Here is a 115,343-nt window from a genome sequence, read left to right as displayed (position 1 = left end):
TCCGGATTCAACCTTCCAGCCTAATGCTAACTATTGGCTGGGACAGCTGAATTACAACAAAGGCAAAAAAGACGACGCGGCGTATTATTTCGCTACCGTGGTAAAAAATTATCCTAAGTCACCCAAAAGCGCGGATGCCCTGTTCAAGGTTGGGGTGATCATGCAGGAGAAGGGTGATAAGGCGAAGGCGAAAGCGGTTTATCAGCAGGTCATAAAGCTGTACCCAAATAGCGAAGCCGCGAAACTGTCTGAGAAGCGAGCCGCAACGCTTTAAACCGGTTAAATAGCGTGATTTTGCCTGAATTATGCTCTTACCGCATGAAAGCTAAGCAGTTGAGCCGTAAGTATTGAAATAGTGGTTGCGCTGGAAATTCAAATCAGTAATATATGCCGCCGTTGCCGGGGGATAAGTACAGCGCCATCAGCAGCATAAAAGTGGGTCGTTAGCTCAGTTGGTAGAGCAGTTGACTTTTAATCAATTGGTCGCAGGTTCGAATCCTGCACGACCCACCACTTTAAAGTAATACGCGGTGTCAACCGTGCAGGGTTCGAACCTGCAGCAGGTCGAGTCGAACGCAGTGAGACAACGTTGCCAGCGGCAACGGCCCAGAGGGCGAGGCGCAGCCGATGTCATCCTGCAAGACCGACCACTTTAAAGTAGTACGCGGTGTCAACCGTGCAGGGTTCAAACCCACAGTAGGTCAAGCCGAGCGAAAGCGAGACAACGTTGCCAAAGGTAACTACCTACAGGGCGAGGCGAAGCAGATTCATACTGCATCACCCACTACCTTAAAGATTTACCGAATTTCGGGTCGTTAGCTCAGTTGGTAGAGCAGTTGACTTTTAATCAATTGGTCGCAGGTTCGAATCCTGCACGACCCACCAATTTTCAAAGCAGTACGCGGTGTTGACCGTGCAGGGTTTGAACCTGCAGCAGGTTCGAGTTGAACGCAGTGAGACAACGTTGCCAGCGGCAACGGCCCAGAGGGCGAGGCGCAGCCGAAGTCATCCTGCACGACCCACCAATTTTCAAAGCAGTACGCGGTGTGAACCGTGCAGGGTTTGAACCTGCCGGGTCGAATGATTGTGTCGCACCGATTATTGCAAAGCGTTTGATAAGCAGTTTCGATATGGGTGATTAGCTCAGTTGGTAGAGCATCTCCTTTACACGGAGGGGGTCGGCGGTTCGAGCCCGTCATCACCCACCATATCGGGTCGTTAGCTCAGTTGGTAGAGCAGTTGACTTTTAATCAATTGGTCGCAGGTTCGAATCCTGCACGACCCACCAATTTCCAAAGCAGTACGCGGTGCGAACCGTGCAGGGTTCGAACCTGCAGCAGGTCGAGTCGAACGCAGTGAGACAACGTTGCCAGCGGCAACGGCCCAGAGGGCAAGGCGCAGCCGAAGTCATCCTGCACGACCCACCAATTTTCAAAGCAGTACGCGGTGTGAACCGTGCAGGGTTTGAGCCTGCCGGGTCGAATGATTGTGTCGCACCGATTATTGCAAAGCGTTTGATAAGCAGTTTCGATATGGGTGATTAGCTCAGTTGGTAGAGCATCTCCTTTACACGGAGGGGGTCGGCGGTTCGAGCCCGTCATCACCCACCATATCGGGTCGTTAGCTCAGTTGGTAGAGCAGTTGACTTTTAATCAATTGGTCGCAGGTTCGAATCCTGCACGACCCACCAATGTAGAAAGGCACCCTAAAGGTGCCTTTTTGCTATGCGCAATTCGGGCAGGGTTCGAACCTGCAGCAGGTCGAGTCGAGCGCAGCAAGACAGCGTTGCCAGTGGCAACGACCCAGAGGGCGAGGCGCAGCCGAAGTCATCCTGCACGACCCACCAATGTAGAAAAGCACCCTAAAGGTGCCTTTTTGCTATGCGCAATTCGGGCAGGGTTCGAACCTGCAGCAGGTCGAGTCGAGCGCAGCAAGACAGCGTTGCCAGCGGCAACGACCCGCAGGGCGAGGCGCAGTCGAAGTCATCCTGCACGACCCATCAATGTAAAAAGGCACCCTAAAGGTGCCTTTTTGCTATGCGTAGGATTTTTGACCTAATTTGTTGCCAGCCAGATGTGCATTACCGCGTAGCTGCGCCATGGACTCCATGCAACAGATCGTGCCCGGGCCAGCTTTGCACTTATCCTGCCCAGATTATTACGCACCACCAGATCCCCTGCCGGGAAGGCATCCGGCCAGCGTAGCGCACGCATGGCAATGTACTGCGCCGTCCAGTCACCGATCCCCGGGATTTTTAGCAGCTGCTCAATACTTCTCTCCGGCTGGCTGACCGCATCAAGGTCTGGCGCTCTCAGCGCGCAGCGCTCTGCCAGAGCAAGGACGCAGCGGCTGCGTGAGCTGATAATCCCCAGGCCGCTAACCCGATCGACTGTGCATTGTGCAACGCTTTCCGCCGTTGGTGAAAGGTGTGATAGACGATCGAAAGGCGTAGCGATCTCATCACCAAAAGTCTTCGCAAAACGGCCTGCGAGCGTGGCGGCGGCCTTTACGGTAATTTGCTGGCCGAGGATCGCTCTTACCGCCATCTCAAAACCGTCGAAAGCGCCGGGTACGCGAAGTCCGGGATGCGCAGCCAGAGAAGAGCATAATAGAGGATCCTGGCCGAGCTGCTGTGCAATCAGGTCCGGGCGAGCGTTGAGGTCAAACAGATTGCGCAATCTGCGTAGCAGAAGTGACAATACCGGCGTCAGTGAGTGGGTAAACTCTACCCGCAGTACATTTTTCATCTCTATTTGAGTGACCCGGATCCATCCGGCGTGAGCCCCCAGACGCACGGTGCGGGCATAGCTGTTCTCATCAACATATTCAACGCCGGACAGCGCGCGCTGTCGCAGAAAGTTCAGCATCGCCTGCCAGTCATAGGGCGGACGGTAGCTCAATAACAATCTTGATGTGTCGGTGCTATTCAGCACGCCATCCTGCCCGGCGCTCGTTTTACGCAAAGATGAGGGGGACATGCGGTAATGACCGCTGAACACGGCGTTAAAACGGCGCAGGCTGGCAAATCCACTGGCATAGGCAATATGGGTCACCGGCAGCTGGGTTTCAGTGAGTAACTGTTTTGCCAGCAGCAACCGCCGTGTCTGGCGCAGCTCTTGCGGTGATACACCCAGCTCCCTCTTAACGATGCGTCGCAGCTGACGGAGGCTAAGATGAAATTCTGCAGCGATATCATCCAGACTTTCAGCCTGTTCGGCCAGCCCTTCATCAATGCGTTGTACCAGCCGCTCGGCGATGCGCTGGCCGCTATCCACCGGAGCATTGCCGGGTGCTAACTCCGGGCGACAGCGTAGGCAGGGGCGAAAAGAGGCCTTTTCTGCAGCTTCTGCCGTGGCGAAAAACAGGCAGTTTTCCGCGCGAGGCGCTTTTACAGGGCAAACCGGACGACAATATATAGAGGTAGAGGTCACGCCAACGTAAAATACACCATCGAAACGTGCATCACGCGAAGTGAGCGCGCGATAAGCGGAAACGGGATCGATCATGATGTGGCCCTGTTCAAATGAGTTCATCGCAGGTTAAACCTTAAATCCGCGGCTTTCGCGCCGCATTCGGACATCAGACTATTCTATCCCTGTGTCCGCAAACGGCCAGTGATAGATGACAGAAAAGGCATAATCACTGCTGATGAAGATCGTTAAGGAGAAGAGACGTGGCTTTCAGTTATAAAAAAATGCACTCCCCGACGGGAGAGCTCACGCTTATCGCGGCTGAAAACAGTCTTATCGCCGTGCGGTGGGAAAATGACGAGCCGTCGACCGCGCGTTTTTATCCGCGCGAGGAGGACCAGCACCACATGATCCTGATAGAGGCAGAGCGGCAGCTGGGCGAATATTTTGACGGCAAGCGCCAGCAGTTTGCGCTGCCACTGACGTTTATTGGGACGGATTTTCAAAAAAAAGTCTGGAATGCACTGATTGCCATCCCCTTTGGCGAAACACGTAGCTACAGGCAGATTGCCCAGCAAATTGGTCATTCTGCCGCGGTGCGTGCCGTTGGGGCGGCAAACGGGCGCAATCCTTTGCCCATTTTCGCACCCTGTCATCGGGTGATCGGCAGCAACGGAAAGTTAACCGGATTTGCCGGAGGGCTGGCCAATAAAGCCTTTTTACTGCGACTGGAAGCTGGACAGCTGCGGGTGTAACAAAGGTTTTAACCCCGATCACAGTTCCCGCAGCGGGTATAAGAAACCCCGCGACAGCAGGCGATAATTTCGCTATCTTGTTTAGTATATAAAACAAATTTGCCGCGGCGTGGGCTTTTAAAGCACATTCCATGCTGATTGAGTTAAGTTAAAAAAACGAGAGTGGTTTTATGAGCCTGATGTTCGATGTCGATGCTGCGGTCTATCCTTTCCCTGCTAAACCCATCCGCTTATCCAGCGATGAGAAACTGGCTTACCGTACGAAGATCAAACGCCTGTTGCAAGAGCGTGATGCGGTCATGGTGGCTCACTATTACACCGATCCCGACATTCAGGCATTGGCGGAGGAGACCGGCGGCTGTGTCGCTGATTCGCTTGAAATGGCACGTTTTGGCAGTCAGCATTCCGCCGCGACACTACTTGTCGCCGGAGTGCGTTTTATGGGGGAAACAGCCAAAATCCTCAGCCCCGAAAAAACAATTCTGATGCCAACGCTACAGGCGGAATGCTCTCTTGACCTCGGTTGCCCCATCGACGAATTTAGCCGGTTTTGCGATGCGCACCCCGACCGTACGGTGGTGGTATACGCAAACACCTCTGCGGCGGTGAAGGCGCGTGCTGACTGGGTGGTGACATCCAGCATTGCCGTGGAACTGATCGAGCACCTCGACAGCCTGGGCGAAAAAATTATTTGGGCGCCTGACCGCCATCTCGGCCAGTATGTTCAGCGACAAACTTCAGCTGATATCTTGTGCTGGCAGTCGGCCTGCATCGTCCACGATGAGTTTAAAACCCAGGCGCTGCAACGTATGAAGTTGCTCTACCCTGAAGCCGCCGTGCTGGTGCACCCCGAATCGCCACAGGCGATCGTCGATTTGGCCGATGCGGTAGGATCGACCAGCCAGCTGATCCAGGCAGCACAAACGTTGCCACACAGGCAGATGATAGTGGCGACCGATCGCGGGATCTTCTACAAGATGCAGCAGGCCTGCCCCGACAAAGAGCTGCTTGAAGCCCCCACCGCTGGGGAGGGGGCAACCTGTCGCAGCTGTGCCCACTGTCCCTGGATGGCGATGAACGGTCTTAAAGCCATTGCAGATGGACTGGAGCAGGGAGGCAGTGAACATGAGATTCTGATTAACGATGCGCTACGAGAAGGGGCATTGATCCCGCTCAACCGTATGCTAACCTTTGCTAAAGATCTCAAGCTTAAGGTCAGGGGCAACGCCTGAGACTAATGACAGGATAATGGGGACAATATGGATTTTTTCAGCACGTCGAATATTTTGTTTCATATTCCAATCGGGGCGGGCGGATACGATCTGTCATGGATTGAGGCAACCGGAACTATCGCCGGTCTGTTGTGTATCTGGTTGGCCAGCCTTGAGAAGATCGTCAACTACGCTTTTGGCCTGATCAACGTCACGCTATTTGCCGCAATCTTTTTCCAGATCCAGCTATACGCCAGCCTGCTGCTACAGCTGTTTTTCTTTGTAGCAAACATTTATGGCTGGTACGCATGGAGCCGGCAGAACAGCCAGCACCAGCAGGCGTTAAACATTCGCTGGCTGCCCCGCAGGCAGCGATACGGCTGGATCGCCGCCATTGTGGTGGCGATTGTGCTGTTGACGCGCTATATCGACCCTGTCTTTGCTTTCCTGACGCGGGCTGCGGTGATGCTTATGCAATCACTGGGGCTAAATGTCGGCATGCCGGATCTACAGCCTGATGCTTTCCCGTTCTGGGACTCGTGCATGATGGTGCTCTCTATTGCCGCAATGATTTTGATGACGCGTAAATACGTAGAAAACTGGCTGTTGTGGGTAGCTATTAACCTCATTAGCGTGACAATCTTCGCGCGCCAGGGCGTCTACGCCATGGCGCTGGAGTATGTCCTACTGACGTTAATTGCGCTCAACGGCTCATGGCTATGGATTAAACGCGCCGGCCAACAACGTTAGAATATCTCCGCTTTTTCGCCCGGACAACGGCGGTTCTGCGCCGGGCGGAACAGCGGGATCAATGGTGATGGCTGCCGTTATCTGACTGAATCCACTCATTGTCGCAATGGTCAGATCCACAGCGCTGATACTCCATTTGCACCGTTGCGTGTTCAATCTGATAATGATGATGCAGGTAATCATGAATATGCTGTAACAGGGCATCATGATCGCGTGGTGGTATCACCTGGACATGAAGCGTGATCAGCGGCTTTTCCCCAACCTGCCACAAATGCACATGATGTACATTGCGCACCTCAGGAATGTTGAGAACCAGCGCACGTTTTAGCCGGGCAACGTCGATGTGCTGAGGTGCCCCTTCCAGAAGCTCATGGCCACTCTCTTTAATCAGCCTCCAGCCACTTCGTAATACCAGGACTGACACCAGAATGGAAAGTAGCGGGTCTATTGGAGTCCATCCGGTAAACAGAATAACCAGCGCGGCGACAATAGCGCCGACGGAACCGAGCAGATCGCCCAGTACATGGAGCGCCGCGGCACGAACGTTGAGATTTTTCTCGCCGCTACCGTGATGCAGTAGCCAAAAAGAGAACATATTTGCCAGCAGGCCACCTACCGCCACGATCAGCATCATGCTGCCTGCGACCGGCTGTGGATGCCAGAAACGTTGCAGTGCCTCCCAGACGATCAGCACGGTGATCCCCAGCAGGGCGATAGCGTTGACAAACGCAGCCAGCGTCGTTAAGCGCAGCAGTCCGAAAGAATGATGACCGCTCGGCTTGCGGCGTGCGAACTGGGTTGCCAGCAGTGCAATCAGTAGGGCTGCGGCATCGGTTAGCATATGCCCGGCATCCGCCAGCAGCGCCAGTGAGCCTGAAAGCAGGCCGCCAGCCACTTCTGCCAGCATAAACACGGCCGTAACGGCAAACGCTGCCAGGAGGCGCGTACGATTAGCATTCTGCTCAGAATGATTGTGAGCCATAATTTTTCCGCCTGGTGAACAAACTTTGCTTCAATGATATCAATAAAACGAAACCTGGCTCTACATTCCGCTAAATTTATGCCGCAGCGCGCAGATACCGCGAAATCAAGTCAGACAATTTCGTTGAACCGGTGTGATATCCAGCTTGCGTCCAGTTGACGTGGGTTCGGGGGAGGGGTATCAAAATAAAAAAAGGGAGAACCGTGGCTCTCCCTTGATGATCGATTTAAGTCACTAAGGAAAATGTGCAGATACCGCGAGCTTGAGTATCCGCTTAGGCACCTATTTAGTGCTGGTGCATTTAGCCTCTTTACACTGAGTATTTTTCTGCGCGTCGCTGGCACCATGATGCTTTTTCTTATGGTGAGGCGTGCTGCTGCTCTCAGTGTTGATTTTACTATTATCAACTCGGTTAGGCGCAAGGTTACTCTTCGCACCAGGGGCTATCGCACCGGCGTCTGCTGCAGCATTAGCTGAACCGTTACCGCTTGCTGCCATAACTGCTCCGCTACCCAAGGTCATTGCTGCTGTCAGCAATACAATTGCAAATTTTTTCATCATTCTGCTCCGTTTAGTATTGAAAACTGTCTGACAAACTCTATCGATGAGTTAACCCAATTTGCCCATTTGCAGAGAACAATTTGCACCTGAGAAAATCGTAAAAGTGACGCGCCGCTTAAATGTATTGGCCTTGAAAGTGTAGACAGCATCCTGGAGAAATCAAACCTCCCAACCATATTATAATGCTCAAGCGGATTTACAGGGCAGGGGAGGCGCGATAAATTGGAAGGGATGCGCCAGGCGTGCAGTAAGGCTATATAATTATCTGGGAATATTATGAATTATCAGAACGATGACTTAAGAATCAAAGAGATAAAGGAATTACTTCCTCCGGTTGCTCTTTTCGAGAAATTTCCTGCCACGGAAAAGGCGGCTGCAACAGTCTCCTCAGCCCGTCAGTCTATCCATCAGATCTTACAAAAACAAGACGACAGGCTACTTGTAGTCATTGGCCCATGCTCAATCCACGATAGCGTCGCGGCGAAAGAGTACGCCAGCCGCCTTCAGGTCCTGCGTGAAGAGCTGAAGGATTCACTTGAGGTGGTGATGCGTGTTTATTTTGAAAAACCGCGTACTACCGTAGGTTGGAAGGGGCTAATCAACGATCCGCATATGGATGGCAGTTTCGACATTAACGACGGTCTGCGCATCGCCCGTCAGCTGCTGGTAGAGATTAACGACATCGGCCTGCCGACTGCCGGCGAATTTCTTGACATGATCACGCCGCAGTACGTAGCCGATCTGATGAGCTGGGGCGCTATTGGCGCGCGTACTACCGAGTCGCAGGTACATCGCGAGCTATCTTCCGGCCTGTCATGCCCTGTAGGGTTCAAAAACGGCACTGATGGAACCATCAAGGTAGCCATCGATGCGATCGGAGCAGCCAACGCGCCGCACTGCTTCCTGTCGGTGACGAAATACGGTCATTCTGCCATCGTCGAAACCAGTGGAAACTCGGACTGCCACATCATTCTGCGCGGAGGTAAAGAGCCAAACTACAGTGCGCATCATGTCAGTGAGGTGAAAACCGGCCTGCAGAAAGCAGGGCTTCCGACGCAGGTGATGATCGATTTCAGTCATGCAAACAGCAGTAAGCAGTTTAAAAAACAGCTTACCGTTGCTGATAATGTCGCGCAGCAGATTGCTGAAGGTGAGCAGGCGATTATCGGCGTTATGATTGAAAGCCATTTGGTCGAAGGCAACCAGAGCCTTGAGAGCGGAGAAGAACTTGTTTACGGCATGAGCGTAACCGACGGTTGTATCGGTTGGGAAGATACTGAAGCCGTACTGCGGCAGCTGGCTCTGGCGGTTAATAGCCGGCGTAAGTAATCGCTAACGGTGTATATTCAAGCGTCCGGTACGTCAATCATCAGACGTATCGGGCGCAGATAATATATCCCGGACTCAACGCTGCACGACATTGTGTCAATATCAACCTGAGCAGATAAAAAAACTTAGCAAATCCTATGCTGGCATCGTTAATGGCACCCTGAAGATTACGGATCGCCATCCGCAAATAGTCAGGCCGGTTCATTAAGTATTTAGCAATAAAATTTCGGTTTTTTCTCATCAATTCCAATTAAACCTTCGTCTTTCCTTTTTTAGTAGACTGAAATATTCACGTAATGTGCGTCAATACACATTCTAAGGGGTTTATAATATCCTTCCTGAACCAAAGTCGCCCCTTTTGCGTTGATTTAAATTTAATTATCAATACGTGGTTATTCAAAAAAAAAGAGGTGCCAACCGTGTGGACAGGGAAATATGATTCAGCACATGATGTAATAAATGGGTTTATCTGGCGGTGTTTATGCCTACTTGGAACAAAGAAGGGAGAAGTGATGATAAATGGAACTGCACCTTGAAATATGTTTAGTGTTTTTTTTATAAACAATCAGTTTTAATATTATTTATTTGTTGACAACGGAGCCCGGCAAGGCGTATTTACTATAAAGGCTATATAAGCCAGTAAGTTCATTACCAAAGCTACCCAGCAAACTGTTTTACTGGAGCAAGCAGATGGAAGATATTACAAAAAAAAATGAAAACATCAATATTAACATACAGCAAGATAATTTTATTAGTGCCTGCATGTCTGGCGTCGATCCCAGAAATGGGGTGTTTAATCATGCTACCACTATTTTTGACTATAGCTCCGTTATTTCAGAGGCCAAGTTTTCGTTTGTTCTGAACTATAATTCAAAAGCGATATACGCCGATCAGGGATATGGCTATGGCTTTACGGATAATTTGTCACGCTACGATGAAAAGAAAAAAATACTGACCCTTTCATCCGGGCAGGTTTACAGTATTCTGAATGACAGTGAAGATAAACAGCCTGTACTGATTGATTATAATTTCGAAAGCTTCACTTTTACCAAAGTAAGGATAAATAGCCTTCCAAATATACGATGTATATATTATATAAAACATATGGATGGTGTAGTAGAAAAACTTGAAAATAGAGACTTACAGGGTATAACACAAGACTGTTTCGTTCCAACTGTTATCTATCATGGGATAATAAGCGAAATAATTATGCGTTGGGATTACTCAGACGGCATTCCGTACTTACAAGCGGTGATGGAAAAAAATTCTGACGTAGGTAAAAACAAATATCTTTTGGTTTTTACGAAAATTGATGAAAGTGAGAGAAAAATTCGTGTCTTCGAGGATGAGAGTTATGGATATGATGTGCTTTTAAGGAAAAATAAAAAAAATCTCCTTTTCCTGATTAGAAACTATGGGTTCGACAACAGCGGTAAATATTGTTGGGATTTCAAATACTCGAATAAACAGGGTAAAGGGAGGCTGTTGATCGAAATAGACTATCCATGCGGAAGAAAAGACAGGGTTGAGTATATAAGAGCCAGAGATAAATTTAACTCACACTTAGTTGGAGACCTGAAATTATATAAGGTAAGGCGATATTTTATCACTCCTTATCCTGATAGCGCAGCTAAAAAAATTGTTACACAGTATACCTTTAATCTTTCCCAAAACGACATGCGCTACTCTTCTATAGAAGAGTATATGGATTTGAAATTCAGAGTTATTAAAATAATCCACAGGAACTATAACAAGTTCCATTTATTGGTCGCTGAAACTACAGAAATGGGATTAGCAATAACTGAAGTCGTTTATACTTACGAAAACTGTGATGAAGGTAAAGCGTTATCACAACAACCATGCAATTATCAATGTATTACTGAAATAAATAAAATATCAACAGATAAAGCAATTGTTAAAAATAACCAGAGGCATGAAGTGGCTAATATGTCATATGACGAAAGAGGGAATCTGACGAGACAGATAGATAATGATATAACAATTTTTTTTACATATATATATAAAGTGAATAATTCCGGTAAAGTAGTCGACATCCCGAACGGGATGAGTTTGATGAAATCAATCGAGATAATGTATCTTAAAAGCCCAGGTAATAATATCATTAAGGAATATGAATACGAGTTATTTTTAAGTCCTGATAGCCCTCTTGGAAAGAACGAAAAGATCTCAACCTATAAGTTAGTTCCTGTGAGGGAAGAAACACGAATTAATAATATACTCATCAAATCTACTTCATTTGAATATTTTAAGCTTATTTCTCGTAAGGCTCAGATTGGAAAACTAAAGTCATTATCTATTCAATTATTTGATAAGCTTATTGTGAAAAATTTAAACTGGTCTGGAGAATACTATAACAGTGAGTTGATCTTATATATAAAAACGGAAGTTAAGGGCTTAGTCATCAATGAGGTAATAGTTTGGGATGTCGTTACAGGACTGCTCAAAAGTTCTATTGATAGCTTAAATAGAAAGTGCGAGTATAAAAAAGATAAAGTGGGAAGAGTGCTTAGTGAAAAAATAATATCTAATATTCATGATAAGGTGAAGTCAAAAGTATTCGAATATAAGTATGAATATAAAATAGATAACGCAATCGGAGGTTTTGTTTATGAGAAAAAGACAACTGATTTACATAATAGGTCTATTTATGAAAGATATGATGGTCTGGGCAGGTTACAATCTGTCGCCATGAGTAAAATTGAAGGTGAGCGGGAAAAAATACTGCATGCATATAAATATGATGATCTTTCCAGGCTTGATTATGAAGAGCATTTTTCATATGGAAAAGATGAAAGGTTTAGCTATATAAGCATCTATTCTTATGACGACTGGGGATATATAAAGTCGATAAAGCATAACGACGGTGTTGAAGAAAATATTGTGACAGATGTTATTAATAGAACTAAAGCACACTGGTTAGCATACGGGAATGAGATTATAAATGAAACATTGATTACTTTTGATAAAAATAATGAGCCGATAAGCTACAGGCGATTTTTTCTGAACGGAGAATATTTACAGGTTACGATTGAACGGGACTTTTGTGGCAGGATGGTAAAATATCATGATGAAATCGGTAATATAACACAATATGAGTACGACCTTTTTGATAGAATTAACAAAATACACTTCCCTGACGATTCAGAGATAATCAAAGAATATAATAAATATTCAGATGATCATCTTATAGAAAAATTAGTATTCAGGTCGTCAGATGGGAATGAATTAGATATTGGGACTCAATCTTTTGACGAATTAAATCGGCTGATTGAAAGTAAATCGTATGGTGTAATAACCAAATATACCTACTCACTACACTATCCTCTTCCAGACATGACCTTTTTTACAGATGGCACCAGTCATATCTATAAGAATGATTACGGCTTACAGGACAACGTATTATCTGTTATTGACAATAAAAATAAATTTTCTAAGACATTCAAATACTCGGAATTAGATGGGTCCCTTATAGAGTCTAAATTCGTGACGCCTCGTGATATATATATTGAAAAAATTAACGAGAATGTGAAGGAAAACAGCGTCACTATAAAAACCAAGTTTATTCACGATGGCAGAGTTATTGATTTGTTGTACAGGCAGATAGATAATTATAACAACGAAGGTATCTATAAAATTATTGATGAGACGAATGCCGAATATTTATATTTACGTGATGGCTTTGGAAGAATAAAAGAAATGAGATCAGGGGAAACGATAACGGAGATCTCGTACGATATATTTAGTAGGATAAGTCAGATAAGTGAATGTGATGCTGATAGTAAATCTGTAATTGAATATGTTTATGACGAATTCAGCCGGGAGAAAACACGCAGAGTCTCTCTTTTTTTTGAGAGGGGAAATGGTGAAAAGTTTATAAATAACCCGGATGTCATATTTTCAATTTACTCAAATTATTATAATAATAACTTAATAAAATCCAGAATCATAGAGCAGTACAAAAAAGATAAAAAAATAGAAGTCAGGAAAGAGTACTTTAACTATGACATTATGAATCGGATAAGCTTTTATGAATGTAACGGCACTTCAGCTATAAAAGGTGAGGGTAAAAAAGCGATAAAATCTATAGGCTATTCATACGATGAGGTAGGAAATATCTCTTACACCGATACTGCCCACACGGATGGGAGTAAAGTTCGCCTGTCATTCCACTATAAGGAAAATAACCCTTTTTTATTGAGTTGGGTCCAGAATGAAAGCACTCTTGATATCACTCAAAATGAGTTTAATAGCCTCGGCTTTTTGATTAACAAAACATACACAAAGAGAGTAAATGCTGACTTTTCAACAAAGCTGAATGTGGACTTTTATTACAATATTTTTTTCAATTTGTCATCAGTAAGAAATACTACCTCAGGGACAAATACCAGGCCAGAGAGCCAGAATATAGTTTATCGTTATGGCGCATCGGAAAAAATATTCTTTAGAAAGTCAGTAGCTGATAAAGCAAAGAAAGAAGAAGTCTTTACACATCGAGGCTATGGCGATGAAATCGTGAACCTGATCGATTTCAAGGATCAAAGCAAATACAAGAAAATCTACTCTTTATATGGGGCGGCTAAGAAAATAGTGCAAAAGACGGATGATCATAGCATTAACAGCACTATTTTAACGAACGATTCAGGATCACCAATTTACACTATTAGATATTGGAATGGCAAGTATGTAAGCAGTACATACTCATCTGTTGGTGTATATGGATCGACTGAAGAAAAAGAGATGCAGCCGGGCCTAAATGGCTGTTTATATGATGGTGAAAATGGTAGTTATCTTTTAGGGCCAAGATTATACGACCCTTATACTATGCGTTTTACCACTCCGGATAGTTTGTCACCCTTTGATGGTGGCAATATAAATCCATATATATTCTGTAACAACAACCCGGTAAATAGCAATGATAGTACGGGTTACATAACCTGGGAGTCATGGCGGCGTATTGTCTATACCGGGGCAGTGATGTCTATTGCAACTGGAATTATCACACTCGGTTTCTCTATTGCAATGTCGTCAGTTTTGATGAGTGCTGTATCGATAATGCAGATCGTCGGAGGAGCAATGACAATATTTGATATAAAAAACCATGACAATTCAGGCTTGGTTGTTCATGGTATCTACACAGTTTTAGATATGGGGTTGTCTTTATTCAGTATGCATAAAATATTTAAGCTTCCATTGTCAAAAAATCTTAACCGGATTTTTGATTTAAACAGAAGTTTAAAAAAAATTCGTACTTTACCTGTTAACAAAAATAGAAAGAAACTTTCGGGGATAAACTACTTGGGGCGAGGTGTTAGTGTCTTTACCGATAGTTACAAACAGAAGCCGAGATTGAATATTTATTCCCATGGAAAAAAAACGGCTTTGATTGAAACACGAATAGACAAGTCAGGTAAAATTCGAGAGGTTGGTAGGATGAGCTCTAAAAGCTTAGACGACCTATTAAATAATAGCGGTGGAATAAAATATGATGACTATGCTTCAATACGATTGATTGCCTGTCATTCAGGAGACTCGCGTTATTTTAAGTCAGCATTAGGGTACGACATGCATCAAATAACGGGGTTGCCGGTGAAAGCTTTTCATGGAAAAGTGACTATTTTTGGCATACCACCCGAAACATTACAAAGCTATTTTGAAAGGTTTTCCAGCGATCCACACTCTCTGCATAATATTCGTAAAATGTTTTCCAGCGATTTCAAAATAGTTCATGACTCTAACTACTCCCCGAGATATTTTTCCTAAAATACGGGTCGCTGTAAAATGAGCTTTTTATTTTTATGGGTAAACCTGTCTTTATACTTTTCTAACATAAAAATATCCGACCCATCGGTAGTCTTAAAAATAGATTTTTTTTACACGGCTCCCTGTATTCAACTTGCCCAATTCTTTAATAAAATACTGTATTTCAAGTTCCGATGGCACTATAAAAATCAATCAACGCATATGACTTTTAAGGTAGCGGAATGAAACAAGAGAAAAAATTGAATCGGCATTTCTCCGTTAATACACAACAGGATAACTTTATCAGCGCCTGCATGGCTGGTGTCGATCCCAGGACAGGTTTTTTCACAAACTCGACAACATTATTCGATTATACTTCATGCTTTTCAGACGTAAGATTTTCTTTTGTCGTTAACTATAATTCTAAAAACAGATTTTCAAATCAAGGCTATGGCTATGGTTTTACTGATAATTTAACCCGATATAACAAAAAAGAAAAGTTATTATCTCTGTCTGCGGGCCAGGTTTACACCATCTCTAATGACATGACTAATGGCCAGCCAGAATTAGTCGATTGTAAATACAGGGATTTCACCTTTTATAAAAAATTGGTTAAAGATATAAATGGAGTTGTAACACAGGAAATATACTTTGTTAAGTATGTTCACGGTGTTTTAGAAAAGCTGGAAAATATAGACTTTTCAGGTGATATACAAGATTGCTACGTACCTTCGGCCATATATTATGGAGTGTTAAGCGAAGTGCAGTTATATTGGGATTATAATGGTGGCTTGCCTCAGTTAGTTACGGTACGAGAAATTAAAGCAGGTATAAAAAGCCACGCCGACCTTTTATCGTTTAATTATAATGATAAAGATAGCATAGTAATGAGAGTTTTTTCAGATACAGACTCTAATTACAATATATATTTAGAATTAAACAAAAAAAACAATCTTATAAAGATAAAGAATGCTGGCTTCGATGCTTTCGGAGAAAATAATTGGAGTTTCAGGTATTCAAATCTGACAGGTGAAAAAAATCTTCTTTCCCAAATAAGATACCCAAGTGGAAGAAAAGACACCGTTCAGTACAGGCGTAGTCAAAACCCCTCTGATTTATCAATATCAACCGATTTTAGCCAATATTGCGTTTGGCTTTATCGTATCAATCCTCAGTTTATCACTGGCGCAAAGGATATAATAACCAACTATACTTTTAAATGGAATACGCTAAATAAACGCTACTCTTCTGTAGAAAACTATTTAGATTCGCGAAGAAACATAATAAAGATAATCACCATAACCTATAATAATTTACACTTACTGATCAGTGAAAGTGTTGAGAACGGTGAAGCATTAGTCTTTTCCCGATACGTCTATAATCATTGTGATGAAAATAAAGATCTGGCACACCAGCCATTAGCTTATCAGTGTATTACTCAAATCAGAACAACATTGACAGATACCAGAGGTTCTGTGGTCAAACAGCGTGAAGAAGTTGTTAATATGGAATATGATAATCGTGGTAACCTCATCAAACAAATCAACGAAAATAAATCATATTTTCACTATTTATATCTTGATGAAATTTCCCATGGGAGCAAAAAAATTCGTATTCCTGATGGCCATAAGCTGATTAAATCATACAGTTTATTTTACCCAAACCAGAGTGATAGTCATATTCGCAAAGAGTATAAATATGATTTTCATAGTGGACTTAGCGATGATCTTGAATCTGGTGATGACGTATTGAAATATAAAATAGTCCCTGTAGAGGAATCTCTGTATATTGATAATGTTCTTATTAATTCGATGTCTTTAGTCTATCATGATGATATAAATGATATTATACAGCTCGGTAAGATAAAGTCGTATAGCATTGCATCTCACGATAGAATAACAAAAAAAGAGTTTAAGTGGGATTATCAGCATGGCACATTGTCTTTGCAGACGAAAACTGAAAAATTAGACACTATTACTTTTGAGATTTTTAAATGGAGTGGGGTAACAGGACTGCTCAAGTCTACTTCCGATATGTTAAAAAGGAAAGTCGATTACGTGCGTGATAAAATAGGTCGAGTGGTGCGTGTCACTCTTATATCTAATATTGATGATCCTGCCAAATCAAAAACATTCAAATACGACTACAAATATAAAGTTAAAGATATTTCAGGCGCTCTTTACTATGAGGTAGAGACAACAGATTTGTACCATAACAAGTATTATGAGCGTTATGACGGACTTGGGAGAATTCAATACGTTGCATTCCAAAAGGCTAATCATGATAGCGAAAATATTATCAATGCATATAAATATAATGAAATATCACAGCTCATCTATGAAGAAACGTTGTCGTGTCAGGATAAAAATAATTTCAGTTTTTTAAATGTCTATTCTTACGACGATTGGGGTAATATTAATAATATCAGGCATGATGATGGAGTAGAAGAGCATATTACCTCTGATGTTATTAATAGAACTAAAATGCATTGGATGTCGGATGGTAAGGAAATTACAAATAAAAGGAGTGTGACCTTCGACGAAAATAATCAGCCTGTCATCTATAAATACTTTTCATCTGACGGTGTTTTCTCTTATATCACTTTATATCGAGATTTCTGCGGACGTTTGGTGAGTAAAAAGGATGAATTAGGTAGAGTGACAAAATATGGCTACGATGTTTTCGACCGGGTTAATGTTATCACTCTCCCTGATAAGTCTGTTATCACAAAATCCTATAACATGTATTCAGCAGAGCCGCTTATCGAAAAGATAACATTCACCTCTACCGAGGGAGAAATCTATCAGTCGGGCACCCAGATCTTTGACGGCTTAAACCGTCTCAAGGAAAGTCAATGCTATGGTGTGATAACCAAATATAGCTATTCTCTAAACTCCCCGCTTCCCGATCAAGTTTCCTTTGCTGATGGATCTTCTATTACCTATAAAAATGACTTCGGCCTACGTGGTAAAATATTATCTTCGGCAGATCAAGATAATAAATTTAGAAAGGAATTTACCTACTCAAAAATTGATGATTGTTTAATAGAGGCTAAGTTTATCACGGCTAATGATACCTATATCGAGAAAATAAATGAATCTCCGGATAGTAACAGCTTTGAAATAGAGACTAAGTTCAGCCACGATAAAAATAGTATCGATCTTGTATACAGACAGGAAAACTATCCTAATAATGATAGGATTCATAAGATTTTCGATGAGAAAAATAATGAATATGTTTATAGTCACGACTCACATGGAAGGCTGGTTGAGATAAACGCTGACCAGTTCAAGACAGAAGTACGTTATGATAAATTCAGTAGAATAAGCCATATTTATGAGAGTGATGAGTTTATCAAATCCATCATTGGTATAAAATATGATGAGTTCAGTAGAGAAATAGAGAGAAAATCAACTCTTCATTTTTCAGATAGAGCACCAGAAATTACTACTGCTCACAGCATCAATCTGGCAGTTGAGACCACTTACTTTGCTAATAATCTGATTCGATCGAGAATTTTAAAAAAAACTGAATTTAATGTGGAAGTTATTCGTCATGAGCACTTCACCTATGATGTTTTGGACAGGATTTTAAACTATCGGTGCACAGGAGAGGCTCCTACAACAGATAAAAGTGGCAGGGGGATAGTATCGATAGCCTATAGTTATGATCGTGTCGGGAATATATTAGAAACAAGCACGGTTTATGCTGATGATAGTCATGTTATCCTAAGGTTTTACTATGATGACATTAATCCCTTTATTTTACGTGGCGTTTATAATAACAGCACGCTAGAATATACTGAGTTTTATTTTAATACCATGGGGCACTTGCTGAAAAAACAAATTACAAAATCAACCACCCCTGAATTGATAAAAAAAAGGGTTTTCGAATATAAGTATGATAACTATTTTTGTTTGTCTTCTATACAAAATACCTGCCTTGACAACTCCCAGATTATGTCAAAAACTACGACAAGCTATAAATATAACGTTTCTGATAACTTACTTTTCACTAAACACATAACCGACCAGAAAAAAGTCGAAGAGATAATGACTTTTAGGGGGGTGAATAATGAAATAGTTAGTCTAACTAATTTTAGAGATAAGTCTCAGTACAAAAAAAAAGACTCTTTATTCGGTGAAACAAGGAAGGTTAGCGTTTTTAGTCAGGGAGACAGGTTTGAAAAAAAGATGACATCGAACGGAGCGGGCACTCCAATCTATTCTGTTAACTTTAAAAATAATCAATACGAAGGTAGTGAAATGCCTGGTGTTAATATTTATGGTGGTTCTCCAGATAAGGATACTCTTGTCGGTTTGAACGGTTCTTTTTACGATAACAATGCGCAAGGCTACATTCTTGGCGTAAGGTTGTATGACCCGGAATATATGAGATTTTCCACTCCCGACAGCTTATCTCCTTTCAATGGAGGTAATATAAATCCTTATATATATTGTAATAATAATCCTGTCAATAATAACGATAACTCCGGCTATTTGACTAATGAGAACTGGAAGGTCCCAATATATCTGGCCGCGTCTTTTTCAATAATCACTGGGATAGCCAGCTTAGGCGCATCGTTGGCCATGTCTTCCGTCATGATGGCCGTTTTTTCACTGCTGGAGATAGGAACAGGGATTTTAAGTCTGGTCTCCTTAAACGAAGATAATGATAATTCAGATTTGGTTATGGATGGGATGATATCAACAGCTTATCTGGGGATATCTGCACTCTATTCCTCAGTCAGTTTTAAATATCCTTTATCTAAAACATTAAAGAGATTTTTCGATTTTAAAAAAAATCAACAAGCATTACGTACTTTATCTTATGACAGAAAAAAGAAAGAGATCATGGGTTTAAAGTATTTAGGCTCTGGGGTGACTGTGTTTAATGATACCTATCAAAACCAGCCCAGGCTGAATATCTACTCACACGGCAAGAAAGCATCTTTGGTCGAAACCCGGTTTGATGAATCAGGAAAATCATTAAAAGTTAATAAATTAGATTCTTTGGAACTCGACCGGCTTTTACGTATAACCGGTAGCATCAACTATGATAGTTACGCATCCATCCGGATCATTGCCTGCCATTCCGCCGATTTTGGTTTTTTGACGCCAGCACTTGGGCAAAACATGCATCAACTCACCGGCCTGCCGGTGAAAGCATTTCAAGGGGTCGTGACCTCCTTTGGTTATCCGCCGGACATATTACAAAGTAGTTTTGAAAAATTTGCTCACGATCCGCACGCTATGCAAAATATCCGCAAACAGTTTTCATCTCGGTTTGAACTTGTTCACAATGCTAATTATTCACCCAGGCATTTTTTTTAAAATATTCTCTTAGGAAGGATTTCAGTTCGAGTAAGAAAGAGGGAATGTTGATGGAAATGAGGCTCAGGCCGGGCAACTTCAGAGTGCGACGATTGCCTGCTCCAGAGATCTGATGAATTACGCAGGATAGGGATATTTCTTGTCAACATACGTGGGTTATAATCCGCACTCTGAAATTAAGATGATATTTCAGAGTGCGGCATCTGGCTTTTACTTCGCTTTACCCTGATTAGCTACGGCGGCAGCCTTAGCAGCGATTTCATCAGCATCGCCCAGGTAGTAGTGTTTGATTGGTTTGAAGTTTTCGTCGAACTCATACACCAGCGGCACGCCGGTAGGAATGTTCAGTTCGAGGATTTCTTCTTCACTCATGTTGTCCAGGTATTTCACCAGGGCACGCAGGGAGTTGCCGTGCGCAGCAATGATCACTTTCTCACCGCTTTTCATGCGCGGCAGAATGGACTCATTCCAGTAAGGCAGAACGCGATCGATGGTCAGAGCCAGGCTTTCGGTGGTTGGCAGCTGCTCAGCGGTCAGTGATGCATAACGCGGGTCATGACCAGGGAAACGTTCGTCGGCACGGTCCAGTTCTGGCGGGGTCACGGCAAAGCCGCGACGCCACTGCTTAACCTGCTCGTCACCGTATTTGTTAGCGGTTTCAGCCTTATCAAGACCCTGTAGCGCACCGTAGTGACGCTCGTTAAGACGCCATGATTTCTCTACCGGCAGCCAAACCTGGTCCACTTCATCCAGAATATTCCAAAGAGTATGGATGGCACGTTTCAGCACAGAAGTGTAAGCGAAATCGAAGGTGAAACCTTCTTTCTTCAGCAGCTGACCCGCGGCTTTTGCTTCGGTGCGGCCCTTGTCTGACAAATCAACATCGTACCAACCGGTGAAACGGTTTTCGTTGTTCCACTGGCTTTCGCCGTGACGTACCAGAACCAGCTTAGTTACAGCCATAGCTTAACTCCTTAATAAATCTACGTTTCTATGATAAATGTAATCAGTCAACCGTCAGACCATAGCGTCTGACGGTTTTCAATGTGCATTACCATAGCTGAATTCTTTGCTCCACGTAAGCCCGTAACGCGAGCGATGCGTATTTTTCATGCGCTTAGTCAAGCGCCGTCAGCTTATAGCGCGTTGTCGACTGATACGATTCACCGGGTTGGAGCCAGCAGTCAGGCTGCGGCCATTCGGGATGGTTAGGCGAGTCGGGCAGGAACTCGCTCTCCAGCGCAATGCCCTGATAAGCGCGGTAAACACCTCCATCGCGTGCCGGGACCCCGGCCAGGTGGTTACCGGTATAAAGCTGCAATGCCGGGGCGCTGGTAAACACCTCAAGTTTTAGCTTGTCGTCAGCCGACCAAAGCGTGGCGGCCGCATCTCCGGCTGGCGCGCTCAGCAGAAAGGCGTGATCGTAACCCTGTACTTGACGCTGGTCTTCATCCTGGAGGAAATCCTGCGCCACTTTTTTTGCCCGGCGAAAATCGAAGCTGGTGCCCTCCACGGCGGTTAAGGGGGCGTTGGGGATCCCTTCGCCGTCAACCGGCAGATACTGTGCCGCATTGAGGGTCAGACGGTGCTGTCGCGCATCACCCTGCATGCCGTCCAGATTGAAATAGGCGTGATTCGTCAGGTTAACCGGGCAGGGTTTATCTACCTCGGCATGATAAAAAATCGATAGCGTATTATCGTTATCAAGACGATAGCGCAGCGACACGCGCAGCTTGCCTGGGAATCCCTGATCGCCATCGGCTGATTCAAGCCGGTATTCAACTTCGCTATCGTTTTGGCTGATAATCTGCCAGCGGCGCTGGTGAAAGCCGTCAGGGCCGCCGTGGAGCTGATGTTTGCCCTGGTTAGCTGCCAGCCGGATCGTGTTGGCTCCGCCGTGCAGCTGGGCGTTAGCGATGCGATTGGCATAGCGGCCCACGGTCGCCCCCAGGTAAGCCGACTGGTGCGCATAGTCCGACGGCGAGGCACAGCCCAGCAGGGCTTCACGTACGCTGCCATCCCGCATTGGCACGCGGGCCGACAGCCATGTCGCCCCCCGATCCATAAAGGTGGCGATCATACCGTTATCGTTGCGCAAACGAGTCAGCTGCAAGTCTGCCTTTTTATTGGCGGGTGAGTCAGGTGTTAACATAGGCCGGCTCCTGCTGATGCTGTACAAACATAAAAGGTCTCTTTAAGGCCGGATTCAGCCTGATAGTGCTGCTCAACGGCGGCTTTGACGCTGGCGACCCGCTCGCGCGGCATCAGGGCAACAACGCAGCCGCCAAAGCCGCCGCCGGTCATGCGCACACCGCCGCGTTCGCCGAGGCTGGTTTTGACAATATCCACCAGCATATCGACCGCCGGTACGGTGATTTCAAAGTCATCTCGCATTGATGCGTGTGATTCAGCCATTAGCACCGCCAGACGCGCCAGATCCCCGCGCGCCAGCACGTTGGCAGCCTCCAGCGTGCGGGCGTTTTCCGTCAGGACGTGGCGCACGCGTTTAGCGACCAGCGGATCCAGCTCATGTTCACGCTCGGCAAATTCGGCCAGCTCAACGTCGCGTAGTGAGGATTGACCGAAGAAACGTGCCCCGGCTTCGCACTGCTGGCGTCGGGTATTGTATTCGCTACCCACCAAATTGCGCTTGAAGTTGGTGTTGATGATCACCACCGCAATATCGGACGGCATCGGCACGGCGCGCGTATCGAGAGTGCGGCAGTCAAGCAGCATCGCGCTGTTTTTCTCACCCAGTGCTGAAATCATCTGATCCATGATGCCGCAGTGACAGCCGACAAACTGGTTTTCAGCCTGCTGGCCGTTGAGAGCAATATCCGCGCTGCTCAACGGCAGCTGATAAAGCTGGCGAAACACGCTGCCCACCGCCACCTCAAGCGAGGCTGAAGAGCTTAATCCGGCCCCCTGCGGCACGTTGCCGCTGATAACCATATCAACCCCGCCGAGGTCAGCAGCGCGCTGTTGCAAATATTTCACCACGCCGCGCACGTAGTCTGACCACAGCTGCTGCGGATGGCGCTCAATCGGCTCATCCAGCGAGAAGATATCCTGCTGATTATCATAGTCAACGGCGATAGTCCGCACCTGGCGGTCACTGCGTTTAGCACAGGCGATAACCGTCTGATAGTCGATGGCGCACGGCAGCACGAAACCATCGTTATAATCGGTATGTTCACCGATCAGGTTGACGCGTCCCGGAGCCTGAACAGTATGGGTCGGCGCGTAGCCGAAAGCGCAGCTGAATATCTGCTGGGTAGTGGTCTGTAAACTCATGGTTGCGTTCCCGCCTCACGGTAATGGATATCGCTGACGGCACGCAGCCTTTCTGCTGCCTGCTCTGCGGTTAAATCACGTTGGGTTTCAGCCAGCATTTCGTAGCCGACCATAAATTTACGCACCGTCGCCGAGCGCAGTAGCGGCGGATAGAAATGGGCGTGCAGCTGCCAGTGAGCGTTGGCATCGTCATTAAAGGGCGCGCCGTGCCAGCCCATGGAATAGGGGAAAGAGCACTGGAACAGATTGTCGTAACGGCTGGTGAGCTTTTTCAATGCCACGGCCAGATCGTCGCGCTGCCCATCGCTAAGGTCAGTCAGACGCTTAACGTGCGCTTTTGGCAGCAGCAGCGTTTCAAACGGCCATGCCGCCCACCACGGGACTACCGCCAGCCAGTGTTCCGTCTCCACCACCGTGCGGCTGCCGTCTTTTAACTCGCGTGCGGCGTAGTCAACCAGCATCGGCGTACCTTTCTTCGCGTAATAAGTGCGTTGGAGCTCGTCTTCGCACCGCGCTTCGTTCGGCAAGAAGCTGTTGGCCCAGACCTGACCGTGCGGATGGGGGTTGGAGCAACCCATCGCCGCGCCTTTATTTTCAAACACCTGTACCCACGGGTAATGCTGGCCTAAATCGGCGGTCTGCCGTTGCCAGGTTTTTATCACCTCAGTCAGCCCGTCCAGCGTCAACTCCGGCAGCGTTTTACCGTGATCGGGTGAGAAACAGATGACCCTGCTGGTGCCACGTGCGCTTTCGCAGCGCATCAGCAGGTCGTCGCTTTGTGGGACAGCGGGCGTGTCGGTCATCAGCGCGGCAAAGTCGTTGGTGAAGACATAAGTGCTGGTGTAATCAGGATTTTTACCCCCGGTGACGCGCATGTTTCCCGGACAGAGAAAGCAGTTGGCATCATGTGCAGGAAGCTGTTCCGGTGCTGGCTTTTCCTGCGCGCCCTGCCATGGACGTTTCGCCCGGTGCGGGGAGACCAGAATCCACCGATCGGACAGCGGGTTGTAGCGGCGATGAGGGTGATCGGCCGGGCTAAATGTCTGCATGTTATGTCCTGGTATGCTCTTTTATGCTTAATGAGTGACAAAGAAAAAATAGCATATTTTTAGGATTGAAAGCGTGATCGAGTCTGACTAAATGGAATCGCTTACACCCGATGAAAAATCCTGAACTCCCTATCCGTATAGGAAATGAAGCAGGCTTTCTGGTCGGTGGGTATTTTCAATTGTAAGCGATTACATGATGCGGTAAGCAGGCTGTCTCATGACCCGGCAGCAGCGCGTTTCGATCTCCGCGCGCGCCGCCCGGCTGGCTTACAGGTTTTCCTGCAAATAGCGATAGGCCTCGCCGTCAGGGATAAAACTTAAACGATGGGTGATACAGTGCGGCGCATCCTCCGCATGGTGGGAGACAAACAGCAGACGGGTACGGCCTTCGCCGATCAGCACATCAACAAAGCGGCGCACCAGCAGACGGTTTAACGGGTCCAGCCCCTGCAACGGCTCATCGAGGATCAGCAGCGCCGGGTGTTTCACCAGTGCGCGGGCGATAAGCACCAGCCGCTGCTGTCCCCATGAAAGGTCGTGGAACGGCGAGTCGGCCTGCGCCGCGCCGATGCCCAGCAGATCCAGCCATTGACCGGCCAGCATCCGCTGGCGGTCGGACACCGCCTGATAAAGCCCTATCGAATCGAAATAGCCGGAGATCACCACGTTACGCACGCTACAGCTGACGCGGTAATCAAGATGCAGGCTGCTGCTGACATAGCCGATATGCTGCTTGATCTGCCAGATAGTTTCTCCGCTGCCGCGCCGCCGGCCAAACAGCGTCAGATCGTTACTGTACCCCTGGGGATGATCGCCGGTTATCAGGTTAAGCAGGGTCGATTTCCCGGCACCGTTGGGGCCAACAATCTGCCAGTGCTGATCGCGATCCACCTGCCAGCTAAGCTGATGCAGGATGGGCCGATCGTCGTAAGACACCACGCCATTGCGCAGGACAATCAGCGGAGCATCTTCCGCCAACGCCGGGATCGCGCTGATATCGTCGGCTTCAGGCAGCGTCACGCCAGCCAGCGTTTCACCGTGTGCCAGCTGCGCCACCAGGGCTTCAGCCAGGACGTCATGGCGTTTGCCGCTGTGGGAAAGGGTACACTCTGCCAGCACGCCCACCCGATCGATAAACGCAGGAATATCATCAAACCGATTCAGCACCAGCACCAGCGTGACACCCTGACGTTGCACATCGTGCAGCACCTCGGCGAGGCCGGCGCGTGAGGCAACATCCAGTCCGTCGAAGGGTTCATCAAGGATTAAGAGGTCGGGCTGGGCCATCAGCGCCTGGCACAGCAGGGTTTTACGCGTTTCTCCGGTTGAAAGATATTTAAAGCGGCGTATCAGCAGGTGCCCGATGCCGAACAGCATGGCCAGCTGCTGGCAGCGCGCCTCATCTTTGCTCTCTTCCTGGATGACGTCACTGACGGTATAACCCGTATCATCCTCGTCAGCGCTGAGCATATCGGTATTGTTGCGCTGCCACTCATCCTCAACCCGTTTTTGTAGCTGCTCCAGGGAGAGACGCCAGGGGCGCTGGAATCGGTTGACGAGGCGGCCTTTCATGGGGGGAAGTTCACCAGACAGGACTCGTGCCAGTGAAGATTTACCGCTGCCATTCGCGCCGACAAAAGCCCAGCTTTCGCCAGACTGAATCATCAGTTCATTGAGACTAAGTGTGCGGGTATCGCTAAGGCGAAAAATACCCTGTGTGATGTGCAACATTGACATAATTCATTCCCTTTTGTGCATCGCGAATTCATCGAGGCCTCACGAAATCCAGAGCCAAATGCCAGGAAAGGATTCACAGCAGCGTGGCGATGATAACGCGATCGGCATTAAAATAGGCTGTAACGGCGCTTCCCGGCTGGAGACCTTGTCGGGCAACCAGCGGATTCTCTACCGTGGCGCACAGCGTTGTGCCCCCCTCGATGGCGATCAGCACTTCACTGTGCGTTTCTCCCTGTTCAATCTGGCTGATGTTTCCGGCCAGCTGATTATCCGCCTCCGCGGTGCCGCGCGTGACGTTAATCCACGGGGCTTTGATCAGCACCAGCACCTCTTTGCCTGGCTCCAGCAGCAGGCGGTTGGCGCTTTGTTCGGTCAGGGCAGCCTGAATTTGCGTGATGCCGTCAGCCAGCAGTACGCTGACCTGCTGTTGCACCGGCTGAAGATCGCGGGCGATAACGGTGCCGAACAGCTGGTTACGTGCGCTGGTTTGGAGCGAAAAGCGGGCAATCGCGGCGAGCAGGCTGCCGGGCTGGGTATCATCCTGCAATACGTCAAAGGCCCTTTGCTGAATTTGCTCAAGCAGCGCATACAGCTGGATCAGGCGCTCGCCAAAGGGGGTGACGACGGCACCGCCGCCGCCTTTCCCTCCGGTAGCGCGTTCTACCAGCGTGCTGCCGGCCAGCTGATTCATCTCATTTACGGCATCCCAGGCGCTTTTATAGCTGATGCCCGCCAGTCTGGCCCCTTGACTGATGGAGCCGCTCTCCTTTACCTGGCGCAGCAGTTCTATGCGGCGCGGATCGGCAAACAGCCGCTGCTGTAGTTTCAGGATCAGGGCAATTTCAGCCTGCATTGGCGCTCCGGAGGTAAACGGGTAAAGGCTGATTGTAACAGCTGGCGGCGGCGGAGCGGGGCGAAATAATTGGATGAGAAGGCACAAAACGTCAGTGCATTGTGCGACACTGGCGCTACAATGAGCTTTTGTTCAGCAAGAGGGGTTACCATGCTGGAGTTACTGAAAGGCCTTGCGATAGCCATTTTGATGGTGCCGGTCGTCATGGCGATTATTCTTGGCCTGATCTGGGGACTGGGTGAAGTATTCAACGTTATTTCCAAGTTTGGTCATCGTGACGACTCTGCGGAAAATAAAAGCCACTCTGCCCGCTAAATCGCGTTCACTCTTTTCTACGCCCGGCGATGTCGGGCGTTCTCTTTTCTGCCGCCGTTAACTTTTTTCTTATCGCTGCCGATATAAACGGTAACCGCTCGGTGATACATCGTTATATCATTGGATATACAACGAACCTCACTGGAGAATCATCATGTCTGTAAAATGGAGCCACTGGCTGGCTGCTGGCTGTATCAGTTTGAGTGTTGGCGGTCAGGCGCTGGCGTCAGAAAATGTGACCGTGTTTGCCGCTGCCTCTCTGACCAACGCCTTGCAGGATATCGCCAGTCAGTATGAGCAGGGAAAAACGGTGAAGATTGTCTCTTCGTTCGCCTCTTCCTCAACGCTGGCACGCCAGATTGAGCAGGGCGCTCCGGCGGATATCTTTATCTCTGCCGACCAGCAGTGGATGGATTATGCTGTCGGTAAGGACGCCATCGACACTAGCAGCCGCGTCACGTTGTTAGGTAATGACCTGGTGCTGATAGCGCCAACGGAGACTCACCCGCAGCCGGTCAGTATCAGTAAAAGCACCGACTGGGCCAGCCTGCTGAAAGGTCAGCGCCTGGCTGTTGGCGACCCCGATCACGTTCCGGCGGGCATTTATGCCAAAGAAGCGCTGGAAAACCTCGGCGCATGGCGGCAGCTCTCGCCGCTGATGGCGCGCGGTAACAGCGTGCGCGCCGCGCTGGCGCTGGTGGAGCGCGACGAAACCCCGTACGGCATCGTGTACGGTTCGGATGCGGTGGCGAGTAAAAAGGTCACGGTGGTCGGCATCTTCCCGCAGGACAGCCATAAACCGGTGGAGTACCCGCTGGCGTTGGTGAAAGGGCACAATAATGCCAGTGCAACCGCGTTCTATCAGTATCTTAAAGGGCCGCAGGCCGCGGTAATTTTCAAACAATATGGATTTGCCACGCAGAAATGATCCTCAGTGAACCCGAATGGCAGGCGGTCATACTCAGCATGAAGGTCTCCTTTGTGGCGGTAGCCTGTAGCCTGCCGTTCGGCATTCTGATGGCGTGGATCCTGGTGCGCTGTCGGTTTCGCGGTAAAACCCTGCTCGATAGCGTGATCCATCTGCCGCTGGTGCTGCCGCCGGTGGTGGTGGGCTATCTGCTGCTGCTTGGGTTTGGGCGGCGCGGGGTTATTGGCAAATATCTTTATGACTGGTTCGGTTTCACCTTTGCCTTTAGCTGGCGCGGTGCGGCATTGGCCTCGGCGGTGATCGCCTTTCCGCTGATGGTACGCGCTATTCGCCTGGCGCTGGAAGCGGTAGACAGCAAGCTGGAGCAGGCGGCGCGTACGCTGGGAGCCGGGCGCTGGCGGGTATTTTTCACCATTACGCTGCCGCTGACGCTGCCGGGAATTATCGTCGGTACGGTGCTGGGTTTTGCCCGTTCGCTGGGTGAGTTCGGTGCCACCATTACCTTCGTCTCTAATATTCCGGGCGAGACCCGCACCCTGCCTTCCGCCATGTATACGCTGATTGAAACCCCCGGTGCGGAGGGCGCGGCGGCACGCCTCTGCGTGATTGCCATCCTGCTGGCGCTGGCTTCGCTACTCCTTTCCGAATGGCTGACCCGTTGGGGCCGTAAACGGCTGGGGCTCTGATGCTGGAACTCGATTTTACTCAACAACAGGGCGACCATCGCCTGACGATAAAAGCCTCGCTGCCGTCCAGCGGGGTGACCGCCATCTTTGGCGTTTCAGGCGCGGGTAAAACCTCATTGATTAACGCTATCGCCGGGCTTAGCGTGCCGCAGCAGGGGAGTATTACGCTTAACGGGCGGGTGCTGAGCGATACGGCCAGCGGCACCTGGCTTGCCGCAGAGAAACGGCGTATTGGCTATGTCTTTCAGGATGCCCGCCTGTTTCCGCACTATCGGGTGCGCGGCAATCTGCACTATGGCATGGCGGCATCAATGCGTGCGCAGTTTGCTGACGTGGTGGGGATGCTGGGGATAGAGGCGCTGCTGGATCGCTTCCCGTGGTCGTTATCCGGCGGTGAAAAACAGCGCGTGGCGATCGGTCGTGCGCTGTTGACCGCGCCGGAGGTGCTGCTGATGGATGAACCGCTGGCCTCGCTCGATCTGCCGCGCAAGCGCGAGCTGTTAGCCTGGCTACAGGCGCTGGCGCGCCGGGTTAACACGCCAATCCTCTACGTCAGCCATAGCCTGGATGAGCTGCTGCATCTGGCGGATAATGTGATGGTGCTTGACCAGGGCAGGGTAAAAGCGTTTGGCCCGCTGGAGAAGGTCTGGGCCAGCAGCGCGATGCGCCCGTGGCTCGCCGGCGGCGATCGCAGCAGTATTTTACGTGTGCAGGTGCTTAAACAGCATCCGCACTACGAGATGACCGCGCTGTCGCTGGGCGATCAGCATATCTGGGTTAACCGGGTAGAAACGCCGCTGAACACGCCGCTTCGTATCCGCATTCAGTCGGCAGACGTTTCGCTGGTATTACGGCAGCCGGTTAACAGCAGTATCCGTAATGTGATCCCGGCACGCGTTGACGAGCTGCTGGACGTTGACAATCAGGTCGAGGTGAAGCTGCTGGTGGGAAAAAGCGAGCTGTGGGCGCGTATTACCCCCTGGGCGCGCGATGAGCTGATGATCAGGCCGGGTATGTGGCTGTTCGCGCAGATTAAGAGCGTGTCGATTACCACCTGACTTACCGCACGGAGCGTCAGGTGGCAAAGGTTAAAGAACCTCGCGGTAAATCGTTTCGGCGATGCCGGGCTCCAGGTTGTTGCCGATCGTGCGATGCGCCCGATCCCTGATCGCCTGGTCGGCGTTACCCATCGCCACGCCGAGACCCACGGTTTCCAGCATGCTGATATCGTTATAGTTATCGCCAAAAGCAATCACTTCACTCATCCGGTAACCGTTAGCCGCTACCCACTGTGCAAGACGCCTGCCCTTGCTGTTACCGGCTTTGGCAATATCCACCTGATCGTGCCAGGACCACTCACAGGCCAGTCCCATTTCTGCCTCCACGCGAGAGGCAAACTGCCGTAGCGCATCGGTATCGGAGTGGGCGAGGGCAAATTTCCAGATGGATTGCGCACCGCGTGCCGCGTCTGCCAGACTGTCGACCTGCAAAAACGTTGGGCGCTGTGCAGGCGGCAGGGACTGTGCCCAGTTAAGAGTGCGGGTAACATGGCCCATCTCGGTTTGGTAGAGCATGGCATTATCGACATACAGCAGGCCGTTGATGCCCGCTTCGTCGAGCATCTCCGTGACCCGCAGCGTTTGCGCCAGCGGTAACGGATCGGACTCCAGAACGGATTTTGTCTGATAATCATACGAATAAGCGCCGTTACAGCAAATTGCAGGTGTATCCAGCGCCAGTGCCTGATAAAAAGGATGGATGGCCACATGATGACGACCGGTCACGATCAGGATTTTTATACCTGCCTGCTGCGCTTTCTTCAGCGCTTCCAGAGACTGGGGCAGAATGGTCTTATCAGGGGTTAACAGCGTGCCGTCCAGATCGAGGGCGATGATACGATAGCTCATAACGGTTTCCGTGACGCAAAAGAGTCAATAAGTGTACACCTTGTGACGCCTGTGACAAAACGGGCGGTGCAATCGTTCGACGACAGTGGTGGGAATTCGCCACTCTTCTGATTTTCTGTTCAGAACAAGGAGCATTCATGAAACAAGTTGTTTATACCGCCAGCCCGGAGAGCCAGCAGATCCACGCCTGGCAGCTGAATAATGAGGGCGCACTCACGCTGTTGCAGGTGGTGGATGCGCCGGGCCAGGTACAGCCGATGGTGGTCAGCCCGGATAAATCCTTTTTGTATGTTGGCGTGCGCCCGGACTTCCGGGTGGTGGCATACCAGATTGATGCCGAAGGCAAGCTGAAAGAAGCGGGGCACGCCCCGTTACCGGGCAGTCCGACACATATTTCTACCGATCGCCAAGGGCGGTTTATCTTTGTCGGTTCCTATAACGATGCCTGTGTTAGCGTCACTCCGATTGGCGAAAACGGATTGCCGGGCGAGCCGTTACAGGTGGTGAAAGGGCTGGAGGGCTGCCATTCGGCCAATATCGACCTCAATAATCAGACGCTGTTTGTTCCGGCGCTGAAGCAGGATCGTATCGCGCTGTTTAGTCTGGATAAGCAGGGTAAGCTGACGCCGCGCGCGCAGGCTGAAGTGAAAACCCGCAGCGGTGCAGGCCCGCGTCATATGGCATTCCATCCGAATCAGCGTTATGCCTACAGCGTCAATGAGCTGGACAGCAGCGTTGACGTCTGGGATATCAGCGGTGATGAAGTGAAAAAAGTGCAGTCGGTGGATGCGCTGCCGGAGGGATTTAGCGATACGCGCTGGGCCGCCGATATCCATATCACCCCTGACGGGCGCCACCTGTACAGCTGCGATCGTACCGCCAGCAATATCACCATCTTCAGCATCAGCGCCGAGGGCAGCAGCCTGAAGGTGGAGGGTTATCAGCCGACCGAAACGCAGCCACGCGGTTTCAATATTGACCACAGCGGTCAGTATCTGGTGGCGGCGGGGCAGAAATCCCACCATATTGAAGTGTACAAAATCAGCGCCGACCGCGGTTTACTGCAGCCGCTGGCACGTTATGCCGTCGGTCAGGGGCCAATGTGGGTGGTGATTAACAAGCTGGATTAATCACCCTGCTTTGCCAGCCTGCTGGCGTTAAAAGGCGGAGCAGATAAAGCGCTCCGCCTTAACAGGCGCTACAAACGTGACGATCAGCTGTACATCGCGGTGATTGACGCGCTGGCCAGCACATGAAAATGCACATTAAAGCCTACCAGCGCACCGCTGGCGTGCTCATCAACGTCCAGCCTGTCTACATCCAGCGCGTGGACGGTGAAAATATAGCGATGGCTTTCCCCTTTTGGCGGTGCCGCGCCGCCGTAGCCCGCGCTGCCGAAATCGGTACGCGTCTGTATGCTGCCTGCTGGCAGTTCCGCTTTGCCCGAGCCCGCACCCTGTTTTAACTCGCGCGTGTCGGTGGGCAGGTTGGCGACCACCCAGTGCCACCAGCCGGAACCGGTGGGCGCATCGGGATCGTAGCAGGTGACAACAAAACTTTTCGTGCCCGGTGGCACATCGTCCCAGGCGAGGTGGGGTGAAAGATTATCGCCCTGGTAGCCCATGGCATTGAGAACCTGGCGTTCCGGCAGTTTATCGCCGTCGTTAAAATCCTGGCTAGTCAGTTTCATTTTGACTCCGGTTGTGGTTATTTCCTGTTGAAGCAACACCTTAACGCTTTAAGTCGGGCTTGTCTTGTGCCACGCGTACCACTACCTTACCGAAATTTTTCCCTTCAAGCATACCGATTAACGCTTCCGGCGCATTGTCCAGCCCGTCGACGATATCTTCACGGAACACCAGGCGTTCTTCGGCGACCCACCGGCTCATCTGGTTGAAAAATTCGTCAAAGCGCTGGCCGTAATCCTGGTTGATAATAAAGCCCTCGATGCGCAGACGCTTACGCAGAATAGCGCTTTGCAGCAGCGGCAGGCGGTCGGGGCCATCAGCGATGCCGCTGCTGTTGTAGTCGGCGATCAGTCCGCACACCGGAATACGCCCTTTGGTATTCATCAGCGGCAGCACGCTGTTAAACACTTTACCGCCAACGCTTTCGAAATAAACGTCGATGCCGTCCGCGCAGTGGCGGCTAAGATTTTCTGCCAGATTATCCTCGCGGTGGTCGAGGCAGCGGTCGAAGCCCAGCACCTGTTCGGCATAACGGCACTTCTCCGCGCCGCCGGCGATACCCACCACGTGGCAGCCCTTCAGTTTGGCGATCTGCCCCACCAGCGAGCCGACCGCGCCCGTAGCGGCAGCCACCACTACCGTTTCACCCGGCTGCGGATTACCGATGTCCAGCAATCCCATATAGGCGGTAAATCCCGGCATGCCCAGCATGCCCAGCGCCCATGACGGATGCTCAAGCACCGGGCCGCTAAGCTTAATCAGATCGCGCCCGTCCGACAGCGCGAAGTCCTGCCAGCTGCTGCCGCTGACAACCCAGTCGCCCACGCAAAAATCGGGATGTTCAGATCGCTCAACCACCGCCACCGTGCCGCCGCACATCACCTCGTTCAGCGCCACCGGGGGGACATAAGAAGGTGCATCGCTCATGCGTCCGCGCATATAGGGGTCGAGCGACAGCCAGACGGTGCGCAGCAGCACCTGCCCGGCATCAGGTTCAGGCACAGGCTGTGACTCAAGGCGGAAATTGGCGGCGGTCGGCGCGCCGTGCGGGCGCGAAGCCAGCAGCAGGCGGCGATTAGTCTGTTTATCTTGTGGCATATTTCTCTCCAGGGCTTATGTGCTCCAGCAAACCAGCTACAAGCGTAGCGCATCGTGCTGGTTGCTGCCTGGCAGTACGGGCGCTAGCTAAACAGATCGGGACGGACGACGGCCGCGCTAACGGCAGCGGTTAACTGCTGCAACGCCTCCGGCGTGATGACATACGGCGGCATCAGGTAAATTAGCTTGCCAAACGGCCGGATCCAGACCCCCTGCCCGACAAAGAACTGCTGTATCGCCGCCAGCGCCACGGGGCGCTGCGTTTCCACCACGCCGATCGCGCCAAGCACCCGGACATCCGCGACGCCCGGCTGCGTACGTAACGGCAGCAGCGCCGTGCGTAGCCGGGTTTCAATCGACGCCACCTGTGCCTGCCAGCGGTTCTCCTGGAGCAGCGCCAGACTCTCGCTGGCGACGGCGCAGGCCAGCGGGTTAGCCATAAACGTTGGGCCGTGCATAAAGCACCCCGCCGCGCCGTTGCTGATGGTGTCGGCGACATGGCGCGTGGTTAAGGTGGCGGACAGCGTCATGGTGCCGCCGGTCAGCGCCTTGCCCACGCAGAGGATATCCGGGCTGATGTGCGCATGTTCGCAGGCAAACAATCTGCCGGTGCGGCCAAACCCGGTGGCTATCTCATCCGCGATCAGCAGCAGCTGATAGCGGTCGCAGAGGGCGCGTACTCGTTGCAGATAGCGCGGATGGTAGAAGCGCATCCCGCCCGCGCCCTGCACGATCGGCTCAAGGATCACCGCCGTCAGCTGGCGGTGATGTTGGCTTATCAGCTGTTCAATGGCGTCGGCGTCACTTTCCTGCCACTCGTCATCGAAACGACAGCCTGGCGCAGGCGCGAAAAGATGTTCGGGCAGATAGCCCTGATACAGGCTGTGCATTGAGTTTTGCGGGTCGCACACCGACATCGCGGCAAAAGTATCGCCATGGTAACCATGACGTAGCGTGAGAAAACGCGGCCGCTTTTCACCGCGAGCCTGCCAGTATTGCAGCGCCATTTTCATCGCCACTTCCACCGCGACTGACCCCGAATCAGCCATAAACACGCACTCCAGCGGGGCCGGCGTCATCGCCACCAGCCTGCGGCACAGCGCCACCGCCGCCGGATGGGTGATCCCGCCAAACATCACGTGCGACATCTGCGCCAGCTGGCCCTGCAACGCCTGGTTAAGGCGCGGATGGTTGTAGCCGTGGATCGCCGCCCACCAGGAGGACATGCCGTCCACCAGCTGGCGGCCATCGGCCAGTTGAAGTGACGTTCCCTGGGCGGCAACCACCGGGTAACAGGGCAGCGGCGCGCTCATTGAGGTATAGGGGTGCCAGATATGGTTACGGTCAAAGGCAAGATCGTCCGGAGTCATAAAATCACTTGTAAACCAAAAATAAAAAATTTAGTTTACAAGTATAACCAGGCCGTACCGACAATTGACAGATTTTTTGGAGCAAGCAATGGCAACACGTTGGACTCTTTCACAGGCGCAGGCGCTGTTTGAAACGCCTTTTCTCGAACTGATGTTCGAAGCCCAGCAGATACACCGTCACTATTTTGACCCGCGCCAGGTGCAGGTCAGCACGCTGCTGTCGATCAAAACCGGGGCCTGTCCGGAGGACTGTAAATACTGTCCGCAGAGCGCCCGTTACAAAACCGGGCTGGAAGCGGAGCGCCTGATGGAGGTGGAAGAGGTGCTCAGTTCGGCGCGTAAGGCGAAAGCCGCCGGATCGGGCCGTTTCTGCATGGGGGCCGCGTGGAAGAATCCCCATGAGCGTGATATGCCGTATCTGGAAAAGATGGTGCAGGGGGTGAAGGAAATGGGGATGGAAACCTGCATGACGCTGGGCTCGCTTAGCGAGCAGCAGGCGCAGCGGCTGGCACACGCCGGGCTGGATTTCTATAATCACAACCTGGATACCTCACCGGAATTTTACGGCAGCATTATCACCACGCGCAGTTATCAGGAGCGTCTTGATACGCTGGGCAAAGTGCGTGAGGCCGGGATTAAAGTCTGCTCCGGCGGTATTGTCGGGCTGGGCGAAACGGTACAGGATCGCGCCGGGCTGCTGGTGCAGCTGGCAAACCTGCCGGAGCCGCCGGAAAGCGTGCCGATCAACATGCTGGTCAAGGTGAAAGGGACGCCAATGGCCGATAATGACGACGTCGACCCGTTTGACTTTGTGCGCACCATCGCGGTGGCGCGCATCATGATGCCGCGCTCCCACGTGCGGCTTTCCGCCGGACGTGAGCAGATGAGCGAACAAACCCAGGCGATGTGCTTTATGGCCGGGGCCAACTCCATCTTCTACGGCTGCAAACTGCTGACCACCCCCAATCCGGACGAGGATAAAGACCTGCTGCTGTTCCGCAAGCTGGGGCTTAATCCACGACACGGCACCACAGAGTCCGGGGATAACGCGCAGCAGCAGGCGCTGGCCGCTCAGTTACTGAGTGCCGATACTGAACAGTTTTACAACGCGGCGCGGTAATGGCCTGGTCACAGCGTATTGAACAGGCGCTCGTCAAACGCCGCCTGGACGGACAGTATCGTCAGCGTCACCCGACCGGGCAGGCAGATGGCCGCACGTTGAGCGTGGCAGGGCATAATTACCTCAATTTTTCCGCTAACGATTACCTGGGGCTTAGCCACGACGGGCGCGTCGTCCGTGCCTGGCAGCAGGGGGCGGAGCGCTATGGCGTGGGTGCCGGGGGATCGGCGCATGTCACCGGCTACCGCGCTCCGCAGGCAGAGTTGGAACACCAGCTGGCAGACTGGCTTGGCTACCGGCGGGCGCTGCTGTTTATCTCTGGCTTTGCCGCCAATCAGGCGGTTATCGCGGCGATGATGGCAAAAAATGACCGTATCTTTGCTGATAAGTTGTGCCACGCCTCGCTACTGGAAGCCGCGAGCCTGAGTCCGGCCACGCTGCGCCGCTTCGGCCATAACCAGCCGTCCGCGCTGGCAAAACTGCTGGCAGCGGAAGGCGAGGGGGAAACGCTGGTGGTGACGGAAGGGATATTTAGCATGGACGGCGATCGCGCTGCGCTGAAGCCGATTCATCAGCTTGCCCGGGATCGCGATGGCTGGCTGCTGGTCGATGACGCGCATGGCGTGGGCGTGTGCGGCGAGCAGGGGCGCGGCAGCTGCTGGCAGCAGGGCGTACAGCCTGAACTGCTGATTGTCACCTTTGGTAAAGCGTTCGGCGTCAGCGGCGCGGCGCTGCTGTGCAGTGACGCCACGGCGGAATATCTGTTGCAGTTTGCCCGTCACCTGATTTACAGCACCGCCATGCCGCCCGCACAGGCCTGTGCCATTCAGGCTGCGCTAGGCTGTGTTCAGCAGGGCGACGATCTGCGCCAGCGGCTGGCGGCCAATATCACCCGCTTTCGTCAGGGCGCGCGCGGGCTGCGCGGGCAGCTGGCGTCGTCCGACAGCGCCATTCAGCCACTTATCGTCGGTGATGAGCAGAAAGTCCTGGGGCTGGCCCGGCGGCTGCGGGATCGCCGCTGCTGGGTGACAGCCATCCGCCCGCCGACCGTGCCGCCCGGCACTTCGCGCCTGCGTATTACGCTAAGCGCAGCCCATCGTGAGAATGATATTGACCACTTGCTGGAGGCGCTGCATGCAACAGACGGTGAATAAACGGGCGATAGCGGCCGCTTTTGGCCGCGCCGCGCGCAGCTACAACCAGCATGCCGAGCTACAGCGCCAGTGCGGCGAGCGGCTGCTGGCCCATGCCCGCCCCGGCGACGCGCTACGGGTACTGGACGCCGGCTGTGGCACCGGCTGGTTCAGCCAGCGCTGGCGAGCGGACGGGCATCGGGTTACCGCACTCGATCTGTCAGAAAAAATGTTACAGCAGGCGCGTGATAATCAGGCGGCGGATGATTATCACACCGGCGACATTGAAGCGTTGCCCTTCGCCGACGCCAGTTTTGACCGCTGCTGGAGCAATCTGGCCGTCCAGTGGTGCAGCAGTCTTCCCCTGGCGCTGCGCGAACTGCGGCGCGTCACGAAACCGGGCGGGCAGGTACTGTTTTCAACCCTGACGGAGGGATCGCTTAACGAAGTCCGTGCGGCTTGGCAGCACCTCGGGCGCAGCGCACCGCTTAACCATTTTGCCAGCCTGCCGGTGATTGAGCGGGCGGCGGACGGCATGACGCTGGCGAGCTATACGCTGACGCTGGCATTCCCGGACGTGCTGAGCGCGCTGCGTTCGCTAAAGGGCATCGGCGCAACCCATCTGCATCAGGGGCGCTCAGAGAGCATGATGAGTCGGCGTGATGTGCAGCAGCTGGAGCAGGTATGGCGGCGCGATGCGCGCGGCTGCCTGCTAAGTTATCAACTGGTATCAGGAGTGATTGAGTGTGAGTAAACGTTGGTTTGTCACCGGAACCGATACGGAAGTGGGTAAAACCGTTGCCAGCTGCGCATTGTTGCAGGCGGCCACGGCGGCGGGCTACCGCTGTGCAGGTTATAAGCCGGTGGCCTCTGGCTGTGAGGTGACCGCGCAAGGCCTGCGTAATGAGGACGCGCTGGCCTTACAGAAATACAGCAGCGTGCGTATGCCCTATGACATGGTCAACCCGCTGGCATTTGCTGAACCGACCTCACCGCATATTATCAGCGCCGAGGAGCAGCGCCCGATTACCGCCAGCCAACTTTCTGCCGGACTGGCGGCGGTCGCGGCGCAGGCTGACTGGGTGTTGACCGAAGGGGCCGGAGGATGGTTTACGCCGCTTTCCGAAAGCTTCACCTTCGCAGACTGGGTGGTTCAACGGCAGCTGCCGGTGATCCTGGTGGTGGGGGTTAAGTTGGGATGTATTAACCATGCGCTGCTGACCTCGCAGGCGGTGCTGTCCAGCGGTCTGACGCTGGCAGGCTGGATAGCCAACGGGATCCAGCCCGCAGGCAGACGACATCACGAGTATCTGGCGACGCTGCGTGCGCGCATTGCGGCCCCCTGTCTTGGTGAGATCCCCCATCTGACGGGGCCGGATCGCGACGATATTGGGCGGTATATCACTCTGCCTTAGGCTTTTCAGCCGACAGGAGCGAAGCGGTTCCCGTCGGCAACGCCGTGCATATCGCCACGGCCTTCACACCGCCAGCCACGTATTGACCACCCTGTCATCCAGCTGTGCCACTTTACCCTGAGCCACGTTACGCCCCCGATGCAGCAAAAGAAAACAGTCTGCAACACGGCGGATAAACGACAGGCGCTGCTCCAGCAGCAGGATGGTGATACCGAAGTCATGATTCAGACGGTGGATCATATTGCCCATCTCCTCTTCCAGCCAGGGTGACATGCCCTCCGTGGGTTCATCCAGGATCAGCAGGCTTGGCTGCAATACCAGCGCCCGCGCCAGCGCCAGCTGCTGCTGCTGGTCAATGGGCAGTTCGCCGCTACGCTGATGGCGCAGCGACCAGAGCGCTGGAAACAGATCGAAAACGCTCTTTGGGATGGCCCGATGGCTCGATGTCCCGGCTCCGGCCAACAGGGCGATCTGCAAATTATCCTCAACGCTCATTTGAGAGAAAATGTGCCGGCGTTGCGGTACATAGCCTATGCCGAGCGCGGCACGGGTTTCTACCGGCTGTAACAGCAGGTCCTGTGGCGGGCCGCTGGTGCCCTGCCAGGTCATGGAGCCGCTTTTAATCGGCAAATGTCCCATGATGCAGTTCACCAGCGTGGTTTTGCCCATGCCCTGCTGCCCGATAATACCGGTGCAGGTGCCGGGTTCGAGTTCTAAATCGACGTCCCACAAAATGTGGTTTTGCCCGTAGAACTGATTAACAGAGCGTAAACTGAGCATCTGACACTCTCCTCCAGAAAGTTTTAGATCGCAGCTGTTTTGCGTACGCTCTCTGTCGTATGGCAAACAGTCCGGCGTTCCGTTAAGAACCCCTGCGGCTTTATGCTTGTTGCTAAGGTGTTGTGAAAGCATGTGGCACCAGGAAAATGACTCACAGTGAATCAAAGCAATTAACGGGCCAGATTTGGTGAAAGGTGGGGTATTTGCTGCGCAGCTCACCATTTTGTGGGTAATTGATGAGTAAATCTAAACTATTCAGCGCGGTAAATAGCCTTTTGCACCGGGTCAGTGCGTGTATAGAACCCCCGGTGGTGCAAATGCCATATAAAAAGCCATCGAGGGTGTTTACGCCGCTATGGCAAGAAAAAGCGCCACCGTCAGGCTGAAAATGCGCATCTTCTCACCGCTAATGCGCGCCTGATACGCTAAAAAAAAGTCAAAAAAAAATATTTAACAGGTTTAATCGTACGTGGGGACGGTTTATACACATCAGACGCCTCAAGCGTTGAAAACAGTTATCCACTATTCCTGTGGATAACCTTGTGTATTAGGTTGTGAAAACCTGCGCAAGGCGAGAGCGGGCGCGGCCTGGAGGCGGGTTGCTGCGAAACTCGACTTTCATTTAGACTGCTTGAAAATCAACTGGTTAACTAAAATCAATAAGGCACATCATATTGAATCTATCGGCAACCCATTTTATGTCAATGCTATTGACAAATGTTAAAATCTCAAACTCTCTGGGGATAACCTTTTTGTTTAGCCCTTGTGCCACAAAACGCAGTGTTGGGCAAAAAGGGGGCTTTTAGTGAGAAAGTGGCATCATGCGATAGGGCTGTAATTATATCCAGTATTTATTGCTGGCAAAATCGTCAATGACGAGTAGAATTAAATCCGGTTCGTGTCCTTTTTCATCAGGTAGCCTGTTAATGAGCAAAGTCTTCAAACTCAACTCCGAATTTAAACCCGCCGGCGATCAGCCGGAGGCGATCCGCCGCCTCGAAGAGGGGCTGGAAGATGGTTTAGCCCATCAGACCCTGCTTGGGGTAACCGGGTCGGGTAAAACCTTTACCGTTGCTAACGTGATTGCCGACCTGAATCGTCCGACGATGGTGCTGGCGCCCAATAAAACGCTGGCGGCGCAGCTTTACGGAGAAATGAAAGAGTTTTTTCCGGATAACGCGGTAGAGTATTTTGTCTCTTACTACGATTACTACCAGCCTGAAGCCTATGTTCCCAGTTCTGACACCTTTATCGAAAAAGACGCGTCCGTAAATGAACACATCGAGCAGATGCGCCTGTCGGCGACGAAAGCGCTGCTGGAACGTCGTGACGTGGTGGTGGTGGCGTCCGTTTCCGCTATTTACGGCCTGGGCGATCCCGATCTCTATCTGAAAATGATGCTGCACCTGTCGCGCGGCATGGTTATCGATCAGCGCGCCATTCTGCGCCGCCTGGCAGAGCTGCAATATACGCGCAACGATCAGGCTTTCCAGCGTGGGACTTTCCGTGTGCGGGGTGAGGTCATTGATATCTTCCCCGCGGAGTCCGATGACTATGCGCTGCGCGTGGAGCTGTTTGACGAGGAGGTTGAGCGGTTGTCCATTTTTGACCCGCTGACCGGCCAGATAGAATCGGTGATCCCGCGTTATACCATCTATCCCAAGACTCACTACGTCACGCCGCGTGAGCGCATCCTGCAGGCGATGGAAGAGATCAAGGATGAGCTGGTGGAGAGGAAAAAAGTCCTGCTGGATAACAATAAGCTGTTGGAAGAGCAGCGCCTGAGCCAGCGAACCCAGTTCGATCTTGAAATGATGAACGAGCTTGGCTACTGCTCCGGGATTGAAAACTACTCGCGCTATCTTTCCGGGCGCGGGCCGGGTGAAGCGCCACCCACCCTGTTTGACTACCTGCCCGCCGACGGCCTGCTGGTGATTGACGAGTCCCATGTCACCATTCCACAGATTGGCGGCATGTACCGTGGTGACCGCGCGCGCAAAGAAACGCTGGTGGAATACGGCTTCCGCCTGCCGTCGGCGCTGGATAACCGCCCGATGAAATTTGAAGAGTTTGAGGGGCTGGCACCGCAGACCATCTACGTTTCCGCCACGCCGGGTAATTACGAGCTGGAAAAGTCTGGGGGCGAAGTGATTGACCAGGTGGTGCGTCCTACCGGCCTGCTCGATCCGATTGTCGAAGTGCGTCCGGTGGGCACCCAGGTGGACGATTTGCTCTCTGAAATTCGACAACGTGTGGCGATCAACGAGCGCGTACTGGTCACGGTGCTGACGAAACGTATGGCGGAAGACTTAACCGAATACCTCACGGAGCACGGTGAACGGGTGCGCTATCTGCACTCGGACATTGATACCGTAGAGCGCGTGGAAATCATCCGCGATCTGCGTTTGGGCAAGTTTGACGTGCTGGTGGGGATCAACCTGCTGCGTGAGGGGTTGGATATGCCAGAGGTCTCGCTGGTCGCGATCCTCGATGCGGATAAAGAGGGCTTCCTGCGTTCTGAACGTTCCCTGATCCAGACCATCGGCCGTGCGGCGCGTAACCTCAACGGTAAGGCTATTCTCTATGGCGACAAAATTACCCCATCAATGGCGCGTGCGATCGGTGAAACCGAGCGTCGCCGTGAGAAGCAGCAGCTGCACAATGAAGAACACGGCATAGTGCCGCAGGGCCTGAACAAGAAAATCTCCGATATTCTGGAGCTGGGCCAGGGGCTGGCGAAGAACAAGGCCAAACCGCGTAATATGAAAGGGCGCAGCATTGTGGAAGACGATCCGGCTCATGTCGATCTTACTCCGCAGGGGCTACAGAAGCGTATTCATCAGCTTGAAGCGCAGATGCAGCAGCATGCTCAGAACCTGGAGTTTGAGGAAGCCGCGCAGGTTCGTGACCAGCTGCACCAGGTGCGTGAGCTGTTTATCGCCGCATCCTGACGGTCCCACGGCAGCACGAGGCGCGCATCGCACCGTGCTGCCAGACCCGTCAGTCCAGCGTTTGTATCGCGCGCTCCAGCGCCAGGCGCAGCAGCTGACGGTCATGGCGGTAAGGTACATCTCCCGCCTCCAACGGTTGCTGGATCACCAGGCGTTGCTCCAGGCGGGCATGATCGGTGCAGGGGCCCAGCACCAGCGTATCAATGACCTGCTTTCCTATCACCTTTTCCATCATTTCCAGCTTGTCAGCGGTGGTCAGCCCGGCTGCCGCCGGACTCAGCTCTTTACCCAGATTGCCGATAAAGACCATTTTCGCCGGGGTGCGGCGCAACGCCTGGGCAATTTCCGGCAGCAGTAAAACCGGCATCAGGCTGGTGTAAAAACTGCCGGGGCCAACCAGGATCAGATCTGCCTGTCCAATCGCGTCTATAGCTTCACGCGTGGCGGACGCCGCCGGGGAGAGCATCAGCTCCCGAGGTGGCCTCGTCATCTGGTCAATTTCCGTCTCACCATATATAAGCTGCCCGTCCTCGTCACACGCCACCAGATCGACCGGTTGTTCGGACATCGGGATGAGAAATGCGTCAACCTTAAGCAGATTGCGGATCAAATTAATCGCATCTAACGGTCGGACGCTAAGATGATCCAGGGCTTTTAGCATCAGATTGCCAAGGTTATGCCCTGCCAGTTCGCCATTGCCGCTGAAGCGGTATTCAAACATCGCGGCGGCTATGCTGGGTTCGGCAATGAGCTGATTAAGACAGTTGCGCATATCTCCCCAGGCAATCCCCCCTTCGGAGCGACGGATACGCCCGGTAGACCCGCCATTATCCGTGGTGGTCACAATGCCGGTCAGGCGTGAACCCAGAGAGTAGAGGGAAGACATCACGCGGCCCAGCCCGTGTCCTCCCCCCAAAGCCACCACACGGTCGAGGTCAGCTAAAGTGCGATTGCGCATTATTTTCCCATGATGTTATCAGCAGAGTATCGCGTGATATTTTACGCTATCTGGCAGATAAAGTGCCGCGAAAATTCGCTATATATCAAAATGTATAGCGAAACTCTGTGCTGGTAACCACAAATCATTAGCGCTAAAATTCTCCTTACCACGGTCTGCCGATGTCGGCCGATCACACTTAAGCTCTGATACCTGTGTCCTGACGGATATGGTGTCATGGCCGCAACCCTCGAGTTGCCAGGGTGCAGAAAGAAATGACTGCATCTCCCGTTTTGGAAAGGTGTCAACGGTGTCACAATTTACTGATAACTTCGCGCGCAGGTTTTACTACCTGCGTCTGTCGATCACCGACGTGTGTAACTTTCGTTGCACCTACTGTCTGCCCGACGGCTATCAGCCTCAGGGGACGCAAAATAAAAGTTTTCTGACGCTGGATGAAATCCGTCGCGTGACGCGTGCATTCGCCGCTGCGGGTACGGAAAAGGTGCGTCTGACCGGCGGTGAACCGTCAATGCGCCGCGACTTCACCGACATTATTGCGGCGGTGCGCGAAAATGACGCCATTCGTCAGCTGGCGGTGACCACCAACGGCTACCGGCTGCAACGCGACGTGGCGCGCTGGCGCGCTGCCGGACTGACCGCGCTAAACGTCAGTATCGACAGCCTGGACGCCCGCCAGTTTCACGCCATTACCGGCCAGGATAAATTCGATTTGGTCATGCGCGGCATTGATGCGGCTTTTGACGCCGGCTTCAGCAAGGTTAAGGTGAATACCGTGTTGATGCGCGACGTCAATCATCAAAGCCTTGAGACCTTTCTCGACTGGATACGCTCCCGGCCAATCCAACTTCGTTTTATAGAGCTGATGGAAACCGGTGACGGCGGCACACTGTTTCGTCAACACCATATTTCCGGCGCCGTTATCCGTGACCAACTGATCCAGCAGGGCTGGGTTTTGCAGGCGCGTGCGCGTAGCGATGGCCCAGCCCAGGTGTTCCGGCATGAAGATTATCAGGGCGAAATTGGCCTGATTATGCCTTACGAAAAAGAGTTCTGTGCCAGCTGTAATCGTCTGCGCGTTTCGGCTACGGGCAACCTGCATCTTTGTCTGTTCGGCGATGGCGGCGTGTCGCTAAGAGATCTGCTGGCGCATGACGGCCAGCAGGAGGCGCTACAGGCGCGTATTGCCGCCAGTCTGGCGACGAAAAAACAGACGCATTTTTTGCATCAGGGCAATACCGGAATCACACAGAACCTTTCATTTATCGGCGGTTAAGCTAAGGACTCGATAATGGGCAACAGTAGCTCGGATTTTATCCCTTTGAACGTGGCGGTACTGACCGTTTCCGATCGGCACAGCGTCGACAGCGACAGTTCCGGCAGCTATCTGCATGAGGCGCTAACCGAGGCAGGGCACCAGGTGCTCGATCGTGCCATTGTCCCTGACAACCGTTACCGCATCCGTGCCGTCGTTTCCAGCTGGATCGCCAGCCGGGATGTGCAGGTGGTGCTGATAAACGGCGGTACCGGCTTTAACGATAAAAACTGTACTCCGGAGGCAATCGGGCCTTTGTTCGATCGTGAAGTTGAAGGATTCGGCGAACTGTTCCGGATGATCTCCTGGGAGGATATCGCCACCTCAACCGTGCAATCGCGCGCGCTGGCCGGTATCGCCAATGGTACGCTAATTTTTGCCGTTCCCGGATCGACCGGGGCCTGCCAGCTTGCCTGGGAGCGCATTATTCAGCCCCAGCTCGACGCCCGTACCCGGCCCTGTCATTTTGTCTCGCACCTGAAGAAACCGTAATATGTCCCAGCTGACTCATATCAATGCTGCCGGAGAGGCGCATATGGTGGATGTTTCCACCAAACAGGAAAGCGTGCGCGAAGCGCGTGCGCAGGCGTTCGTGGTGATGCTCCCACAAACGCTACAGATGATTATTGACGGTAGCCATCATAAAGGTGATGTATTTGCCACCGCGCGCATTGCCGGTATCCAGGCGGCAAAACGCACCTGGGAGCTTATTCCGCTGTGCCATCCGCTGCTGCTGAGCAAGGTCGAAGTCACGCTGGTCGCTGAACCGGCGCATCATCGGGTGCGTATCGAATCACTCTGCCGCCTGAGCGGCAAAACCGGGGTCGAAATGGAAGCGCTGACGGCGGCTTCGGTGGCGGCACTGACCATTTACGATATGTGCAAAGCGGTGCAGAAAGACATCGTTATTGAGCAGTGCCGCTTACTCAGTAAAAGCGGCGGCAAATCAGGAGATTTCCAGGCGGTTGCTAATGATTAACGTGCTTTTTTTTGCTCAGGTTCGCGAACTGGTTGGTACTGATACAATAGAAGTAGATGCAGAGTACGCCGATGTCGACATGCTGCGCCGCCAGCTGGCGGAGAGGGGGGAGCGCTGGGCGCTGGCGCTGGAACCGGGTAAGCTGCTGGCGGCGGTGAATCAGACGCTGGTGTCGTTACAGCACCCGCTGCGCGCCGGTGATGAAGTGGCCTTCTTCCCGCCGGTTACCGGGGGTTAAGATGGAGACCCGGATCAGAGTGGGTGATGCGCCCTTCAGCATGGGTGATGAACATCGGTGGTTGTCCGCTTCAGATCTGGACGGCGCGGTGGTCACCTTTACGGGCAAGGTGCGTAATCATAACCTCGGTGATGATGTGAATGCGTTGACGCTGGAACATTATCCCGGCATGACAGAGAAAGCGCTGGCGGCGATCGTTGCCGAGGCACGACAGCGTTGGGCGATGCAGCGGGTGACCATCATCCACCGCATCGGTGAGCTGTTCCCCGGCGACGACATTGTGCTGGTGGGCGTCAGCGCCGTTCATCGTGGCGCCGCGTTCGACGCCGCCGAATTTATTATGGATCAACTCAAAACCCGCGCACCGTTCTGGAAGCGCGAGGCCACTGCTGATGGTCAGCGCTGGGTTGCCGCGCGCGAAAGCGATCGGCATGCCGCCGCGCGTTGGAAAGGAAATCAATGAACCGTTATTTGCAAAAGTGTGTGATACCGCTGGCGCTGCTGCTGGCAAGCTGTAGTCAGCATTCGCCAGATACCGCTCCTGCGCAGCGACCCTCTGATGTCAAAGCGCAGATTGCCCGATTACTTCCTCCGGGGGTGAGCGATCGCCAGGGGTGGGCAGGGGACATTTATGTGGCATTCAATGGTCAGAATATCTCTCCTTCCGTCAGCAACCTGTGTGCGGTGATTGCCGTGACCGGACAGGAGTCGAATTTCAGCGCTGATGCGGCCGTGCCCGGCTTGCCGAAAATCGCCTGGGGGGAGATCGATCGCCGCGCGGGGCAGCTGCATATTCCTTCATTTCTGGTGCGTACCGCGCTGATGATCACATCCCCCAACGGTAAAAGCTACACCGACCGGCTGGATCACGTCAAAAGCGAGAAAGAGCTCAGTGCGGTGTTTGATGACTTTATCGATATGGTGCCAATGGGGCAGAAGCTGTTTGGCAACCTGAACCCGATTCATACCGGCGGGCCGATGCAGGTCAGCATCGCCTTTGCCGAGGCTCATGCCAAAGGCTACCCGTATCAGGTGGACGGTTCAATCCGGCGCGAGGTCTTTACGCGTCGTGGTGGCGTGTGGTTCGGCACGATGCATCTGTTAGGTTATCCGGCGAACTACCCTGCGCCGCTGTATCGCTTTGCTGATTTTAACGCCGGCTGGTATGCCAGCCGCAATGCTGCATTCCAGGCGGCGGTGTCTCGTCTTAGCGGTATCAGGCTGGCGCTGGACGGCGATCTGATCAACTACGGTTCGGATAATGCCGGAGGAACCGAAAAGGCCGTACGTCTGTTGGGTAAGCGGCTGGATCACAGCGATCGGGCCATACGGCGCGCGCTGGAGAAGGGCGACAGTGAGGATTTTGACAAAACCGATCTGTGGCGCTCGGTATTTGCCCTGGCAGATAAAGACGCCGGTAAAAAGCTGCCGCGTGAAATCCTGCCCGGTATTAAGCTGGAGAGTCCGAAAATCACCCGCAACCTGACGACCGCGTGGTTTGCCCAACGTGTCAATAGCCGCTATCAGAGCTGTTTGTCACGCTAATGCGTAAACGTGCACAAAACGTTGCGCTTGAAGGCTGGCGGAGTTAATGGGGTATATGCCAGACTTGGAAAGGATTACACTGTTTTTTTCATTCAACTACTTAAGGGGGCATCATGGATAGATATCCACGTTCTAATGATTCAATCGTTCAGCGTGCCGGCAGCGGTATTTCGGTGTATATGGCCCAGGTCTACGGCTGGATGACCTGTGGTTTGCTGCTAACCGCGTTTATTGCCTGGTATGCGGCCAATACGCCAGCGGTAATGCAGCTGGTATTTGCTAACCGCATTACCTTCTTCGGCCTGATCATTGCCCAGCTGGCCCTGGTTTTTGTCCTGTCAGGCATGGTGCATAAGCTCAGTGGAACCGTGGCAACCGGACTGTTTATGCTTTATTCGGCCCTGACCGGGTTGACGATGGCCAGCATCTTCCTTGCTTATACCTATTCCTCTATCGCCAGCACCTTTGTGGTGACCGGCGGGATGTTTGGTGCCATGAGCCTGTGGGGTTACACCACCAAACGCGACTTGAGCGGCATGGGCAGCATGCTCTTTATGGCGCTGATTGGCATTGTATTGGCATCGCTGGTGAATATCTGGCTGAAAAGCACCGCATTAATGTGGGCAGTGACCTACATTGGAGTGGTCGTGTTCGTCGGTTTGACGGCTTACGACACGCAAAAACTGAAAAACATCGGTGAAGGGATCGATGTGTCAGACAAGGAAAATCTGCGTCGTTACTCAATTATGGGGGCGCTGACGCTGTATCTCGACTTTATTAACCTTTTCCTTATGTTGCTGCGCATCTTCGGTAATCGCCGTTAACACAATGGGGCTGGCGCAGAGTGGGAGAATTCGACCCTGTGCCAGCCCTACTGCTTCGCAATACGGTAAGCGACCTAATGTTGCACCCCTGCTCACCAACTTATTATCTTTGCCGTTCTCCCCTCCAGAAGCACCATCTTTTCTAAAACAGGCCGTCTGTCGTTTTCTTCATGCTGTCCGGCCATGCCAGTGCTCAACGTCCAGCGTTGCCCGCAGAGGCAGAATTCTACCTGGCGTGGTGACTGACAGCCGCTAACAGGCTTCATCGGGACTTTAAATGAAAATCGCGCGTCTTTTGTGGCATACTGATGACACTCTTGCTTTCAACCAGTGAAAGAAAGAGTGTAGTCTTGGTCACAAAACCGGGTAATGTGCGCTTACATTTACGGCATTATCCTAAAACTACGTTAGTCTGAGGTAATACGTTACTGACTGGTTTCGGTAACCCGCTTGGGCGACCTCCGTTGGGTCTGCCGGGAGAAATACATGAAATGGTCCCATCGTATTCAGATTGTCACTGGACAAAACTGTGTACATATCGCACTGCACCTGCTGCTGATCGCCGCGCTGGTGTGGGGTTGGAAACACCAGGCGCTGCTACAGGTTTGTACCATTCTGCTGGCGTTATACGCCGGCGTGTTTACCGCGATGTTACTTACTCAACGCCTGCCGCGCCTGCGGCGTATCGGCGATTTCCTCGAGGATGTCACCACAACCTACTATTTTGGTGCCGCGATGATGGTGCTATTGGTACTGTCACGGGTGATCCATAATAATCTGCTGCTTGGCGCTTTCGGCGTTATGATGCTGACCGGGCCGGCACTGGTTTCTTTACTGGTGAAAGAGCGCGTACAGCCCCAGCACCGGGGCCAGCGTCCACGCTAGTCCAGACGGGCCACTTCGGTGGCCCGCTGCCATTTGTACCCCTGGAATACCGTTTTGAGCACGTTGTCATATCGGCAATATCATTCTGCGACTACCCGTTTGACAGCAGCCCTGTCTGGGTAAGTCAGCCACAGGTTTTATACTGTCCGCGCGTCTCCAGTCACTTTAGTGTACACACGCGGCCGTGCGGCAATAGCCCGTAGGGAAATTTCGCCAGATACAGATAATAATAAATGCCTTTAACGCGTCGGGGTCTGCTATAATAAGCGCCTTATGCACCGTGGTTTGTGCTCTCATTCAAGCGTCAGGAATGATCCTGGCGTCAACTCTCCCCCTGGAAACTACGCCGCGATGCGGTCAGGGCGGATCCGGAGTCAGTCAACTTTATGTCATTTGATTCTCTCGGCCTTAATGCCGATATTTTACGCGCTGTTGCTGAACAGGGCTATAACGAGCCGACGCCAATCCAGCGCCAGGCAATCCCGGTAGTACTTGCTGGCCGCGACCTGATGGCCAGTGCCCAAACCGGCACCGGTAAAACGGCAGGCTTTACCCTGCCGCTGCTACAGTTGCTGAGCAGCCACAATCCGCACCCGAAAGGACGGCGTCCAGTGCGCGCCCTGATCCTGACCCCAACGCGTGAGCTGGCGGCCCAGATCGGCGAAAACGTGCAGGATTACAGTAAATATCTTGATATGCGCTCGCTGGTGGTATTTGGCGGCGTAAGCATCAATCCGCAGATGATGAAACTGCGTGGCGGTGTGGACGTGCTGGTGGCGACTCCCGGCCGCCTGCTGGATCTTGAACATCAGAATGCTCTTGACCTGTCACAAGTAGAAATCCTGGTGCTGGACGAAGCGGATCGCATGCTGGACATGGGCTTTATTCACGATATCCGCCGCGTATTGGCGAAACTGCCAGCCAAACGTCAGAACCTGCTGTTTTCTGCGACCTTCTCTGATGAAATCAAAACCCTGGCGGAAAAACTGCTGCACAACCCCGAGCAGGTTGAAGTCGCCCGCCGCAATACCGCTTCCGAGCAGGTGACTCAGCATGTTCACCTGGTGGATAAAAAGCGCAAGCGCGAGCTGTTATCGCTGTTGATTGGTCGCGGCAACTGGCAGCAGGTGCTGGTGTTTACCCGTACCAAGCACGGTGCTAACCACCTGGCCGAGCAGTTGAATAAAGATGGTATTACCGCCGCCGCCATTCATGGCAATAAAAGCCAGGGTGCGCGTACTCGTGCACTGAGCGACTTTAAAGAGGGTAAAATTCGCGTGCTGGTCGCGACCGATATCGCCGCGCGTGGTATCGACATCGAAGAGCTGCCGCATGTGGTGAACTACGAGTTGCCAAACGTGTCGGAAGACTACGTACACCGTATTGGTCGTACCGGTCGTGCTGCGGCCGTGGGTGAAGCGCTGTCGCTGGTGTGCGTGGATGAGCATAAGCTGTTGCGCGATATTGAGCGCCTGTTGAAACGTGAAATTCCGCGCATGGCGGTCGAGGGTTTTGAACCTGACCCAAGCATTAAGGCCGAGCCAATTATCAACGGTCGTCAGCAGCAGCGTGGTGGCGGTGGACGCGGGCGCGGTGGTCAGGGACAGTCACCTCGTGGCGGCGGCGATCGTAGTGCCAGCGCAAACCGTAGCGGTACCGGCGGAGAACGTCGTCAGGGCAACGGTAACGCTGCGGGTACTGCACGCGGTGCACGTCCTGAAGGCGGCAACGGCGGCGCTCCGCGCGTTAACAAAACCCGTCCGCGCCGCGCCAACCCGGCGAACAACGGCTAATCAATCGGGGGGAAGCGCCCGCTTCCCCCTGTTATCACCCCCCCACAGGTTTACCATGCGCGTATTACTTGCCCCGATGGAAGGCGTTCTCGATTCGCTGGTGCGCGAGCTGCTGACCGACGTCAACGACTACGATCTCTGTATTACTGAATTTCTGCGGGTAGTGGATGCTCTGCTGCCGGTCAAATGCTTTCAACGTCTTTGCCCCGAACTGGATAACGCCAGCCGAACCCCATCGGGCACCCCGGTTCGCATACAGCTGCTAGGGCAATATCCCGAATGGCTGGCGGAAAATGCCGCCCGAGCGGTTGAACTCGGCTCCTGGGGCGTGGATCTTAACTGTGGCTGCCCGTCAAAAACCGTCAACGGCAGCGGTGGCGGGGCCACGCTGCTTAAAGATCCCGAACTGATTTATCAGGGGGCAAAAGCGATGCGCGCAGCCGTTCCTTCCCATCTTCCGGTGACGGTAAAAATTCGCCTGGGCTGGGACTCCGGTTCACGTCAGTTTGAAATTGCCGATGCGGTGCAGCAGGCCGGGGCCAGCGAGCTGGCCGTCCATGGGCGTACCAAAGAGGATGGCTACCGTGCAGAAGCGATAAACTGGCAGGCGATTGGCGCGATCCGGCAGCGCCTGTCGATTCCGGTCATAGCCAACGGAGAAATCTGGGACTGGCAGAGCGCACAGGACTGTATGGCGATCACCGGCTGTGATGCGGTGATGATCGGGCGCGGCGCGCTGAATGTGCCAAACCTCAGTCGGGTGATCAAACACAATGAGCCGCGCATGGCGTGGCGACAGGTGGTCCAGCTGCTACAACGCTATGTCCGGTTGGAAAAACAGGGCGATACCGGTTTGTATCATGTGGCGCGCATTAAGCAGTGGCTCGGCTATCTGCGCAAGGAATATGAAGAAGCGACCGATCTGTTTATGCAGGTTCGGGTGCTGAAAACCTCGGATGAAATCGCGGTCGTTATCGATGCGCAGTAAAAACCCCCCGTTCCGTGTGGAACGGGGGGTTTTTAACGCATAAAAATTAAGATTTCGGCTGGCTGTAAATCGGGCCTGGCTGATTGAGTACGGGCACATTTTGCCCTTCCGACGGGGCGTCCTGCTGGCTTTCCGGCGAAGCCTCTGGTGAGGCTGGCGTCGCCTCCTGCTCAGGCGTGGTGACCGGAGCGGCCATCGGCTCCCCGGCAGCACCGTTAACCTTCACCGGCATACCTGAACGCATCTTGAGAGCGGCTTCCAGGCTGGAACCGTTAACGCTGGCATCGGAGACCACTTTGTTCACCTTATCGCCCAGCTTCAGCGGAACCGGCTCACGCGAAGCAAATTGCTCCTGGGTTTGTGACAGCGGATTATGAACTTCCACATAGCGTGAACCATCCGGTTCTACCGCTGCTTTAACCGGCTGGTCGATGAACTGGACGCGGGTACCCACCGGCACATTGCTGAACAGCCATTGAATATCTTCAGCACGCAGGCGCACGCAGCCGTGGCTTACGCGCAGGCCAATACCAAAGTTGGCATTGGTTCCGTGGATAGCATACAGGCGTCCAATATAGAGGGCGTAGAGGCCCATCGGATTGTCAGGGCCCGCGGGGAACACCTCCGGCAGAGATTCTCCACGCGCGGCGTACTCCTGATGCATTTTCTTGGTCGGCGTCCAGGTCGGGCCATCTTTTTTACGCTGAACGGTAGTGGTCCAGTCGATCGGCGTGTCTTTGCCCAGCTCGCCGATACCGATTGGCAGAACCACCACGGTATTAGTGCCTTTCGGATAGTAATACAGGCGCATTTCTGCGCTGTTGATCACAATGCCTTCACGCGGGGCGTCTGGCAGCAGCAGCTGGTGAGGAATAATCAGTTTGCTGCCGGCTTTAGGCAGATAGACGTCCACCCCCGGATTCGCTTCCATCATGTTGCTCAGACCCATCTGGTACTGAGCGGCGAAAGCTTCCAGTGGAAGTTTACTGTCTTGAGGAATGGTAATTTCCAGGTTTTCCCCGGTCAGGCGGCTATTGGCGGCCGGAAGAGGGTAAACGACAGCGAAAGCCGAGTGGCTTAAGGCCGCTGCGGTAAGGATTAGGGTGACAAACGCTCGGATGCTTTTTTTCATATTAATTTCAGGTGTAGCGCCATGTAGACTGTTGATAAACGACCCAATACCGGTCAACGATAGTCGAAACGTTCGAGTTGCAGCAGGTGATCTGTAACGCGAAGTGTGACGAATACGACCGGCTGCGCATTATATGTGCATAATCGCTTTTGAGGGAACCTGCATTTATTGTTGTGGAACTATCTTTACGATTAACCAGCGCCGTAACGCCGCTCAGGCGGTGAAACTTACCTGCTCAACGTCGGCGAAGTGGCTATTTATTACGCTTTTTCAAGGCAATACGGATGCCCCATACGATGGCGACTATCAACAGCAACCAGAACAGCTGTTTCAGATGATGGTCCAGCTGATGCAGCCAGGGGGCAATAACCTGACCACCGAGATAGCCGAGCGAAACAAAAATGGTTGCCCACAGCGCCGCGCCGATCAGGTTACATAGCAGGAACTTGCGTGGAGAGAGCTGGCTGGCACCAATAATAATCGGCCCGACAATGCGCAGTCCGTACATAAAGCGTACGCCGATCACAAAAAGTACTGGCCTGTTGCGGATCAGGCGGTTAGCGCGGGCAATATGCTGGCGATGTTTTTTAAAACGCAGCAGGATAGTCTCACCGTAGCGACGACCGATAAAAAACAGGGCGCAGTCGCCGAGCATACCGCCTAACATGGCCGCCAGAACCACGCCGCCATAGCGTAACAGTCCCTCATGGGCGGCTATGCCCCCCAGCAGCGTAAAGGTTTCCCCCTCGGCCAGGCAACCGATAAACAGTGCCCAGTAGCCGTACTGGGATATCAGCGTATTGACGTCAATCTGCAAAACGGCACTCCTTTTTATTTCCCGGCGGCTAAGTCTAGCGCTTTTATCACCGTAGCAGGAATGAATGCCGACTTTTTATTTTATTTTGTCCTGAAATTGAGGCGGTTACCCCCGGTACCCGGCTGCCTCATCACAAAATTTTCACGGGCACTTATACTTGAAGAGATGCCGCCCGAGAGATGGCCAACTGGCGGTCCGTTGTTCAGAGGAGTGAAGATATGAACCATGTATGGGGACTTCTTGCGCATCCCGGCCGTGAGATGCGCGACATCAGGCAGGAGAACGAATCTCTCTCTCACCACTACGTCCATCATGTCTTGCTGATGGCGCTAATCCCGGTGATTTGCGCGTTTGTCGGCACGACCCAGATCGGCTGGAGGTCCGGCGATCATCCCGCGATTGTGCTGTCGTTATCCACGGCGTTCGGGCTGGCGGTCTTGTTCTATGCGCTGATGCTGACGGGCGTGGCCGTGATGGGGCGGGTCGTCTGGTGGATGGCGCGTGACTATCCGCAGCGGCCTACGCTTGCCAGCTGCCGGGTATTTGCCGGGTATGTGGCCACGCCGATGTTCCTGAGCGGGCTGGTGGCGCTCTATCCCCTGGCATGGCTGTGCGCGCTGGTAGGCACGCTGGCACTGGTTTACACCGGTTATCTGATGTATGTCGGTATCCCGATGTTTCTCAATATCGACAAGGAAGAGAGCCTGCGTTTTATTGGCTCCACTCTGGCCATCGGTGTGCTGGTACTTGAAGTGTTACTGGCACTAACGGTGCTTCTTTGGGGTTACGGCTTCCAGTTGTTCTGAGTACCCGTACCGCCGGGCAACCGGCGGTATTTCCATTAACGTGGTGAAACGAATATTCAGTAGGAAAAATCTTGTCTCCCAGCTTATTATGCCGAGGCCAGCCCCCGTCACACTGACGGGAAGCGGCGTGTGCTTGTCACACCTGAATAACCAGCCGTTAAGTCTTCGCCGATGCCTGCAAAAATTCGTTTATCCCTGTTTAGTCTGGCCATGCTGATTTCCACTCCATACCTGATAACTCAGGCCGCCGCTCGCGATCGCCAGCCTGAGTTAAGCAGCGCTGCCCAGCCGGCCATTGCCTCTGGCAGTGCGATGATCGTGGATCTGAACAGCAATAAAGTGATCTATGAAAGCCACCCGGACCGGGTGCGGCCCATCGCCTCAATCACCAAGTTAATGACGGTGATGGTGGCGCTGGATGCCCATCTGCCGCTGGATGAGATGCTGAAAGTGGATGTCAGTCATACGCCAGAAATGCGTGGCGTCTACTCACGCGTGCGGCTGAACAGTGAAATCAGCCGCAAAAACATGATGCTGCTGGCGCTGATGTCGTCAGAAAACCGCGCTGCCGCCAGTCTGGCGCACCACTATCCCGGCGGCTACGATGCTTTTATCCGCGCAATGAATGCGAAAGCGCGGGCGCTGGGCATGAGCCATACCCGCTACGTTGAGCCGACCGGACTATCGATCGAAAACGTTTCCACCGCGCGCGACTTGAGCAAGCTGCTGCTGGCGACAAAACGTTATCCGCTGATCGGCCAACTGAGCACCACCCATGAGGATATGGCCAGTTTCCGCAGCCCGAATTACACGCTGCCATTCCGTAACACTAACCACCTGGTGTATCGCCCGGACTGGAATATCCAGCTGACGAAAACCGGCTACACCGACGAGGCGGGGCACTGTCTGGTGATGCGCACCGTGATTAATCAGCGGCCGGTATCACTGGTGGTGCTGGATGCGTTTGGCAAATATACCCACTTTGCGGATGCCAATCGCCTGCGTCAGTGGATTGAAACCGGTAAAGTCTCCGCGGTACCGCCTGCTGCCCTGAGCTACAAAAAAGATAAGGCCGCACGCGTGGCGAATAACGTACGGGCTGACGATAGCGTGCCTGAATAGACGCGACGGAGAACACTTTTCAGCCAGGGGTGCTGTTGATATGCGAATTCAGCGCCCGCTGCATCAGCAGCGTATCGCGCCATTCGCCGTGTTTAAAACCCACGGCGCGGAGGTGACCGACAACCTCAAAGCCCATTTTTTTATGCAGGCTGACCGATGCCGTGTTGCGATAGCCGTCCCCGACATTCGCCAGCATTTGCTGAAAGGATTGCTGCTGGCAGCGCACAATGAGCGCTTCCAGCAGCGCGCTGCCGATGCCACGGCCGCCCAGATGGGCTGCGATATAGACTGAATCTTCAACGGTAAAACGGTAGGCCGCGCGTGGACGATACAGGCTGGCATAGGCAAAACCCGCCACCTCACCGTCCATCTCCGCCACCAGCCACGGTAGCTGGAGATCGCGTACTTTGACATAACGGGCTGTCATCTCGGCCAGGTCGGGCGGTGTTTCTTCAAATGAGCCGCAGCCGTGTAAGACATGCCCGGCATAAACAGATGTCATGGCGGACATATCGTCGGTCGTGGCGTCACGTACCAGAAAAGAGGGGAGAGCAGGCATATTGCCTCCGGCAGTGTTTATTGAGTCATTAGACATAAGATACACCGATCTCGCTCATCGTTTATTCTTATGATAACTACCGCAACTTTACATCACGAATCCTATAGTGTCGGTCAGGGCAACAGCCTAAACTGTTCGGCAAATTTCAAGGTGCCTGAGGCACCGCTCTTGGTATCAGGAACATGTTCATGTCTGGCTTGTTTACTTTTCTTCGTATCTGTCTGCTGGCACTGGTCACGCTTTTACCTCATCCGGTTCTGGCAGCAGAAAATGACGGTGTTCAGCAAAATGGTGATGCGCCGCATAAGGTTAATGCCGCCGCCGAGCTGCCAAAAATGCAGAAGGTGCTGGACAACATTAAGCAGCGGGTTTCCGGGGAAACCAATGACAGCAGGCTAAATGAGCTGAATGATTTGGCGCTGGAGCTTTCTGGCGATGCCGATACCCTGATGCAGGATATCATTCCGCAGCGCGCCCAGCTCCATGCCCAGCTGGCGGTGCTTGGACCGGCTCCGCAGGCTGGCGTCGGGGTAAAGGAGACTGCCGAGGTGACCAGCAAGCGCAGCAAGCTGGAAAACCAGAAAGGCAAAATGGACGACCAGATCAAGCAGGCTGAAGCGATAAAAAACGGCTCGATCAACCTCTCCGCACAAATTGTTAACCTCCGACGCGATGCGCTGAAAACCCAGCTGGCGCTAAATGCAGGCAGCATCTTCGGGGCGCGCTTCTGGTCACCGTTATTTAATAGCCAAAGCGGCGACAGCGATAAAATCAGCGCTTTTGTTGATGAACTGAGTACCACGGCAGCACTAAGTTGGGAGCCGGACTGGCGCTTTGGCACCATCGCCTGGGTGTTGGCAGCGATGCTGGTGGCCACGCTGGGCCGCCGCTATCTGGAAGAGTTTCTTGCCTGGGTGGGCATCCATCATCTGCCGGAGGGCCGTCTGCGCCGCAGTTTCCTTGCCGCAGCCACCGCACTGACCACGCTGCTGGCGGTCGCGCTGGCGTTTAACTTCCTCGATCTGGCTTTCACCCGTCACGATCAGGTGATGGATGACGTACGTGCCTTTGTCGACAGGCTGGTAGGCCAGAGCATTATCTGTGGGCTGATTGCCGGTTTAGGTCGTGCTTTCCTTTCTACACGGCGTCCGTCGTGGCGTTTGCCCACCATTTCGAATGAGGTGGCGCTGGCGTTAAAACCCTATCCTCCACTGACCGCAGCGCTGGTATTTATCTTTCAAACGGTGGAAACCGTCAACAGCAGCGTCAATACCAGCGTTGGCACCACGATCTTCGCCAACGGTATGACCGCGCTGCTGATTGGCGCTACGGCACTGTCGATCAGTATGCGCACCAACCGCGTGCGGCGGCGCATGTTGCAGGAAGGGCACCAGCCGGAGGCGAAATCGACGGTAGTCGGCCTGATCCAGATGGCGCTAACGCTGGTCGGTGTGGCGATTATGGTTGCCCTGGCGATCGGTTATGTCACGATGGCGCGCTTCCTCAGCTATGAGCTGGTGTGGATGGGCATTGTCTTCGGCTCCTTCTATATCTGTAGCCAGCTGGTGGCCGATGCCAGTGAAAGCCTGTTTTCCACCAACAGCGCCTCTGGGAAACGTATTCAAAGCTCGCTGAATATCGACGAGCGGCATCTTGGGCAGATAGCCGCGCTGCTCGGCGCGGCAGGCAAAACCCTGCTGGTGCTGGTGGCGGCCATGGCGCTGCTTAACGGAACTTTTGGCAGCTCAACGCCGCTTGAGCTGGTGCAGAAGGCCATCGAGTTCTGGGGCGGTAAAGGGCTGGAATCGCTGAATATCGTACCGGCGCATATGGTTAACGCGCTGATCTGTATGGTGGTGGGTATCTGGGCGCTGCGCTCGGTGAAACGCTGGCTGGAGCATGATTTCCTGCCCAAAACCACGATGGATATCGGGATGCGCGTGTCGCTGATCACCCTGTTCAGCAATATCGGCTTTGTGCTGGTTATTCTGATGACGCTGTCGATTATGGGCCTGCAGTGGAACAAGCTGGCGTGGATCGTCAGCGCCCTGTCTGTCGGTATCGGTTTCGGCTTACAGGAGATCGTGAAGAACTTTATCTCCGGTCTGATCCTGCTGACCGAGCGTCCGGTAAAAGTTGGCGATCTGGTGAGCATCAGCGGCATTGAAGGTGATATTCGCCGTATCAACGTGCGCGCGACCGAGATCCAGCTGACCGATAAGTCAACGGTGATTGTCCCTAACTCGCAGCTGATCTCGCAGAACGTGCGTAACGCCACCATGGGTAACGCCCAGGGGGTGGCGACCATCACTCTGACCTTCCCGCTGGATATCGACCCGCAACAGGTGCGTCAGCTGTTGTTAGATGTGTACGGCGAAAATGAGCGGGTGCTGGAAACGCCGGAGCCATCGGTATCGTTTAAGGATTTGACCAGCAGCGGAATTGTGCTGGCGGTAACCGGTAACGTGGCCAGCCCGCGCCAGGTCAGCGGAGTGAAAAGCGACCTGCTGTTTGACATTCTGACCCGGCTGCGTAAAGAGGGCGTGGTGCTGTCGACGCCGCAAACCATGATTATCGAACATAAGGATGAACAGCTGGTGCTAAAAGAAGCGCCGCAAGAGTAGTGTGGTTAGCCTTTAGCGGGCGGAGAAACGATCCCCGCCCGGCAGGCTACTTCCCGCAGCCGCCCTCATCCCAGTTTTTTGCCCTGGTGGTTTTACCAATGCCGGGGTTGAAACTGTTGGTCGGGTCGAGCCGTTGGTAAAACGCCTTTAGCTGCGGCCTGGCCTGATACAGATGCCCCACGTTATGTTCAGCCGGATACTCCGCTCCGCGCGCCTCAAGAATAGCCAGCATCTTCTCCTTCAGCGCGTGTACATCGACCCCTTTTTTCACAATATAGTCCTGATGGAAGACGTGACACAGGAAGTGGCCGTAATACAGTCGATGGGTCATTGCACCGTCGAATTCTGGCGGCAGCTGTTCAAACCAGTCGCGGTCGTTACGCCTCAGGGCGATATCCAGCGCCAGGATATCTTCGACCTCATCGTGGTGCACCGCATGATAGCGCACCGCCGCACCGGCGGCGGCAAAGCGGTGCAGAAAGGCATGCGCACCTTCTTTCCCTTCGCATTCGAAAAACTCGCCCTGCGCCTGCTGGAAAAAGGTTTGCAAATACGCGCGCGCTTCCGCCACGCCATCGCCGGACATTTTCAGCATCAGATGATGTTCAAAGCGGTCACGATATTGCTTAATGCGCGGCGGCAGATGCGCGGGCAGCAGGGCGGACAGCCTTTGCAGCAGGCGGTCGCTGAAGTGGGGCTTCAGCCATTTTACCCGCGCCAGCAGCGCATCCACCCGTCCTTTGAGCGTAAAGAACAGCGGCATTTTATCGGTGCCGAGCTTATCGATCATCACAAAGGTATCTTTGCCGTAGGTCTCCGCGATATCAAAAATATCGCGATGCATATATTCTCCGGCCACCGGCAGGTGGGTAAAGCGGGACAGCATATGACGGCGCAGCTGGTCGAGCACCGCCGTGTCGTTGGTGCCGATATAGAACACCTGCTGGGCGCTTTCACTGGCAAAGGTATCGAGCCGCACGGCAAACAGCGCCAGCTTTCCGGCGCAGCCGGAAGCTTCATACAGTCGGCGGGCATCGGCATTAAATCGCGATGGCGTAGCGGCATCGACATCGCGCACCCGTTCGGCATAGTCCGGATCGGAGGCGTGGCGCTGGTCGTGCTGCACGTCAGACGGCTGCCAGCTGTCATCGTCCAGCTTAGCGAGAATCTGCTCCGGCGTGCTGCCGAGATCGATCCCCAGATGATTGACCAGCTGCAATTTACCGTTGGCATCAATCTGCGCGTACAGCGCCATCTCGGTATAGGCCGGGCCGCGTTTCACCAGCGATCCGCCGGAGTTATTACAAATGCCCCCCAACACCGATGCGCCAATGCAGGACGAACCGATCACCGAATGCGGCTCACGTCCGAGCGGCTTAAGCGCTTTTTCCAGCTGATAAAGGGTACTGCCGGGGAATGCCAGCACCTGCTTACCCTCGTCCAGCAGCTGAATTTTATCCATGCGCAGCGTGCTGATAATCACGATATCACGCGGATAATCATTGCCGTTGGGGGTCGAGCCTTCGGTCAGTCCGGTATTCGCCGCCTGCATCAGAATAATCACATCGGCGTCAACGCAGGCCTGAAGGACGCGCCACTGTTCCAGTAAACTGCCGGGGAATACCACGGCGAGCGCGTCCCCTTCGCCGGATCGGAACCCTTTGCGATAACGTTCGGTTTTTTCAGGTTCGCTCAACAGATGGCTGCGGCCAACGATACGGCCCAGCTCTGCAACCAGTTTTTGTGCTGCGGGTTGGGAAGTGTGCATGTCTTATCCTTGTCAGTTTCTCCCTTTTACTTTAGCACCGGATAAAGTCCCCGCTGAAAATGCGGTAATTCATGGTGGTAAAACTAGCTGCTATGATCAAGGTATGACACACTGCGCGCATCAGTGCGTACGCGATAAAATAATCGATTTGCCGCAATCACTTGAGAGAAGATCATCTGATGAATTGGATTTGTTCTGTCAGCCTTGCCGTCACTCTGGCGCTTCAGCCAGCGTTTGCCGATGATATCATCGGCCCTCATCAGCAAACTCCGCAGGCGCGTGACGCTTTCGTCAGCGGACTGCTGAAAAAAATGACCCTTGATGAAAAGATTGGCCAGCTGCGCCTTATCACCGTGGGGCCGGAAAATCCTAAATCCGCCATTCGTGACATGATCCAACAGGGGCAGGTAGGGGCGATTTTCAATACCGTGACCCGGCAGGATATTCGTCAGATGCAGGATCAGGTGATGCAGCTTAGCCGCCTTAAGATCCCGCTGTTTTTTGCCTATGATGTGATCCACGGGCAGCGCACCCAGTTCCCAATCCCGCTGGCGCTGGCCGCCAGTTGGGATCTGGAGGCGGTGGCTGAGGTGGGCCGTATTGCGGCTTATGAAGCGGCCGATGACGGCCTCAATATGACCTGGGCACCGATGGTGGATGTGACACGTGAACCGCGCTGGGGTAGGGGCTCGGAAGGTTTTGGCGAAGACACCTGGCTGACCGGTGAAATGGGGCGCGTGCTGGTCAAGGCGATGCAGGGCAACAGTCCGGCGGATCGCTATTCGGTGATGACCAGCGTGAAACACTTTGCCGCCTACGGCGCGGTGGAAGGCGGGCGTGAATACAATACCGTTGATATGAGCCCCCAGCGCCTGTTCCAGGACTATCTGCCGCCGTATAAGGCGGCGCTGGATGCGGGCAGCGGCGGCGTGATGGTGGCGCTGAATTCGCTGAACGGCGTTCCGGCCAGCGCCGATAGCTGGCTGCTCAAAGATATCCTGCGGGATGACTGGAAATTCAAGGGCATTACCATCAGCGATCACGGCGCGATTAAAGAGCTGATCCAGCACGGCGTGGCGCGCGATCCGCAGGATGCGGTGCGTATTGCGCTTAAATCCGGCATCGATATGAGTATGAGCGATGAGTACTACAGCAAGTACCTGCCGGGTCTGGTGAAAAGCGGCGCGGTCAGCATGGCTGAGATTGATGACGCTACCCGCCATGTACTGAACGTGAAATACGATATGGGGCTGTTTAACGATCCTTACAGCCATCTTGGCCCGGCCAGCAGCGATCCGGCCGATACCAATGCGGAAAGCCGCCTGCACCGGGCAGAAGCGCGCGATGTGGCGCGCAAAACGCTGGTACTGCTGAAAAATCGTCAGGATACGCTGCCGCTGAAGAAAAACGGCACCCTTGCGCTGATTGGCCCGCTGGCCGACAGCCAGATTGATATTATGGGCAGCTGGTCGGCGGCCGGGGTCGCTGGCCAGTCGGTCACGCTGCTTCAGGGAATGAAAAATGCCACCGCGGGTCAGGCCACGTTGCTGTATGCCAAAGGGGCTAACGTCACCGATAACAAAGGCATTCAGGACTTCCTTAACCTGTATGAAAAAGCGGTCACCGTTGATGTGCGCACGCCGCAACAGATGCGGGATGAGGCCGTGGCAACGGCACAGAAAGCTGACGTGGTGGTTCTGGCGGTGGGTGAGGCGCGCGGTATGGCGCACGAGGCTTCCAGCCGCACCGATCTGACGCTGCCGGACAGCCAGCGCCAGCTTATCCGGGCGTTAAAAGCGACCGGTAAGCCTCTGGTGCTGGTGCTGATGAATGCGCGGGCGCTAACTTTGGTAGAGGAAACGCAGCAGTCTGATGCGCTATTGGAAAGCTGGTACAGCGGCACCGAAGGCGGCAACGCCATTGCCGACGTGCTGTTCGGTGATGACAACCCTTCCGGCAAGCTGCCGATGACCTTCCCGCGTTCGGTGGGGCAGGTCCCGATGTACTACAACCATCTGAACACCGGGCGGCCCTATGATTTCGAACATCCTAACAAATACACTTCGCATTATTTTGATGAGGCCAACGGCCCGCTGTTCCCGTTCGGCTATGGTCTGAGCTACACCCACTTTACGCTCTCGCCGGTGAAGATGTCGGCTGCCACCATGACGAGAAACGGATCGGTCAATGCCAGCATTACGGTGACCAACAGCGGCAAACGCGACGGGGCCACGGTGGTACAGCTTTATCTGCGCGACGAGGTGGCAAGCATCAGCCGTCCGGTGAAAGAGCTCAAAGGCTTTAAGCGTATTATGCTGAAGGCCGGGGAATCGCAAACCGTCACTTTCCCCATCGACGCCAGCGCGCTGAAGTTCTGGAATGCTAAAATGCAGCAGGTGGCGGAGCCGGGTAAATTCAGCGTGATGATCGGGCTGGACTCGGTACGCACTGAGAATGCCGAATTTGACTATCTGTAAACGGCGGAGGGGCCTGCCCCGCTCTGAACTTAAGGTGCGGCATTGATGTCCGGTTTACGCAATAAAATTCAGCAGCAGGTTTTCCGCATTAACGGCCTGTCGCTGAATGAGTTTGACCTCTCGCAGCCGCCGGGCGATCCCGGGCTTTACGGCCCGGACAGCGTTATCTGGCGCGTGCACGGCGACTTTTCTTCCATGCTGTGCGGTGGGATTTCCGCGCTGCTGCTACAGATGCTGCACCCGCTGGCGCTGGCCGGCGTCTGGGATCACTCCACTTTTCGCAGCGATATGATGGGAAGACTGCGGCGTACCAGTCAGTTTATTGCCGTCACTACCTTCGGAAATACGGAAGATGCGCATATTCTGATCGCCCGTGTTAAGGGCATTCACCAACATATTTACGGCGAGGATGCGCAGGGCAAGCCCTATGCGGCCAGCGATCCGCAGCTGCTCACCTGGGTTCATGTGGCGGAAACCAGCCGCTTCCTTGCGGCACATTTGCGCTACAAAAATCCGCACCTCTGCCTGGCGCAACAGGACAGATACTACCGTGAGGCGGCGCGGGTGGCAGAAGCGCTGGGCGCGGAAAACGTGCCCAAAAGCGTGGCGGCCGTAGAGGCTTATTTGCAGGGCATGCGGCCGCAGCTGCGCTGCGATGAGCGCACGCAGGAGGTGCTGTCGCTGTTATTAAATACTCCCGCTCCGACCTGGCAGGCGCGTCCTGCGATGAAAGCGATGTTGGCGGGCGGTATCGAACTGCTGCCCGGCTGGGCACAGCAGGCTTTTGGCCTGCATTTTTCACCATTGAAACGACGCGTTATCCGTGTACGTATTCATGGCATCGCCGCGCTGCTGCGCTGGGCGATCCATCGCGGTGCCTTTCAGCGCGCCATGACGCGGGTAGGGCGTTAGCGCACGCCGCTTTTTTGAGACTATTACCCTTGCCGTGAGGAGCGCCACGCGGCATGCTGGCTTATTGTTCAGTAACCACGGCTCACGCCACACCATCGTCGAGGCGTTATGATACGGCCCCATCAGATTGCCGAAGTCAGCAATCAGCAGCAGACGCTGATCGCCATCGTCGAACAGGACGAACGCACGGCCTATTTCTATATCTGGCCGTCTGAGGCGTTGCGCACGCAGTTTGCCGTACGCGGCTGCTGGTTACGCAACCTGCTGCCCGCGCCGCAGCAGGAAGACGTGGCAGCGATGCAGCAGGGCATCGCGCCGCTGCTCAGCGCAGAATACTGCCGCACGCTGGAGGCGGAGCCGATGCTCGACCCCGCCGCGCTGCACATCGTCTGGGAGCCCAGTGATGACGGCGCCGCGCTGTGGTATCAGGGGCAGCTGCTGGCGGTGATCCCCGGCTGGAGTCTGTATCAGGACAAGCAGATTAGCTTTTCGGCGGGCTGTATCAAAGCCGGCCGTCTGACCGCACCGCTTGGCTCCGCCTCAACCAACGAATATTATGCGGCGGCGCAGCAGCACCGCCAGTTCTGGCGTGAATGGCAGGATGGCCAGCCGTGGGAGCCCTTACAGCAGGAGATGTTGCAGCGTTACCAGACGCAATACGGCAACGCCCTGAAATACTACGCCATCGACCAAGGCAGCTGGCCGCCGATGGCCATCTCGCAGCATTACCACCAGGGAAACTGGTATTTCCTGACGCTGGGCATGTCCGTGCGTCCGATGCCGCGGGTTGACTTTCTCTATCAGGATCTGGCCCCGGCGTATCGCCGTTGTGAACTGGGCCTCGCCATCGATGGTGCGGTGATGACGGAAGACAACGCGGTACAAATGGCCAGCGCGCTGGCGGGCTTTGCCCATATGCCGTGGTCGCGTCTTAGCTGGTTGGGAGAAGGCCATACGCTGGAGTCAGCGCTCGCTCCGGTAGGCTTCGCGGGCTTTGTCCTCTCCGGCGTCATAGCGGGTGACGGCGGGCAGCCCGCGGTAGCCAAACGTCACGGCGATAACGTCAATCTGCTATGGGCTGCACCGGTTACCGCGCCGGAACTGGATTTTGCCCAGCGCGAAACTGACGGCGGACAGCAGCTGGTAGCGCGGCTGTTGCAGCATGATTGCGGGCATATCTTCCGCGCGCGTCCGCCGGTGGTTGAGCCAGGAATATAAAGAGATAGCCCGATCCAGACGCGCGTGCGGGTGCCTGCTGCCGGTGTTCAATTCGCACGTTAACGATATTTTTCGCACGATTATATGCAGATCGAACGCCTTGTCTTATGTCAAAATAGCCGGCATTCGCGTTAAGGAGTCGGCATGTCAGCTATTGAAGTTATCCTGGTCGATCGCCACGACCATCCCACCGGTAAGATGGAAAAACTTGAGGTTCATGAAAAGGGCTTACTGCATCGGGCGGTGACCATTTACGTATTCAACTCGCAGCATCAGCTGCTGCTGCAACAGCGCGCGCGCGGTAAATATCACTGTGGCGGGCTGTGGAGTAATACCACCTGCGGCCACCCCTATCCGCAGGAGTCGACCGCCGATGCCGCGCAGCGCCGCCTGCGTGAAGAGATGGGGCTTGATTTGAGGTTGCAGCCGGTGTTTGAACTTAGCTACAACCTGCCGCTCAGTAACGGTCTTACCGAACACGAGTACGGCCACGTCTATTTCGCCATCAGCGATGCGCTGCCGACCGTTAATCCTGAAGAAGCGGACGACTGGCGCTACGGCTCGCTGGCAGATATTCAGCATGAAATTCAGGCTCACCCGGAGCGCTTCACTCCGTGGTTTCTCTACACCTTTGCGCGCATCCCGGCCGAGTTCGCACAGTACATTGCCCGGCAGTCTGCCGTTGGTTGACTGAAAACGGCCACTGCATGTGAATACCGGTGATTAAAGTGAGGCGCTTTGGGCCTGTGGCAGGATCTCTGTTAAGACCGATCAATGTTATTCAGCTGGTTACGAAACGCGGCGGGATCGCGCTCAAGCCTGATCCTGGCTAAAGCTCCTGCCGAACGTCAATTACGCCTATTTTTGTCACGTAGGATAGCGGTAACATGATCCTTCCGTTGCGTCAGGAACTGCGCATTGGGCAGCGAATGAGGATGTTTGAAAACGGGGACGTTGGCCAGCAGCCTTTCTATCCGGGTATAGAAAGTCTCATCATCCTGAAACGCTCGTGGGTGATATTGTGCCCGCGCGCCAACTCACTAAGGACGTTAACCCGCACCGTATCTGCATTAATTAAACCTTCCTCAAACCGCTGGTGAAAGGCAAGCCGCCTTTGCGATAGTAATCCAAACCGGTAAAAGTGAACGTCATTCTTACTACGCTGTGGTTGCGCACCTTTTCATTCAGTATTGGCTGGGGCGGATGCAGGACGTGCAGCTTAGCGGAAATAGCCTTTTTTTCTGTCGGGATTGAATTCAGAAGTTTTAATTCTATATTTTGCGTAGCCCCAGAAATGGCAATAAGCGCAATACACTGTGGTGCCGCAGCCAGCTTAATCTGTTAATAGAGATTCGGGTGGGTTAATTTAGCCATCCCTTTGGTCGGGAGCACGCGTAGGTTTTCTTTTTTGAAATATTGAAACCTGTCTTTTATTGGTTTATGTCACTTCATTTAACAGGTAAATAATAGTGATGTCTGTCGGTGTTGAAAAATTGAATACTCCTGAGTATCAGGTGGTTATTATTTTTAAATTATTTTTTTCTTAGCGTAATGAAATGCAGGCAGAGGTTGTTATATCTGAAGTTTAACTAAGCATTTTTTCCGTCTGTTATTATATTTCTCTTTTCGGGATATCTCTTGTCGATAATAACTAATTATATGATTACCTCGGGTGGGTAAATTTAGTGATCTGTATCAGATGTGTTCACTTATAGCGGAGTTAAATTCAAGCTAAAAATGGATGAGTGTTAAGTTATGTCTTCTTCATTGCGGAAGAATATGACATGAAAGCGCGCCCAGGCATGGGTTATATCTGTTTCTCAAGCGGGTATGAGGGCGTTTAAGGGTAAAATGTATCGTAACATTGAGCGCGGAAGACGGCGGCAGGAAGCCGCCTGACGACGCTTCAGGAACGTACGATAAAGGTGTACCCGGTCAGCATCACGCCGCCGATGCCGCCGATCGCCATCAGCAGAAAGATAAATATCACACCGATTTTTTGCCAGTTCATATCGTGACCTGTTTTTTCAAAGAGGGGCGCAGTATAGCGCCTTCCCCCGCCAGATTTAAGCTAAAGTGGCGCTTTCAGCACGCCGGAAGGTCAATGTCAGAGTACCAGAGGTTCATGCCGTTGCAGCGTGAGCTGCACGGTGCCGATAGTGTGGGCGCGAAAGCCCGCCTCACAGTAGCAGAGATAGAAAAGCCACATACGACGAAAGCGTGAGTCAAAACGCCCCTGTGCCAGCTGCGGCCAGGCATGATCAAAGCGCTGTCGCCAGCATTTCAGGGTCTGGGCATAATCTTCACCGATTTCAAACCGGTCGATAACGCTGAAATCACTGACCGCTTTCAGCGTATCGTCTAACAAACTGACGGAGGGCAGGAAGCCACCGGGAAAGATATAGCGCTGAATAAAGTCGACGCCGCGGGCGTAGGAGGAAAAGCGCTCTTCGCTGATGGTGATCGCCTGCAACGCCATGCGGCCGCCGGGTTTCAGCAGCTGCTGGCAGCGCTGGATAAACAGCGGAATATAGGCTTTACCCACCGCTTCAATCATCTCTATTGAAACAATCTTGTCGTATTGCCCGCTAAGATGGCGATAATCTTCACACAATACCGTGACCCGATCGGTCAACCCCGCGGCGGCAATACGTTCACAGCTATATTCATACTGTTCGCGTGAGATGGTGGTGGTGGTGACCCGGCAGCCGTATTCCCGCGCGGCATATTCGGCCATGGCCCCCCAGCCGCTGCCGATCTCCAGCAGATGATCCTGTGGCCCAAGCGCCAGCTGGTCGCACAGCCGCCGCATTTTAGCCTGCTGCGCCTGTTCCAGCGTCATTTCCGGCTGGCGGAACCAGGCGCTGGAATAGAGCATCGCCTGGTCAAGGAAGCTGGCGTAGAAATCGTTGCCGAGGTCATAATGCGCGGCAATGTTACGCTTCGCCTGGCGCACGTTGTTGCTGCGCAGGACGTGGACCAGCTGATTCAGCGGTGCCGTCAGCCAGCTCAGGCGCGACCTCAGCTTATCCGCCACCTGGATGTTCCTGGCGAGCAGCAGCAGCAGGGCGGTGAGGTCCGGGCTTTCCCAGTCGCCATCCATAAAACTTTCGGCGGCGGCAATGGTGCCGCCCAGCAGCGCTCTGCGGTAGGTGCGCGCATGGTGCACCACCATTTCCGCCTGTAGCGGCGCGTCGCTATCACCAAAGAACTGCCGGCCCAAATGCGGATCGTGCAGGGTAAGCCCCGCCCCCTGCACGGCCTGTAGCAGGGAGAAGACCGCACGGCGTGAGACCGGGCAGCATTTGCCCGTTTTGTCACGGCGCGTCAGGCTAATATTTGTGTCAGTCATCGGTCATTTCTCTGCTTTGCGATGGGCATAAATCGGCGCGCCTTTGCGCCAGAGTTTCCAGGCCTGCCAGTAAATGGCCAGCGCGGTGCGGGCGGTGATCAGCGGAAAACGCCAGAGGAAATGGCGCAGGTTTTTCCGGGTTAACGGCTGGCGACGAAGATGCAGAGTGGCGTCAAACTCACGACCCGTGCGGTGATTCTCAATGTGCACCAGCAATGACTTACCGGGTGGAGAGAGCCGCCAGTGATAGATCATCTCCAGGGGATTAAACGGTGAAACATGAAACGCCTTCTCGGTAGTTTCACTGCCATCCGGTTTGACCGCGTAGGTATGGCGCTCATTCCACGGCGTGTTGCGCACCTCCGCCAGCATCCAGCGCAGGGTATCGGCATCATCGTAGAGATAGTAAAAATTAACCGGGTTAAAAGAGCAGCCGAAGTAGCGCAGCTGGGTGAGCAACATCACCCGTCCGGTCAGCTGCTCTCCGGTCAGATCGGCAATACGCGCCTGGGCACGCTGCTTGATATCTCCGCCGCCCAGATAATCGTCGCGACAGAAGCTGGCGGCGCACAGCCGTCCGCTGCCGATACCGGCTTCCCCGAGCTGCGACAGTTCATCAAGATCGATCAGCGGCATAAAAATTTTATAGCTAAAGCGGTGATCCACCGGCGTGAAGCGGCGGTGACGGACGTGGCCGCTGTACAGCACGCTGTTCATAGCAGCCCCTTTTGTTCCATGCCGCTAATCACGTCGAGCGCGCTGCGGATGCCGTCCTCATGAAAACCGTTGTAGCTCCAGGCACCGCAGAACCAGCTGCGGTTGTCGCCGTTGATCCGCAGCCGCAGCTGCTGGGCTCCCGGCGAGTCCGCACCAAACTGCGGATGATGGTAGGTGAAACGGCGCAGCACTTTAGCTGCCTCAATGGGCCGCGTGGGATTCAGGCTGACGCAGAAGGTGTGCCTGGCGTTCAGGCCCTGCAGGATATTCATATTGTAGGTGACGCTGGCCGCAGCCTGCTCATCGCCTGCACCGCTGTCGCCAAGATGGTAGTTCCAGCTGGCCCAGGCGGCGCGTGCCTGAGGTAGCATGCGGGTATCGGTATGCAGCACCACTTCATTCGCGGCATAGGGCACGCCAGAGAGCATGGTGCGCTCATCAGCGGTGGCATCATTCAGCAGGGCCAGCGCCTGGTCGCTGTGACAGGCGAAAATCACCTGGTCATAGCGCTGCATGCCGCGCGCGCTTTCCAGCGTGACGCCATCAGCATCGCGGGTTACCCGCGTGACCGGCGTTGCCAGCCACAGATTTATCTTTTCACCCATCAGCTGCATCATACGCCGGATATACTGACGTGAGCCGCCGGGCACCACGAACCACTGCGGGCGCTGGCGGAGATCCAGCAGGCCGTGATGGTGAAAGAAGGTGAGAAACTGCGCCAGCGGCATGGTGCGCATCTGCGCCAGCGAGGTCGACCAGATGGCGGATCCCATCGGCAGGATATAGTGCTGGGCAAAGAAGTCGCTGAATCCGTTCTCACGCAAAAAGTCATCCAGCACGCCCTGCTGCCGGGGTTGCGCCAGCCACGTTTTACCGCAGCGGTTGAAGCGCACAATTTCCAGCAGAAAGCGATAAAAAGAGGGCTTAAGCAGATTGCGACGTTGGGCAAACAGGCTGCTGAGCGAGTGGCCGTTATATTCCAGCCCCGTACGCTGATTCTGTACTGAAAAGCTCATTTCGGTCGGCCTGCTTTCCAGCCCCAGCTCGGCTAACAGCGCCAGAAAGCGTGGATAGGTGCGATCGTTATAAACGATAAACCCGGTATCGATCGCCCAGCTTTCCCCCTCCAGTTCGACGTCAACCGTGGCGGTATGCCCGCCGGGAGTGGCTGCCGCTTCATACAGGTCGACCTCTGTGTTTGCAGCCAGCTTCCATGCGCAGCTCATACCTGCAATTCCACTACCAATAATTGCAACCCGCACGGATCACCTCGCTATTTTTTGTGTGAGCAGACGTTGAAGGGCAAGGGGCAAACGGGATGTCAGCCGCAGCATAAAGGCAAACAGACGGGGAAAGGCAATTTCAGCCTGTCCTTTCGCCAGCCCACGGCGGATAAAGCGCGAAGCCTGCACCGTATCGACTATCATCGGCATGGCAAAGTCATTACGCTGGGTAAGCGGGGTGTCGACAAAGCCGGGCAGCACCAGGCTGATGCCGATCTGCTGGCGTTTGACATCCTGTGCCAGGCTGCGCGCGAAGTAAGCCAGCGCCGCTTTTGACGCCCCATAGGCCTCGGCGCGGGGCAGGGCAACCAGGCTGGCGACAGATCCCACCAGCGCCACGCGACTGCCGGGCTGCATTTGCGGCAGCAGGATGTCCAGACAGTTTATCGGGCCGCTAAAGTTGGTCAGCATCACGCGGTGAACCTTCTCGGCATCAACAATGCCGTGATCGAGGTATTCACAGGTGCCGGCGCACAGGATCGCCAGGTCGACGCTGCGGCCGGAAAGCGCGGCTCGCGTTGCCGCCAGGTCGGTGATATCAAAGGTGCAGATATCGATATGCGCCTGCCCGGCGTGCAGCCCCGCCAGCTTTTGCTGGTTGCGCCCGCAGGCGGTGACATGCCAGCCGTCAGCGGCGTAATCGCGCACCAGCTGCAGGCCAATACCGGAACTGGCTCCGGTTATCAGAACGCGTTTCATGGCCGTAGCCTCTTTTTAACCCGACGCACTATCGTGCCCAGCAGCGGCAGCTTTTCGTAAAGCATCGCGCCCATGTCGTAGTAATCACGCTGGAAAAACACCTTACCGTCGCGCAATTGCAGGTAGCTGCTGCCTTCAAGAGTCTGATGCGCGCCGCCCTGAAGCGCCGGGTGCGCATACTCCATACGCCACAGCAGCAGGGCATCGGCGTCGAATTCACGGGTTAACGTCACCTCAAAACGGCAATAGCGCATATTTTTCAGCAGTGCGGCAAAATAACCTTCCACCACCGCCAGCCCCTGATGTTCGCCAACCGGATCGCACAGGCGAATTTGTGGATGATAGATTTCTGCCAACATCGGCAGGCGGCTGGTATCAAGCTGTTGATAAAACGCCATCAGTTGTTTCAGTGCGGGCTGCTGCGGCATGGGTGGCTCCTTTAGATACCGTGCGAGGTGATGGAGAGTCCCTGCTCCTGCCAGTGGGTCAGCTGTTCCTGTTGACGCATGGTCAGCGTTTTACCGCTGTAGACAAAAATATGTTGACCTGGGAAAAGCTCTGGGCGCAGTGATTCCAGCGGTTCGGCCAGCAGATCGATGCGCCAGCCCTGCTGCGACAGCCGCCAGGCTTCCAGCCACAGGCGCGTGCGGTCGGTTATTCCCCAGCCCATTAGCAGCGCATCTTTCCCGGCCTTTTTGCGTGCGCCGGTCAGACAGAAGGCGATGTAGTCAATTAACGCGCCGTCGAGAAAACTGCACAGGGTGCGCGCCGTATTTTGGTCAAGACCCAGGCGCTGGCGGATGGGGATTAAAACGTGGTCAATTAAGGTATCAACCGGAACTTCTTTACCGCAAGACGCGATTTTTGCCCGCAGCTTAGCCGGGCGCGCCAGGCGAACTACGCTAAGAATGTCTTCCTGAAGCGCGACCAGACCGTCATCCTGGCTCACATTACCGCCTTCCAGCAGGGCCTTAACCTTGCCAACCGACACGCCGCTCTCTATCCAGCGTTTTATTTCTTCTATGCGTTGGATATCTTCATCGTCGAACTGGCGGTGGCCACCCTCGGTGCGCTGGGGTTTCAGCAGCCCGTAACGTCGCTGCCAGGCGCGCAGTGTAACCGGATTGATGCCGCAACGTTCCGCGACGTCGCCGATACTGTACAGGGTCATGATTTACCTCTTACTTACCGTCAGACCTGCCACCAAACTACTCAATTCTGCTTTGTTGTACAAACTATTTCTTTGTGTACAACTTGGTGAGACGGGCAAATGCGGTTATATCTTATATAAGAGATTATTTCCCTTAAATGAGATGAAAAGATGGATGTCAACGCAACAGAAAAGCGGCTCGCCCAACGGCTCTGCGACCTGCGTAGGGAAAAAAGCTGGTCGCTGGAGACGCTGGCAGAACTGACCGGCATAAGCCGCGCCTCGCTATCGCGCATTGAGCGGGCGGAGAGCAGCCCAACGGCCACTCTGCTCAACCGTCTGTGCAATGCCTATGGTTTAACCATGTCACGCTTGCTCAGTGACGTTGAGCGGGATGGCATCCAGCTTTTGCGCCCTGAAAGTCAGAGCCTGTGGCGCGATGCACAAAACGGCTATCAGCGGCGCAGCGTTTCTCCCACCGCGGCGGCGTTTCATGCGGAACTGGTGGAAGCACGGCTTGATGCCGGCGCGCGCATCGATTACGACATACCGCCGCTGGCCGGTCTGGAGCAGCATATCTGGATGCTTGGCGGCGTGCTGGAGTTCGCTATGGACGATCGTCAGTGGCGGCTGGAGCAGGGGGACTGCCTGCGCTTCCATCTGTTTGGCCGTACCTCTTTTCATGCGACGGAGGCCGCGGGGGCGCACTACGCGCTGGTGGTGGCACGCCCATGATAGAATATCAATGGCTAACGGCGCAGCAGGCACAGGCGGAACTTCCTGCACTTTGTACGGTACTGGATGGCTGTATTGCAGAGGGTGCCAGTATCGGCTTTATCCATCGCGATCCTGATGCGCTGCACCATTTCTGGCAGGATGCGGCGATCGCTCTGGCCCGTGGCGATAAGCAGCTGCTGGTGGCGCGCATTGCGGGAAGGATTGTGGCAACGGTGATGCTGGTGCTGGCCATGCCGGCGAACGGGGCGCATCGCGGTGAAATTATTAAGCTGTTGGTTCACCCGGACGCGCGTCGACGCGGCATCGCCCGCCAGCTGATGTGCCGTGCCGAAGCGCGGGCATGGCAGGCCGGACGCCGTCTGCTGGTGCTGGATACGCGCAGCGGCGATATTGCCGAATCGCTTTACCATCAGCTGGGCTGGCAGGTCGCCGGGCAGATCCCCGGCTATGCCCGGTCCACGGAGGGCGAACTGGGCGGCACCACGGTGATGTATAAGCAGCGCGACGACTAATCCAGCACGCGAGTTTTAACCCGATGGCGTTTGCAGGCTGACGGCAGCGCCATACTGTGTAAAAATACAGCCCTGTTTAGTTGGAAGTGGTTGTCATGGCGTTAACTGTCGCGTTAAAAACGCAGATTGCCGGGTGGTACAAAGCCCTGCAACAGCAAGTCCCCGATTTTATTCCGCGCGCCCCGCAGCGGCAGATGATCGCCGAAGTGGCGAAAACGCTGGCGGGGGACGACGGCCGCCACCTGGCGATAGAAGCCCCTACCGGGGTGGGTAAGACCCTCTCTTATCTGATCCCCGGCATTGCCGTGAGCCGCGCCGAGGAAAAACCGCTGGTGGTGAGTACCGCCAACGTGGCGCTACAGGATCAGATTTTCAGCAAGGATCTGCCGCTGTTAAAAAAGATTATTCCCGAACTGAAGTTTACCGCCGCCTTTGGCCGTGGGCGCTATGTTTGTCCGCGTAACCTGTCGGCGCTGGCGGGTGATGACCAGCAGCAGGGCGATTTACTGCTGTTTCTCGACGACCAGATGACCGCCAGTAAGGACGAGCGCGCGGTCTGTAGCGAACTGGAAAAATCCCTTAACCGCCATCAGTGGGACGGGCTGCGCGATCACAGCGCGGAAAATATCGAAGACTCCCTCTGGCAGCGCCTCAGTACCGATAAGGCCAACTGCCTGGGCAGTCACTGCCACTGGTTCCGCGAATGCCCGTTTTATATCGCGCGGCGTGAAATCGAACACGCCGACGTGGTGGTGGCTAACCACGCGCTGGTGATGGCGGCGCTGGAAACGGAATCGGTGCTGCCACCGCCGAAAAATCTGCTGCTGGTGCTGGATGAAGGCCATCATCTGCCGGAGGTGGCGCGTGATGCGCTGGAAATGAGCGGTGACGTGACGCCGGGCTGGAACGCGGTGCAGCTCGATCTGTTCTGTCGCCTGGTGGAGCAGTGCTTGGCGCAGTTCCGCCCGAAACGACCGCCGCCGCTCAGCCATGCGGATAAACTGAAAGCGCACTGTGAAGAGATGCGTGAACAGCTGCAGACGCTGACGCAGATTTTCGCGCTGTATCTCCCCGCCGGCGCAGAAGAAGATGAGTTCCGCTTCGAGATGGGCCGTTTGCCGGAGGAGATAATGACCCTGTGCGCCCGGCTGTTTAAGCTCAGCGACGCCCTGCGCGGGCTGGCCGAAGGGCTGATGAACGATTTAAGTGAGAAAACCGGGCAGTATGACGTGGTGCGCCTGCAACGCACGCTGATCCAGATGAGCCGGGCGCTGGGTGCCTTTGAGGCGAGCAGCAAGCTGTGGCGGCTGGCGTCGATGGAGCAGGCGTCCGGCGCACCGGTGTCGAAATGGGTCACGCGCGAAATACGCGACGGCAACGTGCATTACCTGTTCCACTGTGCCGGCATCCGCGTCAGCGAGCAGCTGGAAAAGCTGCTGTGGCGCAAAATTCCTCACGTGGTACTGACCTCGGCCACGCTGCGCTCGCTCAACAGCTTCCAGCGTTTGCAGGAGATGTCCGGCCTTAGCGAAAAGGCCGGCGATCGTTTTGTGGCGCTCGACTCGCCGTTTAACCATGTCGCGCAGGGCAAGCTGATTATCCCGCAGATGAAGGTTGAGCCTCTGCTCGCCAACGAGGTACAGCACCTGGCGGAAATGGCGCACTTTTTCCGCCAGCAGATCCGCCTCGCGGCGCATAAAGGCATTCTGGTGCTGTTTGCCAGCAACCGCGCCATGCAGCAGTTTCTCAGCTATCTGCCCGAACTGCGTCTGATGATGTTGGTACAGGGGGATAAGCCGCGCCCCGCGCTGGTGGCGCTGCACCGCAAACGCGTGGAGCAGGGCGAAACCAGCGTCCTGGTTGGCCTACAGTCCTTTGCCGAGGGGCTGGATCTGAAAGGGGAGCTGCTGTCGCAGGTGCACATTCATAAAATTGCCTTTCCGCCGGTGGACAGCCCGGTTATTTTGACCGAGGGTGAGTGGCTGAAAAGCCTGAAGCGCTATCCTTTTGAGGTACAGAGTCTGCCCAGCGCCTCTTTTAATCTGATCCAGCAGGTTGGGCGGCTGATCCGCAGCCACGACTGTTACGGCGAGATAGTGATTTACGATCGCCGGCTGTTAAGTAAAAGCTACGGCGCACGCCTGCTGGGGGCGCTGCCGGTATTCCCGATAGAGCAGCCGCCGATGCCGGAAGGCGAACTGCCCAAAGCCGTTCCTGCCGCCGGGCATAAGAAACCTGCCGTCCGGCGACGACGTTAACCGAATTAGCGAGCAGATAAGCATGGAATATAACAAGATTATCAAAGAGATTGGTCGCGGCAAGAACCATGCCCGGGATATCGACGCCGACACGGCGCGGGCGCTCTATCGCCAGATGCTGGCCGCAGAGGTGCCGCCGCTGGAGCTGGGCGCAATACTGATAGCGCTGCGTATCAAAGGTGAAGGCGAGCAGGAGATGCTCGGCTTTTACCGGGCGATGCAGGAGCTGATGCCGCGCCTGACGCCCCCCGCACGGCGTCCGATGCCGGTGGTGATCCCCAGCTACAACGGGGCGCGCAAGCAGGGCAATCTCACGCCGCTGCTGGCGATGCTGCTGGCTGAACTGGGTTTTCCGGTGCTGGTGCACGGCATCAGCGAGGATGCGACAAGGGTAACCAGTGAAGCGGTATTTGCCGCGCTCGGCGTTACCGCCGTGCGTTCAGCCACGGAGGCCCAGGCGAAGCTGGATGCGGGCGAACTGGCGTTTATGCCGGTGGGCGTGCTGTGCGCTCCGCTGGAGCAGCAGCTGGCACTGCGCTGGCGCATGGGCGTGCGCAACAGTGCGCATACCCTTGCCAAACTGGCCACGCCGTTTGCCGAAGACGCCGCGCTGCGCATCGCCAGCGTATCGCACCCGGAGTACATTCCGCGCATCGCCAAATTCTTCAGCGCCGTCGGCGGCCGTGGGCTGCTGCTCAACGGTACGGAAGGAGAGGTCTATGCCAGCCCGCAACGCTGCCCGTCCATCAGCCTGATTGCCGGAGAGGTGCCGCAGGTACTGACGGAGCGCCAGCCCGATCTGGTGACGGACGCCGACCGGCTGCCGTTAGCAAAAGATGCGTTGACCACCGCAGCCTGGACCCGCCGCTGCCTGGCGCGAGAGGTCGCCGTGCCGCAGTCATTAAGGCTGCAAATTGCCTGCTGCTACCTGGCGACCGGACGCGCGCCGGATCTGGCGGCGGCGCTGGCGCAGATAGCCCAGGCAGGGTATTAAGTCACCTCCGCACGGCAGCCACCTGCCGCGCCGTGGATGACTGCTGCACCAGCAGCCGCTCGACGAGCGCCGTCCACAGCGCGATGCCCGGGCCGATCAGCTCGTCGTTAAAATCATAATGGGCATTGTGCAGCGGTGCGGAAGCGCTGGCACCGTCAGCGCCCAGCCAGAAGTAAGCGCCCGGACAGGCTTCCAGCATGCAGGCAAAATCTTCCGAAGCCATTGACGGATTAATATTCCCGTGCACCCGTTCAGCAGGGAGCAGCGTCAGCGCGCAGTCACGCACCCTTGCCGCCTGCCGTGCATCATTTACCGTGACCGGATAGCCGGTCTGGTAGTCGATGTGCCCGACAATGCCGAACGGGGCGGTAAAGGCGGTGACAAATTCGTCGATCATCTGGCGTACGCGAACGCGCACATCGGCCTGTAGGCAGCGCAGGGTGCCGCGCAGCACCACCACTTCCGGGATCACGTTGATCGCCTCACCGCCGTTGATTTGGGTAATACTGACCACCGCCGAGGCCAGCGGAGAAAGACGGCGCGACGGAATGGTTTGCAGGGCGAGGATCAGCTGGGCCGCTGCCACCACCGGATCGGCACCGTTTTCCGGCATCGCCGCATGGCAGCTGCGTCCGCGCAGCGTAATTTCGAATGAATCCAGCGAGGCCATCATCGCCCCGTCGTTGACCGCAACATCCCCCGCAGCCAGACCGGGCCAGTTATGCATGCCGTAAATCGCCTCCATCGGGAACAGGCTGAACAGACCCTCTTCCACCATACGGCGTGCGCCCCCAAGGTTTTCTTCCGCCGGTTGAAAAACAAAGCGCACGCTGCCGCTAAAGCGGCGGGTGGTGGAGAGATGTTTGGCGGCGGCCAGCAGGATGGCGGTGTGCCCGTCATGGCCGCAGGCGTGCATCACGCCGGGTCGTGTGGAGCGATGATCGACGTTTCCGAGTTCGGTTATCGGCAAGGCATCCATATCCGCGCGCAGGCCGATAGCCGGGCCGGGGCCGTTTTCCAGCGTGGCGACGACGCCGGTGCCTGCCAGCCCTCGATGTACCTGCAACCCCAGCGCCGTCAGCTGTTGCGCCACCATTTGGGCCGTCTGATGCTCCTGATAGCCGAGCTCAGGGCAGGCGTGCAGCTTTCTGCGCCAGGCGGTGGCCTCTGCGATAAGCGATAGGGGGATGGTCATGAGGAAATTCTCCTGTACAGAGTGGGCTGTCCGCTGGCGTACAGAAACTAAGTTAGCACAGATTATCGTTAGAAGGGGGCGGGTGTGGTACGACGGGCCTGTCGTTTTCAGCCAGGCCCGTAAAGGATTAAGGGATCATCGGCAGATTAAGCTGGTGTTCACGGGCACAGGCCTGTGCCTGTTCATAACCCGCATCGGCATGGCGCATCACGCCGGTCGCCGGATCGTTCCACAGCACGCGGCCAATACGGCGATCGGCTTCCTCACTGCCGTCACAGACTATCACGACGCCAGAGTGTTGTGAGAAGCCCATACCCACGCCGCCGCCATGATGCAGACTCACCCAGGTGGCCCCGCCAGCGGTATTCAGCAGGGCGTTCAGCAGCGGCCAGTCGGAAACGGCATCGGAGCCATCCTTCATCGCCTCAGTTTCACGGTTTGGCGACGCCACCGATCCACAGTCAAGATGATCGCGGCCTATTACCACGGGCGCCTTCAGCTCGCCGTTGCGCACCATCTCGTTGAAGGCCAGACCGGCAAGATGGCGCTCGCCCAGCCCCAGCCAGCAGATGCGCGCCGGTAACCCCTGAAAGGCAATGCGCTCCTGGGCCATATCCAGCCAGCGGTGCAGGTTCTGGTGCTGCGGGAACAACTCTTTGAGTTTGGCATCGGTTTTATAGATATCTTCCGGGTCACCGGAGAGTGCCACCCAGCGGAACGGCCCTTTGCCTTCACAGAACAGCGGCCGGATATAGGCGGGCACGAAGCCGGGGAAATCGAAGGCGTTTTTCACGCCTTCATCCAGCGCCACCTGACGGATGTTGTTGCCATAGTCAACGGTAGGGATGCCCATATGGCAGAAATCGAGCATCGCCTGGACATGAACGGCCATCGAGGCGCGCGCGGCTTTTTCCACCGCTTTGCCATCGGTTTTGCGCTCTGTCTCCCAACGGGCTAAATCCCAACCGGCGGGCAGATAGCCGTTAATCGGGTCGTGCGCGGAGGTTTGATCGGTAACAATATCCGGCCTCATTCCACCGTCTTTGGCGCGTTGTACCAGCTCCGGCAGGATCTCCGCAGCGTTGCCCAGCAGTCCAACGGAAATGGCCCGCTTTTCGTCGTTAGCTTTGGCAATCAGCGCCAGCGCTTCGTCAATCGAATACGCTTTGTGATCCAGATAGCGGGTACGCAGGCGGAAATCAATACGTGACTCCTGGCACTCAATGGCCAGCACCGATGCACCGGCCAGTACCCCCGCCAGCGGCTGTGCGCCGCCCATGCCGCCCAGGCCGGCCGTCAGTATCCAGCGCCCCGCAAGGTCGCCTTGATAATGCTGGCGGCCCGCTTCAGCAAAGGTCTCAAAGGTGCCCTGAACAATGCCCTGTGCGCCGATATAAATCCACGAGCCGGCGGTCATTTGCCCGTACATCATCAGGCCCGCTTTATCCAGCTGGTGGAAGTGGTCCCACGTTGCCCAATGCGGCACCAGGTTGGAGTTGGCGATCAGCACGCGTGGAGCATCCGCATGCGTGCGGAACACCCCGACCGGCTTACCGGACTGCACCAGCAGGGTTTCTTCCGGCTGAAGCGCCTCTAGTGAGCGCAGGATCTGCTCAAAACATTCCCAGTTACGCGCCGCTTTACCGATGCCGCCATACACCACCAGGTCTTCGGGCCGCTCGGCGACGTCCGGGTCGAGGTTATTCTGGATCATGCGCCAGGCCGCCTCTATCAGCCAGTTGGCACAGTGCAGCTGGCTGCCGTGCGGGGCGCGAAGGGTGCGGGCAACGGCATGTTTCAGGGATTCAGTCATGGTCTATTCCTTTTTAAATCAAAATTTAACAGCGCGTGAAGGTTGCAGGGCGGCGACCGCTTCCGGCCAGCAGTCGGCGCTGGCCCACTGGCGCATCTGTTCGATATCGGGTGCCATCAGGCGATCTTTTTCCAGAAATGCGACCCGTTCCCGCAGGGCCGTCATGACCTTTTCCAGCTGCGGCGAGCTGGTGAGCGGAAGATGAAAATCTATGCCCTGCGCGGCGGCCATCGCCTCAATGCCCACCACGGCGGCGCTGTTAAAGCACATTGCGCCGAGGCGACGCGCGGCATAGGTGGCCATCGATACGTGGTCTTCCTGGTTCGCGGAGGTCGGCAGGCTGTCAACGCTGCCCGGATGAGCGAGAGATTTGTTTTCAGAGGCCAGCGCGGCGGCGGTGACCTGGGCGATCATAAAGCCTGAGTTGACCCCGCCATCGTTAACCAGGAACGGCGGCAGGCCGGAGAGGCCGCTGTCCAGCAGCAGCGCCATACGCCGTTCTGAGATCGCGCCGATTTCCGCCACCGCCAGCGCGATAATATCGGCGGCAAACGCCACCGGTTCGGCGTGGAAGTTCCCACCGGAAATCACCTCGCCGCTGTCGGTGAACACCAGCGGGTTATCAGAGGCGGCGTTGGCCTCAATTTGCAGTACCCGCGCCGCGTGATTGAGGTTGTCAAGGCAGGCCCCCATCACCTGGGGTACGCAGCGAATCGAGTAGGGATCCTGAACACGCCCACAGTTAACGTGCGAAGCCAGGATGTTGCTGCCCTCCAGCAGCGCAGCAACCGCCGCCGCCACGGCAATTTGCCCCGGCTGACCGCGCGCGGCATGAATACGACTGTCGAAAGGTTTCACCGAACCTTTGATCGCCTCCAGCGACAGGGCACCCGCCACCAGTCCGGCGGCGAACACGTTCTCGCCCTCAAACAGGCCGCGCAGCGCCAGCGCGGTGGATACCTGGGTGCCGTTGAGCAATGCCAGGCCCTCTTTCGGCCCAAGAACAAAGGGTTGCAGTCCGGCCAGGGCTAAACCTTGTGCCGCAGGGAGCCGTTTACCCGCCACGCGCACCTCGCCTTCGCCCAGCAGCATCAACGAAAGATGCGCCAGCGGTGCCAGATCGCCCGAGGCGCCGACCGAGCCTTTTTCCGGGATGCAGGGCATAACCCCGGCGTTAAACAACGCGATCAGGGCGTCAACCAGCTCGATGCGAATGCCGGAGTGGCCGCGCGCCAGGCTAACCACCTTGGTTGCCACAATCAGCCGCACCACGTCATCGGGCAGCAGTTCGCCCAGCCCAACGCTGTGTGACAGCACCAGATTACGTTGCAGTTCAGCCAGACGCTCGGTGGGAATGGTGGTTTGGGCCAGTTTGCCAAAGCCGGTGTTGATCCCGTAGGTCACTTTGCCCGAACGGACGATATCCGCCACCGTGGTATGTGCCTGCTCAATAAGATGGCGTGAGGCGGCGTCCAGCGCCAGGGTAACCCCGCCGCGATAGATAGATTTGAGGGTGGCGAGGTCCACCTTTCCTGGGGTCAGCAGGCAGTGATGCGCGGTCAGTGACATGTTTACTCCTGTATAGACAAGTGTGTTTGCAGTGACTCTTGTTTGAATGATGTTGAGTGAATCACATCTGTATAGTCTTGTCTATACAACCAGCAAGGGTTGTGCCAGCTCTGTCACAAAATGCCGGGCTAAGCGCCACGCGGCGATCAACACAGTCGCCGTTGGCGGGCTGCACTTTTAGGGTTCACCGTGCCACATGGGGGTGCAACCCACATGTCTATACATATCGGATATTAGCCAGTAAACTGCATCCATTACGACAACAAGGAATTCGTTATGGTTCGCCAGACCGCCATTTCTCAACTTTCAGCAGCGATGAGCGATCGACCTGCTCCGATTTATCAACGCGTGAAAGAGGCCATTGTCAGTCAGATTAGCGAAGGGGTATGGCAGCCCAATCAGCGCGTACCCTCAGAAAGCGAGCTGGTGAACGAGCTTGGCGTCAGCCGCATGACGATTAACCGGGCGCTGCGAGAACTGACCAGTGAAGGCTATCTGATGCGTATGCAGGGGGTGGGCACCTTTGTCGCACAGATGAAGGGCTACACCGCCATGCTGGAAGTCCACAATATTGCTGAAGAGATCGCCGAGCGCGGTCATCGCCACAGCTGTAAAATCTTGACGCTGGGAGAAAGTAAAGCCAGCCCGGAGCAGGCGGCTATGCTGGGTTTACGCGCCGGGCAGCCGATATTTCACTCACTGATGGTGCACTTTGAGAATGAGCTGCCGGTGCAGCTTGAGGATCGGCTGGTTAACCCGCAAATCGCACCCGATTATTTGCAACAGGATTACCACAGCCTGACGCCCTACACCTATCTGATGCAGGTCGCGCCGTTGACGGCGGGAGAGCATATCGTCGAAGCGGTGCTGCCGAACGCCAGCCAGTGCCAGCATCTGGCGATTGCGGCGCAGGACCCCTGCCTGTTGATCCGCCGCCAGACCTGGAGCGACAGCAAGATCGTGACCTATGCCCGTCTGCTGTATCCCGGTTCACGTTATCAGCTGCTGGGGCGCTTCAAAGGACACGGCTGATGTTTACCGGGGCACGATGGTTGACCACAACAGCTTCGCGTCTCTGGACAGGGGAACAAAGGTTTCCGCGCCCTGCTGCCACCACGCCCCCTGACCGGCCGACAGCCGGGTTTCCCCATGCTGCCAGCGTCCTGAAATGACATAGACCACGCCGCAGACTGACGCGGGCGTCAGAGCCTGGCGGCTGATGCCTGCCAGCGCCCGAAAGCGGTCGCGCCGCACCATAATGTTAAAATCGCTGCTGCGGGTATCGTCAATACGCGCTCTGATGCTCTCTTCCCCGGCAAAGGCAAAAGGCTGATTCAACGCCAGACGTTGGTAGATCCTGTCCTCGCGGTAGAGCGTGACCCCGCCGTTCAACAGAGTGATGAGGCGATCTACGCCGGGGAACGGCGAAAAGTCACCGTCGGCGGCGATGGTGGCAATACTGATGCGCCAGTCAAAATCCTCCACGCCGGGGGGAAAGCTGATAATTTCCCGCGTCTCCCCGCCGCCGTTTCTCCAGCGGCCGACCGGCAGAGTGCGGCTGTCATAGGCATGGATCATTGCAGTACCGCCAGCGCCTGACGCAAATCGTCATCAATCTGCGCCTGCTGCGCATGCTGTCCCGCCCGGATACGCTGTTGTCCGGCGACAAACACATCCTGAATGTGCGCGCGATGACCGGCAAACAGCCAGCGGTTAAGCAGGGCGCTATCGGCGGTGCTGGCGAGCAGCGCATCGTCGCCCAGAACCAACCAGTCGGCCCGGTAACCCGGCTGCAGGCTGCCCGTCTTTACCCCACAGGCCTGAGCGCCCCCCGCGAGCGCCTGCTGAAACAGGACTTCACCCACCGATGGCTGCCGTGGCGTGACAATGCGGTTGCGGCGGCGGTCGCGCAGCCGCTGCGCATATTCCAGCCAGCGTAGCTCTTCCACCACGTCCAGTGAAACATGACTGTCGGAGCCGATCCCCCAGCGGCCATTCTGCGCGATATAGTCGACGGCAGGGAAAATACCGTCGCCGAGATTGGCTTCGGTGGTCGGGCAAAGACCCACCACCGCGCTGCTGGCGGCCAGGCGGCTGATTTCCTGCTGGTTAAGATGGGTGGCGTGGATCAGGCACCAGCGTGCATCAACCTTGAAACGGTCGAGCAGCCAGCTCACCGGGCGCTCGCCGCTCCATGTCAGGCAGTCGCTCACCTCTTTTTCCTGTTCGGCGACGTGAATATGCACCGGCAGATGTGGCTCACTTTCCGCCAGAACGTCCTGCATCTGCTGTTCATTGACGGCGCGCAGTGAATGAAAGCACAGGCCCTGGTTGTGCAGCGGTCTGGCCTTAATCATTTGTTGCAGACGCTGCTGTTGCGCCAGATAGCTTTGCGTATCCTGAATAAAACGCTTCTGCCCTGCCTGGGCTGGCTGGCTACCGAAACCGGCATAGCTGTACAACACCGGCAGCAGCGTCTGGCCGATGCCGCTGCGTTCTGCGGCAGCGATCAGCTGGCGGAGCATGTCGTCATCGGGATAGGGTTGCCCGTCGGGCTGGTGGTGAAGATAGTGGAACTCCGCTACCTGGGTGTAGCCGCCTTTCAGCATATCGACGTAGAGATGGGTGGCGATGGCCCCGACCTGCTCTGGGGTCAGTTGCGCTACCATGCGGTACATCAGTTCACGCCAGGTCCAGAAACTGTCCTGCGGGTGACCCGCCACTTCGGCCAGTCCGGCCATCGCGCGTTGAAAGGCGTGGGAGTGCAGATTGGCCATCGCGGGCAGCACGCTGCCATTAAGACGCTGCGCATCCTGTGGCCCGGCGTTGGCGGTGGTTGCGCTGATAAATCCCTGGGCATCGACGTCAATCAGGACATTATGTTGCCAGCCATCGGCCATAAGTGCGCGTGGCGCAAAAAAGCGAGTCATGGTTGCTTCCTGTGCAATGAGGTTGTATATACATATACATACTTATAAGCCAGCAGTAAAGTGCACGACGTGGGAGAAAGGATGAATCAGCAACTCAGCTGTGACCATTTATGGTTCGGGGCGGATATCGTCACCATGCAGAATGGGCGCTACGGCATCATTGAACAGGGTGCGATAGCGGTCAGCGGCCAACAGATTATCTGGGTAGGCCCTTATGCGGACTCGGCGCACATCCAGGCGCGCCAGCGCACCGATCTTGGCGGCGGGATCGTCACCCCCGGCCTGGTGGACTGCCATACGCATCTGGTGTTTGGCGGTGACCGCAGCGATGAATTTGAACAGCGTCTTAACGGCGTGAGCTACAGCGAGATTGCCGCTCAGGTCGGGGGAATACTCGCCACGGTGCGCGCCACGCGCAGCGCCTCGCAGGCCGAGCTGGTGGACGCTGCCCGGCAGCGCTTACAGCATTTGCTGGCGGAGGGGGTGACGACCGTTGAGATTAAATCCGGCTACGGGCTGGAGGTGGCCAGCGAGCTGCGTATGTTGCAGGCCATTCGCCAGCTGGCGCAGCAGGTGCCCGCACAGATTCAGGCCACCTGTCTGGCTGCACATGCGGTTCCGCCGGAGTACCGGCACGACCCTGAGGCATGGGTTGATGTAATTTGTGACCAGCTGCTGCCCCAGGTGGCGGCAGAAGGGCTGGCGGACGCGGTGGATGCCTTCTGCGAGCACCTGGCCTTTTCGCCAGACCAGGTGCGGCGGGTGTTTATCGCCGCTAAAGCACTGGGCTTCGCGTTGAAACTGCATGCGGAACAGCTCTCATCGCTGGGCGGCAGTGCGCTGGCGGCTGAATTTGACGCGCTCTCTGCTGACCATGTGGAGTATGCCACGGAAAGTGACGTCGCGGCGATGGCGCAGCACGGTACGGTGGCGGTGCTGCTGCCCGGCGCTTTCTATCTGCTGCGTGAAAAACAGCGTCCCCCGGTGGAACTGTTCCGTCGTTATCAGGTGCCGATGGCGCTGGCCAGCGATGCCAATCCCGGCACGTCACCCGCGCTGTCGCTACGTCTGATGATGAACATGGGCTGTACGCTGTTTGGCATGACGCCGGAGGAGGCGCTGGCCGGGGTGACCCTACACGCCGCGCGGGCGCTGGGCCTGGCGCAGCGCATCGGCTCGCTGGAAAGCGGTAAAATGGCCGATTTTGTTCACTGGCCGCTTGCACGCCCGGCCGAACTGGTTTACTGGCTGGGCGGGCAGCTGCCCTGTCGGGTCATTTTCCGTGGAGAAGAACGATGAACGCTTATCAATTTAGTGCCGGTACACTGCCGCTGCTCCTTAGTATTCCCCATGCGGGCACCCGGCTTACCCCGGAGGTCGAGTCCGGGCTGAGTGATAAGGCGCGCAGCCTGCCGGATACCGACTGGCATATTCCCGATCTGTACGATTTTGCCCGCGAGATGGGGGTGAGCGTGCTGTCAGCGAACTACTCGCGATTTGTCATCGATCTTAACCGCCCGCCGGACAATCAGGCGCTCTATACCACTGCGACCACCGGGCTGTATCCGGAAACGCTGTTTGACGGTACGCCCACGTTTAAGCCGGGTATGACGCCGGATGCCCCGCTGCGTCACCTCTGGTTACAACAGATCTGGCAGCCCTATCACGATAAAATTCAGTATGAGCTGGCGCAGATCAAACGGCGTTTTGGCTATGCGCTGCTGTTTGACGCCCACTCTATTGCTTCGCGGGTGCCGCGACTGTTTGAGGGGCAGCTGCCGGATATCAATCTGGGAACCAACGGGGGGGCCAGCTGTACGCCGGAGATGACCCAGCGGCTGACCCAGTGCTGTGCTGCGCAGTCGGAATTCAGCTGGGTACTGAACGGGCGTTTTAAGGGGGGATACATTACCCGCGCCTACGGTAAGCCGGGGGAGAACCAGCACGCGCTTCAGCTTGAGCTGGCGCAGGATAATTATATGGACGAGCATCCGCTTTTTACATGGCGTAGTGATAAGGCGCAGCGCGTACGGCCGCTGTTAAAGCAGCTGATGGAAACGATGTTGCAACATCAGGGCCGCCAGCCGTAGCGCATCAGGCGCGAGATTTCGCGCCTTTCCATCCGCTGACTACAGCAGCAGGGTGGCAATATCCTGCCAGTTTTCAGCGCGGCGATAGCCGGTCACCTTGCGGTTATGCGGGGCGGAATAGAGAATGCCCTCGCCGCAGAACCCGGCAAAATTAATCGCATTATCATCAATCATATAGTCAGCATTAATGATGCTTTTATCGCCGCAGAAAACGATATTGCCGTGCGGAATAGCCGGGAAGTGGGTGTTTAGCCAGCGGAATTAAGCATTGAACGAACTTCAGTAGAAAAAACTCCCTCAACCTAATCTGATTGAACGATGCTTTTTACTGAGTTTAATGTCGTTAAGTATTTTTTAATGTCATGTCTGCGTGTGTCTATGCTCAATTCAACGAAGGGAGTGAAAGGCATGAGCGGGATTCTTTTATCGCTAGCAGATTTACAGAAGCTGTAAACAAGTGCGCGTGGTGAAGTGCTGAGCAAAGGGAAGAGATCAAATCATGTGTTGCCTATCTGCGATGGGGTGAAGTGCTTGTTAGGAGACCGAAGGGATATAGTGTTCAACAACGAATTGAAAGCACACTGTAGAAGATGGGGATCCCCTGAACGTTCGCCACGAAGTAAAACAGGACACTATCTAGATAGCAAAAGCCTACGAGAGTATCTTTTCATGAAGGCAGGTATAGTGAAGTTAGGCACGCATAATCTTAGGCGTACTTTTGGCCGTATTGCATAAGAGTTAACGTCCTATGTTGTGGTGAAGAGGTTTCTGAACCACAGTAACACAACCGACCCTACAGAGAGATACTCAGAGCTGGATGAAAAACGAGTGTATGGCGCACTGCAGAAAATCTAATTGTACCTACTTAAGAATAGCCCTAACTTGTATAATTCGTTATTAGCCTCAGCAAAATACCCACCCCTTTAAAGGAGGATCGTATGAGGGAGCAAAGTTTTGATAAGTTTTCCCTATCAAAAATGATAAGGCAAAGTGATTTTTATAAGTGTAAAAATCTCGCTGATGAACAAATCTTTGAAAAAGTGATTGAAGAGTCCTATCAGTTAGCTCATGGATTAACAGCACCAGTGATAAGCAACACTGTATCTAAGGGAAAAGATGTATATTATGTTGATAGACTTTCATATAAATTAATTTTAAGGAAATTACAGAGTAATATTAGAAATAAGATTGAAACAGATAGGTTACAGCGTAATGAAATTGTTAGAAATTTAGTTTCTTACCTACAGGAAGGGGTAGAGAGCAAAGTAATATGTATTGATTTAAAATCATTTTATGAATCTATCGACATAGATTCTCTATTAAGCAAAGCTGCTAAAATAGGCTCACTTTCATATCATTCAAAAAAACTTATTGACTTAGTACTGGAAGAACATAGGAGTCTTGGGGGTAAAGGTGTGCCAAGAGGCATAGAACTAAGCTCTTTACTTGCTGATTTATACTTACAAGAATTTGATGAATGGATAAAAAGAATTGACGGAGTGTTTCTCTATAAACGATTTGTTGATGACATCCTAATCATGACGGATCATAAAGTAGATGGGAAGTCTATTTTAACCTCAATAAAGAATAAACTACCAGCAAATTTATGTGTCAATGATTTAAAAACCAAAATTATTAAAATAAAAAAGAGAACTCATTCGCCAAATGATGTAAAAGGAAAATTAGCAGCAATTATTGATTATTTGGGGTACAAGATAAAAGTTATAGACACTCATATACCACCAGCCAAGAAATGTGCTTCATCAGAAGGAAAAGCTAATTCAGTATATAGAAAAGTAGTTATTGGGGTAAGTGATAAAAAATTAAATAAAATAAAAACAAAACTATGCAAAGCATTTTACAACTATGAGTTGAATAGAGATTTCACATTATTACTCGACAGGATAATATTTTTATCTACGAATAGGCTTTTAATAAATAAAGATAAAAATCGGAAGATGCCAACGGGAATATTTTACAACTATCCATTAGTCAACGATGATAGTGAGTCACTAAAGGTCATTGATTTTTATATCAGAGCATTAACACTTGGTTCTGGTTGCCGGTTATCAAAAAAATTAGATGCTTCATTGAGTAAAAGCCAGGTAAAAACTTTGCTTAAAATAAGCTTCGCAAGAGGATTTACTAAAAAAATACACAAAAAATACAGCCTAAATAGATTGAAAGAAATAACAAGGATTTGGAAATGAGTATACAAACCGTAAAGCTTGACAAGAAAGATTATAGAAGGGCGTTATTAACGGACACATCTCCTTCAGATGCTCCTATCATTTTTTCTAATGATGGTTTTTATATTAATTCTCATTTAAGTAATCAAAGTAATGGTCAGTATAATCCAATAGTGACATTTTTCAGGAAAATAGTAGCTCCCAAGGAGGATTTAAATTTACCTAATGATACTGTAAGAGTAACGAAACAGTCAGAACAAACGTATCCATTGAAATTTAAAATATTTAAAGATGAAAGAAAATTAAGGACGTTATCGTTAATCCATCCGCGTTCACAATATAACTATGTGGGGTTCTATCATCGTTTTGCAAGTGCAATCACATCTCTGTGCTCTCAAAGTAAATTATCGATAAGAGCACCTGTTAAAATTGCAAATTCATTTTACACGAAGAAGAAAATAGTTGGTAAATTAGCCTATAAAAAAACAAAAATTGATACTTTAGATAGTGAGATCTGGAGTAAACATGCATCATCATTTTTTTCCTATAAAGGATATGATAGAATTTATAAGTTATTTGAGAATGGGGAATATATCACATTAGAAAAAAAATTTAATGTTATGTGGTCCTTAGATATAGCTAACTGTTTCGACAGCATTTATACACATACAATATCATGGGCAATAAAAAGCAAGGGGTTTATAAAGTCTAATTTAAACAAGGGAAAACAGTTTGGTGACGAGTTAGATTCAATTATGCAACGGAGTAATAATAACGAAACCAATGGTATTCCAATTGGGGCTGAATTTAGCCGAGTTTTCGCAGAGTTGATATTTCAAAACATAGACGATTGTATCGTTAGAAAGTTAGAAGAAGTTTATCAGTATAAATTAAAAACACATTTTGAAATTTTAAGATACGTCGATGATTACTTTATTTTTGCAATAAATGAAAGTGTAGCAGAAAGGGTTCATGGAATCATCAGTGATGAGCTTGGTAAATATAATCTTTACTTAGGAGATAAAAAACTAAGTAAAATAGAAAGGCCATTCTTAACAAATAAATCAGAAATGGTTATAGAAGCAAAGAAAATACTAACTCATTTTGATGAAAATATCTTTGCCAAAATAGATAAAAATAGTGACAGCGCAAGCAAGATAAATTATATCCATAGGCCCGATAGATTAACAAAAAGCACACTTGATTTGATAAAGTCACGCTGTTGTGAAACTGGTGATGGGTATAAAAATGTTGCACCATATCTCTTGGCAGCTTTATCAAAGAGAATAGCGAGGATTGTTGAAATGTATGATCATACTAATGATCATGACGATATAAACAAGTTCCATAGTGCTATAATAATCATCATTAAAATGATGTTTTTTTTCCACTGCATTAAACCTAATGTTACATCTTCTAATAGGATAGCCAAGGCAATAATATCGGTAGAAGAGTTCTACAAAATAAATTCGCAAGTTCATCTCGATTTATTCAAAGATACAGTAATGCATCAAATACAAAACATGCGATTTTATAATTCAGATGTAGAGCTAAGAGATGGATTTACGTCTATTGAGAAAATGAATGTAATACTCGCAACGAGCAACTTTGGCCCAAACTTTTTAATGGATCAATTTCAATTAAATGAAGCATTAGAGAAAATAAAAAATTATAACTACTTCTTTATAATTAGTCTCCTATATTACTATAAAGATCATGCTGTCTTTTCTGAGAAAAGGATAGAAGTTGAAAATATTATCAAAGAGAAGTTTGAAGATGGTTTTGATTTGGATAAAAGCTCAGAGATTGCTCATCTCTTCTTAGATGTTATGAGTTGTAAATATATTTCGAATACGGTTAGGGAGTTGCTTTATAGAAAGTTTATTGCAAAATTTGGCATTGCAAGAAATAATCAAGAAATAAATGATGATCTAACCTACTTACTGACCAAGTACTGGTTTGTAAAGTGGGACCAACTTAATAATCTTAACCTTTTAGAAAGGAAAGAGTTGAGGACCGGATATTAAAGTGATACATTACATAGGCTTTGAGAGAAGGGCAATATTGCTCCTGCCATGTTTTTTAGCGGCAATCACTGTTCGCAGTGGTATTCTCTTGTTGTTTTGCTCAGTGCGAACACTGTTCAAAATTTCGAGTTGAGGCACTTTATTGTGCTACACACCTGATGTTGAGCCTGACTCTTATAGTGCATAAGCCAGCTTTCGAGCTGGCTTTTTGCTTTCTATAAATCTATGTTCAATGTAAAGATAGTCAATTAAAAGAATTTGAATTGAGATGAAGATGCAGTGACCTGCTTCCCGTTGAGCGGTAACTCTTCTGAACCGAGGTAACTGGCTTTAGTGGCGCGGTGATACCCAAACCGTCCTTTCAGTGTAGCCGCACCAAGAAGCCTGTGATTTAAATTATATTTCTGCTACTCTTCACTTTTAGTTACATTTGTTTTTACATGGTCAGGATTTATTAATGTAGGGTGTTGAGATATCATAGGGAATCCTAACACATCATCATTAGTCCAACCATGAGCCGAATATGATCTGAAATCCAAGGAAAATCCTTCATTATCGATTTTGGAAACATAAAATAAACAGTCTCTTAATTCTGGATCATCAAATACAATGCTTTTTAATTCTTCTATTTTATTGGAATCCATATTGCAACCTGTAGTTATAGAACGAATATGGGATTTTTTTATTTTAAATAAATGTACGATATTTCCATTACTTAAACATACTTTTTCATCCGCTTGTTCCAAAGGTTTAATGATTCGCCACTCTTTTTCATAAGACCATTTTTCACCCTTAACAAAAAAAGGAAATAGTGCTTCAGATTGTATTTCTTCTTGGGTTATTATTGGTCGCTCTTCGGAGTAGGATACCTTTGAAATGTCAAAATTATCAATGAAATTGCGGTGGAATTCAATAATAAAACCTCTATGTTCATCTGTATAGTGGGACCACATTAATAAATTACGACGTGGGTCTTCTTCACTAAAAATAGCAACTGATGGAATTGAGCACATATCTTTAGAGCTAGAGAGGGAAAGAATCCCATACTTATTGGAAAATTTTGAATACATTGATTTATAATCTTCAATCTTATTAAATCTTTTCCGTGAATATTCGTGATCACTCTTTGTAAATTTATGGCTATTAAAATCATATCCAGATTCTAATAAATGAAGATTATAGGGATCATGTGGTATTATGACAGGGTTAACTTCGAATGGGTCATTCAAATCTTTAGGCGGTGTAAATCTAATATATCCATCTTTTAAGATATCAATTCTATCTTGTTTAACGAATTTCAAAAAACAAAATGGTGTATCCATTATATCAACCATGTATTGTCATTGTCCTAATACTATTCATATAGCCACATACTAACACTTTAAAAATCTAACCTAAAGACCACAGCAGTAAAACCCCACAAACTACATTTGTAGGAAAAAGACACGCCTTAAAAGTATGCCATTAGCATTCCAATTGAATGCAATATAAACAAAGCTGATATTTATCAATTAATTAAAATAAATTCATAGTACTGCAACATCAGGGCCGCCAGCCATAGCGTATCAGGCGCGAGATTTCGCGCCTTTCCATCCGCTGACTACAGCAGCAGGGTGGCAATATCCTGCCAGTTTTCAGCGCGGCGATAGCCGGTCACCTTGCGGTTATGCGGGGCGGAATAGAGAATGCCCTCGCCGCAGAACCCGGCAAAATTAATCGCATTATCATCAATCATATAGTCAGCATTAATGATGCTTTTATCGCCGCAGAAAACGATATTGCCGTGCGGAATAGCCGGGAAGTGGGTGTTTAGCCAGCGGAATTTGGCATTGAACGAGCTCGGCATCAGCATGGCCGCGGTGGTGATAAAAATCTCGTAATGCTCACTCAGCCGGGCGATAACCTGCTGGCTGTCGGCAATCACCGCCAGATCGTCAAAGAAGGTTGGATGGTCCACCAGGGCAAACAGCTCGGCCAGCTGTTCTGGAGAATCCTGATGCAGATCGAACAGGTTCAGTTCTTCCGCGCTAAGCTGCTGGGGAAAATGGCTGTTCCAGGTGTCAACAATTTTAGGATGGAAGTCGGCAATGACTTCATCCATATCAATGGCAATACGCTTCATAATCGCTCCATGATAAACGGTGAAAAAGGACCGATATCATAACAAAAAAAAGGCTGAGAAACGGCAGCGCCGCGGTGACTTTTACGCGTTCCGTCGCCGTTAACGGGCATCCGGCCTGGTCAGATCGAATCGATGTGCTTCGCTGATGGTGTAGTAGGCGCTGGGTCCGCCTGCACGCAGAATAGGTTCAGCTTTTGCCGTCTGATAAACACCGTCCTCCAGCAGCGCCTCATCGATATGAATAAGCACCACCTCACCCAAAACCAGCCAGCTCGGAATGGCCTCACCATCGGCGTTTTTCAGCTGGATGCACTGCGTGAGGCGGCACTCAAAGTTCACCGGACTTTCTGCCACCATGCTGGCAGCGATCAGGCTGGCCGGCTGCGCGGTCAGTCCGGCAAAGGCAAATTCGTCCTCGCCGTGGGGCAGGGGGGCAGAGCTTTCATTCATCGCCACCGCCAGAGGACGGGTAGCAAGATTCCAGACAAACTCACCGGTTTCAACGATATTCTGCACGCTGTCTTTCCAGCCGCTGCTGGCAAAACCAATAATCGGCGGGTCGTAGTTGAAGCAGTTAAAAAAACTGTAAGGTGCCAGGTTGCGCTGGCCGCGGGCATTTTGTGAACTGATCCAGCCGACCGGACGTGGGCCGATAATTGCATTCAGCGGATTGTGCGGCAGGCCGTGGCCCTGTTTGGGTTGAAAGCTATAGCGGCTACGTGTCATAAAACTCCTTCAGGATACGAGGCGGAAAAAAGTCGCCACTGGTTTACCATTATTACCACAGCAGGTATCTTACGCGCCTGCTGATAAGAGGGTCATTTATGAAAACCGCTGCCGAAAAAACCGTGCTGCACCCGCGTAACCGCCATCGCGGTCGCTATGATTTTGCTGCGCTGATTGCCAGCCATCCGCCGCTGGCACCGTTTGTCGCGGTGAATAACTGGGGCAGCGAGTCAATAGACTTTGCCAATCCCGACGCGGTGAAGGCGCTGAATCAGGCGTTGCTGCACCATTTTTACCATATCGCCCACTGGGACATTCCTGAAGGTTTTCTTTGCCCGCCGGTGCCGGGGCGCGCTGACTATATCCACCACCTTGCCGACCTGCTGGCGGAAGATAACCGCCGCGTGGTGCCACGTGAAATCAACGTGCTGGACGTTGGCTGCGGCGCGAATCTGATCTATCCGCTGATCGGTCATAGTGAATATCAGTGGCGCTTTACCGGCAGCGAAGTGAATGAGCGGGCCATGGCCGCAGCCAATGCCATTATCGCCGGTAACCCAGGACTGAATCGCGCTATCCGACTGCGTCGCCAGAAAGACAGCCAGGCGATATTTAGCGGCGTGATCCACAAAAACGAGCTGTACCAGGCCACGCTGTGCAACCCACCGTTTCACGCCTCGGCCGCCGATGCGCATCAGGGCAGCCAGCGTAAACTGCGCAATCTCGGCCTCGATCGTCACTCACCGCTGAATTTTGGCGGTCAGCAGGACGAACTCTGGTGTGAGGGCGGGGAAATCGCGTTTATGCGCCGTATGATTGCAGAGAGCGTCAGTTTTGGCCGTCAGTGCATATGGTTTACCTCACTGGTGTCACGCAAGGAGAACCTGCCGGAACTGTGGCGGGCGCTGGAAGAGGCCGACGTGGCGGCAATGCGCACTATTGATATGGCCCAGGGGCAGAAGCAGAGTCGCTTTATTGCCTGGAGCTTTATGGAACAGCCGCAGCGTGCCCGGCTGCTGGCCAGGTAAGCGCCTTATTTTGGCGCGTTCAGCACCGCAAAGCTGGCCGCGCCTTCAATATCTGCGCCGCTCTGCATGACCTGTACCGTCTGTAGCGGGGTTCTGATCCCCGCTGCGTCGAAGTGCTGTTTGACCATGCTGTCCAGCGCGAAACGTACCGTCCACTGCTTCAGCGGTTGGGTGGTGAAGGAGACGCGTACGGTAAATGACTGATGAGTTAATCCCACCAGCCCGGAAAATGCGGGTTCACCGATCACCATCGATCGAATGTTGTTATCCTCCAGCAGTTCTTTGACCGCCGCCTGTAGGGTGGCATTGACCCGCCCGGTATCTTCACGCCTGTCGACATCATAATTGGCGACGAAAGAGCCGATGCCGCGCACGAAGTTAGCAAAGGTGGTGATCGATGACCAGGGGATAATATGGTAAGCCCCGGTGTCCTGCCGCACGCCGACCGAACGGATCGACATGCGTTCCACCGTCCCGGTTATCGCACCAATAGTCACCAGATCCCCGGTGTTCATGCCGTTTTCAAACTGAATAAACACCCCGGTAATAATATCTTTCACCAGGGTTTGTGAGCCGAATGATACCGCCAGCCCCAGCGCGCCTGCACCCGCCAGCAACGGGGCGATATTAACGCCGATCTCGGAGAGAAGGATCATAATGGTAATACTGCTGATGATCACCGCCAGGGCGTTACGGAACAGGGTCAACAGCGTGCGTGTGCGGGCGCTCGGCATGGGTCGTCCGTGCGAGTCGGAGGCAAGGCGGCTCTCTATCAGGCTGGCAAGTAAGGTCCAGCCCACGGCGGAAAAGAACAGGATCGCCACGATGCGGATCAAAATATCCACCATCTTCTCTCCTGCTCCTTCCGTTAGCCAGTGCCACAGGTCGAACAGATCCCAGGCATTCAGCAGCAGCAGGGTGGCGGAAAAGACGGTCAGTACGCGTGCCAGTTTAAGCATGGCTGAAACCCAGCCATTGACGCGGTTCTGTAGCTCGGGATAGCTGTTGCGCAGTTCCGGGGAGAGAACAATAGTTTTATGGATCCAGCGCGTTAGCACACCGGAAACCAGTGCTGCGCTGCCGATAATCGCCAGTGAAAGTACGCTGGCGGCCATCATAAACTTCAGGCTATTGCCGGGGTTGAATATTGAAAACAGAAACAGGGTGATAAAATAGGCGCAGGCCAGCCAGTGCCAGATCAGTGCAAATGCACGGATAAATAGCGCGAAAAAGGCCAGAGAGCGATCGGCCAGGTGGGTCAGCTCCTGCTGAATATGCTGCTTGTTATGAAAAATCAGGTACAGCGCCCAGATCGTGACCAGCCCCATAATCACCACGTTAACCAGTGCTGCGACCTGCACGTTAACCTGATTGGAGACAATCGGGACAATCACCAGTAGCCCGTAACCGACTAATCCGCTCAACCAGCTTAAACGAGTATTCCAGTAGGCGGCGCGCACGTCCGAGAGGTGGAAAAAACGCAGCTGTGGGTAACGTGCGCAAAATATCATACGCAGGATGCTCTTAAAGAACTCAATCAGAGCAAAGGCGTTGAGCAACAGGCCCTGCTGATAGGCGATAGTGCGGCTGCCGGCGTTCAGATTGTCGCTGAGTATCTGGCCGACAAATAGCGCTAATGCCAGCAGCAGCAGGTCAATGATAAAGGCACCCACAATGGCGGCCGGCAGGTGCAGCCAGTTGCGGCGATCCTGATTCTTCCGGCGGCCCCAGTCTCCCATCCGGCGATAGAGCGGTGACACCGCCCAGCGTAACAGCCAGTAAAAGGCGTAAAGCGCGACTGTCAGCATGGCGAATTGACGCAGTGCCTTAAAAAAAGTTTGCTGATTGAAAGGCTTATGTGGGGCATCGGCGATACTGTCATGCAGATTGTGCAGGCGGGTGGCAAATTGTCCGCCGAAATGGCGGCTGACGTCGGTCACGCTCTGCAAAACGGTTTTATCTTCTTCTTCAGCGGGCGGCGTCAGTATCGGCTCAGTTGAGGTCGTTTGCGCCGCCGCCGTGCGTAGCTGCGCGATCAGCTCCCTGCGCGAGCTGTCATTGTCGAGGATATTGGCAAGGGCGGCCCAGGCAGCTTTTTTCTCGTCCGGACTGGGTTCTGGCTGGCTGCTACTGCCAGACTGCGGCTGCGTGGCGGCGACCGCCGCAGGTAATGTCACGGCCTGGGCCTGTGGCAGCCAGCCAGCGATGGCCGTTAACAACAGCAGTATACGCAGCAGCGAGGTAAGTCCCGGCATCCTCTTCTCCTTTCATGACGTGCAGCAGAAAAGTATAGACCGTCAGAACGGGCTGGCAGCAACAACAGCCATTTTGTTACTCAAAGGAAAGCAGGGGCGGGCATTCGCTCGCCCCTGGAGGGTATTACGAAACGTGCTGTAAAAACTCGCGCAGACGTGCGCTGGGTGGGTTTGTGATTAATTCATCCGGGTTGCCGTCTTCGGCGATACGGCCTTTATCAATAAAGATCAGCCTAGATGCCACTTTCTGCGCGAAGCCGACTTCATGAGTCACGATCACCATCGTCATGCCTTCTTCGGCCAGGTCCTGCATCACCTTTAACACTTCATGACGCAGTTCCGGATCCAGCGCCGAGGTTGGCTCATCGAACAGCATCATCTTGGGTTTTACCGCCAGCGCGCGTGCAATGGCAACGCGCTGCTGCTGCCCACCGGAAAGCTCGGAGGGGAAGTGATCGGCTCGCTCCGCCAGGCCGACTTTACCCAGCAGCTCGCGGGCCAGACGCTGCGCATCCTCTTTTTTAGCGCCGCGCACGCGGATCGGGCCAAACGCCACGTTATCCAGCGCGCTCATTTGCGGAAACAGATGGAACTGCTGGAACACCATACCCGCTTCCTGGCGGATCAGGCGATCGTCAACCTTAGGATCGTTAACCTTTATGCCGTCAACAATCAGTTCACCGCTGGTGATGTCTTCCAGCTTGTTGATACAGCGCAGCAGGGTAGATTTGCCGGAACCCGACGGCCCGATAATCACCACCACTTCACCCTGTTTGATGTTCAGATCGATGTCGTGCAGCACCTGGGTAGCACCAAAGTGCTTGGAAACGTTTTTAAATTCAATCACAGGATTTTCATCCTTCTCTCAAGTCGGCGTAGCACAAAGCTCAGCACCAGGGTAATGATCAGATAGATAACGGCGACGGCGCTCCATATCTCCAGCGCGCGGAAGTTACCGGCAATAATTTCCTGGCCCTGACGGGTCAGTTCTGCCACGCCGATCACGATAAACAGCGACGTATCCTTGATGCTGACAATCCACTGGTTACCCAGCGGTGGCAGCATGCGGCGCAGCGCCAGCGGCATAATGACATAGCGCAGCGTTTCGCGGCCGGAAAGGCCCAGCGCCAGCCCCGCCTCACGGAACCCACGGTTAATCGACAGCACCGCACCACGGGTAATTTCGGCGATATAAGCGCCGGAGTTGATCATAATCGTGACCACCGCCGCGCTGAACGGGTCGATCCTCAAGTCGTTAAACGCCATCGGCAGGGCGAAATAGATAAACATCACCTGCACCACAATCGGCGTACCGCGTATCAGCTCAATAAAAACCAGCGCGATGTTACGTGACAGCCAGCCGCCGTAGGCACGGGCGAAACCGGCCACCAGCCCAATAATGACTCCGCCAACCAGCCCAAGCACGGAGATGAGCAGGGTCATCTTCGCGCCTTCAAGCAGGATGGGAATAGCAGGCCAGATAGCGCTCCAGTCAAACTGCATGTTTATTCTCCGGGTAGAAAACCCTATGTTGCTTATGGGAAAAACGAAGGGGATCGCGTGTGCAAATCCCCTTGCGTTAAATGAATACCAATCACCGTTTTTTATTTAGGTTCGCTGCCAAACCATTTTTTGTACAACGTGTTATAAGTACCGTTTTCACGCAGGGTTTTCAGCGCGCCGTTGACCTTTTCACGCAGATCGTCGCTGCCTTTCGGGAAAGCAATACCGTACTGCTGAGCTTCAATCGAATCACCTACGGCCTTGAACTGGCCTTTACCCGCAGTGTTGATAAAGTAAAGAATGTTTGGCGTATCGTGCAGTACCGCATCGGCGCGGTTGGTGCCCAGCTCCATGTAGGCATTGTCGATATTAGGGAACTGGCGCAGGTCTTTATATTTGATGTGCTGTTTCGCATAGTCAACGGAACCTGTGCCGCTCTTCACCGCAACCACCTTGCCGTTCAGGTCGTCGATCCCTTTTACCGAATCGTTATTGGCCTTAACCATCACCAGCAGGCCGCTTTTGTAGTATCCGTCAGAGAAAGCGATCGCTTTTTTACGCTCATCGGTAATGGTGATACCGGCCAGCGCAAGGTCAATATTTCGCGTTTGCAGCGCGGGAATAATACCGCTGAAATCCATTGGCTTCAGCGTGTATTCCATGTTGAGCTGTTTGGCAATCGCATCCCATAGATCAACGTCGAAGCCGACGTATTTTCCATCCTGTTTGAATTCGAAGGGGACAAACGCGGTGTCGGTAGCAACAACCAGTTTTTTTTCGGCAGCCGTGGAAGAGAGAGAAAATGCCAGCGTCAAAGCGGCAATCGAAACCTTAAAAATTGACTTCATCATCTTATCCTTATCGCTTTTTGGGAAAGGTCTCACCCAATTACATGCCCGCAGCCCTATGAAAGAATCGTGCCAGTTTGATAAATGCGATTAAAAACAGCCGTTTAGCCGTATCTTTCGTCTTAACAACCGGCACGACAGGCGTGTTGCACTTTTTTGGGGTTCCATTATGGTGCACTGCAATCATAATGGTGCATAAGATACTTCGCTAATATCAGGTCAAAAACAACTCGGGTAACGACGGAAATGTTGTTAATGCTACCGGGCGCATGTTTTAAACAGGAATGTGTTTAGCGCAGCTGACTGTCTTTGCTGCCACGACGGTTGTACAGGCTGGCTGACTGGCGGTCGTCATGCAGCTGCTGGCACTGAATACAGTATCTGACTCCCGGCAGTGCTAAACGGCGGGCTTCAGGGATAAGTTCTCCGCACTCCTCACATTCAGTCGCGCTGACGCCCTGATGCAGAGCGCGGCGCGCGCGCAGTACGGCATCATCCACGGTGGAATCAATCTGTTCCTGCACGGCATCATCGCGTGCCCAACCACTGGCCATAAAACCTCCAGATAAAAAAAGGAGCAGGTGGCGTGGCCATCTGCTCCCTGATTAATACGCTGACGAGGCGTCAGACGATATTATTCAATATTGGACTCGATGAACCACAGGAATTTGTCCAGGTCACGCGATGCGGCGGTAAAGATATCGGCCGTGTCTTCATCTTCAACCTCGCCGATAGCTTTGCGCATATCGTTAGCCACAACGCCGTAGCGATCGGCCAGCGCTTTTAAGTGATCCTGTACGCTGTGAATGTTCAGCGGGTAGCTTTTCAGTGGCGTTCTGTCATTGACAACCTGAGCCGTACCCAGCGCGACCCCACCCAGCTGAACAACACGCTCGGCGATGGTATCCTGATGATCGGTGATGGCGGTGCGGAAACCGTCCAGCATCTCATGTACGCCAATAAAGTTGGCGCCACGCATGTTCCAGTGTGCCTGCTTGGTGATCAGCGACAGATCGATAAGTTCAGTAACCAGACGATTAAGCACCTCGATGGTGGCTTTTTTCTCGTCTTCTGCCACGTCGTTACGGGTGTAAATCAGATCAGATGATTTTGTTTTAACCAGTTTAGCGGTACTCATCATTAATATCCTCTTAATGGTCTTGTTGTTCCGAATTGAATACGGGAATAAGTATAGCACCAATTTGAACGCCTGCCGGAAAGGTCGCACCTATTGATGGCATAGCGGCGAGCTGTTGATCTAATAACAAATAAACTCTTCAAATCTTAATAAGGCTAATAATGCGTTTTATTTTCATTCGTATTTTAGCTTTTTGTTTTTACTGTCTTTTTACGCTTATTTTTTATTAATAGAAAAGAATAATCCGTGATCAGCAAATGACTTAATGGATTAAGGTGTCAATCAACCTCAGGCCGGTAATTCCCTTTTTGCCAAAGGAGTGCCTGCGGGATCGGCCTCACGCAGGCGGTAACGCTTATTCGTTGAACTCTTTTATTGGCGTAATTTTCGCTTTTGCTGGTCGCATGGTCAGGGTGGACCCTGCTGATGCCATAATAATGGCCAGCAGCGCCAGCCATTGGACAAGCGTGAGCACCTCGCCGAGGAACAGCATGCCTGAAATCGCCGCCATAGCCGGTTCGAGGCTCATTAGCGTTCCGAAGGTGCGTGCCGGCAGACGAGTCAATGCCATCATCTCCAGCGAATAGGGCAGGGCGCTGGACATAACGGCGATCGCCAGCCCAATAGGAATAAGTGACAGCGTCCAGATACCCGGGTTGGCGTACACCAGCCCGAGCGGAACAAAGACCAGTGCGCCAATCAGCGTTCCTGCTGCCACGGTTGCCGGACCGTGCTGGCTACCTGCACGCTGTCCGGCCAGAATATAGATGGCCCAACACCCCCCGGCGGTTAATGCCAGCAACGCCCCGACAGGATCAACGCTGCTAATATCATGACCCACCGGCAGCAGAAAGAGCAGTCCGGTCACGGCCAACGCGATCCAGATAAAATCCAGCGCTCGCCGCGAACCGACTAAAGCAAGCATCAGCGGGCCGGTAAATTCTAACGCCACCGCAATACCCAGCGGTACGGTGCGGATGGACATATAGAACGCATAGTTCATTCCTCCAAGCGCCAGGCCGTAGATAATTAGCGGCACAATCTGCTGCCGGCTAAAGTGCAGCCGCCAGGGCTTGAAGATGATACAGAGGATCAGGGTTGCCAAACCCAGGCGCAGCGCGGTGATACCTGCCGCGCCAACGGTGGGAAACAGCGTCTTAGCCAACGCGGCTCCTCCCTGAATAGAGGTCATGGCGATGAGTAGCAGCGCAACGGGCTGCCAGACAGTATTTTTAACCTGTAGAGAAGACATCCTGTTTCCAGCCTTTAATGATCCGTAGTGGGGTTAGAACTGGCGTTTAGTGTAATGGATTAAGTGAATAAACTGACCTTGGCAGGTTAAAAAAAGTCCCTTCAGAGGTCAAAATTGATGCGAAAAAGGTAAAAAATTGTCATCTTTTATTAGGATTTATCTCAATGGGGATTTTTTTTTCACTAACGCAATGGCGCTGTTTTTAAGAAAAAAATAAGTAAAAATAATGAGATAAGCCCTATCATTAACTTTCTGTTACACCAAACATTTCGTTGGACAACAAAATCGGGGCAGAGTTTCGGGCCATTTTTTGTTATATTTTGAACGTTGTCAGGAGAGAAGTACTTTCACATTTGAGGTGGTTATGAAAAAAATTGCATGTCTTTCAGCATTAGCTTGCGTACTGGCAGTATCTGCTGGTTCAGCAATGGCACAGAGCACCGTTTCCGGCGGCTACGCGCAGAGCGATTATCAGGGCCAGGCTAACAAAGCTAACGGCTTCAACCTGAAATACCGCTACGAGAACGGCAGCGATCCACTGGGCTGGATCGGTTCTTTCACCTATACAGAGAAAGATCGTACAGATGCTGGTGAATACAAAAAAGGCCAGTACTATGGCGTCACCGGTGGTCCTGCTTTCCGTCTGAATGACTGGGCGAGCATCTACGGTGTTGTAGGTATCGGCTACGGTAAATTCCAGTCAACTGGTGCAGATCGCGCCAAGTCTGACTTCAGCGACGTAGGCTTCTCCTACGGTGCCGGCATGCAGTTCAACCCAATCCAGAACGTCGCTCTGGATGTGGGCTACGAGCAGAGCCGTATCCGCAGCGTTGACGTTGGCACCTGGACTGCTGGCGTAGGTTACAGCTTCTAAGTTGTCAGCCGCAAGTCCGTTTTTCGGACTGACGTTGTAGAAATCCGCCCTTCTGGGCGGATTTTTTTTGCGCATAATCAACGATCCTACGCCAGCGTCTTGCCGCCCGTTTTTGTTTGCAAAAATGAGAAAGGGGATCTGCTGGCTTGGCGTTACAGGTCAGGCAGGTAATAGGGTGCGAAAACCCGGTGCCATTATCCTGCGCTATTTGCGTATAAGAAGGTGGGTTAATGGCAATGCGTTGAACGAAGGGATCAGGAAGCGCGTGCGGCGGGGGCAGGTTTTACCAGCATTTCCAGCAGCATCAGACGCAACGTAAACGGCGAGCGGCAAAATAATTTTAATAGCAGTGGAAGTTTCATCTGATGGCCCTCCGGTCAGTCAGGTTATGAACGAATTATCAACAGGTATAGCATAGGCTATACCGTATAGCCAGAGCTAACATGCAAAATTTTGTGCTTCCCGACGGTTCGTTTACAATGTGCCACCAAGAGACCGATACGGTGGTTAAATGTATTGGTCAATAATAAGAGGAAGCTGAATGAGTCGTCGCGCAAAAGTTGCAGTGTCCGCGCCACTGAAAGATATCGAAGAGCATGTCGAAGGCTTCCGCCAGGTACGTGAAGCGCACCGTCGTGAATTAATCGACGACTATGTTGAGCTGATCTCAGACCTGATCCGTGAATTTGGCGAGGCGCGTCAGGTGGATATGGCCGCTCGTCTTGGCGTCTCGCAGCCAACCGTGGCTAAGATGCTGAAACGTCTTGCCACCGGGGGTTTGGTTGAGCAGGTGCCCTATCGTGGCGTATTCCTGACGCCTGAAGGTGAGAAGCTCGCCAACGAAAGCCGTGAGCGCCATCATATCGTCGAGTCGTTTCTTCTTGCGCTCGGTATCAGCCCGGATACTGCCCGTCGAGACGCAGAAGGCATTGAACACCATGTGAGTGATGAAACGCTGGCCATTTTTCGCAAATTTAGCGAAAGTCAGCAATAACCGTCACACGACCTTTACCAGCCGCATGGCCTGAAGCGCCCGGTGAATGTTTCCTGACGCCAAACGGCTACCTGCTTCACACTAATGATGTGGCGCTTATTACCGTCGTGCCACTCACATTCTCTCTGCTTCAGAAAGAGTCGCTTGCGCCAGCCCGCCTGATTATCTTTGATATACCGGCGATTAATGCCGGTCTGCCGTTAAATCGCCATGGCTAAACCCAAAATATCCTGCCGTGGCACATTGGCCGTTGCGGTTCTGGTGCCTGTAATCGCTGGATGTGGCATCAGATAAATCTTTTTTGTCAGGAACTCCTGGTATTTGTCAATTTTGCTCCTATGGTTATACCACGCTGAATAATTGCGTCCCCGTTTTGGCGACGCCCTGCATCGATGGATACTATGGCTAAGCAAACCTCCTCTGCACCCGACGATCGATCCCTGCCACAAACTGAATCATCCCCGACAGAAGATGGTCAGGAAGATGAAAAAAGCCGTTCGCGACCGGGTAAAAAACCGCTCATTATTCTGGGCATTGTCATCGTTGTCATGCTAGCGGTTGCGCTGGTGTTCTGGTTAATGAACCGCAATAGTGAAACCACCGATGATGCCTTTACCGAAGCGGATGCGGTGACCATCGCGCCGAAAGTATCGGGCTATATTACGCAGCTGAAGGTGAAAGATAATCAGCGGGTGAAGAAAGGGGATCTGCTGGTGGTGATTGACCTGCGCGATGCCAGCGCAGAGCGCGATCGGGCACAGGCGCAGCTTGGCATTGCCGTGGCGCAGTTACATCAGGCCCAGGCGCAGCTGGCGCTGGCACGGGTTCAGTATCCGGCGCAGAAGGAGCAGGCGCTGGCGCAGCTGGCACGGGCCGAAGCCAACTACCTCAACGCGCGGGAAGATGATAAACGTCAGCGCGGCGTCGATCCGCGTGCCACCTCGCAGCGTAATATCGATGCGGCCAGTGCCCAGCTACGCAGTGCGAAAGCGGAGCTGAAAAATGCGCAGGCTCAGGTTGCCGTCGCCTCACAGGTCGCTTTACAGATCCGGCAGCAGGAAACCAGCGTCGAAGCGCGTCAGAGTCAGGTCGATCAGGCTCAGGCCCAGCTCAATACTGCCAGTCTCAACCTTTCTTACACCGAGGTGCGCGCGCCTTACGATGGTTTTATCACCAAACGCAATGTGCAGGTGGGAACGCTGGTGCAGGCGGGATCTTCGCTGTTTTCTCTGGTATCAGCGGATATGTGGATCGTGGCGAACTTTAAAGAATCCCAGCTGGCGCGCATGAAACCGGGTAGCAAAGTGGATATCAGCGTCGATGCCTGGCCCGATCTGAAGCTGAAAGGGCATGTCGACAGCATACAGATGGGCAGCGGCTCGCGCTTCTCTGCTTTCCCGACTGAAAATGCTACCGGAAACTACGTGAAAATCGTCCAGCGTGTTCCGGTAAAAATCGTTATTGATAGCGGCCTGGACGCCAATCATCCCCTGCCGATTGGTCTGTCGGTTGAACCGAAGGTGACGCTGGAATGAGTTCCGGCCAGAGCTGGAAGCCAGCCAGTAATCCCTGGCTGGTGGCGATGACGGTGACGCTGGCGGTGTTTATGGAGATCCTCGACACCACGATTGTCAACGTTGCTCTGCCGCACGTGGCGGGGTCGCTATCAGCCAGTTACGACGAATCCACCTGGGTTTTGACCTCTTATCTGGTGGCGAACGGCATCGTTTTACCTATCTCCGCCTTTCTTAGCCGCCTGCTGGGCCGCAAACAGTTTTTTCTGATCTGCATCGTGATGTTTACCGTCTGTTCCTTCCTGTGTGGTATAGCCACCGAACTGTGGCAGATCATTCTGTTTCGCGTGCTACAGGGCTTTTTCGGCGGAGGTTTACAGCCGGTCCAGCAGTCGGTGCTGCTGGACTATTTTAAACCCGCCGATCGCGGTAAGGCCTTTGGCCTTTCGTCCATTGCGGTGATCGTCGCCCCCGTGCTTGGCCCAACGCTGGGTGGCTGGATCACCGATAACTACAGCTGGCGCTGGGTATTCTTTATCAACATTCCGGTAGGTATTCTCAGCGTGCTGGCTATTTATCAGCTGCTGGAAGATCCGCCGTGGGAGCGCAAATGGGCGAAGGGTAAGCTCAGCATCGACTATATTGGCATCGGGCTGATCACCCTCGGTCTTGGCTGCCTCCAGGTGATGATGGATCGCGGCGAAGACGCTGACTGGTTCCAGTCCAGCTTTATTGTCACTTTCGCCCTGCTGGCGCTGACCGGCATTGTCGGGGCTATCTATTGGCTGATGTATGCCAAAAGGCCGGTGGTGGATCTGCATGTGCTGAAGGACCGTAACTTTGCGGTGGCCTGCCTGCTGATGGCGGGGATGGCGGCCATTCTTTACGGCAGTTCGGTGGTTATTCCGCAGCTGGCACAGCAGGATCTCGGATACACCGCGACCCTGTCCGGCCTGGTGTTATCGCCGGGAGCGGTGCTGATCGTCCTTTCTATCCCGCTGGTACTGAAGCTGATGCCGCTGGTGCAAACGCGCCTGCTGATTGCCTTTGGTTTTCTGCTGCTGGGCGTGTCGTTTATCTACTCCTCAACCCTGACGCCGAATATTGATTTCACCACCCTGGTGCTGATGCGCAGCTTCCAGACTATCGGTCTGGGTTTCCTGTTTGTCCCGCTGACCACCATTGCCTTTGTCACGATCCCGCAGCGGCTGAATGCCGATGCATCGGCGTTGTTTACCATGTTCCGCAATGTTGCCGGATCGATCGGTATTTCGCTCTCTACCGCGATGATCACCGAGCGCTCACAGGCACGTAGCGCGCAGTTGGCAGACAGCATGACTCCGCTTAACGAGCCCTTTAATTTGGCGCTGGGGCGTTGGACGCAGGGCGTCAGGGACTTTGTGCATAGCGCTGGCGACCCGCTCACCGTTGCCACCGGGCAGCTGTATAAACAGATGATCGTACAGGCACGTTTTCTTGCCTATATTGACGTATTTATGGGCCTCAGCATTGTCGCCCTGATCCTTATTCCATTTTGCTTACTGCTGGCTCCGATTAAGAGCGAGGGCAGTGCGGGAGCACACTGACATGAAGGTTCCTTGTTATTTTTGTTTTCCGGGAAACGGCGTGCTGATAGCGGCAGCGCTGTCGCTTGGCGGCTGTGCGCTGGGGCCGGATTATCAGCCCCACGCGGCCAATACGCCGGCCGCTTTTCACGGCGAGCAGATGCCGGGGGGAGGAAAGACGTTGGCATCAGCACCACGTGCCGACTGGTGGAAAGCGTTTAACGACCCGCAGCTGGATAGTCTGATAGAGCGGGCGGTACGGGGCAATCTGTCCCTGCAACAGGCGGTGCTGCGCATTGCTGGGGCACGCCAGCAGTTAAACCAGGTGCGCGGGGGATGGGCACCTTCGGTAAGTGGCAATGCGCGTTTTACGCGCCAGCAGCTGGGAGTCAAAGGTGAGCTGGAGTCGCAAGGGATCGACCAGCGGCTCAATGGGATAGACAACGCAGACGGCGTGCGCCCGGCGCTGGACAGCCTGGAGAAACCGATTGGCCTCTACCAGGGCAGTTTCGATGCGTCATGGGAACTGGACCTGTGGGGCAAGGTGCGTCGCCAGGTTGAGATGGCGGATGCCCGGCAGCAGCAGTCGGTGGAGGAGCGCAACGATGCGCTGGTATCGCTGGAAGCCGAGGTGGCGCGCGTTTACCTGCAGTTGCGCGGCGCGCAGGCCATTACCCGCACGGTAGAAACGCAAATTGACGTGGCGCAGCAGACGCTGGATCTGACGCAAAGCCAGCAGCGTAATGGGCTGGCACCGCAGACCAACGTAGAAAATGCGCGTGCGCAGCTAAACTCGCTGCGTGCACAGCTGCCGCAGTACCAGGCGCAAATCCACCTGGCGATGAACGGGCTGGCGGTATTAACCGGCAGGGTGCCCGGCGCGCTGGATGCTGAACTGACGCCGCGTAAGGCGCTGCCGCTGTTACCACCGACGCTACGGGTTGGCGTGCCTTCCGAACTGGCACGCCGCCGTCCTGATGTACGCGCCGCCGAAGCCAGCCTGCATGCCGCCACGGCCAATATCGGCGTTTCGGTAGCGCAGCTGTTCCCCAGCCTGTCGCTTAGCGGACAGTTTGGCATGCGTAACAGCGACGCCAGCTATCTGGATAACTGGAGCAGCCATTTTTACAGCTTCGGGCCGTCGGTAACCCTGCCGATCTTCCAGGGGGGCAGGCTGGTTTCCAGCGTAAAACTGGCGCGTGCGCAGCAGGCCAGCGCGGCGCTGCAATATCGGCAAACGGTGCTTACGGCGCTTCAGGATGTTGAAAATGCGTTGGTAAGCTATCGCAGCGATCTACAGCAGGTCACCGGCCTGGATGAGAGCGTACAGGCGCTGCAAAACGCCTTTCATCTTGCCAGTGATAGCTATCGTCAGGGGCTGTCATCGTTTATTGACGCGCTGGACGCGCAGCGCCAGCTGGCGCAGGTGCAGCAGCAGGCGGAGCAGGCGCGGCTACAAAGTCGTTTGGATCTGGTGGCGCTGTATAAGGCGCTCGGCGGCGGGTGGGAAAGCTGGCAAAACGTGAAGCTGCCGGATTATCCGATATTCGGTGCGGCCCAGCAGCCTTAAGGAATATGGCGTAACGCGCACGCACGGCCAGTCATCAGGCCGTGCGTAACTCATCAGTTAGAAGATCGGGGGCGCAACGGCTTAGCGCGCCTGCTCCAGATTGAATAATTTAACCGTATCGTACAGATGTGAAACCTGCTCTTTTAACGAGTTACAGGATGAAGAGGATTGCTGAACCAGGCTGTAGTTCAGCTGGGTAAGCTTATCAAGCTCGTTGACGGCGATACCGACCTGCGTAATCCCGGTCTTCTGCTCTTGTGACGCTACGGATATCTCGTTAATGATATCTCTGAGGTTTTTAGCCGAATCAACAACTTCAGTGATGGTGTTTGTTGCCGTTACGGCCAGCGTTGAGCTCTTTTCAACGCGCCCGGAAGACTCTTTGATCAGACCTTCCACATCTTTTGCCGCGTCGGAACAGCGTTGAGCCAGGTTTCTGACCTCTCCGGCCACCACGGCAAATCCTCTGCCGCTTTCACCCGCGCGTGCGGCTTCCACTGCGGCATTCAGGGCTAATATATTCGTCTGGAAGGCAATGCTTTTTATCAGATTTGTCACGTCGGAAATTTTGTTTGAACTCTCTTCTATATCGGCGATGGTATCGCGCACATCAATAACCACCTTGCCGCCACCTTCAGCCGTTTCTGCTGCAAGTGAAGCCACGCTGGCCGCCTGATTCGCATTTTCTGAGTTTCTGGCAACGGTTTGCGTGATTTGCTCCATACTGGCCGCGGTTTCCTCCAGCGAAGCCGCCTGTTGTTCAGTGCGCGAAGACAGGTCGTTATTGCCATCCACCAGCAGGCTAATTTCAGCCAGTATCACTTCTGAACCGGTACGCACACTTTTCACCGTGGCATACAGCGACTGCTGCATTTCCATCAATCCAATGGCAAGTCGGTTCATTTCGGTTTTAGAAGAGGCGTTGGTATCAATTTTACCGCTAAGATCGCCAGACTTAATTGAATCAATAAAGCGCAGTGCTTTATTTAAGGGGGTTATCAACGTGGTGCGCAATGCATTCCAGCAAATAAATACCATTAATATCATCAGCAGTCCGAGGCAGGAAAGAATGACGATCATGGAATCAAATACGCGCTGATTTTCGGCGTAGGTTTTGCTGGAAATGTCATTGGCAGCCGAACGCCAGGCATCATATGAATGAAGCATTTGCTGAAAAGAAGACTCAAGATTGTAAGATAATATCTGCTCTAGATCCTTCCCCTTAGCGACAGTGATAATTTGCTGTAATTGCTGGTGAAAATCATCAAAAGACTTATCAAGATCGGTTGAAAGCTGGCTGTCCAGTCCTTCAATCTCTCCCGCATTTTTAAACAGCGCATACCATTTTTGCGTTTTTTCCAGCTCTTCATCTGCTGCATTAATCGTGGCGATGGCCTTTTCACTATTGGGACCACCCTCCTGCAACCAGATCACCGTTCTGTTGATATTGCTCCGCACGCCATTCATGGCGAACCAGGTGTTAGTCAGTAGTGCGACTTTTTTATTGGACTCGGTAATGGTCGACAAGCTGTTTTTATTGCTGTTGCTGGTGTAAAGATAAAATCCTCCGGTTATACATTGCAGCAGGACAAAAACGACAATAATGCCTGATACCAGGGTCGACGTTCTGACTTTTTTTAGCATGGGGTTTCCAGTGGTAGGGAGGAGCTATGTTAAATAGTTATCGTCAACATCAGCGAAAAACTTTAGGCAAGATCGAAACGATAAATCTCCCACGTTACCCGTCACGCTCTGCAAAGTGTGCCACCCGCCGAAGCCCTCTTGCTTCACGGCACGCAATAGTGACTATGTATTTTTATTTCATTTTAATAAGAAATGGAAAAAAAAGACGGTGGTGGCGTGCAATATCATTCATCAGGAAGCTGAATTCAACGTTATTGCGGCCATGATCACAGTTTGGGTGAGAAAATGAGATCCATGACGCAGAAATTTAGTTTCATTGTTAATAAAAATGAATTAAATGGTTTAAGTTGAAGGTGGCGTGTGGTCATTGTTAATGCCAAAGAATGCGTAACTGGTCTTTATCCTTACTAACCAGGCTGATCAAGAGGTCAAGGTAGCACCATGACAAAAGAACAATATATTACCCTTAACCGGGCATCAGGGCCGAACAGCAGCACGAAAACGGAACCCTTTGTAAAGGTGATCGCGGCTGTTGCCACGCTCGGCGGCTTACTGTTTGGTTATGATACTGGCGTTATCTCCGGCGCACTGCTGTTTATGGGCGATGAGCTTCATCTCACGCCTTTCACCACCGGACTGGTGACCAGTTCACTGCTGTTCGGCGCCGCCTTTGGCGCATTGTTTTCAGGGCTCTTTGCCAATGCGGCCGGACGTCAGAAAATCATTATTATCCTGGCGATGGTTTTTGCTATCGGAGCCATCGGCACGGCTCTGGCGCCAAACGTTGAGTGGATGATTTTCTTCCGTCTGATCCTCGGCGTTGCGGTCGGCGGCGCGTCGGCCACCGTGCCGGTGTATATCGCCGAAATAGCACCGGCTAATAGACGCGGTCAGCTGGTAACGTTGCAGGAGCTGATGATCGTCAGCGGCCAGCTGCTGGCCTATATCTCTAATGCCGGATTTAATGCGGCCTGGGGCGGCGGCGAAACCTGGCGCTGGATGCTGGCGTTGGCCACCGTCCCGGCGGTGCTGCTGTGGTTCGGAATGATGTTTATGCCGGATACCCCGGGCTGGTACGCGATGCAGGGCAGGCTGGCACAAGCCAGGCGGGTGCTTGAACGTACCCGCGCGCGGGAAGACGTTGACTGGGAAATGGAAGAGATTGAGGAGACGCTGGCAGAAGAAAAGGATCGCGGAAAAGTGGGCCTGCGCGATCTGGCAAAGCCGTGGCTGCTGAAGCTGTTCTTTATTGGTGTGGGTATCGCGGTTATCCAGCAAACCTCCGGTGTCAACACCATCATGTATTATGCGCCGACCATGCTGAAGGCCGTGGGCATGAGCACCAACGCGGCGCTGTTTGCCACTATTGCCAACGGCGTGGTGTCGGTACTGATGGCGTGCGTGGGCATCTGGCTATTGGGCAAAATTGGGCGGCGCACCATGACGCTGGTTGGCCAGTTTGGCTGTACCTTTAGCCTGCTGTTTATCGCAGCGGTCAGTTTCTTTATGCCGGAAACCGTACATGGCGAGGTGGATGCACTGCGCGGCTATCTGGTGCTGTTCGGCATGCTGATGTTCCTTAGCTTCCAGCAGGCTTTTCTCTCGCCGGCCACCTGGCTGCTGCTGTCGGAGATCTTTCCGACGCGTCTGCGCGGCGTCTTTATGGGCAGTGCGATTTTCGCGATGTGGATTGCCAACTTTATGATTTCACTGGCATTCCCGATGCTGTTAGCCAGCGTAGGTTTGTCTGGCACGTTCTTAAGCTTCGCGCTGATCGGCATCCTGTCGGGTGCTTTTGTTATCAGGTGCGTGCCGGAAACGCGCAACCGTAGCCTTGAGCAGATCGAACACTTCCTGCATGACTGGCTCAGTGACGATAGTGAAGAGCGGCGGTCTCCGGCGGCGGCAAAACGCCAGGCGGCCAGTCATTAAGCCATTCGGCCGGGGATCTCCCCGGCCAGGCAGATTTTCCCCCGCGCTTTTCCTCTGCCAGAGTGCTGTATGCCCCGCGCCATTTTTTTGGCATAATGCGCGCTGATTTACCCACTCATCTCGCAAACGAAAGGCTATCCTGTGCTAGTTTCCAGCAATGTCACCATGCAGTTTGGCAGTAAGCCGCTGTTCGAAAATATCTCTGTCAAATTTGGCGGCGGCAACCGCTATGGTCTGATCGGTGCCAACGGCAGCGGCAAGTCCACCTTTATGAAAATTCTCGGCGGCGACCTGGTGCCTTCTGCAGGCAATGTAGCCCTCGACCCGAATGAGCGTATCGGTAAGCTGCGCCAGGATCAGTTCGCCTTTGAACAATTTTCCGTGCTGGACACGGTGATCATGGGCCACGGCGAGCTGTGGGAAGTGAAGGAAGAGCGCGACCGCATTTACGCCTTGCCGGAAATGAGCGAAGAAGACGGTTACAAAGTGGCCGATCTCGAAGTGAAATATGGCGAAATGGACGGTTACACCGCCGAAGCGCGCGCCGGTGAACTGCTGCTGGGCGTGGGCATTCCGCTGGAACAGCATTACGGCCCGATGAGCGAAGTCGCTCCCGGCTGGAAGCTGCGCGTACTTCTGGCGCAGGCGCTATTCTCTAACCCGGACATCCTGCTGCTGGACGAACCGACCAACAACCTGGATATCGATACCATTCGCTGGCTGGAGCAGGTGCTGAACGAGCGTAACAGCACCATGATCATTATCTCGCACGACCGTCACTTCCTGAATATGGTGTGTACGCACATGGCCGATCTCGACTACGGCGAACTGCGCGTCTATTCGGGTAATTACGACGAGTATATGACGGCGGCCACCCAGGCACGCGATCGCCTGCTGTCGGATAATGCCAAGAAAAAAGCGCAGATTAATGAACTGCAGTCCTTCGTCAGCCGCTTTAGCGCCAACGCCTCAAAATCCCGCCAGGCGACCTCACGCGCCAAGCAGATCGATAAAATTAAACTGGATGAAGTGAAAGCATCCAGCCGTCAGAACCCGTTTATTCGTTTCGAGCAGGACAAGAAACTGTTCCGTAACGCCCTTGAACTGGAAGCCGTCACTAAAGGCTTCGACAACGGTCCGCTGTTCAGCAAGCTTAATATGCTGCTGGAAGTGGGCGAGAAGCTGGCGATCCTCGGCCCGAACGGTATTGGTAAAACCACGCTGCTGAAAACCCTGGTCGGTGATCTTCTGCCGGATAGCGGAACGGTAAAATGGTCTGAGAACGCACGCATTGGCTATTACGCGCAGGATCACGCTCACGACTTCAGCGACGATCTGAGCGTGTTTGACTGGATGAGCCAGTGGAAGCAGGAAGGCGACGATGAGCAGGCGGTACGCGGTATCCTCGGGCGTCTGCTGTTTACCCAGGATGACATCAAAAAGCCGGCCAAGGTGCTGTCCGGTGGTGAGAAGGGCCGTATGCTGTTTGGTAAGCTGATGATGCAGAAACCGAACGTGCTGATCATGGATGAACCGACTAACCACCTTGATATGGAGTCGATCGAAGCGCTGAATATGGCGCTGGAGATGTACGAAGGCACGCTGATCTTCGTTTCTCACGACCGTGAATTTGTCAGTTCACTGGCGACTCGCGTGATTGAAATGACGCCGGGCAAAATGAACGACTTTACCGGTAACTACGAAGACTATCTGCGTAGCCAGGGCATTGTTTAACCCCTGACGACAGTAACAGGCTGGCTGCAAACGCGGTCAGCCTGTGTGTAATAAAAATTCGTGAGCCATAGAAATATAAATGTCACCGCTTTCGGCGAACGTGATTATTTATTGCGTTGTTAAGATTTATTTAAAATAAATGACTAATACCAGCGATTGTATTTAATATATATTATTGAAACAATAACAACCCAAGAGAGACTAAGTGGTGCAGCGTAACCAGGGATAAAACGTACAAAGACATAAATTCCCGCCACAATAATAATGGCAGGGATTAAGTAGAAAAACGAGTGGAGTAACCATATTATTGCGCGCTTCATTTACGCAAAATCTCATATAAAGCGTCTGCGATTATTTCTTCGTTGTTGTCCCCAGAGTTTACTTGGTAAATTATTTCAGGCATTTTCTTCTCAATAAGAAAATAAAGCATTTCAATGTTTTCTTTGCGCAGCGCTTGATAGTATGAGGGATCTTAATTGCTGATGCGGCTATTTGTGCTTTAGCATAAAGCGTTGTTCCGTTCACAAACCATGTTGAAAAGGAATTGATGAGGTTGATATGAGTCTTTTTGAAATCCTCATTAGCAATAATTAAATTGGCAATAGTAAATGAGAGAGCTAACTTACTGGCTTTTGCCGAGCTGTGATCTGGCGCTCTGCCTGATAATTTTTGAATGTGAGAGACGAGGTTATTGCTTTTTTGAATGCCAAGGTTGTGAAGCGTTTTCCTGAAATAGAGTTCAACCATGTCCAGAGTAACGTTTTTTCTTGCGTAAATTTCACCTAAGGCTAAAACTAACCTTTTGTCCTCTCTCTATGTATCACGGCAGGAACTACGATAATATTCATCCGGAACAAGGCATGAACCATAATTGATAAGCCGTTATCCGCCCAGTTTCACCTTTTCAATGGTAGACATATGGTCTGCATATATGTCATTCAATGAACGAGTCAATGCGATAGCTAATTACTTATTGGCTTGCATCTTCAATTGCAACCAAGGGTTGTGACGTGTCTCATTCCCTTGTTGTATGATAGACTTTAATTTTGATCATGTTTGCCAACGAGGGCAAGAAAGAATATGGGAAAAACAAAGAAAAAACTCATTTACGTTCCGGTTGGTATTATTTTCTTTCTCATTATACCGGAAATTGTGCTACGTACGCTCAGCCCGGAGCAGCTCGTCAGGGTGAGTGATTTTACCAGTTTGGGCGGTATGCTAAATCCTCTGCTTTCCTTACTTATTTTTCTTGGTCTTTTCTCCATCGTCCTGGCTATTATTACTGTTTCTGCTACAGGCAAAATTTATCGGTTGAGATCACGATCTGAAGGAAAGTAAACCTGTCAACATCTGTTGCTTCCCGGATCGCGATCCTGGAGTAATATCCCGGTTCATTAACGCGTTCAATGCGCTATCAAATAAGCGTTCCTGGTAGTAAACCATCTGTAGGGAACTTAGTCCGACTTGAGAGAACCGATCAATGACCAATAATCACGAATTATTAACCTTCCCGCTGACCTCCATCCCCACAGACCTCACAGCCAGCATCCTTCGCCACTTTTATTGAGCGGAACTGCAATGTCATGGCATCGTACAGCAGCAGTTTTCCGGCTACCGGGCTGCCATAGTGGGTAAGGGCGCGAATGGCCTCCATCGCCTGCAATGAACCGATAACCCCGACCAGCGGTGCCATCACCCCGGCTTCCACACAGCTCAGCGTTGCAGCACCGAACAGGCGGCTGATGCAGCGATA

96 protein-coding genes, 6 tRNA genes, 5 other RNA genes, 2 pseudogenes and 1 riboswitch (2 of these 110 only partly in view) are annotated in these 115,343 nt (G+C 53.2%); of the genes and pseudogenes, 64 read left to right on the top strand and 45 right to left on the bottom strand.

Annotation, left to right across the window (positions count from 1 at the left end; all coding sequences use genetic code 11):
• The 12 genes from cpoB to ETA_RS18855 form a co-directional block, all read left to right on the top strand.
• Positions 1-274, top strand: the end of a protein-coding gene (gene cpoB, locus ETA_RS12605; protein ID WP_012442006.1) for a cell division protein CpoB. It extends 539 nt beyond the left edge of the window; the window shows 274 of its 813 coding nt (coding positions 540-813); the start codon falls outside the window, past its left edge; its stop codon occupies positions 272-274.
• Between the two features lie 163 nt (positions 275-437).
• Positions 438-513 (top strand) — tRNA-Lys (locus ETA_RS12600).
• 12 nt (positions 514-525) lie between these two features.
• A non-coding RNA gene (locus tag ETA_RS18875) (RtT sRNA) lies at positions 526-650 on the top strand.
• A 159-nt stretch (positions 651-809) separates the two neighbouring features.
• Positions 810-885: transfer RNA gene (locus ETA_RS12595), tRNA-Lys, on the top strand.
• Between the two features lie 14 nt (positions 886-899).
• A non-coding RNA gene (locus ETA_RS18870) (RtT sRNA) lies at positions 900-1,025 on the top strand.
• A gap of 107 nt (positions 1,026-1,132) precedes the next feature.
• A tRNA-Val gene (locus tag ETA_RS12590) sits at positions 1,133-1,208 on the top strand.
• Positions 1,209-1,212: 4 nt separating this feature from the next.
• Positions 1,213-1,288, top strand: a tRNA-Lys gene (locus ETA_RS12585).
• A gap of 14 nt (positions 1,289-1,302) precedes the next feature.
• A non-coding RNA gene (locus tag ETA_RS18865) (RtT sRNA) lies at positions 1,303-1,427 on the top strand.
• A gap of 107 nt (positions 1,428-1,534) precedes the next feature.
• Positions 1,535-1,610: transfer RNA gene (locus ETA_RS12580), tRNA-Val, on the top strand.
• A gap of 4 nt (positions 1,611-1,614) precedes the next feature.
• A tRNA-Lys gene (locus ETA_RS12575) sits at positions 1,615-1,690 on the top strand.
• Between the two features lie 31 nt (positions 1,691-1,721).
• Positions 1,722-1,846, top strand: a non-coding RNA gene (locus ETA_RS18860) — RtT sRNA.
• 31 nt (positions 1,847-1,877) lie between these two features.
• Positions 1,878-2,002, top strand: a non-coding RNA gene (locus ETA_RS18855) — RtT sRNA.
• A gap of 52 nt (positions 2,003-2,054) precedes the next feature.
• Here ETA_RS18855 and ETA_RS12570 read toward each other — a convergent pair.
• Entirely contained in the window at positions 2,055-3,506 is a 1,452-nt protein-coding gene (locus tag ETA_RS12570; protein ID WP_012442005.1) for a DNA-3-methyladenine glycosylase 2, read from the bottom strand.
• 167 nt (positions 3,507-3,673) lie between these two features.
• On the opposite strand from ETA_RS12570, the gene ETA_RS12565 reads away from it, so the two are divergent.
• The 3 genes from ETA_RS12565 to pnuC all read left to right on the top strand — a co-directional run bounded on the left by ETA_RS12565 (position 3,674) and on the right by pnuC (position 6,126).
• Positions 3,674-4,165, top strand: a complete 492-nt coding sequence (locus tag ETA_RS12565) for a methylated-DNA--[protein]-cysteine S-methyltransferase (protein WP_012442004.1) — start codon at positions 3,674-3,676, stop codon at positions 4,163-4,165.
• A 170-nt stretch (positions 4,166-4,335) separates the two neighbouring features.
• Complete coding sequence (gene nadA, locus ETA_RS12560; protein WP_012442003.1) at positions 4,336-5,397, top strand: quinolinate synthase NadA; 1,062 nt, start codon at positions 4,336-4,338, stop codon at positions 5,395-5,397.
• Between the two features lie 27 nt (positions 5,398-5,424).
• Positions 5,425-6,126: a nicotinamide riboside transporter PnuC gene (pnuC, locus tag ETA_RS12555; RefSeq protein ID WP_012442002.1), complete on the top strand. Its 702-nt coding sequence runs from the start codon at positions 5,425-5,427 to the stop codon at positions 6,124-6,126.
• A 58-nt stretch (positions 6,127-6,184) separates the two neighbouring features.
• On the opposite strand, the gene zitB is transcribed toward pnuC, so the two are convergent.
• Together zitB and ETA_RS12545 are read right to left on the bottom strand one after the other, a co-directional pair.
• Complete coding sequence (zitB, locus tag ETA_RS12550; RefSeq protein ID WP_012442001.1) at positions 6,185-7,108, bottom strand: CDF family zinc transporter ZitB; 924 nt, start codon at positions 7,106-7,108, stop codon at positions 6,185-6,187.
• Between the two features lie 282 nt (positions 7,109-7,390).
• Positions 7,391-7,669 (bottom strand): protein YbgS, encoded by a 279-nt coding sequence (locus ETA_RS12545; protein ID WP_083772846.1) that lies wholly within the window; start codon positions 7,667-7,669, stop codon positions 7,391-7,393.
• A gap of 276 nt (positions 7,670-7,945) precedes the next feature.
• On the opposite strand from ETA_RS12545, the gene aroG reads away from it, so the two are divergent.
• From aroG to ETA_RS12525, 3 genes are all read left to right on the top strand, one after another.
• Positions 7,946-8,998 carry a 3-deoxy-7-phosphoheptulonate synthase AroG gene (aroG, locus tag ETA_RS12540; RefSeq protein ID WP_012441999.1) on the top strand — a complete coding sequence of 351 codons (1,053 nt, stop codon included), beginning with the start codon at positions 7,946-7,948 and terminating at the stop codon, positions 8,996-8,998.
• 690 nt (positions 8,999-9,688) lie between these two features.
• Positions 9,689-14,779, top strand: coding sequence for an RHS repeat-associated core domain-containing protein (locus tag ETA_RS12530; protein ID WP_012441998.1), 5,091 nt, complete (start codon positions 9,689-9,691; stop codon positions 14,777-14,779).
• 221 nt (positions 14,780-15,000) lie between these two features.
• Complete coding sequence (locus ETA_RS12525; RefSeq protein ID WP_012441997.1) at positions 15,001-20,091, top strand: RHS repeat-associated core domain-containing protein; 5,091 nt, start codon at positions 15,001-15,003, stop codon at positions 20,089-20,091.
• 210 nt (positions 20,092-20,301) lie between these two features.
• On the opposite strand, the gene gpmA is transcribed toward ETA_RS12525, so the two are convergent.
• From gpmA to modE, 6 genes are all read right to left on the bottom strand, one after another.
• Complete coding sequence (gene gpmA / locus ETA_RS12520) at positions 20,302-21,054, bottom strand: 2,3-diphosphoglycerate-dependent phosphoglycerate mutase (RefSeq protein ID WP_012441996.1); 753 nt, start codon at positions 21,052-21,054, stop codon at positions 20,302-20,304.
• A gap of 154 nt (positions 21,055-21,208) precedes the next feature.
• Positions 21,209-22,243 carry a galactose-1-epimerase gene (gene galM / locus ETA_RS12515; RefSeq protein ID WP_012441995.1) on the bottom strand — a complete coding sequence of 345 codons (1,035 nt, stop codon included), beginning with the start codon at positions 22,241-22,243 and terminating at the stop codon, positions 21,209-21,211.
• Positions 22,237-23,385 carry a galactokinase gene (gene galK, locus ETA_RS12510; protein WP_012441994.1) on the bottom strand — a complete coding sequence of 383 codons (1,149 nt, stop codon included), beginning with the start codon at positions 23,383-23,385 and terminating at the stop codon, positions 22,237-22,239. Before galK ends, galM begins: the two co-directional genes overlap by 7 nt.
• The gene (galT, locus tag ETA_RS12505) at positions 23,382-24,434 is read right to left on the bottom strand and encodes a galactose-1-phosphate uridylyltransferase (RefSeq protein WP_012441993.1); all 1,053 of its coding nucleotides are present in this window, start codon (positions 24,432-24,434) and stop codon (positions 23,382-23,384) included. Before galT ends, galK begins: the two co-directional genes overlap by 4 nt.
• Before the next feature lie 267 nt (positions 24,435-24,701).
• Positions 24,702-26,171, bottom strand: a complete 1,470-nt coding sequence (modF, locus tag ETA_RS12500) for a molybdate ABC transporter ATP-binding protein ModF (RefSeq protein WP_012441992.1) — start codon at positions 26,169-26,171, stop codon at positions 24,702-24,704.
• A gap of 73 nt (positions 26,172-26,244) precedes the next feature.
• Positions 26,245-27,024 carry a molybdenum-dependent transcriptional regulator gene (gene modE / locus ETA_RS12495; RefSeq protein ID WP_012441991.1) on the bottom strand — a complete coding sequence of 260 codons (780 nt, stop codon included), beginning with the start codon at positions 27,022-27,024 and terminating at the stop codon, positions 26,245-26,247.
• 150 nt (positions 27,025-27,174) lie between these two features.
• Here modE and ETA_RS19320 point away from each other — a divergent pair, with 150 nt between their 5' ends.
• From ETA_RS19320 to modC, 4 genes are all read left to right on the top strand, one after another.
• On the top strand, positions 27,175-27,339 hold the full coding sequence (locus ETA_RS19320) for an AcrZ family multidrug efflux pump-associated protein (RefSeq protein ID WP_012441990.1): 165 nt from the start codon (positions 27,175-27,177) through the stop codon (positions 27,337-27,339).
• A 154-nt stretch (positions 27,340-27,493) separates the two neighbouring features.
• The gene (modA, locus tag ETA_RS12485) at positions 27,494-28,267 is read left to right on the top strand and encodes a molybdate ABC transporter substrate-binding protein (protein WP_012441989.1); all 774 of its coding nucleotides are present in this window, start codon (positions 27,494-27,496) and stop codon (positions 28,265-28,267) included.
• Entirely contained in the window at positions 28,264-28,953 is a 690-nt protein-coding gene (gene modB / locus ETA_RS12480) for a molybdate ABC transporter permease subunit (protein WP_012441988.1), read from the top strand. The genes modA and modB overlap by 4 nt, the downstream gene beginning before the upstream one ends.
• Positions 28,953-30,011 carry a molybdenum ABC transporter ATP-binding protein ModC gene (gene modC / locus ETA_RS12475; protein ID WP_012441987.1) on the top strand — a complete coding sequence of 353 codons (1,059 nt, stop codon included), beginning with the start codon at positions 28,953-28,955 and terminating at the stop codon, positions 30,009-30,011. Before modB ends, modC begins: the two co-directional genes overlap by 1 nt.
• Positions 30,012-30,041: 30 nt before the next feature.
• On the opposite strand, the gene ETA_RS12470 is transcribed toward modC, so the two are convergent.
• Positions 30,042-30,860, bottom strand: a complete 819-nt coding sequence (locus ETA_RS12470) for a pyridoxal phosphatase (protein WP_012441986.1) — start codon at positions 30,858-30,860, stop codon at positions 30,042-30,044.
• 137 nt (positions 30,861-30,997) lie between these two features.
• Between ETA_RS12470 and pgl the strand changes: the two genes are divergently transcribed.
• Complete coding sequence (gene pgl, locus ETA_RS12465) at positions 30,998-31,990, top strand: 6-phosphogluconolactonase (protein WP_012441985.1); 993 nt, start codon at positions 30,998-31,000, stop codon at positions 31,988-31,990.
• Between the two features lie 83 nt (positions 31,991-32,073).
• On the opposite strand, the gene ETA_RS12460 is transcribed toward pgl, so the two are convergent.
• The 3 genes from ETA_RS12460 to bioA all read right to left on the bottom strand — a co-directional run bounded on the left by ETA_RS12460 (position 32,074) and on the right by bioA (position 35,016).
• Positions 32,074-32,550 carry a kinase inhibitor gene (locus tag ETA_RS12460; protein WP_012441984.1) on the bottom strand — a complete coding sequence of 159 codons (477 nt, stop codon included), beginning with the start codon at positions 32,548-32,550 and terminating at the stop codon, positions 32,074-32,076.
• A gap of 40 nt (positions 32,551-32,590) precedes the next feature.
• A complete protein-coding gene (locus ETA_RS12455; RefSeq protein ID WP_012441983.1) occupies positions 32,591-33,646 on the bottom strand; it encodes an NADP-dependent oxidoreductase in 1,056 nt (351 codons plus the stop codon).
• An 83-nt stretch (positions 33,647-33,729) separates the two neighbouring features.
• Positions 33,730-35,016, bottom strand: coding sequence for an adenosylmethionine--8-amino-7-oxononanoate transaminase (bioA, locus tag ETA_RS12450; protein ID WP_012441982.1), 1,287 nt, complete (start codon positions 35,014-35,016; stop codon positions 33,730-33,732).
• 88 nt (positions 35,017-35,104) lie between these two features.
• Here bioA and bioB point away from each other — a divergent pair, with 88 nt between their 5' ends.
• Genes bioB through bioD form a run of 4 tightly spaced genes read left to right on the top strand, consistent with a single transcriptional unit; the run spans position 35,105 to position 38,684 of the window.
• Positions 35,105-36,136, top strand: coding sequence for a biotin synthase BioB (gene bioB / locus ETA_RS12445; protein WP_012441981.1), 1,032 nt, complete (start codon positions 35,105-35,107; stop codon positions 36,134-36,136).
• The gene (bioF, locus tag ETA_RS12440; protein ID WP_012441980.1) at positions 36,136-37,290 is read left to right on the top strand and encodes an 8-amino-7-oxononanoate synthase; all 1,155 of its coding nucleotides are present in this window, start codon (positions 36,136-36,138) and stop codon (positions 37,288-37,290) included. Before bioB ends, bioF begins: the two co-directional genes overlap by 1 nt.
• Entirely contained in the window at positions 37,271-38,023 is a 753-nt protein-coding gene (gene bioC, locus ETA_RS12435) for a malonyl-ACP O-methyltransferase BioC (protein WP_012441979.1), read from the top strand. Before bioF ends, bioC begins: the two co-directional genes overlap by 20 nt.
• A complete protein-coding gene (bioD, locus tag ETA_RS12430; protein WP_012441978.1) occupies positions 38,016-38,684 on the top strand; it encodes a dethiobiotin synthase in 669 nt (222 codons plus the stop codon). Before bioC ends, bioD begins: the two co-directional genes overlap by 8 nt.
• Positions 38,685-38,747: 63 nt before the next feature.
• Here the strand turns inward: bioD and ETA_RS12425 are convergent, their stop codons facing one another.
• Entirely contained in the window at positions 38,748-39,464 is a 717-nt protein-coding gene (locus ETA_RS12425; RefSeq protein ID WP_012441977.1) for an ABC transporter ATP-binding protein, read from the bottom strand.
• Between the two features lie 926 nt (positions 39,465-40,390).
• On the opposite strand from ETA_RS12425, the gene uvrB reads away from it, so the two are divergent.
• Complete coding sequence (gene uvrB, locus ETA_RS12420; RefSeq protein ID WP_012441976.1) at positions 40,391-42,415, top strand: excinuclease ABC subunit UvrB; 2,025 nt, start codon at positions 40,391-40,393, stop codon at positions 42,413-42,415.
• 49 nt (positions 42,416-42,464) lie between these two features.
• Here uvrB and yvcK read toward each other — a convergent pair whose 3' ends face one another.
• On the bottom strand, positions 42,465-43,373 hold the full coding sequence (gene yvcK / locus ETA_RS12415) for a uridine diphosphate-N-acetylglucosamine-binding protein YvcK (protein ID WP_012441975.1): 909 nt from the start codon (positions 43,371-43,373) through the stop codon (positions 42,465-42,467).
• Positions 43,374-43,536: 163 nt separating this feature from the next.
• Positions 43,537-43,672, top strand: a riboswitch (molybdenum cofactor riboswitch).
• Between yvcK and moaA the strand changes: the two genes are divergently transcribed.
• The 10 genes from moaA (at position 43,663) to dusC (ending at position 51,940) form a co-directional block, all read left to right on the top strand.
• Positions 43,663-44,649 carry a GTP 3',8-cyclase MoaA gene (moaA, locus tag ETA_RS12410; protein WP_042959015.1) on the top strand — a complete coding sequence of 329 codons (987 nt, stop codon included), beginning with the start codon at positions 43,663-43,665 and terminating at the stop codon, positions 44,647-44,649. Its footprint overlaps the riboswitch before it by 10 nt.
• A 15-nt stretch (positions 44,650-44,664) precedes the next feature.
• Positions 44,665-45,180 (top strand): molybdenum cofactor biosynthesis protein B, encoded by a 516-nt coding sequence (gene moaB / locus ETA_RS12405; RefSeq protein ID WP_012441973.1) that lies wholly within the window; start codon positions 44,665-44,667, stop codon positions 45,178-45,180.
• 1 nt (position 45,181) lies between these two features.
• Positions 45,182-45,667: a cyclic pyranopterin monophosphate synthase MoaC gene (gene moaC, locus ETA_RS12400; RefSeq protein ID WP_012441972.1), complete on the top strand. Its 486-nt coding sequence runs from the start codon at positions 45,182-45,184 to the stop codon at positions 45,665-45,667.
• Positions 45,660-45,905 carry a molybdopterin synthase sulfur carrier subunit gene (gene moaD, locus ETA_RS12395; protein ID WP_012441971.1) on the top strand — a complete coding sequence of 82 codons (246 nt, stop codon included), beginning with the start codon at positions 45,660-45,662 and terminating at the stop codon, positions 45,903-45,905. The genes moaC and moaD overlap by 8 nt, the downstream gene beginning before the upstream one ends.
• A gap of 1 nt (position 45,906) precedes the next feature.
• Positions 45,907-46,368 carry a molybdopterin synthase catalytic subunit MoaE gene (gene moaE, locus ETA_RS12390; protein WP_012441970.1) on the top strand — a complete coding sequence of 154 codons (462 nt, stop codon included), beginning with the start codon at positions 45,907-45,909 and terminating at the stop codon, positions 46,366-46,368.
• Positions 46,365-47,450: a DUF1615 domain-containing protein gene (locus ETA_RS12385; protein ID WP_012441969.1), complete on the top strand. Its 1,086-nt coding sequence runs from the start codon at positions 46,365-46,367 to the stop codon at positions 47,448-47,450. Before moaE ends, ETA_RS12385 begins: the two co-directional genes overlap by 4 nt.
• Positions 47,451-47,563: 113 nt before the next feature.
• A complete protein-coding gene (locus ETA_RS12380; protein ID WP_012441968.1) occupies positions 47,564-48,274 on the top strand; it encodes a Bax inhibitor-1/YccA family protein in 711 nt (236 codons plus the stop codon).
• A gap of 486 nt (positions 48,275-48,760) precedes the next feature.
• Complete coding sequence (locus ETA_RS12375; RefSeq protein ID WP_012441967.1) at positions 48,761-49,159, top strand: YbhQ family protein; 399 nt, start codon at positions 48,761-48,763, stop codon at positions 49,157-49,159.
• 386 nt (positions 49,160-49,545) lie between these two features.
• Positions 49,546-50,952 (top strand): ATP-dependent RNA helicase RhlE, encoded by a 1,407-nt coding sequence (gene rhlE, locus ETA_RS12370; protein ID WP_012441966.1) that lies wholly within the window; start codon positions 49,546-49,548, stop codon positions 50,950-50,952.
• A gap of 55 nt (positions 50,953-51,007) precedes the next feature.
• Positions 51,008-51,940 carry a tRNA dihydrouridine(16) synthase DusC gene (dusC, locus tag ETA_RS12365; RefSeq protein ID WP_012441965.1) on the top strand — a complete coding sequence of 311 codons (933 nt, stop codon included), beginning with the start codon at positions 51,008-51,010 and terminating at the stop codon, positions 51,938-51,940.
• Between the two features lie 46 nt (positions 51,941-51,986).
• Here the strand turns inward: dusC and ETA_RS12360 are convergent, their stop codons facing one another.
• Entirely contained in the window at positions 51,987-53,072 is a 1,086-nt protein-coding gene (locus ETA_RS12360; protein ID WP_012441964.1) for a L,D-transpeptidase family protein, read from the bottom strand.
• 253 nt (positions 53,073-53,325) lie between these two features.
• A complete protein-coding gene (locus tag ETA_RS12355) occupies positions 53,326-53,889 on the bottom strand; it encodes a DedA family protein (RefSeq protein WP_012441963.1) in 564 nt (187 codons plus the stop codon).
• 218 nt (positions 53,890-54,107) lie between these two features.
• On the opposite strand from ETA_RS12355, the gene ETA_RS12350 reads away from it, so the two are divergent.
• The gene (locus tag ETA_RS12350; protein WP_012441962.1) at positions 54,108-54,695 is read left to right on the top strand and encodes a Yip1 family protein; all 588 of its coding nucleotides are present in this window, start codon (positions 54,108-54,110) and stop codon (positions 54,693-54,695) included.
• A gap of 171 nt (positions 54,696-54,866) precedes the next feature.
• Positions 54,867-55,817, top strand: coding sequence for a D-alanyl-D-alanine endopeptidase (gene pbpG / locus ETA_RS12345; RefSeq protein WP_012441961.1), 951 nt, complete (start codon positions 54,867-54,869; stop codon positions 55,815-55,817).
• Positions 55,818-55,836: 19 nt separating this feature from the next.
• On the opposite strand, the gene ETA_RS12340 is transcribed toward pbpG, so the two are convergent.
• A complete protein-coding gene (locus ETA_RS12340) occupies positions 55,837-56,376 on the bottom strand; it encodes a GNAT family N-acetyltransferase (protein WP_012441960.1) in 540 nt (179 codons plus the stop codon).
• Between the two features lie 188 nt (positions 56,377-56,564).
• Here ETA_RS12340 and ETA_RS12335 point away from each other — a divergent pair, with 188 nt between their 5' ends.
• Positions 56,565-59,000: a DUF3772 domain-containing protein gene (locus ETA_RS12335; RefSeq protein ID WP_042959012.1), complete on the top strand. Its 2,436-nt coding sequence runs from the start codon at positions 56,565-56,567 to the stop codon at positions 58,998-59,000.
• Positions 59,001-59,046: 46 nt separating this feature from the next.
• On the opposite strand, the gene dld is transcribed toward ETA_RS12335, so the two are convergent.
• A complete protein-coding gene (dld, locus tag ETA_RS12330; RefSeq protein ID WP_012441958.1) occupies positions 59,047-60,768 on the bottom strand; it encodes a D-lactate dehydrogenase in 1,722 nt (573 codons plus the stop codon).
• Positions 60,769-60,947: 179 nt separating this feature from the next.
• Here dld and bglX point away from each other — a divergent pair, with 179 nt between their 5' ends.
• From bglX to idi, 4 genes are all read left to right on the top strand, one after another.
• Positions 60,948-63,245 carry a beta-glucosidase BglX gene (bglX, locus tag ETA_RS12325; protein WP_012441957.1) on the top strand — a complete coding sequence of 766 codons (2,298 nt, stop codon included), beginning with the start codon at positions 60,948-60,950 and terminating at the stop codon, positions 63,243-63,245.
• A gap of 45 nt (positions 63,246-63,290) precedes the next feature.
• Positions 63,291-64,157: an oxygenase MpaB family protein gene (locus tag ETA_RS12320; RefSeq protein ID WP_012441956.1), complete on the top strand. Its 867-nt coding sequence runs from the start codon at positions 63,291-63,293 to the stop codon at positions 64,155-64,157.
• A gap of 108 nt (positions 64,158-64,265) precedes the next feature.
• Positions 64,266-65,375: a suppressor of fused domain protein gene (locus tag ETA_RS12315; protein WP_012441955.1), complete on the top strand. Its 1,110-nt coding sequence runs from the start codon at positions 64,266-64,268 to the stop codon at positions 65,373-65,375.
• A 144-nt stretch (positions 65,376-65,519) separates the two neighbouring features.
• On the top strand, positions 65,520-66,065 hold the full coding sequence (idi, locus tag ETA_RS12310) for an isopentenyl-diphosphate Delta-isomerase (RefSeq protein WP_012441954.1): 546 nt from the start codon (positions 65,520-65,522) through the stop codon (positions 66,063-66,065).
• A gap of 1,216 nt (positions 66,066-67,281) precedes the next feature.
• On the opposite strand, the gene ETA_RS19315 is transcribed toward idi, so the two are convergent.
• The 7 genes from ETA_RS19315 to ETA_RS12275 all read right to left on the bottom strand — a co-directional run bounded on the left by ETA_RS19315 (position 67,282) and on the right by ETA_RS12275 (position 72,597).
• Positions 67,282-67,386: a protein YohO gene (locus ETA_RS19315; protein ID WP_012441952.1), complete on the bottom strand. Its 105-nt coding sequence runs from the start codon at positions 67,384-67,386 to the stop codon at positions 67,282-67,284.
• A gap of 96 nt (positions 67,387-67,482) precedes the next feature.
• Positions 67,483-68,727 carry an SAM-dependent methyltransferase gene (locus tag ETA_RS12300; RefSeq protein WP_012441951.1) on the bottom strand — a complete coding sequence of 415 codons (1,245 nt, stop codon included), beginning with the start codon at positions 68,725-68,727 and terminating at the stop codon, positions 67,483-67,485.
• Between the two features lie 3 nt (positions 68,728-68,730).
• Positions 68,731-69,444 carry a DUF1365 domain-containing protein gene (locus ETA_RS12295; RefSeq protein WP_012441950.1) on the bottom strand — a complete coding sequence of 238 codons (714 nt, stop codon included), beginning with the start codon at positions 69,442-69,444 and terminating at the stop codon, positions 68,731-68,733.
• Entirely contained in the window at positions 69,441-70,706 is a 1,266-nt protein-coding gene (locus ETA_RS12290; protein ID WP_012441949.1) for an NAD(P)/FAD-dependent oxidoreductase, read from the bottom strand. Before ETA_RS12290 ends, ETA_RS12295 begins: the two co-directional genes overlap by 4 nt.
• Positions 70,707-70,709: 3 nt before the next feature.
• The gene (locus ETA_RS12285; RefSeq protein WP_012441948.1) at positions 70,710-71,426 is read right to left on the bottom strand and encodes an SDR family NAD(P)-dependent oxidoreductase; all 717 of its coding nucleotides are present in this window, start codon (positions 71,424-71,426) and stop codon (positions 70,710-70,712) included.
• Positions 71,423-71,854, bottom strand: a complete 432-nt coding sequence (locus ETA_RS12280) for a nuclear transport factor 2 family protein (protein ID WP_012441947.1) — start codon at positions 71,852-71,854, stop codon at positions 71,423-71,425. Before ETA_RS12280 ends, ETA_RS12285 begins: the two co-directional genes overlap by 4 nt.
• Positions 71,855-71,865: 11 nt before the next feature.
• Positions 71,866-72,597, bottom strand: coding sequence for a MerR family transcriptional regulator (locus tag ETA_RS12275; RefSeq protein WP_012441946.1), 732 nt, complete (start codon positions 72,595-72,597; stop codon positions 71,866-71,868).
• 150 nt (positions 72,598-72,747) lie between these two features.
• Here ETA_RS12275 and ETA_RS12270 point away from each other — a divergent pair, with 150 nt between their 5' ends.
• From ETA_RS12270 to ybiB, 4 genes are all read left to right on the top strand, one after another.
• Positions 72,748-73,311 carry a helix-turn-helix domain-containing protein gene (locus tag ETA_RS12270; RefSeq protein WP_012441945.1) on the top strand — a complete coding sequence of 188 codons (564 nt, stop codon included), beginning with the start codon at positions 72,748-72,750 and terminating at the stop codon, positions 73,309-73,311.
• Positions 73,308-73,826 (top strand): GNAT family N-acetyltransferase, encoded by a 519-nt coding sequence (locus ETA_RS12265; protein WP_012441944.1) that lies wholly within the window; start codon positions 73,308-73,310, stop codon positions 73,824-73,826. The genes ETA_RS12270 and ETA_RS12265 overlap by 4 nt, the downstream gene beginning before the upstream one ends.
• Positions 73,827-73,921: 95 nt before the next feature.
• A complete protein-coding gene (gene dinG / locus ETA_RS12260) occupies positions 73,922-76,084 on the top strand; it encodes an ATP-dependent DNA helicase DinG (protein ID WP_012441943.1) in 2,163 nt (720 codons plus the stop codon).
• 22 nt (positions 76,085-76,106) lie between these two features.
• Positions 76,107-77,078, top strand: a complete 972-nt coding sequence (ybiB, locus tag ETA_RS12255) for a DNA-binding protein YbiB (RefSeq protein WP_012441942.1) — start codon at positions 76,107-76,109, stop codon at positions 77,076-77,078.
• 1 nt (position 77,079) lies between these two features.
• Here ybiB and ETA_RS12250 read toward each other — a convergent pair whose 3' ends face one another.
• The 3 genes from ETA_RS12250 to hutH form a co-directional block, all read right to left on the bottom strand.
• The gene (locus ETA_RS12250; RefSeq protein WP_012441941.1) at positions 77,080-78,273 is read right to left on the bottom strand and encodes a M20 aminoacylase family protein; all 1,194 of its coding nucleotides are present in this window, start codon (positions 78,271-78,273) and stop codon (positions 77,080-77,082) included.
• Positions 78,274-78,400: 127 nt separating this feature from the next.
• Complete coding sequence (hutU, locus tag ETA_RS12245) at positions 78,401-80,086, bottom strand: urocanate hydratase (RefSeq protein WP_012441940.1); 1,686 nt, start codon at positions 80,084-80,086, stop codon at positions 78,401-78,403.
• 18 nt (positions 80,087-80,104) lie between these two features.
• A complete protein-coding gene (hutH, locus tag ETA_RS12240; RefSeq protein ID WP_012441939.1) occupies positions 80,105-81,655 on the bottom strand; it encodes a histidine ammonia-lyase in 1,551 nt (516 codons plus the stop codon).
• Positions 81,656-81,931: 276 nt separating this feature from the next.
• Between hutH and hutC the strand changes: the two genes are divergently transcribed.
• The gene (gene hutC, locus ETA_RS12235) at positions 81,932-82,687 is read left to right on the top strand and encodes a histidine utilization repressor (RefSeq protein WP_012441938.1); all 756 of its coding nucleotides are present in this window, start codon (positions 81,932-81,934) and stop codon (positions 82,685-82,687) included.
• 3 nt (positions 82,688-82,690) lie between these two features.
• Here the strand turns inward: hutC and ETA_RS12230 are convergent, their stop codons facing one another.
• Together ETA_RS12230 and ETA_RS12225 are read right to left on the bottom strand one after the other, a co-directional pair.
• On the bottom strand, positions 82,691-83,233 hold the full coding sequence (locus tag ETA_RS12230; RefSeq protein ID WP_012441937.1) for a HutD/Ves family protein: 543 nt from the start codon (positions 83,231-83,233) through the stop codon (positions 82,691-82,693).
• Positions 83,230-84,585, bottom strand: a complete 1,356-nt coding sequence (locus ETA_RS12225) for a formimidoylglutamate deiminase (RefSeq protein WP_012441936.1) — start codon at positions 84,583-84,585, stop codon at positions 83,230-83,232. The genes ETA_RS12230 and ETA_RS12225 overlap by 4 nt, the downstream gene beginning before the upstream one ends.
• Before the next feature lie 81 nt (positions 84,586-84,666).
• Between ETA_RS12225 and hutI the strand changes: the two genes are divergently transcribed.
• Entirely contained in the window at positions 84,667-85,884 is a 1,218-nt protein-coding gene (hutI, locus tag ETA_RS12220; RefSeq protein WP_012441935.1) for an imidazolonepropionase, read from the top strand.
• Entirely contained in the window at positions 85,881-86,675 is a 795-nt protein-coding gene (gene hutG / locus ETA_RS12215) for an N-formylglutamate deformylase (protein ID WP_012441934.1), read from the top strand. The genes hutI and hutG overlap by 4 nt, the downstream gene beginning before the upstream one ends.
• 39 nt (positions 86,676-86,714) lie before the next feature.
• Here hutG and ETA_RS12210 read toward each other — a convergent pair.
• Positions 86,715-86,954, bottom strand: a pseudogene (locus tag ETA_RS12210) (5' nucleotidase, NT5C type); the annotation flags it as partial.
• Between the two features lie 210 nt (positions 86,955-87,164).
• On the opposite strand from ETA_RS12210, the pseudogene ETA_RS20445 reads away from it, so the two are divergent.
• The 3 genes and pseudogenes from ETA_RS20445 to drt3b all read left to right on the top strand — a co-directional run.
• Positions 87,165-87,602 (top strand): annotated as a pseudogene (locus ETA_RS20445) (integrase); the annotation flags it as partial.
• Between the two features lie 11 nt (positions 87,603-87,613).
• Positions 87,614-88,885 (top strand): antiviral reverse transcriptase Drt3a, encoded by a 1,272-nt coding sequence (gene drt3a, locus ETA_RS12205; protein ID WP_012441931.1) that lies wholly within the window; start codon positions 87,614-87,616, stop codon positions 88,883-88,885.
• Positions 88,882-90,891, top strand: a complete 2,010-nt coding sequence (drt3b, locus tag ETA_RS12200) for an antiviral reverse transcriptase Drt3b (RefSeq protein ID WP_012441930.1) — start codon at positions 88,882-88,884, stop codon at positions 90,889-90,891. The genes drt3a and drt3b overlap by 4 nt, the downstream gene beginning before the upstream one ends.
• 407 nt (positions 90,892-91,298) lie before the next feature.
• Here drt3b and ETA_RS19735 read toward each other — a convergent pair whose 3' ends face one another.
• From ETA_RS19735 to ETA_RS12180, 3 genes are all read right to left on the bottom strand, one after another.
• Positions 91,299-92,213 (bottom strand): DUF2971 domain-containing protein, encoded by a 915-nt coding sequence (locus tag ETA_RS19735; RefSeq protein ID WP_157861804.1) that lies wholly within the window; start codon positions 92,211-92,213, stop codon positions 91,299-91,301.
• Positions 92,214-92,491: 278 nt separating this feature from the next.
• Positions 92,492-93,013, bottom strand: coding sequence for a 5' nucleotidase, NT5C type (locus ETA_RS12185; protein WP_012441928.1), 522 nt, complete (start codon positions 93,011-93,013; stop codon positions 92,492-92,494).
• 99 nt (positions 93,014-93,112) lie between these two features.
• Positions 93,113-93,739 (bottom strand): flavin reductase family protein, encoded by a 627-nt coding sequence (locus tag ETA_RS12180; RefSeq protein WP_012441927.1) that lies wholly within the window; start codon positions 93,737-93,739, stop codon positions 93,113-93,115.
• A gap of 98 nt (positions 93,740-93,837) precedes the next feature.
• Between ETA_RS12180 and rlmF the strand changes: the two genes are divergently transcribed.
• Positions 93,838-94,767 (top strand): 23S rRNA (adenine(1618)-N(6))-methyltransferase RlmF, encoded by a 930-nt coding sequence (gene rlmF / locus ETA_RS12175; RefSeq protein ID WP_012441926.1) that lies wholly within the window; start codon positions 93,838-93,840, stop codon positions 94,765-94,767.
• A gap of 5 nt (positions 94,768-94,772) precedes the next feature.
• Here rlmF and ybiO read toward each other — a convergent pair whose 3' ends face one another.
• The 7 genes from ybiO to rhtA form a co-directional block, all read right to left on the bottom strand.
• Entirely contained in the window at positions 94,773-97,022 is a 2,250-nt protein-coding gene (gene ybiO / locus ETA_RS12170; RefSeq protein WP_012441925.1) for a mechanosensitive channel protein, read from the bottom strand.
• Positions 97,023-97,146: 124 nt separating this feature from the next.
• The gene (gene glnQ / locus ETA_RS12165; protein ID WP_012441924.1) at positions 97,147-97,869 is read right to left on the bottom strand and encodes a glutamine ABC transporter ATP-binding protein GlnQ; all 723 of its coding nucleotides are present in this window, start codon (positions 97,867-97,869) and stop codon (positions 97,147-97,149) included.
• The gene (glnP, locus tag ETA_RS12160; protein ID WP_012441923.1) at positions 97,866-98,525 is read right to left on the bottom strand and encodes a glutamine ABC transporter permease GlnP; all 660 of its coding nucleotides are present in this window, start codon (positions 98,523-98,525) and stop codon (positions 97,866-97,868) included. The genes glnQ and glnP overlap by 4 nt, the downstream gene beginning before the upstream one ends.
• 101 nt (positions 98,526-98,626) lie before the next feature.
• Positions 98,627-99,373 (bottom strand): glutamine ABC transporter substrate-binding protein GlnH, encoded by a 747-nt coding sequence (gene glnH / locus ETA_RS12155; RefSeq protein WP_012441922.1) that lies wholly within the window; start codon positions 99,371-99,373, stop codon positions 98,627-98,629.
• Positions 99,374-99,663: 290 nt separating this feature from the next.
• Positions 99,664-99,927: a DksA/TraR family C4-type zinc finger protein gene (locus ETA_RS12150; protein ID WP_012441921.1), complete on the bottom strand. Its 264-nt coding sequence runs from the start codon at positions 99,925-99,927 to the stop codon at positions 99,664-99,666.
• An 80-nt stretch (positions 99,928-100,007) separates the two neighbouring features.
• Positions 100,008-100,511, bottom strand: a complete 504-nt coding sequence (gene dps / locus ETA_RS12145; RefSeq protein WP_012441920.1) for a DNA starvation/stationary phase protection protein Dps — start codon at positions 100,509-100,511, stop codon at positions 100,008-100,010.
• Positions 100,512-100,866: 355 nt separating this feature from the next.
• On the bottom strand, positions 100,867-101,763 hold the full coding sequence (gene rhtA, locus ETA_RS12140) for a threonine/homoserine exporter RhtA (protein WP_012441919.1): 897 nt from the start codon (positions 101,761-101,763) through the stop codon (positions 100,867-100,869).
• 364 nt (positions 101,764-102,127) lie between these two features.
• On the opposite strand from rhtA, the gene ompX reads away from it, so the two are divergent.
• The 5 genes from ompX (at position 102,128) to ETA_RS12115 (ending at position 108,280) form a co-directional block, all read left to right on the top strand.
• Complete coding sequence (gene ompX / locus ETA_RS12135; protein ID WP_012441918.1) at positions 102,128-102,637, top strand: outer membrane protein OmpX; 510 nt, start codon at positions 102,128-102,130, stop codon at positions 102,635-102,637.
• 541 nt (positions 102,638-103,178) lie between these two features.
• On the top strand, positions 103,179-103,631 hold the full coding sequence (mntR, locus tag ETA_RS12130; RefSeq protein WP_012441917.1) for a manganese-binding transcriptional regulator MntR: 453 nt from the start codon (positions 103,179-103,181) through the stop codon (positions 103,629-103,631).
• A gap of 392 nt (positions 103,632-104,023) precedes the next feature.
• The gene (locus ETA_RS12125; protein ID WP_012441916.1) at positions 104,024-105,166 is read left to right on the top strand and encodes an HlyD family secretion protein; all 1,143 of its coding nucleotides are present in this window, start codon (positions 104,024-104,026) and stop codon (positions 105,164-105,166) included.
• Positions 105,163-106,731 carry a DHA2 family efflux MFS transporter permease subunit gene (locus ETA_RS12120; protein WP_012441915.1) on the top strand — a complete coding sequence of 523 codons (1,569 nt, stop codon included), beginning with the start codon at positions 105,163-105,165 and terminating at the stop codon, positions 106,729-106,731. Before ETA_RS12125 ends, ETA_RS12120 begins: the two co-directional genes overlap by 4 nt.
• 1 nt (position 106,732) lies before the next feature.
• Positions 106,733-108,280 carry an efflux transporter outer membrane subunit gene (locus ETA_RS12115; RefSeq protein ID WP_012441914.1) on the top strand — a complete coding sequence of 516 codons (1,548 nt, stop codon included), beginning with the start codon at positions 106,733-106,735 and terminating at the stop codon, positions 108,278-108,280.
• 81 nt (positions 108,281-108,361) lie between these two features.
• Here ETA_RS12115 and ETA_RS12110 read toward each other — a convergent pair whose 3' ends face one another.
• A complete protein-coding gene (locus ETA_RS12110; protein WP_012441913.1) occupies positions 108,362-109,924 on the bottom strand; it encodes a methyl-accepting chemotaxis protein in 1,563 nt (520 codons plus the stop codon).
• Between the two features lie 441 nt (positions 109,925-110,365).
• On the opposite strand from ETA_RS12110, the gene ETA_RS12105 reads away from it, so the two are divergent.
• Entirely contained in the window at positions 110,366-111,856 is a 1,491-nt protein-coding gene (locus ETA_RS12105; RefSeq protein WP_012441912.1) for a sugar porter family MFS transporter, read from the top strand.
• 141 nt (positions 111,857-111,997) lie between these two features.
• Positions 111,998-113,590 carry an ABC-F family ATPase gene (locus ETA_RS12100; protein ID WP_012441911.1) on the top strand — a complete coding sequence of 531 codons (1,593 nt, stop codon included), beginning with the start codon at positions 111,998-112,000 and terminating at the stop codon, positions 113,588-113,590.
• A 390-nt stretch (positions 113,591-113,980) separates the two neighbouring features.
• Here the strand turns inward: ETA_RS12100 and ETA_RS20440 are convergent, their stop codons facing one another.
• Complete coding sequence (locus ETA_RS20440; protein ID WP_012441910.1) at positions 113,981-114,337, bottom strand: hypothetical protein; 357 nt, start codon at positions 114,335-114,337, stop codon at positions 113,981-113,983.
• A 333-nt stretch (positions 114,338-114,670) separates the two neighbouring features.
• Here ETA_RS20440 and ETA_RS19990 point away from each other — a divergent pair, with 333 nt between their 5' ends.
• Positions 114,671-114,928 (top strand): hypothetical protein, encoded by a 258-nt coding sequence (locus tag ETA_RS19990; protein WP_042959006.1) that lies wholly within the window; start codon positions 114,671-114,673, stop codon positions 114,926-114,928.
• Between the two features lie 163 nt (positions 114,929-115,091).
• On the opposite strand, the gene moeB is transcribed toward ETA_RS19990, so the two are convergent.
• A protein-coding gene (moeB, locus tag ETA_RS12085; protein ID WP_012441909.1) for a molybdopterin-synthase adenylyltransferase MoeB crosses the window boundary here: on the bottom strand, positions 115,092-115,343 show its 3' portion. It continues 519 nt past the right edge of the window; 252 of the gene's 771 nt are visible here — the last part of the coding sequence; its start codon lies off the right edge, out of view — the gene reads right to left on this strand; its stop codon occupies positions 115,092-115,094.

Origin of the sequence: Erwinia tasmaniensis Et1/99, assembly GCF_000026185.1 — a bacterium.
In the GTDB taxonomy this organism is placed as follows: Bacteria; Pseudomonadota; Gammaproteobacteria; order Enterobacterales; family Enterobacteriaceae; genus Erwinia; species Erwinia tasmaniensis.
This window is presented reverse-complemented; position numbering and strand designations above follow the sequence as displayed.

What these genes read in the sequence shown, in the direction of transcription:
- ompX (WP_012441918.1), top strand. Translation starts at nt 102,128, where the DNA reads ATGAAAAAAATTGCATGTCTTTCAGCATTAGCTTGCGTACTGGCAGTA.
- hutC (WP_012441938.1), top strand. Translation starts at nt 81,932, where the DNA reads ATGGTTCGCCAGACCGCCATTTCTCAACTTTCAGCAGCGATGAGCGAT.
- modA (WP_012441989.1), top strand. Translation starts at nt 27,494, where the DNA reads ATGTCTGTAAAATGGAGCCACTGGCTGGCTGCTGGCTGTATCAGTTTG.
- modC (WP_012441987.1), top strand. Translation starts at nt 28,953, where the DNA reads ATGCTGGAACTCGATTTTACTCAACAACAGGGCGACCATCGCCTGACG.
- ETA_RS12380 (WP_012441968.1), top strand. Translation starts at nt 47,564, where the DNA reads ATGGATAGATATCCACGTTCTAATGATTCAATCGTTCAGCGTGCCGGC.
- ETA_RS12460 (WP_012441984.1), bottom strand. Translation starts at nt 32,550, where the DNA reads ATGAAACTGACTAGCCAGGATTTTAACGACGGCGATAAACTGCCGGAA.
- modF (WP_012441992.1), bottom strand. Translation starts at nt 26,171, where the DNA reads ATGTCAATGTTGCACATCACACAGGGTATTTTTCGCCTTAGCGATACC.
- ETA_RS19990 (WP_042959006.1), top strand. Translation starts at nt 114,671, where the DNA reads ATGGGAAAAACAAAGAAAAAACTCATTTACGTTCCGGTTGGTATTATT.
- ETA_RS12295 (WP_012441950.1), bottom strand. Translation starts at nt 69,444, where the DNA reads ATGAACAGCGTGCTGTACAGCGGCCACGTCCGTCACCGCCGCTTCACG.
- moaE (WP_012441970.1), top strand. Translation starts at nt 45,907, where the DNA reads ATGGAGACCCGGATCAGAGTGGGTGATGCGCCCTTCAGCATGGGTGAT.
- dps (WP_012441920.1), bottom strand. Translation starts at nt 100,511, where the DNA reads ATGAGTACCGCTAAACTGGTTAAAACAAAATCATCTGATCTGATTTAC.
- moaD (WP_012441971.1), top strand. Translation starts at nt 45,660, where the DNA reads ATGATTAACGTGCTTTTTTTTGCTCAGGTTCGCGAACTGGTTGGTACT.
- bioF (WP_012441980.1), top strand. Translation starts at nt 36,136, where the DNA reads ATGGCCTGGTCACAGCGTATTGAACAGGCGCTCGTCAAACGCCGCCTG.
- nadA (WP_012442003.1), top strand. Translation starts at nt 4,336, where the DNA reads ATGAGCCTGATGTTCGATGTCGATGCTGCGGTCTATCCTTTCCCTGCT.
- yvcK (WP_012441975.1), bottom strand. Translation starts at nt 43,373, where the DNA reads ATGCGCAATCGCACTTTAGCTGACCTCGACCGTGTGGTGGCTTTGGGG.
- ybiO (WP_012441925.1), bottom strand. Translation starts at nt 97,022, where the DNA reads ATGCCGGGACTTACCTCGCTGCTGCGTATACTGCTGTTGTTAACGGCC.
- ETA_RS12340 (WP_012441960.1), bottom strand. Translation starts at nt 56,376, where the DNA reads ATGCCTGCTCTCCCCTCTTTTCTGGTACGTGACGCCACGACCGACGAT.
- ETA_RS12185 (WP_012441928.1), bottom strand. Translation starts at nt 93,013, where the DNA reads ATGAAGCGTATTGCCATTGATATGGATGAAGTCATTGCCGACTTCCAT.
- hutU (WP_012441940.1), bottom strand. Translation starts at nt 80,086, where the DNA reads ATGACTGAATCCCTGAAACATGCCGTTGCCCGCACCCTTCGCGCCCCG.
- ETA_RS12320 (WP_012441956.1), top strand. Translation starts at nt 63,291, where the DNA reads ATGTCCGGTTTACGCAATAAAATTCAGCAGCAGGTTTTCCGCATTAAC.
- hutG (WP_012441934.1), top strand. Translation starts at nt 85,881, where the DNA reads ATGAACGCTTATCAATTTAGTGCCGGTACACTGCCGCTGCTCCTTAGT.
- idi (WP_012441954.1), top strand. Translation starts at nt 65,520, where the DNA reads ATGTCAGCTATTGAAGTTATCCTGGTCGATCGCCACGACCATCCCACC.
- bglX (WP_012441957.1), top strand. Translation starts at nt 60,948, where the DNA reads ATGAATTGGATTTGTTCTGTCAGCCTTGCCGTCACTCTGGCGCTTCAG.
- rhtA (WP_012441919.1), bottom strand. Translation starts at nt 101,763, where the DNA reads ATGTCTTCTCTACAGGTTAAAAATACTGTCTGGCAGCCCGTTGCGCTG.
- ETA_RS12250 (WP_012441941.1), bottom strand. Translation starts at nt 78,273, where the DNA reads ATGACCATCCCCCTATCGCTTATCGCAGAGGCCACCGCCTGGCGCAGA.
- ETA_RS12335 (WP_042959012.1), top strand. Translation starts at nt 56,565, where the DNA reads ATGTCTGGCTTGTTTACTTTTCTTCGTATCTGTCTGCTGGCACTGGTC.
- ETA_RS12280 (WP_012441947.1), bottom strand. Translation starts at nt 71,854, where the DNA reads ATGCCGCAGCAGCCCGCACTGAAACAACTGATGGCGTTTTATCAACAG.
- rhlE (WP_012441966.1), top strand. Translation starts at nt 49,546, where the DNA reads ATGTCATTTGATTCTCTCGGCCTTAATGCCGATATTTTACGCGCTGTT.
- ETA_RS12375 (WP_012441967.1), top strand. Translation starts at nt 48,761, where the DNA reads ATGAAATGGTCCCATCGTATTCAGATTGTCACTGGACAAAACTGTGTA.
- glnP (WP_012441923.1), bottom strand. Translation starts at nt 98,525, where the DNA reads ATGCAGTTTGACTGGAGCGCTATCTGGCCTGCTATTCCCATCCTGCTT.
- ETA_RS19735 (WP_157861804.1), bottom strand. Translation starts at nt 92,213, where the DNA reads ATGGATACACCATTTTGTTTTTTGAAATTCGTTAAACAAGATAGAATT.
- ETA_RS20440 (WP_012441910.1), bottom strand. Translation starts at nt 114,337, where the DNA reads ATGGTTGAACTCTATTTCAGGAAAACGCTTCACAACCTTGGCATTCAA.
- ETA_RS12120 (WP_012441915.1), top strand. Translation starts at nt 105,163, where the DNA reads ATGAGTTCCGGCCAGAGCTGGAAGCCAGCCAGTAATCCCTGGCTGGTG.
- ETA_RS12425 (WP_012441977.1), bottom strand. Translation starts at nt 39,464, where the DNA reads ATGCTCAGTTTACGCTCTGTTAATCAGTTCTACGGGCAAAACCACATT.
- ETA_RS12105 (WP_012441912.1), top strand. Translation starts at nt 110,366, where the DNA reads ATGACAAAAGAACAATATATTACCCTTAACCGGGCATCAGGGCCGAAC.
- gpmA (WP_012441996.1), bottom strand. Translation starts at nt 21,054, where the DNA reads ATGGCTGTAACTAAGCTGGTTCTGGTACGTCACGGCGAAAGCCAGTGG.
- ETA_RS12300 (WP_012441951.1), bottom strand. Translation starts at nt 68,727, where the DNA reads ATGACTGACACAAATATTAGCCTGACGCGCCGTGACAAAACGGGCAAA.
- hutH (WP_012441939.1), bottom strand. Translation starts at nt 81,655, where the DNA reads ATGTCACTGACCGCGCATCACTGCCTGCTGACCCCAGGAAAGGTGGAC.
- mntR (WP_012441917.1), top strand. Translation starts at nt 103,179, where the DNA reads ATGAGTCGTCGCGCAAAAGTTGCAGTGTCCGCGCCACTGAAAGATATC.
- pnuC (WP_012442002.1), top strand. Translation starts at nt 5,425, where the DNA reads ATGGATTTTTTCAGCACGTCGAATATTTTGTTTCATATTCCAATCGGG.
- ETA_RS12385 (WP_012441969.1), top strand. Translation starts at nt 46,365, where the DNA reads ATGAACCGTTATTTGCAAAAGTGTGTGATACCGCTGGCGCTGCTGCTG.
- ETA_RS12230 (WP_012441937.1), bottom strand. Translation starts at nt 83,233, where the DNA reads ATGATCCATGCCTATGACAGCCGCACTCTGCCGGTCGGCCGCTGGAGA.
- ETA_RS12470 (WP_012441986.1), bottom strand. Translation starts at nt 30,860, where the DNA reads ATGAGCTATCGTATCATCGCCCTCGATCTGGACGGCACGCTGTTAACC.
- pbpG (WP_012441961.1), top strand. Translation starts at nt 54,867, where the DNA reads ATGCCTGCAAAAATTCGTTTATCCCTGTTTAGTCTGGCCATGCTGATT.
- bioC (WP_012441979.1), top strand. Translation starts at nt 37,271, where the DNA reads ATGCAACAGACGGTGAATAAACGGGCGATAGCGGCCGCTTTTGGCCGC.
- dld (WP_012441958.1), bottom strand. Translation starts at nt 60,768, where the DNA reads ATGCACACTTCCCAACCCGCAGCACAAAAACTGGTTGCAGAGCTGGGC.
- ETA_RS12270 (WP_012441945.1), top strand. Translation starts at nt 72,748, where the DNA reads ATGGATGTCAACGCAACAGAAAAGCGGCTCGCCCAACGGCTCTGCGAC.
- ETA_RS12115 (WP_012441914.1), top strand. Translation starts at nt 106,733, where the DNA reads ATGAAGGTTCCTTGTTATTTTTGTTTTCCGGGAAACGGCGTGCTGATA.
- ETA_RS12315 (WP_012441955.1), top strand. Translation starts at nt 64,266, where the DNA reads ATGATACGGCCCCATCAGATTGCCGAAGTCAGCAATCAGCAGCAGACG.
- hutI (WP_012441935.1), top strand. Translation starts at nt 84,667, where the DNA reads ATGAATCAGCAACTCAGCTGTGACCATTTATGGTTCGGGGCGGATATC.
- ETA_RS19315 (WP_012441952.1), bottom strand. Translation starts at nt 67,386, where the DNA reads ATGAACTGGCAAAAAATCGGTGTGATATTTATCTTTCTGCTGATGGCG.
- uvrB (WP_012441976.1), top strand. Translation starts at nt 40,391, where the DNA reads ATGAGCAAAGTCTTCAAACTCAACTCCGAATTTAAACCCGCCGGCGAT.
- ETA_RS12285 (WP_012441948.1), bottom strand. Translation starts at nt 71,426, where the DNA reads ATGAAACGCGTTCTGATAACCGGAGCCAGTTCCGGTATTGGCCTGCAG.
- ETA_RS12150 (WP_012441921.1), bottom strand. Translation starts at nt 99,927, where the DNA reads ATGGCCAGTGGTTGGGCACGCGATGATGCCGTGCAGGAACAGATTGAT.
- ETA_RS12545 (WP_083772846.1), bottom strand. Translation starts at nt 7,669, where the DNA reads ATGATGAAAAAATTTGCAATTGTATTGCTGACAGCAGCAATGACCTTG.
- ETA_RS12265 (WP_012441944.1), top strand. Translation starts at nt 73,308, where the DNA reads ATGATAGAATATCAATGGCTAACGGCGCAGCAGGCACAGGCGGAACTT.
- bioB (WP_012441981.1), top strand. Translation starts at nt 35,105, where the DNA reads ATGGCAACACGTTGGACTCTTTCACAGGCGCAGGCGCTGTTTGAAACG.
- ETA_RS12570 (WP_012442005.1), bottom strand. Translation starts at nt 3,506, where the DNA reads ATGATCGATCCCGTTTCCGCTTATCGCGCGCTCACTTCGCGTGATGCA.
- moaC (WP_012441972.1), top strand. Translation starts at nt 45,182, where the DNA reads ATGTCCCAGCTGACTCATATCAATGCTGCCGGAGAGGCGCATATGGTG.
- dusC (WP_012441965.1), top strand. Translation starts at nt 51,008, where the DNA reads ATGCGCGTATTACTTGCCCCGATGGAAGGCGTTCTCGATTCGCTGGTG.
- moaB (WP_012441973.1), top strand. Translation starts at nt 44,665, where the DNA reads ATGGGCAACAGTAGCTCGGATTTTATCCCTTTGAACGTGGCGGTACTG.
- bioA (WP_012441982.1), bottom strand. Translation starts at nt 35,016, where the DNA reads ATGACTCCGGACGATCTTGCCTTTGACCGTAACCATATCTGGCACCCC.
- aroG (WP_012441999.1), top strand. Translation starts at nt 7,946, where the DNA reads ATGAATTATCAGAACGATGACTTAAGAATCAAAGAGATAAAGGAATTA.
- ETA_RS12110 (WP_012441913.1), bottom strand. Translation starts at nt 109,924, where the DNA reads ATGCTAAAAAAAGTCAGAACGTCGACCCTGGTATCAGGCATTATTGTC.
- ETA_RS12125 (WP_012441916.1), top strand. Translation starts at nt 104,024, where the DNA reads ATGGATACTATGGCTAAGCAAACCTCCTCTGCACCCGACGATCGATCC.
- ETA_RS12525 (WP_012441997.1), top strand. Translation starts at nt 15,001, where the DNA reads ATGAAACAAGAGAAAAAATTGAATCGGCATTTCTCCGTTAATACACAA.
- ETA_RS12180 (WP_012441927.1), bottom strand. Translation starts at nt 93,739, where the DNA reads ATGACACGTAGCCGCTATAGCTTTCAACCCAAACAGGGCCACGGCCTG.
- ybiB (WP_012441942.1), top strand. Translation starts at nt 76,107, where the DNA reads ATGGAATATAACAAGATTATCAAAGAGATTGGTCGCGGCAAGAACCAT.
- ETA_RS12350 (WP_012441962.1), top strand. Translation starts at nt 54,108, where the DNA reads ATGAACCATGTATGGGGACTTCTTGCGCATCCCGGCCGTGAGATGCGC.
- pgl (WP_012441985.1), top strand. Translation starts at nt 30,998, where the DNA reads ATGAAACAAGTTGTTTATACCGCCAGCCCGGAGAGCCAGCAGATCCAC.
- ETA_RS12530 (WP_012441998.1), top strand. Translation starts at nt 9,689, where the DNA reads ATGGAAGATATTACAAAAAAAAATGAAAACATCAATATTAACATACAG.
- galT (WP_012441993.1), bottom strand. Translation starts at nt 24,434, where the DNA reads ATGCAGACATTTAGCCCGGCCGATCACCCTCATCGCCGCTACAACCCG.
- drt3b (WP_012441930.1), top strand. Translation starts at nt 88,882, where the DNA reads ATGAGTATACAAACCGTAAAGCTTGACAAGAAAGATTATAGAAGGGCG.
- modB (WP_012441988.1), top strand. Translation starts at nt 28,264, where the DNA reads ATGATCCTCAGTGAACCCGAATGGCAGGCGGTCATACTCAGCATGAAG.
- ETA_RS12225 (WP_012441936.1), bottom strand. Translation starts at nt 84,585, where the DNA reads ATGACTCGCTTTTTTGCGCCACGCGCACTTATGGCCGATGGCTGGCAA.
- dinG (WP_012441943.1), top strand. Translation starts at nt 73,922, where the DNA reads ATGGCGTTAACTGTCGCGTTAAAAACGCAGATTGCCGGGTGGTACAAA.
- rlmF (WP_012441926.1), top strand. Translation starts at nt 93,838, where the DNA reads ATGAAAACCGCTGCCGAAAAAACCGTGCTGCACCCGCGTAACCGCCAT.
- zitB (WP_012442001.1), bottom strand. Translation starts at nt 7,108, where the DNA reads ATGGCTCACAATCATTCTGAGCAGAATGCTAATCGTACGCGCCTCCTG.
- modE (WP_012441991.1), bottom strand. Translation starts at nt 27,024, where the DNA reads ATGCAGGCTGAAATTGCCCTGATCCTGAAACTACAGCAGCGGCTGTTT.
- ETA_RS12455 (WP_012441983.1), bottom strand. Translation starts at nt 33,646, where the DNA reads ATGCCACAAGATAAACAGACTAATCGCCGCCTGCTGCTGGCTTCGCGC.
- ETA_RS19320 (WP_012441990.1), top strand. Translation starts at nt 27,175, where the DNA reads ATGCTGGAGTTACTGAAAGGCCTTGCGATAGCCATTTTGATGGTGCCG.
- ETA_RS12360 (WP_012441964.1), bottom strand. Translation starts at nt 53,072, where the DNA reads ATGAAAAAAAGCATCCGAGCGTTTGTCACCCTAATCCTTACCGCAGCG.
- glnH (WP_012441922.1), bottom strand. Translation starts at nt 99,373, where the DNA reads ATGAAGTCAATTTTTAAGGTTTCGATTGCCGCTTTGACGCTGGCATTT.
- drt3a (WP_012441931.1), top strand. Translation starts at nt 87,614, where the DNA reads ATGAGGGAGCAAAGTTTTGATAAGTTTTCCCTATCAAAAATGATAAGG.
- galM (WP_012441995.1), bottom strand. Translation starts at nt 22,243, where the DNA reads ATGTTAACACCTGACTCACCCGCCAATAAAAAGGCAGACTTGCAGCTG.
- ETA_RS12275 (WP_012441946.1), bottom strand. Translation starts at nt 72,597, where the DNA reads ATGACCCTGTACAGTATCGGCGACGTCGCGGAACGTTGCGGCATCAAT.
- galK (WP_012441994.1), bottom strand. Translation starts at nt 23,385, where the DNA reads ATGAGTTTACAGACCACTACCCAGCAGATATTCAGCTGCGCTTTCGGC.